Annotated in this window: 105 protein-coding genes, 2 tRNA genes and 2 pseudogenes (1 of these 109 running past the window's edge); 60 read left to right on the forward strand and 49 right to left on the reverse strand. The window is 70.2% G+C overall.

From position 1 onward, the window contains the following. Positions 1 to 62: 62 nt before the first annotated feature. Positions 63 to 839 (reverse strand): enoyl-CoA hydratase, encoded by a 777-nt coding sequence (locus tag ABEB12_RS14660; protein WP_185063997.1) that lies wholly within the window; start codon positions 837 to 839, stop codon positions 63 to 65. Positions 840 to 967: 128 nt separating this feature from the next. On the opposite strand from ABEB12_RS14660, the gene htpX reads away from it, so the two are divergent. Further along, the gene (gene htpX, locus ABEB12_RS14665) at positions 968 to 1,831 is read left to right on the forward strand and encodes a zinc metalloprotease HtpX (RefSeq protein ID WP_185063998.1); all 864 of its coding nucleotides are present in this window, start codon (positions 968 to 970) and stop codon (positions 1,829 to 1,831) included. Between the two features lie 413 nt (positions 1,832 to 2,244). Here htpX and ABEB12_RS14670 read toward each other — a convergent pair whose 3' ends face one another. Further along, positions 2,245 to 2,970, reverse strand: a complete 726-nt coding sequence (locus tag ABEB12_RS14670) for a GntR family transcriptional regulator (RefSeq protein WP_185063999.1) — start codon at positions 2,968 to 2,970, stop codon at positions 2,245 to 2,247. A gap of 61 nt (positions 2,971 to 3,031) precedes the next feature. Here ABEB12_RS14670 and ABEB12_RS14675 point away from each other — a divergent pair, with 61 nt between their 5' ends. Continuing rightward, positions 3,032 to 3,451, forward strand: coding sequence for a GNAT family N-acetyltransferase (locus ABEB12_RS14675; protein ID WP_185064000.1), 420 nt, complete (start codon positions 3,032 to 3,034; stop codon positions 3,449 to 3,451). A 112-nt stretch (positions 3,452 to 3,563) separates the two neighbouring features. Here the strand turns inward: ABEB12_RS14675 and rfbA are convergent, their stop codons facing one another. Further along, entirely contained in the window at positions 3,564 to 4,445 is an 882-nt protein-coding gene (gene rfbA / locus ABEB12_RS14680) for a glucose-1-phosphate thymidylyltransferase RfbA (protein WP_185064001.1), read from the reverse strand. Positions 4,446 to 4,514: 69 nt separating this feature from the next. On the opposite strand from rfbA, the gene ABEB12_RS14685 reads away from it, so the two are divergent. After that, positions 4,515 to 5,285, forward strand: a complete 771-nt coding sequence (locus tag ABEB12_RS14685) for a methyltransferase domain-containing protein (protein ID WP_185064002.1) — start codon at positions 4,515 to 4,517, stop codon at positions 5,283 to 5,285. An 82-nt stretch (positions 5,286 to 5,367) separates the two neighbouring features. Next, positions 5,368 to 5,862: a hypothetical protein gene (locus ABEB12_RS14690; protein WP_185064003.1), complete on the forward strand. Its 495-nt coding sequence runs from the start codon at positions 5,368 to 5,370 to the stop codon at positions 5,860 to 5,862. 1 nt (position 5,863) lies between these two features. Here ABEB12_RS14690 and ABEB12_RS14695 read toward each other — a convergent pair whose 3' ends face one another. Continuing rightward, positions 5,864 to 6,355 (reverse strand): YajQ family cyclic di-GMP-binding protein, encoded by a 492-nt coding sequence (locus ABEB12_RS14695; RefSeq protein WP_185064004.1) that lies wholly within the window; start codon positions 6,353 to 6,355, stop codon positions 5,864 to 5,866. Positions 6,356 to 6,447: 92 nt separating this feature from the next. Here ABEB12_RS14695 and ABEB12_RS14700 point away from each other — a divergent pair. Further along, positions 6,448 to 6,532: transfer RNA gene (locus ABEB12_RS14700), tRNA-Tyr, on the forward strand. Between the two features lie 52 nt (positions 6,533 to 6,584). Here ABEB12_RS14700 and ABEB12_RS14705 read toward each other — a convergent pair. Further along, positions 6,585 to 6,980: a VOC family protein gene (locus ABEB12_RS14705; RefSeq protein ID WP_185064667.1), complete on the reverse strand. Its 396-nt coding sequence runs from the start codon at positions 6,978 to 6,980 to the stop codon at positions 6,585 to 6,587. Between the two features lie 35 nt (positions 6,981 to 7,015). Next, positions 7,016 to 7,489 carry a hypothetical protein gene (locus ABEB12_RS14710; RefSeq protein ID WP_185064005.1) on the reverse strand — a complete coding sequence of 158 codons (474 nt, stop codon included), beginning with the start codon at positions 7,487 to 7,489 and terminating at the stop codon, positions 7,016 to 7,018. Positions 7,490 to 7,619: 130 nt separating this feature from the next. On the opposite strand from ABEB12_RS14710, the gene ABEB12_RS14715 reads away from it, so the two are divergent. Further along, positions 7,620 to 9,197 (forward strand): benzoate-CoA ligase family protein, encoded by a 1,578-nt coding sequence (locus ABEB12_RS14715; protein ID WP_185064006.1) that lies wholly within the window; start codon positions 7,620 to 7,622, stop codon positions 9,195 to 9,197. A 140-nt stretch (positions 9,198 to 9,337) separates the two neighbouring features. Here the strand turns inward: ABEB12_RS14715 and add are convergent, their stop codons facing one another. Further along, on the reverse strand, positions 9,338 to 10,354 hold the full coding sequence (gene add / locus ABEB12_RS14720; RefSeq protein ID WP_345702823.1) for an adenosine deaminase: 1,017 nt from the start codon (positions 10,352 to 10,354) through the stop codon (positions 9,338 to 9,340). 224 nt (positions 10,355 to 10,578) lie between these two features. On the opposite strand from add, the gene ABEB12_RS14725 reads away from it, so the two are divergent. Continuing rightward, on the forward strand, positions 10,579 to 10,779 hold the full coding sequence (locus tag ABEB12_RS14725; protein WP_185064008.1) for a hypothetical protein: 201 nt from the start codon (positions 10,579 to 10,581) through the stop codon (positions 10,777 to 10,779). 185 nt (positions 10,780 to 10,964) lie between these two features. Here the strand turns inward: ABEB12_RS14725 and ABEB12_RS14730 are convergent, their stop codons facing one another. Together ABEB12_RS14730 and ABEB12_RS14735 are read right to left on the reverse strand one after the other, a co-directional pair. Beyond that, complete coding sequence (locus tag ABEB12_RS14730; protein ID WP_221498484.1) at positions 10,965 to 11,741, reverse strand: efflux RND transporter periplasmic adaptor subunit; 777 nt, start codon at positions 11,739 to 11,741, stop codon at positions 10,965 to 10,967. A gap of 131 nt (positions 11,742 to 11,872) precedes the next feature. Next, on the reverse strand, positions 11,873 to 12,514 hold the full coding sequence (locus tag ABEB12_RS14735) for a TetR/AcrR family transcriptional regulator C-terminal ligand-binding domain-containing protein (protein ID WP_221498485.1): 642 nt from the start codon (positions 12,512 to 12,514) through the stop codon (positions 11,873 to 11,875). 106 nt (positions 12,515 to 12,620) lie between these two features. On the opposite strand from ABEB12_RS14735, the gene ABEB12_RS14740 reads away from it, so the two are divergent. Next, positions 12,621 to 14,240: a DHA2 family efflux MFS transporter permease subunit gene (locus tag ABEB12_RS14740; RefSeq protein WP_185064009.1), complete on the forward strand. Its 1,620-nt coding sequence runs from the start codon at positions 12,621 to 12,623 to the stop codon at positions 14,238 to 14,240. Between the two features lie 347 nt (positions 14,241 to 14,587). Here the strand turns inward: ABEB12_RS14740 and ABEB12_RS14745 are convergent, their stop codons facing one another. The 4 genes from ABEB12_RS14745 to ABEB12_RS14760 are packed head-to-tail and all read right to left on the reverse strand — an operon-like array spanning position 14,588 to position 19,771. Beyond that, on the reverse strand, positions 14,588 to 16,093 hold the full coding sequence (locus ABEB12_RS14745; protein WP_185064010.1) for an aldehyde dehydrogenase family protein: 1,506 nt from the start codon (positions 16,091 to 16,093) through the stop codon (positions 14,588 to 14,590). Beyond that, positions 16,071 to 17,297, reverse strand: coding sequence for a hypothetical protein (locus tag ABEB12_RS14750; RefSeq protein WP_185064011.1), 1,227 nt, complete (start codon positions 17,295 to 17,297; stop codon positions 16,071 to 16,073). The genes ABEB12_RS14745 and ABEB12_RS14750 overlap by 23 nt, the downstream gene beginning before the upstream one ends. 49 nt (positions 17,298 to 17,346) lie before the next feature. Continuing rightward, positions 17,347 to 18,258 (reverse strand): 5-dehydro-4-deoxyglucarate dehydratase, encoded by a 912-nt coding sequence (locus ABEB12_RS14755; protein ID WP_345702824.1) that lies wholly within the window; start codon positions 18,256 to 18,258, stop codon positions 17,347 to 17,349. Positions 18,259 to 18,274: 16 nt separating this feature from the next. Further along, positions 18,275 to 19,771, reverse strand: coding sequence for a sodium:solute symporter family transporter (locus tag ABEB12_RS14760; RefSeq protein ID WP_185064013.1), 1,497 nt, complete (start codon positions 19,769 to 19,771; stop codon positions 18,275 to 18,277). 106 nt (positions 19,772 to 19,877) lie between these two features. Between ABEB12_RS14760 and ABEB12_RS14765 the strand changes: the two genes are divergently transcribed. Together ABEB12_RS14765 and ABEB12_RS14770 are read left to right on the forward strand one after the other, a co-directional pair. Continuing rightward, the gene (locus ABEB12_RS14765) at positions 19,878 to 20,657 is read left to right on the forward strand and encodes an IclR family transcriptional regulator domain-containing protein (protein ID WP_185064014.1); all 780 of its coding nucleotides are present in this window, start codon (positions 19,878 to 19,880) and stop codon (positions 20,655 to 20,657) included. Continuing rightward, entirely contained in the window at positions 20,654 to 21,487 is an 834-nt protein-coding gene (locus ABEB12_RS14770) for an NAD-dependent epimerase/dehydratase family protein (RefSeq protein WP_185064015.1), read from the forward strand. Before ABEB12_RS14765 ends, ABEB12_RS14770 begins: the two co-directional genes overlap by 4 nt. 227 nt (positions 21,488 to 21,714) lie before the next feature. On the opposite strand, the gene ABEB12_RS14775 is transcribed toward ABEB12_RS14770, so the two are convergent. Beyond that, positions 21,715 to 22,875 carry an aminotransferase class I/II-fold pyridoxal phosphate-dependent enzyme gene (locus tag ABEB12_RS14775; RefSeq protein WP_185064016.1) on the reverse strand — a complete coding sequence of 387 codons (1,161 nt, stop codon included), beginning with the start codon at positions 22,873 to 22,875 and terminating at the stop codon, positions 21,715 to 21,717. A 47-nt stretch (positions 22,876 to 22,922) separates the two neighbouring features. Here ABEB12_RS14775 and ABEB12_RS14780 point away from each other — a divergent pair, with 47 nt between their 5' ends. The 4 genes from ABEB12_RS14780 (at position 22,923) to ABEB12_RS14795 (ending at position 26,794) form a co-directional block, all read left to right on the forward strand. Then, positions 22,923 to 23,465: a helix-turn-helix domain-containing protein gene (locus ABEB12_RS14780; RefSeq protein ID WP_185064017.1), complete on the forward strand. Its 543-nt coding sequence runs from the start codon at positions 22,923 to 22,925 to the stop codon at positions 23,463 to 23,465. 20 nt (positions 23,466 to 23,485) lie between these two features. Continuing rightward, positions 23,486 to 24,154, forward strand: a complete 669-nt coding sequence (locus tag ABEB12_RS14785; RefSeq protein ID WP_185064018.1) for a hypothetical protein — start codon at positions 23,486 to 23,488, stop codon at positions 24,152 to 24,154. Between the two features lie 189 nt (positions 24,155 to 24,343). Beyond that, on the forward strand, positions 24,344 to 25,831 hold the full coding sequence (pdxR, locus tag ABEB12_RS14790; protein WP_185064019.1) for a MocR-like pyridoxine biosynthesis transcription factor PdxR: 1,488 nt from the start codon (positions 24,344 to 24,346) through the stop codon (positions 25,829 to 25,831). 447 nt (positions 25,832 to 26,278) lie between these two features. Then, positions 26,279 to 26,794: a hypothetical protein gene (locus ABEB12_RS14795; RefSeq protein ID WP_185064020.1), complete on the forward strand. Its 516-nt coding sequence runs from the start codon at positions 26,279 to 26,281 to the stop codon at positions 26,792 to 26,794. 572 nt (positions 26,795 to 27,366) lie between these two features. Here ABEB12_RS14795 and ABEB12_RS14800 read toward each other — a convergent pair. The 3 genes from ABEB12_RS14800 to ABEB12_RS14810 form a co-directional block, all read right to left on the reverse strand. After that, entirely contained in the window at positions 27,367 to 28,581 is a 1,215-nt protein-coding gene (locus ABEB12_RS14800; protein ID WP_185064021.1) for an ABC transporter permease, read from the reverse strand. A 97-nt stretch (positions 28,582 to 28,678) separates the two neighbouring features. Then, positions 28,679 to 30,160: an ATP-binding protein gene (locus ABEB12_RS14805; protein ID WP_221498487.1), complete on the reverse strand. Its 1,482-nt coding sequence runs from the start codon at positions 30,158 to 30,160 to the stop codon at positions 28,679 to 28,681. Beyond that, on the reverse strand, positions 30,157 to 30,876 hold the full coding sequence (locus tag ABEB12_RS14810; RefSeq protein WP_185064022.1) for a response regulator: 720 nt from the start codon (positions 30,874 to 30,876) through the stop codon (positions 30,157 to 30,159). Before ABEB12_RS14810 ends, ABEB12_RS14805 begins: the two co-directional genes overlap by 4 nt. A gap of 238 nt (positions 30,877 to 31,114) precedes the next feature. Here ABEB12_RS14810 and ABEB12_RS14815 point away from each other — a divergent pair, with 238 nt between their 5' ends. Further along, a complete protein-coding gene (locus ABEB12_RS14815) occupies positions 31,115 to 31,369 on the forward strand; it encodes a hypothetical protein (protein ID WP_185064023.1) in 255 nt (84 codons plus the stop codon). Between the two features lie 288 nt (positions 31,370 to 31,657). Here ABEB12_RS14815 and ABEB12_RS14820 read toward each other — a convergent pair whose 3' ends face one another. Continuing rightward, complete coding sequence (locus tag ABEB12_RS14820; protein ID WP_185064024.1) at positions 31,658 to 32,122, reverse strand: DIP1984 family protein; 465 nt, start codon at positions 32,120 to 32,122, stop codon at positions 31,658 to 31,660. A 167-nt stretch (positions 32,123 to 32,289) separates the two neighbouring features. Between ABEB12_RS14820 and ABEB12_RS14825 the strand changes: the two genes are divergently transcribed. Next, complete coding sequence (locus tag ABEB12_RS14825; protein WP_185064025.1) at positions 32,290 to 32,781, forward strand: MarR family transcriptional regulator; 492 nt, start codon at positions 32,290 to 32,292, stop codon at positions 32,779 to 32,781. 4 nt (positions 32,782 to 32,785) lie between these two features. Here ABEB12_RS14825 and ABEB12_RS14830 read toward each other — a convergent pair whose 3' ends face one another. After that, complete coding sequence (locus ABEB12_RS14830) at positions 32,786 to 33,949, reverse strand: MFS transporter (protein WP_185064026.1); 1,164 nt, start codon at positions 33,947 to 33,949, stop codon at positions 32,786 to 32,788. A 1,013-nt stretch (positions 33,950 to 34,962) separates the two neighbouring features. Further along, positions 34,963 to 35,931 (reverse strand): zinc-binding dehydrogenase, encoded by a 969-nt coding sequence (locus tag ABEB12_RS14835; protein WP_221498488.1) that lies wholly within the window; start codon positions 35,929 to 35,931, stop codon positions 34,963 to 34,965. Positions 35,932 to 36,037: 106 nt separating this feature from the next. Between ABEB12_RS14835 and ABEB12_RS14840 the strand changes: the two genes are divergently transcribed. After that, positions 36,038 to 36,691 (forward strand): HAD-IA family hydrolase, encoded by a 654-nt coding sequence (locus ABEB12_RS14840; RefSeq protein ID WP_185064028.1) that lies wholly within the window; start codon positions 36,038 to 36,040, stop codon positions 36,689 to 36,691. Continuing rightward, positions 36,688 to 37,326 (forward strand): FCD domain-containing protein, encoded by a 639-nt coding sequence (locus tag ABEB12_RS14845; protein WP_185064029.1) that lies wholly within the window; start codon positions 36,688 to 36,690, stop codon positions 37,324 to 37,326. The genes ABEB12_RS14840 and ABEB12_RS14845 overlap by 4 nt, the downstream gene beginning before the upstream one ends. On the opposite strand, the gene ABEB12_RS14850 is transcribed toward ABEB12_RS14845, so the two are convergent. The 3 genes from ABEB12_RS14850 to ABEB12_RS14860 all read right to left on the reverse strand — a co-directional run bounded on the left by ABEB12_RS14850 (position 37,319) and on the right by ABEB12_RS14860 (position 39,707). Next, positions 37,319 to 37,750: a nitroreductase family deazaflavin-dependent oxidoreductase gene (locus ABEB12_RS14850; RefSeq protein ID WP_345702826.1), complete on the reverse strand. Its 432-nt coding sequence runs from the start codon at positions 37,748 to 37,750 to the stop codon at positions 37,319 to 37,321. The genes ABEB12_RS14845 and ABEB12_RS14850 overlap by 8 nt on opposite strands. A gap of 208 nt (positions 37,751 to 37,958) precedes the next feature. Further along, positions 37,959 to 38,690: a DUF899 family protein gene (locus ABEB12_RS14855; protein ID WP_185064031.1), complete on the reverse strand. Its 732-nt coding sequence runs from the start codon at positions 38,688 to 38,690 to the stop codon at positions 37,959 to 37,961. A gap of 57 nt (positions 38,691 to 38,747) precedes the next feature. Continuing rightward, positions 38,748 to 39,707, reverse strand: a complete 960-nt coding sequence (locus ABEB12_RS14860) for a helix-turn-helix domain-containing protein (RefSeq protein ID WP_185064032.1) — start codon at positions 39,705 to 39,707, stop codon at positions 38,748 to 38,750. A 63-nt stretch (positions 39,708 to 39,770) separates the two neighbouring features. Between ABEB12_RS14860 and ABEB12_RS14865 the strand changes: the two genes are divergently transcribed. The 6 genes and pseudogenes from ABEB12_RS14865 (at position 39,771) to ABEB12_RS14890 (ending at position 47,018) form a co-directional block, all read left to right on the forward strand. Then, on the forward strand, positions 39,771 to 40,316 hold the full coding sequence (locus ABEB12_RS14865; protein WP_185064033.1) for a hypothetical protein: 546 nt from the start codon (positions 39,771 to 39,773) through the stop codon (positions 40,314 to 40,316). A gap of 1 nt (position 40,317) precedes the next feature. Beyond that, positions 40,318 to 41,280: an AraC-like ligand-binding domain-containing protein gene (locus ABEB12_RS14870; RefSeq protein ID WP_185064034.1), complete on the forward strand. Its 963-nt coding sequence runs from the start codon at positions 40,318 to 40,320 to the stop codon at positions 41,278 to 41,280. A gap of 344 nt (positions 41,281 to 41,624) precedes the next feature. Beyond that, positions 41,625 to 43,519: pseudogene (locus ABEB12_RS14875) on the forward strand (primary-amine oxidase). Further along, positions 43,512 to 44,813, forward strand: coding sequence for a phenylacetate--CoA ligase PaaK (paaK, locus tag ABEB12_RS14880; protein ID WP_185064035.1), 1,302 nt, complete (start codon positions 43,512 to 43,514; stop codon positions 44,811 to 44,813). Before ABEB12_RS14875 ends, paaK begins: the two are co-directional and overlap by 8 nt. 113 nt (positions 44,814 to 44,926) lie before the next feature. Further along, a complete protein-coding gene (locus ABEB12_RS14885) occupies positions 44,927 to 46,168 on the forward strand; it encodes an alpha/beta fold hydrolase (protein WP_185064036.1) in 1,242 nt (413 codons plus the stop codon). A gap of 193 nt (positions 46,169 to 46,361) precedes the next feature. After that, positions 46,362 to 47,018 (forward strand): FCD domain-containing protein, encoded by a 657-nt coding sequence (locus ABEB12_RS14890; RefSeq protein WP_185064037.1) that lies wholly within the window; start codon positions 46,362 to 46,364, stop codon positions 47,016 to 47,018. Between the two features lie 9 nt (positions 47,019 to 47,027). Here the strand turns inward: ABEB12_RS14890 and ABEB12_RS14895 are convergent, their stop codons facing one another. From ABEB12_RS14895 to ABEB12_RS14905, 3 genes are all read right to left on the reverse strand, one after another. Beyond that, positions 47,028 to 48,062, reverse strand: coding sequence for a CorA family divalent cation transporter (locus ABEB12_RS14895; protein WP_185064038.1), 1,035 nt, complete (start codon positions 48,060 to 48,062; stop codon positions 47,028 to 47,030). Positions 48,063 to 48,138: 76 nt separating this feature from the next. Further along, positions 48,139 to 48,918, reverse strand: coding sequence for an amino acid kinase family protein (locus ABEB12_RS14900; protein WP_185064039.1), 780 nt, complete (start codon positions 48,916 to 48,918; stop codon positions 48,139 to 48,141). A gap of 9 nt (positions 48,919 to 48,927) precedes the next feature. Beyond that, positions 48,928 to 49,746, reverse strand: coding sequence for an amino acid kinase family protein (locus tag ABEB12_RS14905; protein ID WP_345702827.1), 819 nt, complete (start codon positions 49,744 to 49,746; stop codon positions 48,928 to 48,930). Between the two features lie 218 nt (positions 49,747 to 49,964). Between ABEB12_RS14905 and ABEB12_RS14910 the strand changes: the two genes are divergently transcribed. The 9 genes from ABEB12_RS14910 (at position 49,965) to ABEB12_RS14950 (ending at position 55,748) form a co-directional block, all read left to right on the forward strand. Beyond that, positions 49,965 to 50,621: an FCD domain-containing protein gene (locus tag ABEB12_RS14910; RefSeq protein ID WP_185064040.1), complete on the forward strand. Its 657-nt coding sequence runs from the start codon at positions 49,965 to 49,967 to the stop codon at positions 50,619 to 50,621. Continuing rightward, positions 50,621 to 50,818 carry a hypothetical protein gene (locus tag ABEB12_RS14915; protein ID WP_185064041.1) on the forward strand — a complete coding sequence of 66 codons (198 nt, stop codon included), beginning with the start codon at positions 50,621 to 50,623 and terminating at the stop codon, positions 50,816 to 50,818. Before ABEB12_RS14910 ends, ABEB12_RS14915 begins: the two co-directional genes overlap by 1 nt. A gap of 279 nt (positions 50,819 to 51,097) precedes the next feature. Next, positions 51,098 to 52,183 carry a polyprenyl synthetase family protein gene (locus ABEB12_RS14920; protein WP_185064042.1) on the forward strand — a complete coding sequence of 362 codons (1,086 nt, stop codon included), beginning with the start codon at positions 51,098 to 51,100 and terminating at the stop codon, positions 52,181 to 52,183. Positions 52,184 to 52,208: 25 nt separating this feature from the next. Further along, the gene (locus tag ABEB12_RS14925) at positions 52,209 to 53,147 is read left to right on the forward strand and encodes a helix-turn-helix domain-containing protein (protein ID WP_185064043.1); all 939 of its coding nucleotides are present in this window, start codon (positions 52,209 to 52,211) and stop codon (positions 53,145 to 53,147) included. Continuing rightward, entirely contained in the window at positions 53,077 to 53,970 is an 894-nt protein-coding gene (locus tag ABEB12_RS14930) for an alpha/beta fold hydrolase (RefSeq protein ID WP_185064044.1), read from the forward strand. The genes ABEB12_RS14925 and ABEB12_RS14930 overlap by 71 nt, the downstream gene beginning before the upstream one ends. After that, a complete protein-coding gene (locus ABEB12_RS14935; protein ID WP_185064045.1) occupies positions 53,967 to 54,419 on the forward strand; it encodes a nuclear transport factor 2 family protein in 453 nt (150 codons plus the stop codon). Before ABEB12_RS14930 ends, ABEB12_RS14935 begins: the two co-directional genes overlap by 4 nt. 40 nt (positions 54,420 to 54,459) lie before the next feature. Continuing rightward, the gene (locus ABEB12_RS14940) at positions 54,460 to 54,882 is read left to right on the forward strand and encodes a thioesterase family protein (protein ID WP_185064046.1); all 423 of its coding nucleotides are present in this window, start codon (positions 54,460 to 54,462) and stop codon (positions 54,880 to 54,882) included. A 37-nt stretch (positions 54,883 to 54,919) separates the two neighbouring features. Then, complete coding sequence (locus ABEB12_RS14945; protein ID WP_185064047.1) at positions 54,920 to 55,225, forward strand: hypothetical protein; 306 nt, start codon at positions 54,920 to 54,922, stop codon at positions 55,223 to 55,225. A gap of 112 nt (positions 55,226 to 55,337) precedes the next feature. Continuing rightward, complete coding sequence (locus tag ABEB12_RS14950; RefSeq protein WP_185064048.1) at positions 55,338 to 55,748, forward strand: hypothetical protein; 411 nt, start codon at positions 55,338 to 55,340, stop codon at positions 55,746 to 55,748. Positions 55,749 to 55,752: 4 nt separating this feature from the next. On the opposite strand, the gene ABEB12_RS14955 is transcribed toward ABEB12_RS14950, so the two are convergent. Continuing rightward, entirely contained in the window at positions 55,753 to 56,244 is a 492-nt protein-coding gene (locus ABEB12_RS14955; RefSeq protein WP_185064049.1) for a GNAT family N-acetyltransferase, read from the reverse strand. A gap of 77 nt (positions 56,245 to 56,321) precedes the next feature. Between ABEB12_RS14955 and ABEB12_RS14960 the strand changes: the two genes are divergently transcribed. The 3 genes from ABEB12_RS14960 to ABEB12_RS14970 all read left to right on the forward strand — a co-directional run bounded on the left by ABEB12_RS14960 (position 56,322) and on the right by ABEB12_RS14970 (position 57,956). After that, positions 56,322 to 56,702 carry a nuclear transport factor 2 family protein gene (locus tag ABEB12_RS14960; RefSeq protein ID WP_185064050.1) on the forward strand — a complete coding sequence of 127 codons (381 nt, stop codon included), beginning with the start codon at positions 56,322 to 56,324 and terminating at the stop codon, positions 56,700 to 56,702. 26 nt (positions 56,703 to 56,728) lie between these two features. Continuing rightward, positions 56,729 to 57,001, forward strand: coding sequence for a hypothetical protein (locus ABEB12_RS14965; protein ID WP_185064051.1), 273 nt, complete (start codon positions 56,729 to 56,731; stop codon positions 56,999 to 57,001). Between the two features lie 166 nt (positions 57,002 to 57,167). Then, on the forward strand, positions 57,168 to 57,956 hold the full coding sequence (locus ABEB12_RS14970) for a DUF2637 domain-containing protein (RefSeq protein WP_185064052.1): 789 nt from the start codon (positions 57,168 to 57,170) through the stop codon (positions 57,954 to 57,956). Between the two features lie 166 nt (positions 57,957 to 58,122). On the opposite strand, the gene ABEB12_RS14975 is transcribed toward ABEB12_RS14970, so the two are convergent. The 7 genes from ABEB12_RS14975 to ABEB12_RS15005 form a co-directional block, all read right to left on the reverse strand. Next, on the reverse strand, positions 58,123 to 58,497 hold the full coding sequence (locus ABEB12_RS14975; protein WP_221498489.1) for a restriction system modified-DNA reader domain-containing protein: 375 nt from the start codon (positions 58,495 to 58,497) through the stop codon (positions 58,123 to 58,125). A gap of 364 nt (positions 58,498 to 58,861) precedes the next feature. Next, the gene (locus ABEB12_RS14980) at positions 58,862 to 59,089 is read right to left on the reverse strand and encodes a hypothetical protein (RefSeq protein WP_221498490.1); all 228 of its coding nucleotides are present in this window, start codon (positions 59,087 to 59,089) and stop codon (positions 58,862 to 58,864) included. A gap of 6 nt (positions 59,090 to 59,095) precedes the next feature. Beyond that, complete coding sequence (locus tag ABEB12_RS14985) at positions 59,096 to 59,263, reverse strand: hypothetical protein (RefSeq protein ID WP_221498491.1); 168 nt, start codon at positions 59,261 to 59,263, stop codon at positions 59,096 to 59,098. After that, entirely contained in the window at positions 59,260 to 60,180 is a 921-nt protein-coding gene (locus ABEB12_RS14990; protein WP_221498492.1) for a GmrSD restriction endonuclease domain-containing protein, read from the reverse strand. Before ABEB12_RS14990 ends, ABEB12_RS14985 begins: the two co-directional genes overlap by 4 nt. A gap of 64 nt (positions 60,181 to 60,244) precedes the next feature. Next, a complete protein-coding gene (locus ABEB12_RS14995; RefSeq protein WP_185064053.1) occupies positions 60,245 to 64,357 on the reverse strand; it encodes an Eco57I restriction-modification methylase domain-containing protein in 4,113 nt (1,370 codons plus the stop codon). After that, a complete protein-coding gene (locus ABEB12_RS15000) occupies positions 64,354 to 67,221 on the reverse strand; it encodes a helicase-related protein (protein ID WP_185064054.1) in 2,868 nt (955 codons plus the stop codon). Before ABEB12_RS15000 ends, ABEB12_RS14995 begins: the two co-directional genes overlap by 4 nt. Next, the gene (locus ABEB12_RS15005) at positions 67,218 to 72,383 is read right to left on the reverse strand and encodes a DEAD/DEAH box helicase (protein WP_185064055.1); all 5,166 of its coding nucleotides are present in this window, start codon (positions 72,381 to 72,383) and stop codon (positions 67,218 to 67,220) included. Before ABEB12_RS15005 ends, ABEB12_RS15000 begins: the two co-directional genes overlap by 4 nt. A 441-nt stretch (positions 72,384 to 72,824) precedes the next feature. Between ABEB12_RS15005 and ABEB12_RS15010 the strand changes: the two genes are divergently transcribed. From ABEB12_RS15010 to ABEB12_RS15060, 11 genes and pseudogenes are all read left to right on the forward strand, one after another. After that, complete coding sequence (locus tag ABEB12_RS15010; RefSeq protein WP_185064056.1) at positions 72,825 to 73,058, forward strand: hypothetical protein; 234 nt, start codon at positions 72,825 to 72,827, stop codon at positions 73,056 to 73,058. A 35-nt stretch (positions 73,059 to 73,093) separates the two neighbouring features. Continuing rightward, positions 73,094 to 73,606 (forward strand): DUF6879 family protein, encoded by a 513-nt coding sequence (locus tag ABEB12_RS15015; protein WP_345702850.1) that lies wholly within the window; start codon positions 73,094 to 73,096, stop codon positions 73,604 to 73,606. Beyond that, complete coding sequence (locus ABEB12_RS15020; RefSeq protein WP_185064057.1) at positions 73,530 to 74,447, forward strand: helix-turn-helix domain-containing protein; 918 nt, start codon at positions 73,530 to 73,532, stop codon at positions 74,445 to 74,447. The genes ABEB12_RS15015 and ABEB12_RS15020 overlap by 77 nt, the downstream gene beginning before the upstream one ends. Before the next feature lie 72 nt (positions 74,448 to 74,519). Continuing rightward, positions 74,520 to 75,731, forward strand: coding sequence for a radical SAM family protein (locus tag ABEB12_RS15025; RefSeq protein WP_345702828.1), 1,212 nt, complete (start codon positions 74,520 to 74,522; stop codon positions 75,729 to 75,731). Then, the gene (locus ABEB12_RS15030; protein WP_185064058.1) at positions 75,724 to 76,317 is read left to right on the forward strand and encodes an exonuclease domain-containing protein; all 594 of its coding nucleotides are present in this window, start codon (positions 75,724 to 75,726) and stop codon (positions 76,315 to 76,317) included. The genes ABEB12_RS15025 and ABEB12_RS15030 overlap by 8 nt, the downstream gene beginning before the upstream one ends. Continuing rightward, entirely contained in the window at positions 76,292 to 76,942 is a 651-nt protein-coding gene (gene tmk / locus ABEB12_RS15035; RefSeq protein WP_185064059.1) for a dTMP kinase, read from the forward strand. Before ABEB12_RS15030 ends, tmk begins: the two co-directional genes overlap by 26 nt. Then, a complete protein-coding gene (locus ABEB12_RS15040) occupies positions 76,939 to 77,301 on the forward strand; it encodes a hypothetical protein (RefSeq protein WP_185064060.1) in 363 nt (120 codons plus the stop codon). The genes tmk and ABEB12_RS15040 overlap by 4 nt, the downstream gene beginning before the upstream one ends. Further along, positions 77,298 to 77,501 carry a hypothetical protein gene (locus ABEB12_RS15045; RefSeq protein WP_185064061.1) on the forward strand — a complete coding sequence of 68 codons (204 nt, stop codon included), beginning with the start codon at positions 77,298 to 77,300 and terminating at the stop codon, positions 77,499 to 77,501. Before ABEB12_RS15040 ends, ABEB12_RS15045 begins: the two co-directional genes overlap by 4 nt. 19 nt (positions 77,502 to 77,520) lie before the next feature. Next, positions 77,521 to 77,724, forward strand: a complete 204-nt coding sequence (locus ABEB12_RS15050; RefSeq protein WP_185064062.1) for a hypothetical protein — start codon at positions 77,521 to 77,523, stop codon at positions 77,722 to 77,724. A 1,476-nt stretch (positions 77,725 to 79,200) separates the two neighbouring features. Continuing rightward, the gene (locus tag ABEB12_RS15055) at positions 79,201 to 79,332 is read left to right on the forward strand and encodes a hypothetical protein (RefSeq protein WP_345702829.1); all 132 of its coding nucleotides are present in this window, start codon (positions 79,201 to 79,203) and stop codon (positions 79,330 to 79,332) included. A 1,199-nt stretch (positions 79,333 to 80,531) separates the two neighbouring features. Then, positions 80,532 to 81,518, forward strand: a pseudogene (locus ABEB12_RS15060) (recombinase family protein); the annotation flags it as partial. A gap of 24 nt (positions 81,519 to 81,542) precedes the next feature. Here the strand turns inward: ABEB12_RS15060 and ABEB12_RS15065 are convergent. Then, positions 81,543 to 81,776 (reverse strand): hypothetical protein, encoded by a 234-nt coding sequence (locus ABEB12_RS15065; RefSeq protein WP_345702830.1) that lies wholly within the window; start codon positions 81,774 to 81,776, stop codon positions 81,543 to 81,545. A gap of 374 nt (positions 81,777 to 82,150) precedes the next feature. Then, positions 82,151 to 82,222 (reverse strand) — tRNA-Arg (locus ABEB12_RS15070). 113 nt (positions 82,223 to 82,335) lie between these two features. Between ABEB12_RS15070 and ABEB12_RS15075 the strand changes: the two genes are divergently transcribed. The 8 genes from ABEB12_RS15075 (at position 82,336) to prfA (ending at position 92,149) form a co-directional block, all read left to right on the forward strand. Then, positions 82,336 to 83,208: a DALR anticodon-binding domain-containing protein gene (locus tag ABEB12_RS15075; RefSeq protein ID WP_185064063.1), complete on the forward strand. Its 873-nt coding sequence runs from the start codon at positions 82,336 to 82,338 to the stop codon at positions 83,206 to 83,208. After that, entirely contained in the window at positions 83,205 to 84,668 is a 1,464-nt protein-coding gene (gene lysA, locus ABEB12_RS15080) for a diaminopimelate decarboxylase (protein ID WP_185064064.1), read from the forward strand. The genes ABEB12_RS15075 and lysA overlap by 4 nt, the downstream gene beginning before the upstream one ends. Next, entirely contained in the window at positions 84,665 to 85,996 is a 1,332-nt protein-coding gene (locus ABEB12_RS15085; RefSeq protein ID WP_185064065.1) for a homoserine dehydrogenase, read from the forward strand. The genes lysA and ABEB12_RS15085 overlap by 4 nt, the downstream gene beginning before the upstream one ends. After that, positions 85,996 to 87,102 (forward strand): threonine synthase, encoded by a 1,107-nt coding sequence (thrC, locus tag ABEB12_RS15090; RefSeq protein WP_185064066.1) that lies wholly within the window; start codon positions 85,996 to 85,998, stop codon positions 87,100 to 87,102. Before ABEB12_RS15085 ends, thrC begins: the two co-directional genes overlap by 1 nt. A 3-nt stretch (positions 87,103 to 87,105) precedes the next feature. Continuing rightward, positions 87,106 to 88,002 (forward strand): homoserine kinase, encoded by an 897-nt coding sequence (gene thrB, locus ABEB12_RS15095; RefSeq protein ID WP_185064067.1) that lies wholly within the window; start codon positions 87,106 to 87,108, stop codon positions 88,000 to 88,002. A 533-nt stretch (positions 88,003 to 88,535) separates the two neighbouring features. Then, positions 88,536 to 90,629 (forward strand): transcription termination factor Rho, encoded by a 2,094-nt coding sequence (gene rho / locus ABEB12_RS15100; RefSeq protein ID WP_221498655.1) that lies wholly within the window; start codon positions 88,536 to 88,538, stop codon positions 90,627 to 90,629. 144 nt (positions 90,630 to 90,773) lie between these two features. Next, a complete protein-coding gene (gene rpmE / locus ABEB12_RS15105; protein WP_185064069.1) occupies positions 90,774 to 90,986 on the forward strand; it encodes a 50S ribosomal protein L31 in 213 nt (70 codons plus the stop codon). A 74-nt stretch (positions 90,987 to 91,060) separates the two neighbouring features. Next, positions 91,061 to 92,149 carry a peptide chain release factor 1 gene (gene prfA, locus ABEB12_RS15110; protein ID WP_185064070.1) on the forward strand — a complete coding sequence of 363 codons (1,089 nt, stop codon included), beginning with the start codon at positions 91,061 to 91,063 and terminating at the stop codon, positions 92,147 to 92,149. Between the two features lie 428 nt (positions 92,150 to 92,577). On the opposite strand, the gene ABEB12_RS15115 is transcribed toward prfA, so the two are convergent. After that, positions 92,578 to 93,183: a DJ-1/PfpI family protein gene (locus ABEB12_RS15115; RefSeq protein ID WP_185064071.1), complete on the reverse strand. Its 606-nt coding sequence runs from the start codon at positions 93,181 to 93,183 to the stop codon at positions 92,578 to 92,580. Positions 93,184 to 93,237: 54 nt separating this feature from the next. On the opposite strand from ABEB12_RS15115, the gene ABEB12_RS15120 reads away from it, so the two are divergent. The 4 genes from ABEB12_RS15120 to ABEB12_RS15135 all read left to right on the forward strand — a co-directional run bounded on the left by ABEB12_RS15120 (position 93,238) and on the right by ABEB12_RS15135 (position 98,525). After that, entirely contained in the window at positions 93,238 to 93,669 is a 432-nt protein-coding gene (locus ABEB12_RS15120; protein ID WP_185064072.1) for a MerR family transcriptional regulator, read from the forward strand. A 104-nt stretch (positions 93,670 to 93,773) separates the two neighbouring features. Further along, the gene (locus ABEB12_RS15125) at positions 93,774 to 94,883 is read left to right on the forward strand and encodes an NDMA-dependent alcohol dehydrogenase (RefSeq protein WP_185064073.1); all 1,110 of its coding nucleotides are present in this window, start codon (positions 93,774 to 93,776) and stop codon (positions 94,881 to 94,883) included. 144 nt (positions 94,884 to 95,027) lie between these two features. Then, positions 95,028 to 96,911, forward strand: coding sequence for an AAA family ATPase (locus tag ABEB12_RS15130; protein WP_221498493.1), 1,884 nt, complete (start codon positions 95,028 to 95,030; stop codon positions 96,909 to 96,911). A gap of 471 nt (positions 96,912 to 97,382) precedes the next feature. After that, the gene (locus tag ABEB12_RS15135) at positions 97,383 to 98,525 is read left to right on the forward strand and encodes a hypothetical protein (RefSeq protein WP_185064075.1); all 1,143 of its coding nucleotides are present in this window, start codon (positions 97,383 to 97,385) and stop codon (positions 98,523 to 98,525) included. Between the two features lie 425 nt (positions 98,526 to 98,950). Here the strand turns inward: ABEB12_RS15135 and ABEB12_RS15140 are convergent, their stop codons facing one another. Both ABEB12_RS15140 and ABEB12_RS15145 read right to left on the reverse strand, forming a co-directional pair. Beyond that, the gene (locus tag ABEB12_RS15140; RefSeq protein ID WP_185064076.1) at positions 98,951 to 100,210 is read right to left on the reverse strand and encodes a nucleotide sugar dehydrogenase; all 1,260 of its coding nucleotides are present in this window, start codon (positions 100,208 to 100,210) and stop codon (positions 98,951 to 98,953) included. A 14-nt stretch (positions 100,211 to 100,224) separates the two neighbouring features. Beyond that, complete coding sequence (locus tag ABEB12_RS15145; protein WP_185064077.1) at positions 100,225 to 101,238, reverse strand: GNAT family N-acetyltransferase; 1,014 nt, start codon at positions 101,236 to 101,238, stop codon at positions 100,225 to 100,227. 129 nt (positions 101,239 to 101,367) lie between these two features. Between ABEB12_RS15145 and ABEB12_RS15150 the strand changes: the two genes are divergently transcribed. After that, entirely contained in the window at positions 101,368 to 102,489 is a 1,122-nt protein-coding gene (locus ABEB12_RS15150) for a right-handed parallel beta-helix repeat-containing protein (RefSeq protein WP_185064078.1), read from the forward strand. A 561-nt stretch (positions 102,490 to 103,050) separates the two neighbouring features. Here the strand turns inward: ABEB12_RS15150 and ABEB12_RS15155 are convergent. From ABEB12_RS15155 to ABEB12_RS15200, 10 genes are all read right to left on the reverse strand, one after another. After that, positions 103,051 to 103,233, reverse strand: a complete 183-nt coding sequence (locus ABEB12_RS15155; RefSeq protein WP_185064079.1) for a hypothetical protein — start codon at positions 103,231 to 103,233, stop codon at positions 103,051 to 103,053. A 118-nt stretch (positions 103,234 to 103,351) separates the two neighbouring features. Further along, positions 103,352 to 104,365 carry a glycosyltransferase gene (locus tag ABEB12_RS15160; protein WP_185064080.1) on the reverse strand — a complete coding sequence of 338 codons (1,014 nt, stop codon included), beginning with the start codon at positions 104,363 to 104,365 and terminating at the stop codon, positions 103,352 to 103,354. A 4-nt stretch (positions 104,366 to 104,369) separates the two neighbouring features. Then, positions 104,370 to 105,032 carry a sugar transferase gene (locus ABEB12_RS15165; RefSeq protein ID WP_185064081.1) on the reverse strand — a complete coding sequence of 221 codons (663 nt, stop codon included), beginning with the start codon at positions 105,030 to 105,032 and terminating at the stop codon, positions 104,370 to 104,372. Then, positions 105,013 to 106,476: a hypothetical protein gene (locus ABEB12_RS15170; protein ID WP_185064082.1), complete on the reverse strand. Its 1,464-nt coding sequence runs from the start codon at positions 106,474 to 106,476 to the stop codon at positions 105,013 to 105,015. Before ABEB12_RS15170 ends, ABEB12_RS15165 begins: the two co-directional genes overlap by 20 nt. Further along, positions 106,473 to 108,068 (reverse strand): lipid II flippase MurJ, encoded by a 1,596-nt coding sequence (locus ABEB12_RS15175; protein ID WP_185064083.1) that lies wholly within the window; start codon positions 108,066 to 108,068, stop codon positions 106,473 to 106,475. The genes ABEB12_RS15170 and ABEB12_RS15175 overlap by 4 nt, the downstream gene beginning before the upstream one ends. A gap of 75 nt (positions 108,069 to 108,143) precedes the next feature. Further along, positions 108,144 to 109,001, reverse strand: a complete 858-nt coding sequence (locus ABEB12_RS15180) for a polysaccharide deacetylase family protein (RefSeq protein ID WP_185064084.1) — start codon at positions 108,999 to 109,001, stop codon at positions 108,144 to 108,146. An 18-nt stretch (positions 109,002 to 109,019) separates the two neighbouring features. After that, positions 109,020 to 110,297, reverse strand: a complete 1,278-nt coding sequence (locus ABEB12_RS15185; protein WP_185064085.1) for a YveK family protein — start codon at positions 110,295 to 110,297, stop codon at positions 109,020 to 109,022. An 8-nt stretch (positions 110,298 to 110,305) separates the two neighbouring features. Beyond that, the gene (locus tag ABEB12_RS15190; RefSeq protein WP_185064086.1) at positions 110,306 to 111,136 is read right to left on the reverse strand and encodes a YveK family protein; all 831 of its coding nucleotides are present in this window, start codon (positions 111,134 to 111,136) and stop codon (positions 110,306 to 110,308) included. Continuing rightward, a complete protein-coding gene (locus ABEB12_RS15195; RefSeq protein WP_185064087.1) occupies positions 111,133 to 112,248 on the reverse strand; it encodes an aminotransferase class I/II-fold pyridoxal phosphate-dependent enzyme in 1,116 nt (371 codons plus the stop codon). Before ABEB12_RS15195 ends, ABEB12_RS15190 begins: the two co-directional genes overlap by 4 nt. Continuing rightward, positions 112,245 to 113,210, reverse strand: the 3' portion of a protein-coding gene (locus ABEB12_RS15200) for a Gfo/Idh/MocA family oxidoreductase (protein WP_185064088.1). The gene runs 99 nt beyond the window's last position; the window shows 966 of its 1,065 coding nt (coding positions 100-1,065); the start codon falls outside the window, past its right edge; its stop codon occupies positions 112,245 to 112,247. The genes ABEB12_RS15195 and ABEB12_RS15200 overlap by 4 nt, the downstream gene beginning before the upstream one ends.

The raw sequence follows: 113,210 nt of genomic DNA on the forward strand, positions 1-113,210 counted from the left end.
ACTAGGTACACATCACATCGATGTTCCATGTTCCGGAACGCCGAGTGAACGGATGCCGGCCGTCACTTCTTCGAAACCTTGCCCTGCAGGGCGGCCAGCCGCTCGGCGAAGGCGGGTGACTCGAGCGAGGCGATCTGCGCCCGCAGCTCCACCTCCACCGCGTCGCGCTGCGCGCCGAGGCCGGCCGTCACCCGCATGTTCCGCTTGGTGGTGACCGCCAGGTCGCGGGGGGCGCCGGCGGCCCGCGCGGCCAGCTCGACCGCCACCTCCAGCGCGTCCTCCGGCTCGGCGACGGAGCGCCAGACCAGGCCGGCCCGCTGAGCCTCTTCGGCGTCCAGGTTGTCGCCGAACAGGGTCACGGCGGCGGCGCCCTGCGGGCCCAGGATCCGCTGGATCATCCAGGTGTAGCCGCCCCCGGGGTGCAGGCCGAGGTCCATGAAGCGGGAGATGAAGCGCGCCCTCGGCCCGGCGATGCGCACGTCACAGGCCAGCGCGAGGTTCATCCCGGCGCCGACCGCCGCGCCATTGACCGCCGCCACGGTGGGCAGCGTGCAGTCCGCGACGGCCAGGAAGCCCTGGTAGATGGCGCGCAGGCCGGCCTCCTTGGAGGCACCCAGCTGGCTCAGGTCGGCGCCGGCGCAGAACCCGGGGGCCTGCCCGGTGATGACCACCGCGCCGACCTCCTCGTTCGCCTCCGCCGCGTGTACCGCGCTCACCAGGCCCTCGGCCAGGTCCAGTGCCATGGCGTTGCGCCGGGCCGGATCGGAGACCGTGATCACCGCCACGCGGTCGCGCAGCTCGGTGAATACGCCCCGTTCGGGTGTCCCGTTCTCAGCCATGCCTGGCATCTTCTCTCAGGCCGATGATCTCTGCCGTTCGGGTCGGGAAAATCACTTGCGGCCGGCCCGGAGTGGCGGAACCGGGCCGGTTGGCCGATCGTTCACCGCGTGGAAGGAAGTGACGCACGATGCACAACCACCACGTGAACGGTCTCAAGACCGCCGTCCTGCTGGGCGGCATGAGCGCCCTGGTACTGCTGGTCGGCGGGCTGTTCGGCCGTACCGGACTGGTCATCGCGGTGGTCGCCGCGCTGGGCATGAACGCCTACGCCTACTTCAACTCGGACAAGCTGGCGCTGCGCGCGATGCACGCCCGGCCGGTCACCGAGGCCGAGCAACCGGCGATGTACCGCATCGTGCGCGAGCTGGCCAGCACCGCCCGCCAGCCCATGCCCCGGCTGTACGTGAGCCCCACCGAGGCGCCGAACGCGTTCGCCACCGGGCGCAACCCGCGCAACGCGGCGGTCTGCGCGACCACCGGCATCCTGCGCCTGCTGGACGAGCGGGAGCTGCGCGGCGTGCTCGGGCACGAGCTGTCCCACGTCTACAACCGGGACATTCTCATCTCCTGCGTGGCCGGCGCGCTGGCCTCCATGGTCAGCTTCATGGCCAACTTCGCCATGTTCGCGTCGATCTTCGGCGGGGGCGACGAGGACCGCCCGAACCCGATCGCCATGATGCTGGTCGCGCTGCTCGGGCCGATCGCCGCCGCGGTGGTGCAGATGGCGGTCAGCCGCTCCCGCGAGTACCAGGCCGACGCCAGCGGCGCCGAGCTGACCCGTGACCCGCTGGCCCTGGCCTCCGCGCTGCGCAAGCTCCAGTACGGCACCCAGGCCGCGCCTCTGCCGCCGGACCCGAAGCTGGTCTCCCAGTCCCACCTGATGATCGCCAGCCCGTTCCGCCCCGGCGAGGCGATGACCAAGATGTTCTCCACCCACCCGCCGCTGGAGGACCGCATCCGCCGGCTCGAGCAGATGGCCCGCGGCTACTGACCCGAACCGGCCCGGCTCGGTGCGCGGTGCCGGTTCGAAGACCGGCTTGGACGGCGCGGCCTGAGTGGTCTGTCGCGGCTTGGGTGGCGCCCGTTGCGTTTCGTCCGGCTTGGCTTGCCGGTCGGCTACGGTTTGTGACGGTTGGGTGGGGGTTCGGCCGGATTCGGTTCGTCGAGATCGACGTGAGTCTGCTTGATCTCGGAGCTGACCAGACTGCTGTCGATGTCGATGGGGGAGCCCTCGAGCTGGCCGGTCTCGGCGCCCGGAATCGTTACGGTGCGTAACGATCAAGCCCTGACCAGGCCCGCCCGACCGGACGGGCGGCACCCGCACCGCGGTAGATCGCCAGGCCGCGCCGTCCAAGACGATCTTTAGAACCGGCACCGCTCACGGCTGAAGCCGGCGCCGGGTGGCTACCGGCTCAGGCGGAGAATCCGGGCGCTCCGGGGGGCGTCGGCGTCCGTGGGGGCGGCGCGCAGGCTCAGCCGCGAGATGTCGTGGAACAGGCCGGACAGCTCGGCGGCCGTGGCGCGGGCCTCGGCGGGACCCCGGCGGTACGCGTGCACCAGGTTCTCCAGCGTCTGAAGCAGGTGCTCCACGGTGTCCGGGTGGCGGGCCAGCGCGTCCACCATGCCGATGAAGAAGTACCGCTCGACGGCGGTCAACAGAATTCGCGCCTCCGCCGGCTCGCCCCCGGCCGCCGGCCGCAGCAGCCGGAGCAGGAAGTCGATCGTCGACGGGTAGCGGGTGTGCAGCGGCTGCCGGTGGATCTGCCGGGGGCGCGCGGCGAGCGGCCGGACCAGCGCGAGGTCGTCGGCCCGCGAGCTGGCGTGCGCGTAGAGGCCGGGCAGCAACAGGTGCATCAGCCGGGTGATGTCCGCCGCCTCGGCCGGGTTGAGCGGGGCGACCCTGAGCACCGATGACCGGTCGGTGACCAGCAGGCCCTCGGCCAGCACCGGTTCCAGCAGCCGGCGCAGCCCGGTGGGGCGGACGCCCAGCCGGTCGGCCTCCAGGTCCAGTGAGATCCGGGTGCCCGGCCCTACCGTGCCGGCCCGGATTCCGCCGGCCAACCGGTCGACGTACCGCCGGGCCTCGGCGACCGCGCCGATGGCGTGCACGGTGGCGATCGAGTTCGGCATGGCCCGGTTATACAGGTAAATCCGGTCGACGGCTGCCCGGTAGCCCGCCAAAGTAGGCCCGATGGACGATCGTTACGAGGTGGACGACGACCCGGGCCGGATCGACGTGGACGCGGTGACCGCCTACCTGCGCGCCGAGGTCTACTGGGCCCGGTGGCGCACCGACGACGTGATCCGGGCCCAGATCCGGGACGCCTGGCGCGTGGTCGGCGCGTATGCCCCGGACGGTGCGCAGGTCGGATTCGCCCGGGCTTGGTCCGACGGCCACGCCTCGGCCTACCTGGCCGACGTCTACGTGCTGGACGAGCACCGGGGCCACGGACTGGGCAAGGCGCTGGTGCGCAAGATGATCGACGACGGACCGGGCGCGAAGTTCCGCTGGATGCTGCACACCGAGGACGCGCACGGGCTGTACCGGCAGTTCGGCTTCGCCCCCGGCGGCCACATGTACTTGGAACGCCCCAGCGCCCGCGGCGCCTAGCCCACCTGATTCAGTGAGTTCAGCAGCGTGATTCAGTCACTTTTGGCGCCGAGGCGACTGCTGAAGTGACTGAACCAGAGTGCTGAACGCACTGAATCAGGGGGAGGAGGGGTCAGGCGGTGGCGCCGGCGGCGCGGGCGATGGTCATCACGTACTCGCCGTAGCGGGAATTGCCCAGCTTGGCGCCGAGCGTGTAGCAGTCGTCGGCCGAGATGTAGCCCATGGACAGCGCGACCTCCTCCACACAGGCGATCCGGATGCCCTGCCGGTGCTCCAGCACCTGCACGTACTGCCCGGCCTCGATCAGCGAGTCGTGGGTGCCGGTGTCCAGCCAGGCGAAACCGCGGCCCAGGTCGATCAGCGTCGCGGTGCCGCGCTCCAGGTAGGCGCGGTTCACGTCGGTGATCTCCAGCTCGCCGCGCGCGGACGGGCGGATCCGCCGGGCGATGTTCAGCACCTCGTTGTCGTACAGGTACAGCCCGGTGATGGCGCGGTTGGACCGGGGCTGCGCCGGTTTCTCCTCGATGGAGATCAGTCGCCCCTTCTCGTCGGCCTCGCCGACGCCGTACCGGCTGGGGTCGCGCACCGGGTACCCGAACAGCACGCAGCCGTCCAGCTCGGCGATGCTGCGGCGCAGCTGGGCGGGGAAGCCGGGGCCGTGGAATATGTTGTCGCCGAGCACCAGCGCCACGTTGTCGGTGCCGACGTGGTCCGCGCCGATCAGGAACGCCTCGGCGATCCCGTTCGGCTGCGGCTGGGCGGCGTAGGAGAGGCGGATGCCCAGCTCGCTGCCGTCGCCGAGCAGCCGGCGGAACTGTGGCAGGTCGGACGGCGTGGAGATGATCAGGATGTCCCGGATGCCGCCGATCATCAGTATGGACAGCGGGTAGTAGATCATCGGCTTGTCGTAGACCGGCAGCAGTTGCTTGGAGACCGCCCGGGTGACCGGATGGAGTCGGCTGCCGGCGCCGCCGGCCAGGATGATGCCCTTCATTACCGACCAACGTAGCGGGCGGCCGAAACTCGGCTGACCGCGCCCGCGTGCCGATGCCACCATCGGCGCATGGCTGATCATTTCGACGAACTGGTCGCGGAGGCGGACGCGGCGTCGGTGGACGGCTGGGACTTCGGCTGGCTGGACGGGCGGGCCACCGAGCAGCGGCCGTCCTGGGGTTACGCCCGGTCGCTGGCCGGCCGGCTGGGTCGGGCGCGCGCCGTGCTGGAGGTGCAGACCGGCGGCGGCGAGGTGTTCGCCGAGGCGCTCGCCGCCGCGCCGGCGCGGCCCACCCTCGCCGTGGCGACCGAGTCCTGGCCGCCCAACCTGGCTCGCGCGACGCGGCTGTTGAAACCGCACGGGGTGGCCGTGGTGCACGACCCGGACGAGCCGCCGCTGCCGTTCGCCGACGGCACGTTCGACCTGGTCACCAGTCGCCACCCGGTCACGGCGTGGTGGGCGGACATCGCGCGGGTGCTGGCCCCCGGTGGCACCTACTTCTCCCAGCAGGTCGGCCCGGCCAGCGTTTACGAGTTGGTGGAGTACTTCCTCGGCGAGCAGCCATCGGAGAACCGGAACGCCCGGCACCCCGACCAGGCGCGCGACGGGCTGCGCGCCGCCGGCCTGGAGGTGGTGGACCTGCGATGTGAGCGGCGGCGCATCGAGTTCTTCGACATCGGTGCGGTGGTGTGGTTCCTGCGCAAGGTGATCTGGATGGTGCCGGGGTTCACCGTCGAGGAGTACCGGGGCCCGCTGCGCCGGCTGCACGACCAGATCCAGGCCGAGGGTCCGTTCGTTGCGCATTCCAGCCGGATGCTGGTCGAGGCGCGCAAACCGTAAATCCCAAACCGTAGTCGCGGAACGGGACCGCTCCCGGCGAGAATGTCCGACACTGGGGTGGGGTCCGGCGCGAGGTGGAGTGATGGGCGAGAAGGAAGACGATCCCGACAGAGTGCTCTGGAGGGCTCTGTTGCTCGGTTCGCTGTTCGTCGGCGCGTTGGCCGGGCAGCTGTCCCCGGGGCCGGACCAGCCGCCGTTCGGCCTGGTGTTCGGCGTCGAGGTCGGCGTGCTGCTGGCGCTGGTGCTGATCGGGGCGTGCGCCTGTTACCGGTCACTGCCGCGCCGCGGCGAGGCCGACCTGGACCGCGCGCTGCACGCCGACCCGCCGACCGACCCCGTGCTGGTCGGTGCGTTGTTCCGGCTGGCCGCGCGGCGCCGCGAGCAGTACAAGCTCGAGGGCCACTGGATCCTGGTGTTCGGCGCGCTGTTCCTGGTCGACGCCGTGTACCGGGCCTTCACCGGCGACTGGCTGCACGCCGCACTGGCCGCCGGCGCCGGCGCGCTCGCCCCGTTCGCCCTGGTCCGCATGCACCACCTGCGCCGCCAGCTGGACGAGCTCACCGCGCGCCTGCGCTGACCTACCGGTAGTTGGTGAACTGCAGCGCGATGCCGAAGTCCTTCTGCTTGAGCATGGCGATGACCTCCTGCAGGTGGTCCTTCTTCTTGCCGGAAACCCGCAGCTGGTCGCCCTGGATCTGCGCCTGTACGCCCTTGGGTGCCTCGTCCCGGATCGCCTTGGCGATGACCTTGGCCTTGTCCGAGGCGATGCCCTGCAGGATGGTGCCGCTGGCCTTGTGAATGCGCCCGGACGGCTTCGGGTCGTCGACCTCGAAGGCCTTCAGCGAGATGTTCCGCTTGATCAGCTTCTCCTTGAACACCTCGATCGCGGCCCGGCAGCGCTCCTCGGTCTCCGCCTCGATCGTGATCGCCTCCTCGCCGGCCCAGCTGACCCCGGCACCGGTGCCCCGGAAGTCGAAGCGTTGCGATAGCTCCTTCGCCGCCTGGTTCAGCGCGTTGTCCACCTCCTGCCGGTCGACCTTGCTGACCACGTCGAACGATGGATCCGCCACCGTCTCCTCCTCAATCTCGAACCCAGTGTGAATGGCCGTCGCCGCTCACGTATCCTCTCTGATGCGTGGTCACGCAAGTGATCCGCACCCCAGGCGGGTTGCCCGAGCGGCCAATGGGAGCGGACTGTAAATCCGTCGGCTTTGCCTTCGAAGGTTCGAATCCTTCACCCGCCACCAGGGCGATACGGCCCCCTCACCAGTGTCTGAGCTGGGGAGGGGGCCGTTCTCATCAGGTGTCGAGGAACAGGCAGAACGGGTGTCCGGCCGGGTCCAGGAAGACGCGGACGCCCTCTTGCGGCTGGTGGTCCGCGAGCGTGGCGCCGGCCCGTAGCGCCCAGGCGGTGGTGGTCTCCAGGTCGGACACCGCGATGTCCAGGTGCGCCTGGGTCTGCTGCTGGCCGGGGCGGCTCGGCCAGACCGGTGGGACGTGGTCCCGTTCGTACTCGAAGTTCAGCGTCGGGCCGGTCTCGCCCGGTGGCGGGCGCAGCTGCGCCCAGCCGTCCTCCGGCGGGTTCCCCGGGCGCGGAGGTTCCTCGGCGGTCAGCCGCCAGCCCAGCAGTCCCCGGTAGAACGCGGCGAGGGCGCGCGGGTCGGGCGCGCTGATCGTCACCGAGGTCACCCGCATCGAGGTCACGCTGGGACGCTACCGGCTACCTCGGGTCAGGTGGGTTCTTGGTCGGCCGGGGCTTTGACCACGTGGCCGTCGCCGGTGGTGTCGCCCACCGTGCCGACCCGGGGCGCGGGGGGTTTGGGCGGCTCGCCGTCCCGCTCGATGTGCGCCCCCACCGTGGCCTCGGCGATCTTGGTGCTCTGCTGCTGGTCGCGCAGCCGGGAGAGCACCGACATGGTGCCCGCGTGGCCCAGCGCGGTGAGCAGGAGCAGCACGCCGACCCGGGAGATCACCGAGCGCGCCGACGGGTTCTCGTCCAGGCCGATCGAGGCGACCAGCGCCACCAGGCCGAGCATCACCAGGTGGAACAGCACCGCGACCAGGCCGGACACCTGCCGCGAGCGTCCCGGATTCTGGTACACCTCGTCCAGGTACGCCGGGCTCTTCCGGAAGATGAGCTGCCCGTCCACGATCACGATCACCGCGCCGATCAGCAGTATCAGCAGATAACCAGAGTTACCCATGGGTTTCTGGTACCCGTTGTTGAGCCGCCCTAACGTCCGGTCACCCGCCGCTTCCGGATCGCAAATGTGCTACGGCCGCTTGACGGGGCGTGGCAGAATTGTGGAGTATTGCCGCGCGAGGTGGTCGACGATGACGCAGCTGTTCAACGCGAGTACGTACCTGCTGGACCGGCAACTGGAGAACGGGGGTGCGGATCGCGTCGCGCTCACCGGCGTCGCCGGTGAGCACACCTATGGAGACCTGCATCAACGGGTGCTTCGGCTGGCCGGTGGGCTGCGCGCCGCCGGGCTGGCCCCGGAACAGCGGCTGATCATGCTCATGGCCGACTCCCCGGACTTCGTCGCCGTCTACCTGGCCGCGATGCGGATCGGGGCGATCCCGGTGCCGGTGTCCACCATGGTGCGCCCGTACGAGCTGGCCGGGCTGTTGCACGACTCGCGCGCCCGGCTGTGCGTGGTGAGTCACGAGTTCGCCGAGCTGGCCGCCGGGGCGCTCGCCCCGGTGCCGCCGCCGGACCTGGCCGGCGTTCTGCTCGGTGACGGCGCCGAGCTGGACGTCCCGGTGCCGACGCACGCGCTGTCCGCCGTGGCGGGCGCCGCGCCCGACGAGGCCGTATACCCGACCGGTGAGGACTCGCCGGCGTTCTGGCTCTACACCTCCGGCACCACCGGCGACCCGAAGGGCGCCATGCACCGGCACGGTTCCATCCGGGTGGTCTGCGAGACGTACGGGACGCAGGTGCTCGGCATCCGCCGCGACGACCGGTGCCTCTCGGCGGCCAAGGCGTTCTTCGCCTACGGGCTGGGCAACTCGATCCTGTTCCCGATGTCCGTCGGCGCCTCGGCGATCCTGGAACCGGCCGCCTCCAAGCCGGAGACCGTGGCCGCGCGGGCGGCTTCGTACGGTGCCACCTTGTTCTTCGCCGGGCCGACGTTCTTCGCCAACATGCTGCGTGCCGGGCTGCCGGCCAACGCCCTGGCCGGGGTGCGGCTGGCCGCCTCGGCCGGCGAGGCGTTGCCTTCGGCGCTCTACGAGCGGTGGACCGCGCACTTCGGGGTGGACATCCTGGACGGCATCGGGATGACCGAGATGCTGCACATCTTCCTGTCCAACCGGCGCGGCCAGGTGCGGCCGGGTACCACCGGGTTCGCCGTGCCCGGCTACGACCTGCGCATCTTGGACGACTCGGGCGTCGAAGTGCCGGACGGGACCCCGGGGACGCTGTTCGTGCGCGGCGGGTCCACCGCGACCGGTTACTGGTCCCGCTACGCCGCCTCCCGGCAGGTGTTCCAGGGCGAATGGCTGCGCACCGGTGACACCTACGTGCGTGACCCGGACGGCTACTACGTCTGCCTCGGCCGCACCGGCGACATGCTCAAGGCCAGCGGGATCTGGGTGTCCCCGGCCGAGGTGGAGGACCGGTTGCTGGCGCACCCGGCGGTGGCGCAGGCGGTGGTGGTGTCCGCGCCGGACACCGACGGCCTGGAGAAGCCGGTCGCCTACGTGGTGCTCGCGCCGGACGTGTCGGCTGTGTCGGTCTCGGAGACCGAGCTGATCGAGTTCTGCCGCGCCGGCCTGCCCTCGTTCAAGCGCCCACGCAAGATCGTGTTCGTGACCAGCTACCCGACCACGGCCACCGGCAAGATCCGCCGCGTCGAACTCCGCGCCTCCGCCACCACCCTCCTGGCTGAACCCGCCCCCGCCTGACCCCCGCTCCTCCCGCGAGTCGGCGTTTTCAGCACCGCGAGTCGGGGTTTTCAGCACACCTGAAGTGACTGAATCAAGCTGCTGGAGTGACTGAATCAGGCTGCTGAAGTGACTGAATCAGGCTGCTGGGGGTGACTGAATCAGTGGGGGAGGAGGGCGTTGATCTCGGTGAGGATCTGGGTGCGGAGCTCGGGGGTGCAGTAGGCGGCCTCGGCGCCGGTGCGGGCGATGGTGGCCAGCTCGTCGACCCCGAAGCCGAACACCTCGTGGCAGAGCCGGTACTCCCCGGTGAGGTCGCAGTGGAACATGCCGGGGTCGTCGGTGGCCAGGGTGACCGGCACACCGGCCGCGACCAGCGTGGGCAGCGGGTGCTCGGCCAGCGACGGCACGGCGGCGGTGGCCACGTTCGAGCTCGGGCACACCTCCAGCGGGATGCGGTGCGTGGCCAGGTGCTCGAGCAGGCGCGGGTCGGTGGCCGCGCCGATGCCGTGCCCGATGCGTTCCGCGCCCAGCTCGGTGACCGCCGCCCATACCTCGTCCGGCCCGACCGTTTCGCCGGCGTGCGGCAGGCTGCGCAGCCCACCCTCGGTGGCGCGGCGGAACGCGGGGGCGAAGTCGGCGCGCCGGACGTTCAGCTCCGGGCCGCCCAAGCCGATGCCCACGGTGCCGGCCGGCCGCTGGCGCAACGCGAAGTCGACGGTCTCCTCGGCGCCGGCCGGGCCGAGCAGCGAGTCCGAGTCGAAGATCCAGCCCAGCTCCACCCCGTGCTCGGTCCGGGCCAGCTCGCGGCCGTCCACCAACGCCTGCGCCAGGTCGTCGTGGTCGATGCCGGCCATCCGGTTGCGAACCGGGGTGACCTGTACCTCGGCGTAGCGGACGTTGTGTCCGGCCAGGTCCTCCGCGAGTCCGGCGAGCAACGTGACCACGTCCGCGCCGGTGTTCACCAGCAGGTTGACGTCGTGGTAAACGCGCAGGAAGTGCGGGAAGTCGCGGAACGCGTAGAAGCGGCGCAGCTCCTCCCGATCGGTGGGCACGCCGCCATCGGGGTGCCGGCGGGCCAGGGTGAGCACGGTTTCCAGGGATGCGGAGCCGACCAGGTGCAGGTGTAGCTCGACCTTCGGCAGCGCGGCGGCGAACTTCGCAACGTCGACGATCACGGACACCCACCCTATCCGCGCGGCGCGATACGGCTTACTCATTTGTGACCGCATGATCACTTGGCGGTTAACGGGCCTCACCCGGCGGGGCGAAGCGTGTTTCGGGCCGGGAAACGCTCCCCGTCCGGCCTTGTTCATCCGTTCGGAGCAGCGGAGGCTCGGCGGACCTGAGGGGAACCTCAGGCGATTCGAAGCCACGCAGTCGATTTGAGGAGAGCATCCGTATGGCAGAGAAGAACCGCCGGCGCTGGGTCGTCCGGGGCGCGGTGCTGGGCGTAGTCGCGGCGCCCCTGTTGGCCGTCGGCGTCGCGCAGGCGCATGCGGCGGAGCTGGCGCCGGTGGCCGAGGTGGTCGACGGGACGGTCGCCGCGACCTCGGAGAGCGTGGTGGACACGATCGGCGCCGCACTGGGCGTCGAGGACTGATCCGGCCGGCTTCGGTGTGCTGGGAGCGTCGACGCACGGTGCTCAGGACGTCGACTCGGTGTGCTGAAAACGCCGACTCGGCGTGCTGAGATCGCCGACTCGCCGGGGTGGTGGGTCGGGGTGGACGTGCGTGTGGCCCGTCCCCGGGTGTCGGGGGCGGGCCACACGGGTCAGGGCGGGGTGGGTTACTGCTGCTTGTGGATGTGGACGGTGATGTTCATGCCGGGGGAGACCGCGGCGCCGTCGGTGTTCAGCAGTGCGATCTTGACCGGGATGACCTGGGTGACCTTCTGGAAGTTGCCGGTGCTGTTGGACTCGGGGAACAGCGAGAACTGGTCGGCCGCCGCGCCCTGGATTTCCTGCACCACGCCGAGGACCTTGGCGTCGGGAAAGGCGTCCACGTCGATGTCGACCAGCGCACCGACCCGCACGTCGCCCACGTCGGTCTCGTCGATCCGGGCGGTGGCGAAGATCTTGCTGAAGTCGTAGGCGGTGGCCAGCTGGGTGCCGCCGTTGACGAACGAGCCCTCGATGCCGTTGTTGATGGCGACGGTGCCGTTGCCCGGAGACTTGATCACCCGCTGCGGCTGCGCGCCGCTGCCGGAGGACTCGATGCGCCCGAGCACCTCGTCCTTCTTCACCTGGGTGCCCTGGGTGACCCGCCAGTTGACCAGCGTGCCGGTGGTCGGCGCGTTGACCTGGATCTTGTCGCCGTCGATCTGGGCGTTGTCCGTGGTGACGAAGTTGCGCGAGTACAGGAAGTAGGCGCCACCGAAGCCGAGGGCGGCCAGCAGGGCCAACACACCGATGATGCTCAGCGCGACCCGGGTGGAGCGCTTCATTTCCTTCTTGCCGCCGGCGGGCGCCGGGGCGGGGGCGGACTGGGTCGACGGCGAGGCCCCGTTCGTGTCGGCGGGCCTCTCCTGCGTGACGGAGTTCGCCGGGCTGTCTGGGCCTTCCATGCTGGGCTCCAAAGCTGGTGCGGGTTGGTCTTGGGGGTTTAGGTCGTGCCTCCGTAGAGTACGCCTCGTATTCTATTTATATTCCGCTGGCCTGTCGAGTGTGACGCTAGTCTAGTTCATCTGTAGTTGAATTACTGCGGCTCGGCGCGGATGAGTGGCATGACGACCGAGTCGACCAGCTCGGTGACCAGCGTCTGGTCCACCGCGCCGTGCAGCATGAAGTGCATGTGGAGCATCTGCGGTCCGACGCTGGCCACCATCGGGGTGAGCGCCCCCGGGCGCACCTCGCCGCGCACCACGCCCCGGCGCATCATCTCCAGCATGTGCTGGGTGGACGGCTCGACGAAGCGGTGCCGGACCACTCGCGACAGCTCCTCGTCGCGGATGGTGTCCGCCATCAGGCCCCGGATCGCCTCGCCGCGCGGTCCGGCCAGCTTGGTCGCCGAGCCACACAGGAACCCGTGGATGTCCTCGCGCACGAAGCCGGTGTCCGGCATCTCCGGCAGGTCCGGCTCGCCGTCCGCGATCGCGTCCACCACCAGCTCGGCCCGGCTCGGCCAGCGCCGGTAGAGCGAACCCTTGCTGGCCCTGGCCCGGCGGGCGACGCCCTTCATGGTCAGCTCGGCGTAGCCGACCTCGGTGAGCTCGGCCCTGGTGGCCTCGAAGATCGCCGAGTTGAGCGCCTCGCCCCGGCGCCTCGGTCCCTTCCGGTGGTCCTGGAAGATCGCGCAGGCGCCGAGCGCCCGCTCGTCCTGCTCGCGCTGGATGGTCACCGCGCCGCGTCCTCCGTTCTCTGTTCGGCGAGACCCGGGGTTCCCTGTTGAAAATCCCGGGATTCTCTACTAGAGAACCACAAGGCCTCTATGTAAGCATGGATTCATGACGCTCACCACGTCCGAGCGCCCGGTGGACGAACGGACGGACGGCTCGACCACGGCGGTCGCCAAGAAGAAGGACCCGCCGTGGGGACTGTCCCTCGCGGTGCTGGTGGCCGGCATGTTCATGGCCGTGCTGGACGTGACGATCGTCAACGTCGCCGTGCCCGCGGTCCAGAAGGACCTGGGCGCAAGCCTGGAGGACGTGCTCTGGATCGCCACCGCGTACACCCTCACCCTGGGCGTGGTGGTGCCGCTGAGCAGCTGGCTGGGCAACCGGTTCGGGCTGACCAACGTGTACCTGGCCTCGCTGTTCGGGTTCGCGATTGGTTCCGCGCTGTGTGGCATGGCGTGGAACCTGGAGAGCCTGATCGCGTTCCGGGTGGTCCAGGCGGTGTCCGGCGGGATCCTGCCGGTGATGACCATGACGCTGCTCTACAAGATCGTGCCGCCGGAGAAGATCGGCGCCGCGATGGGGATGTACGGCCTGGGCATCGTGTTCGCCCCGGCCACCGGCCCGGTGCTGGGCGGCTACCTGATCGAACACACCAACTGGCGGCTGATCTTCTACGTCAACGTGCCGATCGCGGTTCTCGGGCTGATCGCGGCCGTCCTGGTGCTGCCCCGGTTCCCCGGCGGGGCGCGGCGCCCGTTCGACGCCTACGGCTTCGTCACCGCCGCGTACGGGCTGTTCGCCATCCTGCTCGCGGTGTCCAAGGCGGAGGACTGGGACTGGGTCTCCTACCCGACGCTGATCCTGCTGGTTTCCGGTGCGCTCAGCCTGGCGCTGTTCGTGGTGATCGAGCTGGAGCGCGAGCATCCGCTGGTCGACGTGCGAGTATTCCTCACCTGGCAGTTCACCAACTCACTACTGATCTTGCCGGTGTTGAGCATCAGCCTGTTCGCGATGATGTTCTACGTCCCGACCTTCCTGCAGCAGGGGCAGGGACTGACCGCGCTGGAGGCCGGGCTGCGGCTGATGCCGCAGGCGTTCGTGGTCGGCTTCCTCATGCCCATCGCCGGGCAGCTGTACGACAAGATCGGGCCACGCTGGCTGGTCGTGATCGGCATGCTGCTCACCGGTTGGGGCAGCTATCTGCTGTCCGGGATCAACCCGGACATGACCGAGGCCGACGTGATCCTCTGGACCTGCGTGCGGGCCTGCGGCATGGGCCTGTCCATGATGCCGCTGATGACCGCCGGCATCTCCGCGTTGCCGGCCAGCCGGGTGGACCAGGGCAGCGCGATCAACAACCTCACCCAGCAGGCGTCGGCGGCGATCGGCCTGGGCATCTTCACCACGATGGCCGTCGGGCAGCAGGCGCAGATGGCCGCCGACCGAGCCGCACTGATGACCCAGAACCGGGCGGCCGAGCTGCCGGTCATCCCGATGCCTCCCGGGATGGGGCTCACCCCGGACATGATGGGCGCCGGCGGTGACCGCACGCTGGCGATGTACGGGCTCTACCAGCAGACCCGGTTGCACGTGCTCGGGGCCAGCTACAGCAACGTCTTCCTGGTCATCGCCGGCCTCTGCGTCGCCGCCGTCATCCTGAGCTTCCTCCTCCGCCGTCCCCCGGCGGCGTCGCCCGGCGACACCCCCGTAGCCGTCCACGCCGGCTGACACCGCGAGTCGGGGATCTGGGTACGGCGAGTCGGGGTTTGAGGTACGGCGCGAGTTTGGGTTCGGGGCCGGGCATTGGTGCGAGCGCGGGTTCGGAGGCACGTGGACGGCGCGATTGGCCGGCGGTCTGGCTCGTTGGTCGCCTTGTGCGTATCTCGCGGGCGCCCGTTACGTCTTGTGGCGGTCGGCATCGAGATTTAGGGCATGGCATCGCCGACGCCGTACCCAGATCCCCGACTCGCTGTACCTCAATCCCCGACTCGCCGTACCTGGATCCCCGACTCGCTGTACCTCAAACCCCGACTCGCTGTACCCAGATCCCCGACTCGCCGGGGGTGGGGTGGGGGTTAGGTGGGTTTGCCGTCGGTGCGGCGGGGGAGGTGCCAGGGGTTCGCTTCGCGTAGGGGGTCGGGCAGGAGGGTGTCGGGGAAGTTCTGGTAGGCGACGGGGCGGAGGAAGCGGGTTATGGCTTCGGTGCCGACCGACGTTGTGGTCGGTGCGGTGGTGGCGGGGTAGGGGCCGCCGTGTTGTTGCGCCCAGGTCACCGAGACGCCGGTCGGCCATTCGTTCCACAGGACGCGGCCGGCGATCCGGGTGAGGGCGGGCAGCACCGCGCGCACCTGGTCGGCCTCGGACTCCTCCGCGTGCAGGGTAGCGGTCAGGCCGGGCTCGAGGGCGTCCAGCAGCGCCCGCAACTCGGCGGCGTCGGCGTAGGTGACGACCAGCGAGGACGGGCCGAAGCACTCGTGCCGGGTGATGTCGCCGGCGCGCAGGAAGTCGGTCGCGGTGACCTGGAGCAGGGCGGCCGGTACCGGTTCGGCCCCGTCCGGCCCGTCCAGGGCGGCGGGCTGGCCGGTGGCCAGCTCGGTGACCCCTTCGGCGGCGCGCAACTCGGTCAGCCGGGCGGCGAAGCCCTCGGCGATCCGCTCGTTCAGCATGGGGTGCGCGGCGGTGGCCCGGACGGCCTCGCGCAGCGCGTCGTCCAGCCCGTGCGACGCGGGCAGCAGCAACAGGCCGGGCTTGGTGCAGAACTGGCCGGTGCCCAGGGTGAACGAGCCGGCGAAGCCGGCAGCGATCTCGGCACCGCGCGCGGCCACGGCGCCCGGCGTGACCACCACCGGGTTCACACTGCCCAGCTCGCCGTAGAACGGGATGGGGGACGGCCGCCCGCAGGCGATGTCGAACAGCGCCCGCCCGCCGGCCACCGAGCCGGTGAACGCGGCCGCCGCGATCCGCGCGTCGCGCAGTGCCACCACGCCGGTGTCCACCCCGTGGATGACCTCGAAGATCCCGGCCGGCGCGCCCGCGCCGAGCAGCGCCTCGCGCACCACCGACCCGGTGAGCGCGGACAGCCGGGGGTGTCCGGGGTGGGCCTTCAGAATGACCGGGCAGCCGGCGGCCAGTGCGGACGCGGTGTCCCCGCCGGCCACGCTGAACGCGAAGGGGAAGTTGCTGGCCGCGAACACCAGCACCGGCCCGAGCGGGACGTTCACCCGGCGCAGGTCGGGCCGGGCGCCCATCGGCCACTGCGGGTCGGCGTGGTCCACCCGGGCGCCGAGGTAGGCCCCGTCGGCCAGTACCTCGCCGAACAGGCGCAGCTGGAAGGTGGTGCGGGCCAGTTCGCCGCGCAGCCGGGGAGCGGCGGGCAGGTGGGTTTCGGCGGCGGCCAGCTCGACCAGCTCGTCGGCGGCGCCGTCCAGCGCGTCGGCGGCGGCGCTCAGCCAGCGGGCGCGCTCGGCGGGGGTGGCGGCGGCAGCGGGCCCGGCGGCCGAGGCGGCGGCGTCCAGCAGCGCGTCCAGGTCGGAGTAGGGGGTGTCTTCCGGAAGAGCGTCAGAGTGCGTGTCCTTTGTCATGGTGCCCCCCAGGGTGCATCGTTCGGGCGCCGGCCGCAGTGGCAAGCATGTCGCCCCAGCGCGCCGGCCCGGCCAGGCCGAGGTGGTACAGGTGCAGCCGGTCCGCGCCGGCCCGCGCTAACTCGGTCACGTAACCGGCCGGGTCGGGCAGTGAGCTGGCGCCCACCGCCGTCACGTACGCCCCCACGCCTACCCGCGAAGGCAGCAGCGCACGCGCCTCGCGCACCGAGGAAACCGTGGCCGGGCCCGGCTGCCAGCACGGGAGCACGACCGAGTCCAGGCCGTCCACGTTGCGCGCCGCCGCCGGGGTGAGCGCGGGCAGCGCGCCGGTGGCCCACGGGTCCACCGACCCGTGCAGCACGATGCGCACCCCGTCGCCCAGCTCGCGGCGGCAGGCGGCGACCACGTCCGCGCGCAGCTGGTCGGTGCCCGCCTGACGGCAGGCCAGCAGCAGCGAGGCGAGCTGTTCGGGCAGGTCGGCGGGGGGATCGGCGGGCGTTCCGGCGGCGCTCAGGTCGCCGTCGCGGATCAGCCGGTGCACGCCGTTGCGCAGCCGCGAGCGGACCTCGGCCGGGTTGGCGCCGGCCGCCGTCCAGCGCTGCGCGCAGGCCGCGCAGCAGCACACGGAGAGCAGCCGGGCGGTCGCCGGGCTCCACACCGCGTCGGTCTTCTCGTGGTGGCACTGGTGCAGCGCGCCCAGCTGACCGCAGGCCTCCAGCACCACCGAGGTGAGCTCCAGGTCGCGCACCGCCTCGGCGGCCAGGGTGGCGGCAAACTCGCGCACCTCGGCGGACGAGGGGCACAGCGCCCACTGGTACGGCTCGCCGAAACAGTTCTGCACGGCCAGCTCCGGGTAGGCGATGCCCAGCCGGGAGTTGTGCGTGAGCACCACCCACCCGGCCGCCGGCACCCCGGCCTTGGCCAGCATGCGGACCGCCTCGCCGCCGGCGTCCGTCCAGACCAGCCAGTCCGGGGCCGAGGGGCGAAGCCGCGCGCCCAGCCAGGCGTCCTCCCGGATCGGGCGGTACAGCGCGGCGTACCGGGCGTGCAGTGCGGTGCGGCCGAGCGACCACGGCGTTGCCGCCCGGGCGGAGTGGTAGCTGAGCGCCACCGCCACCTCGTCGACGCCCAGCTCGGCGGCCCGGTCGGTGAACCCGGGCGAGTCGACGACGTCCCAGGGATAGCTGTATCCGGTGAACCTCACGGAAATGTCCTCGGTTGTCCGGGCCGCACGGGGTTGCGCGACCCGCGGTTCAGGTCAGGTTGCGCAGGGTGCGCAACCCTTCGTCGATCACCCGCTCCAGTCGGTCGAGCTGCTCGGCGGTCGGGTCGGCCAGCGGCGGGCGTACCCCGCCGGCCTTGCGGCCGCGTAGCCGGGCGGCCGCCTTGACCAGGGCGACGGCGAAACCCGGCGTCTCGTCGCGCAGCGCCACCAGAGGCAGGTAGAACCCGGTGAGCAGCGCGTCCAGCACCGCGTCCTCGCGGTCGGCGAGCGCGCGGAAAAAACGGTGGGCGATCTCAGGGGCAAAGCAGTGTACCGCCGAGGAGTAGCGCGCCACACCGATCGCCGAGTACGCCCGCGCGGACACCTCGGCGGTGGGCAGCCCGTTGAAGAACAGGAACTCGGACGAGCGGGCCCGCACCGTGGCGACGATCTTGCTGAGCAGCTCGATGTCGCCGAGGCCGTCCTTGAAGCCGACCACGTTCGGGACGTCCAGCAGGGCGGCGGCGGTCTCCGGCCGGAACACCGCCGCGCCCCGCTGGTAGACGATGACCGGCAGGTCGCCGCCGCCCACCGAGTACCGGACGTGCTCGAGCAGCCCGTGCTGCGGGCCGTTCACCAGGTAGGGCGGCAGCAGCAGCGCGCCGTCGGCGCCCCCGGAGGCGGCGGCCGCGATGCCCGCCCGGGCGGAGGCCGCCCCGCCGCCGGCGCCGATCCACACCGGCACCCGGCCGCCGGCCACCTCGCGGGCGGTGCGCAGCAGCGAAGCCACCTCGGCCGGGGCCAGCGCACTGAACTCGCCGGTGCCGCAGGCCACGAACAGCGCCCCGGCCCCGGCGGCCAGGTGCTCCTCGACCTGGTCGGCGAACGCGTCCAGGTTCACCTCGAGGTCCTCGGTGAACGGGGTGAGCGGGAACGCCAGCAGGCCGTTCAGTTCTGCCACCAAGGAAAACTCGCTTTCAGGACAGGGCCGGGGTCTTGGCCGGTTCAGACTCTTCGCGGCCGATCTCTTCGATCATCTGGTCGGTGTCCTCGTTGGGCTCCGGGGCGAGCAGGCCGAGCCCGACGTAGAGCGCGAGGGACACCAGGATCGGGGTGGCCACCGTGGTCGCCTGGCTGGCGTGCAACCCGTAGTACACGATGGCGTAGGCGATCAGTCCACCGGCCCAGGAGACCAACGCGGCGCGCGGGCCGCACCGGCGGAACGCGGGCAGCATGCCCAGCAGCAGCGGCACCGAGATCGGACCCATCAGCGCGGCCACCCAGGACACCACGATGCCCAGCACGTTGCCCAGCTTGGGCACCTGGGTGGCGACCGCCATGGTGAGCACGATGAACAGGAAGGTGGAGATGCGCGCCGTCCGCAGCCCCTCGACGGTGGTGAACGAGCGGGCCTTCCGCCACAGCACCGGCAGCATGTCCCGGGTGATCACCGCCGAGATGGCGTTGGCGTCGGACGACACCATGGCCATGGTGTGGGAGAAGATCCCGGCCAGCACCAGGCCGATCAGCCCGGCCGGCAGGAAGGTCAGCGTCATCACTGCATAGGACTTGGTCTCGTCCTCGATGCCCGGGATGAGCAGCGGCGCGGCGAACATCGGGAACATCATCACCAGCGGCCAGAGCAGGTACAGCGCCGCGGACAGCCGGGCCCCGCGCACGGCGGCGTGGGTGTTCGGCGCGGCCATGTAGCGCTGCGCCAGGTTCCACATGCCGCCGTTGTACTCCAGTGTCTTCACCAACACGTAGACCAGCAGCAGCACGGTGGTGAACTTCGGCGTGGTCGGGCTCAGGTGGCTGGGCGGCAGCTGGCCCCACAGCGTCCACAGCCCGGAGATGCCGCCCAGCTTGTCCAGCACCACCCACAGCATGACGATCGCGGCCACCGCCTGGATGACGAACTGGCCGAAGTCGGTGAGGGCGTCGGCCCACAGGCCGCCGACGGTGCAGTAGATGAGGGTGACCGTGCCGGTGATCACGATGCCCCAGACGTAGGCCATGCCGGTGAACACGTTCAGCAGGGTGGCCACCGCGTACCACTTGGCCGCGATGTCGAAGACCTTCAGCAGGCTGCCGCTCCAGGCCAGCGCCTGCTGGGTGGGCACGTTGTAGCGCCGTGCCAGGTACTCCAGCGGGGAGGCCACGCCGAGGTGCGAGCGCAGCCGGTTCCACCGGGCGGCGAACAGCCAGGAGCCGATGCCCACGCCGATGCCGATGCTGGCGAAGCCCCAGAAGTAGACGGTGACGCCGTCGGTGTACGCCACGCCGGCGTAGGCCACGAACAGCACCGCGCTGTAGCCGGACATGTGGTGCGAGATGCCGGCCAGCCACCAGGGCATTCGGCCGCCGGCGGTGAAGAAGTCGGTGACGTTGCTGATCCGGTTGTGCGACCACCAGCCGATGACCAGCATCAGGGCGAAATAGGCGCAGACCATGCCCCAGTCGAGTGCGTGCATCGCGTTCCCCTACCGTTCACATATGTGACTGTGTTCCCCCACGCGAAAACGTTCACGTCACGGTAATATGGTGCCGGTCACAAGGCAAGGGAGCTTAGGGAGTCAGATGGTCGGGGTGTCGTCCGAGGTGGGCGGGGTCAAGAGCGCTCGGCGGGCCGTTGAGCTGGTCGAGGCCTTCGCCGAGACCGGCGCCTGGCTGTCGTTGGCCGAGCTGCACGAGCGCACCGGTTTTCCCCGGTCCAGCCTGCACGGCCTGGTGCGCACGCTGCTCGAGGCGGGCTGGCTGGAGATCGACGAGGCCGGCACCCGGTACCGGCTGGGGGTGCGCGCGCTGATCTGCGGTACCGCGTACCTGGACCGGGACCCGGTGATCCCGTTCGCCACCGAGGCGCTGGAACGGCTGCGTTCGGCGAGCGGGTTCACCACGCATTTCGCCCGCCGCAACGGCGCGCAGGTGGTCTACCTGGAGACCCGCGAGTCCCGGCACTCGGTGCACCTGGTGTCGCGGGTGGGCCGCACTCTGCCGGCGTACGCCACCGCGCTGGGCAAGGCGCTGCTGGCCGAGCTGACCGCCGACGAGGTGGCCCGGCTGGTCCCGGAGAAGCTGCCGCCGCTGACCGAGCACACCCTGCCGACCAGGTCGGTGCTGGTCGCGGAGTGTGCGCTGATCCGGGAGTCGGGGTTCGCCGCCGAGGTGGGCGAGGGCACACCGGGCATCCGCTGCGTGGCCGCGGTGGTCCCCTACCGTATTCCGGCGACCGACGCGATTAGTTGCTCGATGCCCGTGGACCGGGTGGACGAGGCCGGCGTCGCCCGGGTGTCGGAGCTGTTGCTGGAGACGACCGCCGAACTGGGCCGGCGGTTGCGAGGGGCGGGAGTGCGATGAGCGAGACGATCCTGATCACCGGGGCGGCCGGCGGCGTCGGCACGCTGATGCGGCCCCGACTGCGGCGCGAAGGGCGGGTACTGCGGCTGCTGGACGTGGTCACCCCGCCGGCCGTCGGTGCGGGGGAGGAGGTGCTGACCGGTTCGGTCACCGACCCGGAAGCCATGGCAAAGGCCTGCGCGGGGGCGGACGCGGTGATCCACCTCGGCGGGCACAGCCGCGAGCACACCTGGGCGGAGACGCTCGAGGTGAACATCAACGGCACGCGGACGGTGCTGGCGGCCGCACAGGCCGCCGGGGTGAGCCGGGTGCTGCTCGCGTCCAGCAACCACGCGGTGGGCTTCCGGCCGGTGTCCGAGGCGGCGCTCGGCGAACGGGACGGGCTCGATGGGCTGCCCGCCGACTCGTCGCCGCGTCCGGACACGTACTACGGGGTGAGCAAGGTGGCGATGGAGGCGCTGGGCAGCCTCTACCACTCCCGGTTCGGCATGGACGTCATCGCCATCCGGATCGGCTCCTGCTTCGAGACGCCGCACGTGCTGGGTCCGCGCGGCCTGGTCACCTGGCTCTCCCCCGACGACTGCGCCCGGCTGTTCGAGGCTTGCCTGAGTGCGCCGTCCCCCGGGTACCGGCTGATCTGGGGCGTCTCGGACAACACCCGCCGGGTGTACTCGCTCACCGAGGCCCGCGCGCTGGGTTATGCGCCGAAGGACGACGCGGAGCGGTTCGCCGCCGAGATCCTGGCCGCCGGTGAACCCGACCCCGCCGTGATGGCCCTGGTCGGCGGCGGTTTCTGCACCCTTCCCCTGGGCGAACCCGACTCGTTGTAAGGCCCAGCCCGGGGTGATCGTCATCTCTGGCGGTTGGCGATCACGCCCATTGGGCCGCCCGGAGAACGCGCCTCCCCGCGCCTCCTTGTGCCCCCGCCCCCGCATCGAGGTAGCGGTTAGAGACGTTTCTCCATGATCGAACGTCTCCCGTCGCGACCTCGGCGTGAGCCGCCTCTCCGCGGGCAGTCCGAAGGCTGTTGCGTATTTGTGCGCAGAGCCAAGGGGGGTTACCGCAGGGCGGCGGCGAAGCGGTCGCGCAGGGTGGCCAGTCGGTGCGCCGGCTCGTTGGCGAACACGAACCGCAGGTATTGCTCGCCCGCCGGACCCCAGCCGGACATCGGCGTGGCGGCCACCTTCGCCCGCCGAAACAGGCGCGAGCTCAGCTCGTCCGGGGTGAGGCCGAGCGGGCGGGTGTCCAGCAGCAGCGACCACCCGCCGTCCGGCCGGACCACCGGGTAGCCGGCCAGTTGGTCCAGCACGGTGTCCCGGCGGCGGCGCCACTCGGCGGTCGCGGCCGCCACGTCGGCGTCGGCGTCCGGGGCGGCCAGCGCGGCGGCCACGGCCCGCTGCGCGATGCCCACCGGACAGACCACGTTGGTCAGCCCGACCAGCCGGATGTCGTTCAGGATGCCCGCCGGGCCGACCACCCAGCCCACCCGCCAGCCGATCATCCGCAGCTCCTTGCTGGCCGAACCGACGGTGATCACTCGCTCGGCCAGCTCGGGGTGAGCGGCCGGGTGATGCGGCGGTGCGTCGTCGAACCGGATCCGCTCCATCGCCGCGTCGTAGATCAGCCAGGCGTTGTGCCGCCGGCAGGCGGGGGCCAGGGCCGACCAGTGGGAACCGTCGAGCACCAGCCCGGTGGGCATCAACGGGCTCATCGCCAGCACCGCCGCCGTGCGCGGCCCGACCGCGCCGGCCAGCCGCTCCGGGTCCACCGCCCATCCGCCGTCCACCACCTCGGCCGGCACGTAGCGGGGCACGCCGCCGGCCAGCAGTACCCGGTTCACCAGGCCGGCGTAGACCGGGTCGCAGAGCACCACCTCGTCGCCCGGCTCCACCGTGGCGAGCAGCGTGTTCAGCACGCCGTTCAGCCCGCCGGCCACGCTCACGCACTCGGTGTCCGGGTGGTACTCCCGGCCGGCCAGCCGGCCGACGTGCGCGGCGGCGGCCGCGCGCAGCTCGGGGTGGCCCTGGAACGGCAGGTAGCTGTTGGCCGCGTCGTCGTCCACGGCGGCGCGGGTGGCGGCCAGCGCGGCGGCCGGCGGGCGCAGGTCGGTGTCCAGGTTCTCCAGGCGCAGGAACTCCGGGTCGTCCGCCGCGTCCGCCGCGTCGCCCACCCGGTCCACGCCGATGCCCGGGATCTGCCGCAGCCGCGTCACCGTCATGCTCGCCTCCAGTTTTCTGATACGTGAATACCACTATGCTGATACGCATGGAACTCGCGCAAGTGGTCGGCCGGAACGTGCGGCGGTTGCGGGCGGCCGCCGGAATCTCGCTGGCCGACCTGGCCGAGGCCGGCGACATCAGCAAGACCACGCTGCACGGGATCGAGCTCGGCCAGGCCAACCCCACGCTGAGCACGCTGTGGGCGCTGGCCACCGCGCTGGCCGTGCCGCTGGGCGAGCTGCTGGATGCGGGGGAGCCGTCGGTCGAGGTGGTGCGCGGTGCCGATGAACGGCCGGTCGTGGCCGGGGACGCGGTCACCGCCCGGCTGCTGCACCGCATCCGGCTGCGCGGCACCGTCGAGGTGTACGACATCGAGGTGGCCGGTGGCCCGCAGCGTTCGACGGCGCACCTGCCCGGAGTGCAGGAGTGCCTGGTGCTCACCGGGGGCCGGGTCAGCGCCGGGCCGGAGGACGCGCCGGTCTCGCTGGCCGGAGGCGACTCGATCCGGTTCGACGCCTCCGTGCCGCACGTCTATTCGGCCGAGTCGGGTACCGGCCGGGCGGTGCTGCTGATGCTCCATCCGGACTAAACGGCATTAGAATCGGTCGCGTGGCTCACGTGAAGGCGCCCGACCTGCTGACCGACCCGGTGGGCGGTCGGTCGGTGCTGCCGCACCTGATCAGGTCCGGCATCTTCCTGCTGGTGCTGCTGTTCTTCGCCGCGCTGTGGGCGGCCGGGCTCAGCTTCACCGTGCTGAGCAGCTCGCCGGTGCTCAGCGCCAGCTCGCTCGGGGTGAACCCGCAGACCGGTCCGCTACTGTCCGTGGTCGGCCTCGCCGGCATGCTGGTGGTGGTGTTCGTCTGGCTGTTCACCCTGTTCCTGCCGGTGCGCGAGTACCTGGCCGAGGGCGGGGCGCTGCTCCCCGGGCAGGCCGGCCGGGCCGATGCGGCGCGGCAGCGGGTGCTGGCCGGCACGGTGGATCGCTGGCAGCGGTTCCCCGCCGAGGAGCACCGGCTGGCCGACGGTCACGCGGTGACCGTGTCCGCCGGCAGCGCACAGGCGACCCTGACCATCCGCGCGCTGGGCGACGACCTGTTCGTCGGCTGGGTGATGTGGCGCAGCCGGTCCACGCTGCGGCTGCTGTTGCAGATCTTCGGCGAGCTGCTGGACGGCGTGGGCGGGGACGCCGACGTCCGGGTCACCGGCGCGACCTCCAACCTGGCGCTGCGCGACCTGCTGCGCGCACTGGTCGACGCGGAGGCGGCGGTCACGCCCTGATCGCTTCGGCCTGGGAAACTCAAGGCATGTCTCGCGGATCATCCAGCCGGCTGCGCGGCGCCCAGACGGCGCCTCGCCGCGTTGTCCTCCTCATCGATAGTTCCACTATCGATTCGTCGTCCGCCTTGCGATGCATCCGTCTGGATCGCCGCTCGCTCGGCATAGATCCACGACACACGCCTTAGGCCGGTGAGCGTCGTGGGGAGCGAGGACGGCACGACCGGCGCCGACTTCCTCCAGCTGAACGCCGAGGACGCGCCGGTCGGCGGGCTGTCCGACTGGCTGGCCGAACGGCTGCGCGAGGCCATTTCCGACGGCCGGCTGCCGGTGGGCAGCCGGCTGCCCGCGACCCGGCTGCTGGCCAGTGACCTGCGGGTTTCCCGGGGCGTGGTGACCGAGGCGTACCGCAGGCTGGTGGAGGACGGGCACGTGGCCGGCCGGGGCCGGGCGGGCACCGTGGTGGTCGCGGCTCCGCTCGCGGTCTCTCCCGGGACTGATTCCGCCGCCGAGGGTGCGTCCGGCCCCGGTCTCGCCGGGGTGTTCGCCGGGGAGCCCGAAATGGGGGTCTTCGACGCGCTGCGCGGCATCCCCGCGCGCATCGACCTCTCGCCGGGGCTGCCGGATCTGGCGGCGTTCCCGCGCACCGCATGGTTGCGCGCGGAGCGGCAGGTGCTGACCCGGCTGGCGGCGGCGGACTTCGGCTACGGCGACCCGGCCGGCACCCCGGTGCTGCGCCGCGCGGTGGTCAACTGGCTGGCCCGCAACCGGGGCATCCGGGCCGACCCGGCCGAGGTGATCATCGTGGCCGGGGTGGCCCAGGCGATCGGGCTGGTGGCCAAGGTGCTGCGGGAGGAGGGCATCACCGAGGTCGCCATGGAGGACCCGTCCTCGCTGGGCATCCGCCAGCACCTGCACAACTCGGGCATGAGCACGCCGCCGGTGCCGGTGGACGAGCAGGGGTTGCGGGTGGACGCGCTGCGTGAGTGCGGTGCCCGGGTGGCCATGCTGACCCCGGCGCACCAGTTCCCCACCGGGGTCGTGCTGGAGGGGGAGCGGCGCCGCGAGCTGATCGGCTGGGCCGGCGAGGGCGGCCTGGTGATCGAGGACGACTACGACGCGGAACACCGCTACGACCGCCCACCGGTGCCCGCGCTGCGCTCCATGCTGGCCGAGCAGGTCTGCTACGCGGGCAGCTCCTCCAAGTGGCTGGCGCCCGCGCTGCGGGTGGGCTGGTTGATGGTGCCCCGCCGGATGCACGCCGACGTGGTGGCGGCCAAACGGCACGCCGACCTGGGCAACCCGGTGCTCACCCAGCTGGTGCTGGCCGAGCTGATGGAGTCGGGGGAGATGGAGCGCCAGCTGCGCATGGTTCGCCGCCGGCACCGCCGGCGGCGGGACGCGATGATCAGCGCGATCCGGGCCAACCTGCCCGGTGCGGTCGTGCACGGCGCCGCCGCCGGCCTGCACCTGATGATCAGCTTCTCCGACGAGTTCTCGGACGCCGACCTGGCGGGGGCGGCGCTGCGGCTCGGCGTGAAGACGCAGCCGCTGAGCTGGCACAGCCAGCTGCCCCACGCGCCGGGCCTGGTCCTCGGCTACGCCGCCCGCACCCCCACCGAGATCGCCGAAGGCGTAGCCACCATCGCCGAAGCCTTACGCGCCCTCTCACCCCGCTGACCCGACCCACCCGCGCCCCGTCTCGACCACCCCCGCGCTCCCCACCTCACCGCCCGCTTCGCGGTGCTCCGCTGACCCGCGCTGCCCGCTTCTGTTGCGCTGCCCGCTTCTCCCGGTCCGGTCCGCTTGGTCCCGTCCTACCCGGCTTTGGTCGCGCCCCCTTTTCCGTCTCGCGCCGCACCTTCCCGCGTTCGGCGCTCGCCTCCCGGCAGCCGCGCGCTGCCTCGAAGATCATCAGGTACTCAGGGCTCTTTCGGGCCGCCAAGAACAGCCCTGAGTGCCTGATGATCACCGATTTCGCCGTTCCCGCCCGCGTGGGCGGGGTGGGCGGCATCCTGCTAAGGGTGCTGACGGGGCCGTTTCGGGGGAGCGAGGTGCTGAGCGGCCGCCGGTCTGTTGCCGCGCCAGGACGAGTTGGCCGCCGATGAGGTGCGGTTGGTGCGCGGGATGGAAGTGACAACGGGCGAGCGCACCGCTTACGACCTGGCTCGCCGAGAGCCACTCACCGAGGCGGTGGTGGCGGTGGATGCGCTGTGCGCCCGGTTCGGGTTCCCGCCGGCCGAGTTGCTCGAGTTCGCCCGCCGCTACCCGGGGGCAAGGGGCGTCCGTCGGCTGCCGGAGGTGGTCGCGCTCGCCGATCCGAGGGCCGAGTCGCCGATGGAGACGCGGCCGCGCCTGTTGCTGGTGCTGGCGGGGTTGCCGCACCCGTGCGTGCAGTACCCGGTGCGCGACCGGTCCGGGCGGGTGGTGGCGACCGTTGACCAGGCCTATCCGGCCGAGCGCATCGCCGTCGAGTACGAGGGCGGCGAGCACTTCACCCCGGACCGCGGCTCGCGGGACGTCTACCGCTACCCGCGCCGGACCGACCTGGGCTGGCGGGTCTTCCGCTACGCCGCCGCCGATGTGTACCGCCGGCCGACCGAGGTGGTCGCCGAAGTGGCCCGGGCGCCGCGGCCGCCGTGACCATCAGTGCTTGTTGATCACGAATGGGGGGTGTGATTGTGGGGTCGGTGGGGTACGCGGGAACACAGAGGCGTTGTGCGTGCGGGAGCTAGCACAGCGCGGCCTGGTTTGTATAGCTGCGGTTGGGGCGCTTCCGTGAGCAAGCGCTGAGTAACCGGTAACGATTCGGCGACGAACGAACCTAACCGCCCGGCGCGGTGGGTGGTCCGTTGGCCCGAGTCGACCGGGCTACACGTGGCGATCAGGCGTCGGGGGCGGTGAAACTAAAGATCCGTCCGCTCCCCAGCTGGCGCGAACTTCCCGCCAGGGCGGGAGAAAAGAAAGCGGCCGGAGTCACCATCCCCCGAGACGGCGACTCCGGCCGGGCAACCATCCGTCCGCTCCCCAGTGGCGGATGGCTAGCTTCACTTTCCCACTGTGCTGTGTGGAACCGTGCGGGCCGAAACCTCTTGCCCCCATTGTTGAGTGTGTGGGCCCTCCCGTACGTGGATTAAGCGTAAAACCACACGAAAGGAGGCCTTAGTTCGCTCAGTGTGAGCGGATGACCACGGGTTGGCCCCTTCCGGGCAGGCCTACTGGAAGCGTAGTGCCTCGATCGGGCGCAGCGTCGAGGCCCGCAGGGCCGGGTATCCGCCGGCGACCACCCCGATCACCAGGCTGAACAGGAACGAGATGCCGACGGCCGTCCAGGAGACGGTCGGCGTGCCGAACCGCGGGGACAGCTGGGGAATGATCTGCGCGGCCACCAGTGTCATGCCGACCCCCACCGCCATGCCCACCATTCCGCCCAGCCCGGAAAGCACGGTCGACTCGATCAGGAACTGCTTCATGATCGCGCTGCGCCGGGCGCCGATGGCCTTGCGGATACCGATTTCCCGGGTTCGTTCGGTCACCGAGACCAGCATGATGTTGGCGACCCCGATGCCGCCGACGATCAGCGAGATGCACGCGATCGCCACGGTGAAGATGGTCAGGAAGCCCAGCGTCTCGGTCATCCGGTCCAGCTGGTTCTGCATGACGTTGACCTTGAAGTCGCGCTTCTCCGGATCGTGGATGCTGTGCCGGGCGTCCAGCACGCTGGTGATCTGGTCCTGGGCCGCGCGCACCGCCTGTGGGCTGGTCGCCTTCACGATGATCTGGTTCACCTCGTCCGTGCCGCCGGTCAGGTAGGCGCGCGCGGTACCCAGCGGCACCACGACCGCGTCGTCGTTCTGCCCGTTGGTGGCCAGCACCCCGATCACCGTGAAGGTGGAGTTGCCCAGCCGCACCTCCTTGCCCATGGCGTCCCCGGCGTTTCCGCCGAACAGGCTGACCACCGAGTTCGCCCCGAGCACCACCACCTTCGCGTTGCTGCGCGCCTGGGCGGCGGTGAACATGTTGCCCACCGCCAGGTCCCGGTCGGTGATCTCCAGGTAGTCCGGCGTGGAGCCGAGCACCGAGGCCTGGAACTTGAGCTGGTTGTAGGTGGCCACGGCGGAGCCGGTGACCGTGGGCGTGACGCTGGCTACCGCCGGGGCCTTCGAACGGTCCCGCAGCGCGGTGACGTCCCGGTCGGTGAGGTTCTGGATCTGGCCGCCGAGCGTACTGCCGGTGACCTTGGAGACGGTGAGCTGGTTGGCCAGCTTGCCGAACGAGTCGTTGAACCCGGCCTTGATGCCGTTGCCCAGTCCGACCAGCATGATCACCGCGGCAACGCCGATGATGATGCCGAGCGTGGTGAGCACCGCGCGCAGTTTGTTCGCCTCGAGTCCTCGGGAGGCGATAACGATTGCTTCACGGAAGTTCATTCGGGGCCGCCAAATCGTTTCACTCAGCCGTTCATGCCGTCGGTGACCACGTTCCCAGCCATTCCTGAAGGCCAGCTGAAAATGCGCTCTGAGGGGGCTATTCGGACGCCAGCGGCAGTAGTACCCGGAATGTCGCCCCGCCGCCCGGTGTCGGGTGGTGGCGAACCGTGCCCTGGTGCGCCCCGACCACCCCGGCGACGATGGAAAGGCCCAGCCCGACCCCCGTCTCGCCGCCCACCCGCGACCGCGCCGGGTCCACCCGGTAGAACCGCTCGAACACCCGCTCCGCGTCCGCCGCCGCCAGGCCCGGGCCGTGGTCGACCACCTCGAACAGCGCCCGTTCTTCGCCCGAGACCCCGACCCGGACCTCGACCGGGCTGTCCGCCGGCGTGTAGCGCAGCGCGTTGCCGATCAGGTTGGTGATCACCTGGCGGAGCGCCACCTCATCGCCGAGCACGATCGGCGCCGGGCCCTCGGGCTCCTCGCGCTCGGGCACGAACTCCAGCTTCACCGGCCGGTCCGGGGCGATCGCGCGAGCCGCCTCCACCGCGTCCGCCGCGAGCGGGATCAGGTCCACCGGCTCGGCCTCCAGCGGCCGCCGCTGGTCCAGCCGGGCCAGCAGGAGCAGGTCCTCCACCAGCAGGCCCATCCGGGTGGCCTCGGCCTCGATGCGGGCGAACAGCCGGGCGACCTCGTCCGGGTCCCTGGTCACCCCGTGCCGGTACAGCTCGGCGAACCCCCGGATGCTGGCGGTGGGGGTGCGCAGCTCGTGGCTGGCGTCCGCGACGAACTGGCGCAGCCGGTTCTCCGACTCGGTGCGCTGCGCAAACGCCGCCTCCAGCCGTTCCAGCATGCCGTTCAGGGTGACCGCCAGCCGGCCGATCTCGGTGCGCGCATCGGCCTGCTCGGGCACCCGCCGGGAGAGGTCACCGGAGGCCACGATGGCCTCGGCGGTGGACTCCACGTCGTTCAGCGGGCGCAGCCCGAGCCGCACCACCACCCGACCGAGCACCCCGATCAGCGTCAGCACCACCACGGTGACCACCAGCGCGATCAGCTGCAGCCGTCGCCGGGTCTCGGCCATGCCGGCCGTGTCCATCGCCACCGCCGTGCTGCCCGCGCCCGGCCGTTCCCAGACCAGTACCCGGAAGCGCCGTGAGCCGTCCGCGTCCGGCACCACCAGGTCGAACGGCCGCCCCACCTCACCCCGCGCGCGCAGGTCCTCCAGCGGCGGGATGGGCGGCAGCAGCGCCTGCTCATCCGGCGAGCGGACCAGCACGTGGCCGCCGCCGTCCCTGGTCTCGACCACCACGTCCCCGCCGACGCCGGCCAGCACCCCCGGCGGCGGTGGCCGGGGCGGCCCTTCCGGCGGCGGCCCGGGCGGCGGGCCCCGGCGGGCCTCGATGTACCGGATCCGGCTCTGGATCAGGGTCAGCTGGGCGTCCGTGCGGGTGTCCAGGTAGCGGGAGAGCAGCACCACGGTGGCCAGGTCGGTGGCCACCAGCCCCACCGCGGCCAGCAGGAGCACGCCGACGACCAGCCGGGTGCGCAGCGAGGCGCCCCGGATCCACCCGATCACGTGCGGGGCAGCCGCAGGCTGTAGCCGACCCCGCGCAGGGTGTGGATGAGCGGCGGGTCCACCCGGTCGACCTTCCGGCGCAGCATGCTGATGTACGACTCCACGATCCGGCCGTCGCCGGCGAAGTCGTAGCGCCACACGTGGTCCAGGATCTGCGCCTTGGAGAGCACCTTGTCCGCGTTGTGCATCAGGTAGCGCAGCAGCTTGAACTCGGTGGGGGAGAGCTGGATGAGCGCGCCGGCCCGGCGCACGTCGTGGGTGTCCTCGGCCAGCTCCAGGTCAGCGAAGCGCAGGACGCCGTCGGCCGGCTGGCCGCCGGGGTCGGACCGGGTGCGGCGCAGCACGGTGCGGATGCGGGCGATCAGCTCCTCCAGGCTGAACGGCTTGGTGATGTAGTCGTCGCCGCCGATGGTCAGGCCGGTCAGCTTGTCCGGCATCTGGTCCCGGGCGGTGAGGAAGATCACCGGCACGGCCGCGCCACCGCCGCGCAGCTGCTTGGTGACCTCGAAGCCGTCCAGGTCGGGCAGCATCACGTCCAACACCACCAGGTGCGGCGCCCACTGCCGGGCCGCGCGCAGGGCCTCGCTGCCGGAGCTCGCGGTGCGCACCTGGTAGCCGACGAACCGCAGCGCCGCACTCAGCAGCTCGACGATGTTGGCGTCGTCGTCCACCACCAGCAGCCGGACACCCTCCGCGTCCGCGGGTCTCTCACTCATTGCCGACACTATGACCTGCGCACCTATAGTCCAGCCACAAATTGGCTGAAAATAAGCTGAAAGTCCACCCGGTCGAGCAATCTGAAAATGAGCTGAAAGGTCGTTAGGAAGTCGATGAAGAGGGCGGATCTCGGCGATGATCTAAGCTACTGTCGCGGCTCGTTCGGACCATTCAATAGTCCGACGGAACCGGGAGTAAAACGTGACGCGATTTGTCAGAGGCGCAATTGTGGGCCTGGTGGTTGCGGGAATCGGCGCGTTCGGGTCGGTGGGTGTCGCGCAGGCCGCGACCCCGGCGATGTCCGGCGCCGTGCTCTCCCCCGCGAACCCCCCGCACCCCGGGCCGCCCCCGCCGCGCAAGTTCCGGGCCAAGTTCAAGTCGAGGGAGGACTGCGAGCGGCGCGGTGGCCATGACTTCCCCGGCCACCGGGACCGCTGGGAGTGCCGCCAGGGACCGGACCGCAACAACCCGTGGGAGATCTGGAACAACTGACTTCCTGATCGAGGAGGACGCGGCGCCGTGCATCCCCCACGCACGGCGCCGCGTCCTTTCCGGGGGCGCGGGGACCCCGTTCCCACCCTCACCGAACGGAACCGACGCGTGGTTGTGCTCCGTGCCCGGTACCCGGTCACGTGTGCGCTGTTCCGGGCCTGCGCTGTAGCTGGGGGAGTTGAACCCCCGGTGCTGCCCGCCGCACTCCAGCAAGTCGCCGGCCTTGCCCCGCCGGCGGTGGGGTTTGCGTCCGCTTCCCGTTCGGCTACCTGCTCCCGCGCCTCGGCCTCAGTCCAGCAGCTCCACCGTCCAGTTCGCCTGCTGGATCCGTCCGTCCAGCTCGCGGATCTCCCTGGCCACCTGGTCGGCCCGCTGGCGCAGCTCGGTCACCGGCAGCGCGGTCAGCTGGCGCAGCTCGGAGCGCAGCTGCCGGTACCCGCCACCCTGCACCGCCGCCGCGTCGGCGGAGTTGATCAGCACCGCGTGCCGCAGCCGCAGCGCGTCCCGGCGGGCCAGAGCGTCGGTCATGGTGCCGTCCCCGCCGAGGTCGGTCGCCGAGTTGGTGCGGTTGATCCGCCTGATCAGCACCTCCAGCTGGTCGATCAGGCCGTCCGCCTCGGTGAGCAGGGCTCCGGCGTCCTCGGCCGGCTCGGTGCCCTCCTGGTACTGCGCGTTCGCGGCGATCCGGGCGCGCAGCTGCTCCACCCGGCGCCGCGAGTCCGCGCGCAGCGCCAACGCCTTGGCAAGCTTCATCGGGCGATCATGGCGCACCGCCGGTCCGGGCGCAGCCGCTTTTCGGGACCGCTCCCACAGCTGACACATAGGCTGCTGGTTGACCCGTCGGGTAACGGATTTCTCGTTACTCGCCGGTTTCGTGCACCCTATTCCGTGGATGCTACGGATCGCACTGGAGAGCGCACATGACGGAGCCCACTACCCGGATCGCGTATCTGGTGCGCATGCTGTCCAACAGCCTCAGCCAGCAGGTCGAACGGGCGTTGCGCCCTCTGGCCCTGACCCAGGCCCAACTGGCCGCTCTGGCCCAGCTGGAGATCGGTCCGGAGGAGGGCCTCTCCGGCGCCGAGCTCGGACGGCGGGCCGGCGTCACCGCCCAGTCCATGTCCACCTCGCTGGCCGGGCTGGAGCGGCGGGGGCTGGTGCTGCGCGCCCCGCACCCGACCCACGGCCGGGTGATCCAGGTGCAGATCACCGAGGACGGCAGCCGGCTGCTCGAGCGGGCGCAGCAGCTGACCCGGCCGGTGGACGCGCGCGCGCTGGCGCTGCTCGACGACAAGGAGCGTGAGCAGCTGCGTGAGCTGCTGTTGCGCACCATGACCGCCGTCGGCCTGCCGGCGCCGGCCGACCCGCTGGAGTCGGACGGGCGCCCCCGGGTCGAGGTGCCCAGAATCTGAGGCACTAGGCCACGGGATCGCGGCTGGCCGCGGTGGCCAACCGGAAGACCGCCAGCGCGAGCAGCCCGAGCAGCGCGGACGCCGGGGCCAGCCCGCCGACCCCGGAGCCGGCCAGCACCACCCCGCCCAGCCCGCCGGCCAGGGCAACGCCCAGGTAGGTGGACGTGGTGTTGAGCACGAGCGCCTGGGTGCCCACCGGGCCGGCCAGCCGCAGCAGCCGCGCCTGGATGGCCGGGGCGTTGAAGAAGGCCGCCCCGCCCCAGACCAGCGAGACCGGCCCGAGCAGCCACAGCGGCACCGGCCGGGCCAGCCAGAACAGCCCCAGCACGGCGATCGACCCGACCAGCGTGGCCATCCCGACGGACAGCGCGCGGTCCGGCCCCCACCGGTCGGTGGCCCGGCCGCCGGCCCAGATGCACACCACGCCGGCGATGCCGGCCAGCGCGAACAGCAGCGCGCGGGCGCTCTGGCCCGCACCGGCCACCTCCCGGGTGAACGGGCCGAAGTAGGTCAGCATCATCATGCTGCCGGTGATGGTGACCGCGTTGGCCACCAGGCCGAGGCTGACCGGCCGGCGGCTCAGCGTGCGCAGCTGCTCGCGCAGGGGCGGCGGGGCCGGCGGGCGCTGCTCCGGCACGCTGGCCAGCACGGCGACCAACGCTGTGGCGCCGCCCACGGCGACCGCCGCGAACGTGGCCCGCCAGCCGAACACCCCGCCGATCCAGGTGCCCAGCGGCACCCCGGCGGCGATCGACCCGGTCACCCCGACCGAGACGAGGCCCAGGTAGCGGCCCAGCTTCTCCGGCGGGGCGAGCGTGGCGGCCAGCGCGAACATCGCCGGCGTGGCCATCGCCGCCGCCAGCGCGGCGAGCACCCGCAGCCCCATCAGTACCTCGAACCCCGGGGTCACCGCGGCCGCCGCGTTGGCCCCGACGAACAGCACCAGCGCGGTGGTGAGCAGCCGGCGTCGCCGCCACGGCGCGGTGCCGACCGCGGCGAGCGGCGCGGCCAGCGCCACGACCAGGGAGAACACGGTCACCAGCTGGCCGGCCGCCGCCTCGCTCACCGCCAGGTCCCGGGCAATCTCGGGCAGCACGCCGGCCACCACGTAGTCGTCGGTGTAGAACGTGAACACCGCGAACGTGAGGACGAGCAACCAGCCGGGCATGATCGGAAACCTAGGGCTCGCCGGGTTGGGTAGCGAGCGGGTTTCGCGGTGCCGGTTAGCGTGCTGGTGCTGGTGCTGGTGCTGGTGCTGGTGCTGGTGCCGGTGCCGGTGCCGGTTCGGGTGCGGTGCCGGTTCTAAAGATCGGCTTGGACGGCCGCGGCTGCGTTGGTCTGCCGCGGCTTCGGCGCGGCCGTTGCGCCGGGCTCGGTCTGTCGGCTACGGAACGTAGCCTTGCCCGGCCGGGTTCGGCGGGCATTCGTTCACGAGATCCACGTCAGCGGGGTTTGATCTTCGGTTTCACCCCGGTCAGGTGGATCTCGTGAACTGAGCTGGCCCGCGCGGCCGAATGAATGCCTCCAGGTCGTCACGATGCGTAGCCGGCAGCGGCGATGCGGCGGCCAATGGGTATGCGGCGGTGCGATGCTGGCGATGGTTGAAATGGCTCCGTCCGGCCCACGCTCACCTGGTCGCCGAAGAGGTGATCGCCGTTTCTGGCGGCTGAGCGTCGATTTTCGACGCTGAATCGCCACAGCTGGCGATCACCCCCGATCACCGCCCCCGAAGCGGGCTCGGACCGCCCAAGGAACGGCCGCCCCCGACCGCCCAGCCCCGCACCTAACGCAACGGCCCAGACCAAAGCCGCGGCAGACCTCCCCAGCCGCGGCCGTCCGGGCCGATCTTTAACCGGCACCGCACCTGAGCTGCGGCTGTCCGAGCCGGCCTCGAGAACCGGCATTCCGCCTGAGCTGTGGCTGTCCGAGCCGGTTTCGAGAGCCGGCACCGCACCTGAGCTGCGGCTGTCCGAGCCGGTCTCGGGAGCCGGCATTGCGTCTGAGCTGTGGCTGTCCGGGCCGGTTTCGAGAGCTGGCATTTTGCCTGAGCTGCGGTTGTCCGGGCCGGTTTCGAGAGCTGGCATTTTGCCTGAGCTGCGGTTGTCCGGGCCGGTTTCGAGAACCGGCACCGCGCCTGAGCCGCGGCTGTCCGAGCCGATCTCTAGACCGCCGCTGGCTCACCTACCGGACCCGGAGCACGGGCTTCCCCGGAGCCCGATCCGGCGAGTCCAGGTAAACGTGCGCCTCCGCCACGTCGTCGAACTCGAAGACCCGGTCGATGTGTGGCGCGAACGCCCCGCTGGCCAGGCCGGCCCGCACGAAGCACTCACCACGCCGCAGCGCCTCCCGGTTGCCGGTGATCTCGAAGACCGTGTAGCGGCGCATCCACACCGGGGCGTACCGGCCGGCCGGCAGCGGCGTCGGCTGGCCGGAGAGCCCGCCGTGCACGATCACCGCCCCGCCGGGCGCGGTGGCCCGGACCAGCGCTTCCACGTTCGGTCCGCCGATCGCGTCGAGTACCAGATCGGCGCCGCGGCCGCCGGTGGCGTCACGCACCGAGGAGACCAGGTCGTCGCCGGCGGTCTCGTCGGCCAGCGCGACCGCGGCGCCGGCGTCCAGCAGCGCCCGGCACTGCGCCGCGCCCGGCGCGGTGACCAGCGGGATCGCGCCGAGGTGGCGGACCACCTGGATCGCGGCCATGCCGATGCTGTTGCTGGCCCCGGTGAGCAGCACGTGGTCGCCGGGGCGGACCCGGGCGACCTCCTGAACCATGCCGTACACGGTGAGGTACGGCATCCAGGTGGCCGCGCCGGTGACCGCGTCCATCCCGGCCGGCCGGGCCAGCAGCGCGGCGGCCGGCACCACGGCTTCCTCGGCGTACACCGGGTAGTCGTTCTGGGAGAACACCGGGACCACGCTCACCTGGTCGCCCGGGCGCCAGGCGGTCACCCCGTCGCCGGTCTCCAGCACCTCCCCGGCGGCCTCGCTGCCCAGGCCGGCGGGCAGCCGGGGCGCTTCCAGGTAGGTGCCCCGGCGGAAGTTCACCTCCGCCCGGTTCAGCCCGATCGCGTCCACCCGCAGCCGCACCTCGCCGGCCCCCGGCGCGCGCACCGGCAGCTCCTCGATGCGCAGCACTTCCGGACCACCCAACTGGTGAAACCTGATCGCCCTGGCCACGCCGCCAACCTAACCAACCCACGCCGAGTCAGCCGGTTGGCGGTTCGCAACTGTATGTCTGTCTGACAGAGTTACTGATATGCGCTGGGTTACGTTTGATTGTTTCGGCACACTGGTGGACTGGCGACATGGCATCGCCAACGGGGCTGACCTGTTGTTTCCCGGGCGCGGGGCCGATCTGCTGGAGCGGTACAACCAGCATGAGGGCGCCGTGCAGGAGCAGTCGCCGACGCTGCGCTACCGGTACGTGATGGCCGAGGCGCTGCGCCGGGCGGCGGCCGATCTCGGGCTGACCGTGCGGGACGACGATGCCTCGGTGCTCGCGGCCGGCATCCCGTACTGGCCGACCTTCCCGGACACCCGCGCCGCGCTGGCCGAGCTGCGGGCGGCCGGTTGGCGGCTGGCGCTGCTGACCAACTGCGACCGGGACATCATCGGGCACACCCAGCGGCGCCTCGAGGTGCCGGTGGACGCGATCGTCACCGCCGAGGACGTCGGCGCCTACAAACCGGCGCTCGAACACTTCCACAGGTTCCGGGACAGCTTCGCCCCGGAGCACTGGGTGCACGTGGCCCAGAGCCACCGGCACGACATGGTGCCCGCGCGGGAGTTGGGCCTCACCCGGGTGTGGATCAACCGGACGGGCGAGCCGGACGACGGCATCGCGCACGCGGTCCGGCCGGACCTGCGGGACCTGCTCGCCACGGTGCGCCTGGTCAGCGGCCTGGAATGACCCGGCTGCAGACCACCTCCACCCGGGACGCGCTGGTCACCGAGCTGCGCCGGCGGATCCTGTCCGCCGAGCTGGCACCGGGCACCGCGCTCACCGAGGTCGGGCTGGCCGACGAGTACGGCGTGGCGCGGCCGACGGTCCGCTCGGCGTTGCAGGACCTGTCCGGGCTGCGGCTGGTCCGCTACGGCGAGGCGCGCTCACCGACCGTGCCCGCGCTGACCGAGGCGGACGCCCGCGACCTGCTGTTCGTGCGGGAACCACTGGAGCTGGCGGCGGTCACCGAGATTGTCACCCGGCGCCTGCCCACCCCGGAGGCCGCACGGCGGCTGGACGAGCTGGCCGCGTTGCCCGCCGGTGCGAGCTGGGCCGAGCGGGTGAGCGCGCACACCCGCTTCCACCAGGCGCTGGTCGACGCGGCGGGCAGTCCCCGGCTGACCCGGATGTACCCGCCGCTGCAGGACGAGATGCAGCTCTGCCTGGCGCAGCTGCAGCCGGCGTACCCGGACCCGGCGGCGCTGGCCGCCGAGCACCGGGTACTGCTGGACGCGGTCAACTCCGGCGACCCGGAACGCGCCCGCCGCACCATGCGCGCCCACCTGGTGGCCGCGGTCGAGGCGTTCGCGCAGGTTACTTAGGGTCGAGCACGAAGACCGGGATCTGCCGGTCGGTCTTGGTCTGGTACTCGGCGTAGGAGGGGAAGGCCGCGACGGCCCGCTCCCACCACTCGGCCCGCTCGGCGCCCTCGACCTCGCGCGCCACGTAGTCCTTCTTCACGTCCTTGTCCTGGAGCGGGAACTCCGGGTGCGCCTTGATGTTGTGGTACCAGGTGGGGTGCTCCGGGGCACCGCCCTTGGAGGCCACGACCGCGTAGCTGCCGTTGTGCTCCACCCGCATCACCGGGGTGTAGCGCAGCTTGCCGGACTTCGCGCCGCGCAGGGTGAGCAGCACGATCGGCGACCCGAGGATCTCGATCCCCTCGGTGGTCCCGGTTTCCATGATCTGCTTGGTCTGGTTCTGCACCCACTCGGTGGGGCTCAGCTCAACTGTGTCGTCTGCCACGTGGGGGACCAACGCGGGTCGCGCCGCCCTCATTCCCCACGGGCGGGTGACCTCCAGACCCGGCCGGTCAGTTCGCCGGTGGGGTACTGCGCGCCGTCCATCACCTGCACCCGCCAAGGGCTCCAGCCGGAGCGGGGTGAAGATCGGGTTGCGCCAGCGGTCGGGGCCGAAGCCGGCCATTCAAGCAGGCGGGCGACCGGGCAAGGGGTCAGGTGCGGGCCTGGGCGGCGGTTATGCCTCGGGTGACGGTTTCGGTCCAGCCGGCGGGGGGCGGGGTGTCGGTGTACTCGTCGTGCCAGTTCCACCAGGCGTAGGGCGGGGTCTGGGGGTAGCCCTCGGGGGAGTCCTCCCATTCCTCCTGGCGGCCCAGGGCGGTCATGTCCAGGTAGCCCCAGGTGCCGCCGAGGGCCTCGACGCCCCGCCCGTCGATGAAGTAGGTGAGGAAGATCTGCTCGCCCTCCCGGATGAACGAGAACGTGTGGTGCCACTCGTGCGCGTCGAAGTCGCGGTCGAAGTCGTCGGTGATGGTGAACCAGGGCATGGTCCAGCCCATCCGCTCCTTCAGCCGCGCGATCTCCGGTTGCGGTGCGCGCGAGGCGAAGGCCAGCGAGGTGTCGCGCGCGTGCAGGTGGGCCGGGTGGGCGACCTGGTCGGCCACCATGGAGCAGCCCCGGCAGGCGTGGTCCGGCCAGCCGAACACGCCGGGCTCGTAGAAGGCCCGGTAGAGGATCAGCTGCCGGCGGCCCTCGAACAGGTCCAGCAGGCTGACCCGCCCCTCCGGGCCTTCGAACTCGTACCGCTTCTCCACCGGCCGCCAGGGCATCCGGCGGCGCTCGGCGGAAAGCGCGTCCCGCGACTTGGTGAGCTCCTTCTCCTTGACCAGCAGGCGCTTGCGCGCGGCTTCCCACTCCTCGGCCGAGACGATCGTTGGGGTCTGCATCTCGTGCTCCTTTCGGCAACTTAATGGTTGCGACATTATGGCAACCATTGAGTTGCGTCAAGGGCGGCGGAAGCTGCGCCGGTAGCTGGTCGGGGACACCCGCAGGGCCAGCTGGAACTCCCGGCGCAGTGCCTGCGGCGAGCCGAAGCCGACGCTGTCCGCGACCTCCTCGATGCCCAGGTCGGTGGTCTCCAGCAGGTTGCGGGCCAGCTGTATCCGCTGGTCGATCAGCCAGGACCGGGGCGAGCAGCCGAGACGGTCGCGGAACAGCCGCTCCAGCGAGCGGCGGCTCATCGCGGACCGGGTGACCAGGTCGCCCACCGACCGGACCGCGCGCAGGTCGGCCAGTGCATCGCACAGCAGACCGCCCAGCCAGTCGTCGGCGGTCCCGAGAGGCGCGACGGCGGCGAACTGGGACTGCCCGCCGGACCGGTGCGGCGCGGTCACCAGTGAACGGGCCACCAGTGCGGCCGCCTCGGCGCCGTGGTCGGTGCGCACCAGGTGCAGGCAGCAGTCCAGCGCGGCGGCGCTGCCGGCCGAGGTGACCACCGAGCCGAGGTCCACGTACAGCGGGTCCCGGTCCCACAGCACCGAGGGGAAGCGCCGGGTGAAGTCCTCGGCGTAGCGCCAGTGGGTCACCGCGCGCCGCCCGTCCAGCAGGCCGGCGGCGGCCAGCACGAAGGCGCCCAGGCACAGCCCGACGATCCGTGCGCCCCGGTCGTGCGCCGCGCGCAGGTCGCCGACCAGTTCATCCGGCACCGGGGTGTGGTCCACCGGCCAGGTCGGCACGATGATCATGTCGGCGTCGCGGGCGTGCGCGGTGAGGTCCGCGAGGCCGGCCAGGGACAGCGGGGGGAGCGCGGTCCCGGCCGTCGAAGCGGTGTCGGCCGCGCACGCGACCAGCTCGGAGACCGGCCAGTCCGGCTCGCCCGGATCCCGGCCCCACACCCGCAGCGGGGTGGCGATCTCGAACAGGCTGCCCCCGTCCGGCACCGCGACGACCACCTTCTGACGCATAGCGGTCGATAGTAGGCGTTTACGTCACTGGTGGGCGCCGGGCGGGAGGAGAATCATGCAGCCATGCTGACCGCCCCCGTCACCCACGCCCACCAGGTGGCCGACGAGCTGCTCTCCCACCACGCCCAGGCCTTCGGCACCGACCTGCCCGTCTACTCCGGACACGTGCACCGGGTGATCGGCCTGGTCGGGCTGCAGGTGGACGTCCCCGAGGAGCTCGCCGGACCGCTCGGCCTCGCCGCCTTCTTCCACGACTCGGCCATCTGGCTGGACGGCACCTGGGACTACCTGGAGCCGTCCGCCCGCCGGGCGGTTGCCGCGTTGCCGGCCGACCAGGCCGAGCACGCCGACCTGGTCACCGCGCTGATCGACGAACACCACCGGCTGCGCCCCGCGCGGCACGCCCACCCGCTGGTGGAGGCGTTGCGCCGGGCGGACCTGACCGACGTGTCGGCCGGGCTGGTCGGCTCGCCGGGAGTGAGCCGGGCGCAGTACCGCGAGCTGGCCGAGCGGTACCCGGCCCAGGGGTTCCGGCCGATGCTGATGCGCGCGTTCCGCGCCGGGCTGCGCGAGTCGCCGCTGCGTCCGATGCCGATGATGAAGTTCTGAGATGTCTCTGCTGGTCAACGCCGCCGACCAGCCTCCCGCCGACCGCGTGGAATTCTGGCGCGGGGCGTTGTCCCAGACGTTCGTGCCCCTGGAACCCACCCCGGGTGAAGGGCCGCTGCGCGGCCGCCTGCGCGCCGCCGACCTGGGCGGGGTGCAGCTCGCCGAGGTGACCGGCAGCGCGCAGCGGGTGCAGCGGAACCGGGCGATGATCCGCCGGGCCGACCCGGAGTACTGCAAGATCGGCCTGCAGCTGCGCGGCCGGGGCCTGGTGGTGCAGGACGACCGGGAGGCGGTGCTGCACCCCGGCGACCTCACCGTTTACCACACCTCGCGGCCGTACCGGCTGGCGTTCGCCGAGGACTTCCAGATGCTGGTGCTGATGTGTCCGCGCGCCTCGCTGCCGGTGCCGGAGCGGGTGCTGACCCGGATGACGGCGGTGACGGTGAGCGGCCGGGACGGCGTCGGCGCACTGGTCGCCCCGTTCCTGGCCGGGCTGGCCGGGCACCTGGCCGCCGGGCCGGGCCTCGCCTCGCCGGCGCTCTCCCCGTCCGCCGCCAGCCATCTCGGCAACGCGGTGCTGGACATGCTCGCGGCCGCCGTCACCGCCGACGAGCCCGACCCGGCGACCGGCGCCGAGCTGCTCGCGGACCAGGTCCGGCGCTACATCGACAGCCATCTCCCGGACGTGGGCCTGAACCCGGAGTCGATCGCCCGCGCGCACCACATCTCCACGCGCTACCTGCACAAACTCTTCGAGAGGGACGGGGAGACGGTGGCCGGCTGGATCCGCGCCCGGCGCCTCGAGCACTGCCGCCGGGACCTGGCCGCGCAACCCCTGGACCGCCCGGTGAGCGCCATCGCGGCCAGTTGGGGCCTGCCCGACGCCGCCCACTTCAGCAAGGCTTTCCGCGCCGCCTACGGCCTCCCACCCCGCGACTACCGCCGCCACCTCCACCCCACCTGACCCACTCGCCCCACCAGCCCGATTCAGTGCCTTCAGCATGCTGGTTCAGTCGGTTCAGCACGCTGGTTCAGTGCCTTCAGCATGCTGGTTCAGTCATTTCTGCAGGCACAGCCCAGATGGCAAGCCGCGGTTGGCGCGTTGCGGGAGCCGTGAGACGGGCCGAGTGCCGGAAGCGACTGAACCATTCTGCTAAATGCACTGAACCAGCCTGCTAGACCGACTGAATCACGCTGCTGAAGGCACTGAACCAGCCTGCGGAAGTGGCTGGCGCAGGGGGCGCTGGGGGACAAGGGGCGAGCGGGGAGGGACAAGACCCGGGGTCGCGCGCGAAGGAGGGTGGGCGGATGACCGAGCTACCGCGTCAGCTGATGAACCACCCGTTGGATCCGGTGACCGCGCGGGAGATCGCCGAGGTGCGGCGGATCGTGGACCGCGCCGGGCTGGTCACCGAGCACACCCGGTTCGTCTACGTCGGGCTGGACGAACCGTCCAAGCAGGAGGTCCTCGGCGGAACGGACGCGCGCCGTTTCCGGGTGCTGCTGCTGGATCTGGCCACCCAGGTCTCCCGGGACGTGCTGGTCGACCTGGCCGGCGGCGAGGTGGCCCGCAACGACGTGCTGGACACCGTCACCGGCGGCCAGCTGCCGGTGCTGGACGAGGAGTTCGAGCTGGTCGAGCAGCTGCTGGCCAAGGATGAGCGCTGGTTGGCGGCACTGGCCGAGCGGGGCCTGGACGTGGCCGACGTGCGGGTGGCCCCGCTGTCCGCCGGGGTCTATGCCGACGAGTACCCGGACGAGGCCGGCCGGCGGCTGCTGCGCGGGCTGGCCTTCCGCCAGGACCACCCGGCCGACCCGGCCTGGGCGCACCCGATCGACGGGCTGGTCGCCTACGTGGACACCATCAACCGGGCGGTGGACCGGGTGATCGACACCGGCCCGGTGCCGATCCCGGCGGCGTCCGGCAACTACGAGGACCCCGAGGTGTCCGGCCCGCCCCGCAGGACCTTGAGGCCGATCGAGATCAGCCAGCCCGAGGGCGTCAGCTTCCAGCTGGACGGGAACCTGCTGACCTGGGAGAACTGGTCGGTGCGGGTGGGCTTCGACGCCCGCGAGGGGCTGCTGTTGCACCAGCTGGGGTTCGCCGGCCGGCCGATCATCTACCGGGCGTCCATCGCTGAGATGGTGGTGCCCTACGCCGACCCGTCGCCGGTGCGGTCCTGGCAGAACTACTTCGACACCGGCGAGTACCTGGTCGGCCGGTACGCCAACTCGCTCGAACGAGGATGCGACTGCCTGGGCGAGATCACCTATCTGGAGGCGGTGATCGCCGACGAGGCGGGCAACCCCGCACGCTGCGCAACGCGGTGTGCATCCACGAGGAGGACTTCGGCATCCTGTGGAAGCACACCGACCTGTGGACCGGTTCGTCGCAGACCCGCCGCCAGCGCCGGCTGGTGATCTCCTTCTTCACCACGGTGGGGAACTACGACTACGGCTTCTACTGGTACCTCTACCTGGACGGCACCATCGGTTTCGAGGCCAAGGCCACCGGCGTGGTGTTCACCTCCGGGCGCAGCACAGAGCAAGGCTCGGACTACCCGTACGCCGCGCCGGTGGCGCCCGGCCTGGGCGCGCCGCTGCACCAGCACCTGTTCTCCGCCCGGCTGGACATGACCGTGGACGGCGTGGGCAACCGCGTCGAGGAGGTGGACGTCGCACGGGTACCCATGGGGCCGGACAACCCCAGGGGCAACGCGTTCACCTTCACCCGCACCCCGCTGCGGCGCGAGTCCTCCCGGGACGCCGACCAGGCGCGCAACCGGACCTGGCACGTGGTCAACCCGGACCGGCGCAACCACGTCGGCCAGCCGGTCGGCTACGCGCTGCTGCCGCAGGGACTGCCCACGCTGCTCGCCGACCCGGCGTCGTCCATCGCCAAGCGGGCCGCGTTCGCCACCCGGCACCTGTGGGTCACCCGGTACGACCCGGCGGAGCGGTACTCGGCCGGTGACTTCGTGAACCAGCACCCGGGCGGGGCCGGCCTGCCGGCGTATGTGGCGGCGGACCGGGAGATCGACGGCGAGGACCTCGTCCTCTGGCACACCTTCGGGCTCACCCACGCGCCGCGCCCGGAGGACTGGCCGATCATGCCGGTGGACTACTGCGGGTTCACCCTGAAGCCGGTCGGCTTCTTCGACCGCAACCCCACGCTGGACGTGCCGGGACCGTGTGATGGCTGAGCTGACCGAACTGCTGGACGTGTCGGAGCGGATGTCGATCGACGAGCTGCGCGAGCTGCAGCTGACCCGGTTGCGCTGGTCGCTGGCCCACGCGTACCGGAACGTGCCGTTCTACCGCGCCTCCTTCGACGCCGCCGGGGTGCGCCCGGAGGACTGTCGCTCGCTGGCCGACCTGGCGCATTTCCCCACCACCGGCAAGGCGGACCTGCGGGCCAACTACCCGTTCGGCATGTTCGCCGTGCCCCGGGCGCGGGTGCGCCGGATCCACGCGTCCTCCGGCACCACCGGTGCGCCGACCGTGGTCGGCTACACGGAGAAGGACCTGGCCGACTGGGCTCGCCTGGTCGCCCGGTCGCTGCGCGCGGCCGGGGTGCGGCCCGGCGACCTGGTGCACAACGCGTACGGGTACGGGCTGTTCACCGGCGGGTTGGGCGCGCACGCCGGCGCCGAGGCGCTGGGCGCGACGGTGGTGCCGATCTCCGGCGGGATGACCCCGCGCCAGGTGCGGCTGATCCAGGACTTCCGCCCGGACGCGGTGCTGGCCACGCCGTCCTACCTGTTGACCATCATCGACGAGTTCGAGCGCTCCGGCCTCGACCCGCGCGGGTGTTCGCTGCGCGTGGGTGTGCTGGGCGCCGAGCCGTGGACCGAGCGGATGCGCGCGGAGATCGAGGAACGGCTGGGCATCGACGCGGTGGACATCTACGGGCTGTCCGAGGTGATGGGGCCGGGCGTGGCCTGCGAGTCCGTGGCCACCAAGGACGGCCCGCACATCTGGGAGGACCACTTCTACCCGGAGGTCATCGATCCTTCCTCCGGCGCCCCCCGGCCGGACGGGGAATCCGGTGAGCTGGTTTTCACCTCGCTCACCAAGGAGGCTTTCCCGATCATCCGGTATCGCACGCGGGACCTCACCACATTGCGCCCGGGAACCGCCCGGCCGGGTATGCGGCGGATGGAAAGAATTACCGGGCGTAGCGATGACATGATTATTCTGCGCGGCGTGAACGTGTTCCCGACGCAGCTCGAGGAAATTGTGCTGCGGACCGCCGGTCTGGCCCCGCACTTCGAACTCGTGCTCACCACTACGGGCCGGCTGGACGCTATGGCGGTGCGGGTGGAGGCGCGTGCGGGACTGTCCCCGGAGGCGCGCTCGGCGGCCGGCGCGGCGCTGGTGCATGCCGTGAAGGAGACCGTCGGCGTGTCGGTGACCTGCGAAATCCTCGATCCGGCCGCTCTGGAGCGGTCGGCGGGCAAGATCCAGCGCGTGATCGACCGGCGCGAGCGGCTATAACGGTCACATAACGTGACCGGCTATAGCAATAACGGCCCATCGTTACCCAGAAGCCACTGAAATAGGCGCACTCCATTCGTTGTACCGGTAAAGCGGAGGAATGGAGTTGAGTGGTGAAAATTGTAGGCGTGGTCGCCGCCGTGGCGGTCGCAATTGCGGTCGCGGTGGTCGTCCCCGGTTCGGCCACCGCGACCGGTAAGGGCTCGGACTGTGAGTCGCTGGATGTCCAGGTGCCCGGTTCGGTGGTGGAGAAGCAGATCGTGCCGGCGCCCGGTGCGGGTACCGCCGCGGCGCTGCTGAGCGGTTCGGCCAAGCCGGGCTTCACCATCCACGGCAAGCTCTGCCTGCCCGAGGGTGGCGCGCCGAAGACGGTCATGCTGGCGATGCACGGCATCCTCTACACCAACGGCTACTGGAACGTCGAGTACAAGCCCGACACGTACAACTTCTCCCAGTACATGAACGAGGCCGGCTACGCGGTTTTCGCCATCGACCGGCTGGGCTACGGCGGAAGCTCCAAGCCGCCGGCCGCACTGGTCACGCTGGACGCGCAGGCCGAGGTGGTGCACGAGATCATCGGCAAGCTGCGCCGGGGTGAGATCGGTGGGCAGAAGTTCCAGCGGGTGATGCTGGTCGGCTACTCGTACGGCACCGCCACGTCCTGGCGGGAGACCTCGAAGTACAACGACGCGGACGCCATCCTGACCACGGCGTGGGGCAGCACCTTCCAGAACATCCCGTTGCTGCGGGTGTTCACCTCGTTCCGGCCGGCGCAGCTCGACCCGAGGTTCCGCGACCGTCCGGCCGGCTACCTGTACAGCCCGGAGGGGCGCAACCAGAACTACTTCTACGACCTGAGCAACGTCGACCCGGAGATCATCAAGTACTCCAACGAGGTGCTGCAGGACACCATCACGGCCGGCGAGATCGCCAGCTTCTACCCGCGTTACGGCGGCATCCCGCTGGCCAACGCGCCGTCCGGCAAGGAGATCACCCTGCCGCTGTCGAACCAGACGAAGTCGATCAAGGTGCCCACGTTCCTGGTCAACGGCACCGGCGAGCTGTTCTTCTGCGGCATCGACCAGCAGCACTGCACGAGCAGCCAGGAGCTGCAGAAGCAGGAGTCCAAGTACTTCTCCGAAGCGGCCTGCTTCCGGGCGGCGGTCATCCCGAACGCCGGCCACAACCTGAACCTTCAGCGCAACGCCCCGTTCGCCTACGAAACCATGCGCACCTTCGCCGACCAGGTCCTAGGCCCCGACGGCGACAACCTGGAAAACTACAAACGCGACTGCGCGGCCTTCTCCGGCTCCAACGTACCCGGCGGCCAACCCCGCTTCGGCGCCCTCAAGTAGGGCCCCCTGAAGCCGATTCAGTGCCTTCAGCACAGTGATTCAGTCACTTCGGCGGCCAGAAGTGACTGAATCAGTCGCCAGAACTCACTGAATCAGGCGCCGGAAGTGACTGAATCAGGTGGGGTGGGGGGCGGGCAAGGGGTGTGCGGGGAGGGACAAGACCGCGGGTGGGTCGGGCGTCTTGGGTGGGGGGATGGGCAGGGGCGGCGACGAGTCGGTGGCGGACGTGGTCGCGGACCGGATCCGCGACGCGATCGTGTCCGGCCAGCTGGCACCGGGCTCCGGGTTCTCCACCCGCGCGGTCGGGGAGTGGCTGGGGGTGAGCTTCATCCCGGTCCGCGAGGCGCTGCGGGACCTGCGCGCGGAGGGACTGATCGTGCACCGGGTCGGCCGCCGGCCCGCCGTGGCGCCGCTGGACACCGACGAGCTGTTCGGCGTGCACCGGCTGCGCCGGCTGATCGAGCCGGAACTGGCCGCGCAGGCCGCCGAGCTGTGCCAACCCGCCGACCTGAGCCAAGCCGAGGAACTGCTGGCCGGGCTGGCCGACCCGGCGCGCTCCCCGGACGAACGGCACGCCGCGCACCACCGTTTCCACGCCGTCCTGCTCCGCCCGGCCAGCACCCCGGCCGACCGGCGGGTGCTGCGCACCGCGTGGCGGGTCACCGAGCGGTGCATGCGGGTGGGCCTTTCCGACGCCGACCGGGACCGGCTGGAGTGCGAGCTGGCCGAGCAGCACCGGGCGCTGCTCGAACCGTTCCGCGCGGAGGACGCGGCCGGGGTCCGCGCGGCGATGCGCGAGCACCTGAGGGACAGCCTGCGCCTGGCGCTGCGCGGCATCGCGCCCGGCTGAGCGCCGCGACTACATCCAGTCGTGGTACCTGAACACCAGGTAGAGCACCAGCGCGAGCGCCAGCATCAGGCCGATGGCGAACGGGTAGCCGAGCATCCAGTTCAGCTCCGGCATGTGGGTGAAGTTCATGCCGTAGATGCCGGCGATCAGGGTAGGCGCGAAGAGGATGGCGGCGACCGAGGAGACCCGCTTCATCTGCTGGTTCTGCTGGAAGCTGGCCTCGGTCAGCCGGGTCATCTCGTCGTTCTGCCGCTGGGCCACCAGCGCGGCGTTCACCTGGAGGATGTTGGCCAGCAGCTGGCGGAAGCCTTCGGTGCGCTCCACCACGTTGGCCTGGTGGTCGGCCACGTCGCGCAGCATCCGGCGCAGCTCCAGGTCGGCCTCGCCGGCCCGGTCCTTGAGCAGGTCGCGCAGCTGGTTCAGCAGCTCGGTGAGCGGGCCGACCGCGCGCTGGAACTCGATCACCTCGCGGGACAGCTGGTAGATCCGCCGGGAGGCCTGAGGGTCACCGTCGTAGACCTGCACCTCGATCTCGTCGATGTCGTTCTGCAGCCCGGCCAGCACCGGCAGGTAGTCGTCGACCACCTTGTCCAGGATGGCGTAGAACACCGCGAACGGGCCGAGTTTCAGCAGCTCGGGGGCCGCCTCCAGGCGTTCGCGCACCTCGACCAGCCGGGGCTCCTCGGCGTGCCGCAGCACCACCACGAAGTCCGGGCCGAGGAACAGGTGCACCTCGCCCAGCTCCACGACCTCGACCGGGTCCACGTACCGCGCCGGGCGGAGCACCGCGAAGAAGAGGTTCCCGTAGCGCTCCAGCTTGGGCCGCTGGTGGGCGTCGATCGCGTCCTCGACCGCCAACGGGTGCAGGTCGAACTCGGAGGCGACCGAGCGCAGCTCCTCCTCGGTCGGCCGCAGCAGGCCGATCCAGCAGAAGCTCTTCCCCGCGTCCGGGCAGCGGCGCAGCTCCTCGAAGGTGTGGTCCAGCGAGGCGGGTTTGACCGCTTTCTTGCCGTCGATGTAGATCGCGTTGTTGATCAGCGACATTGCGGCTCCCGGCGGGCGTGTTCGGTCCGTCGCCGCCGAGCTTGGCACAGCCGGCCGGCCGCTGCTGATACGCCGCTCAGGAAGCCTCGACGACGGTTCCCACCGGCTCGTCGTTCAGCGCCTTGGTCAGGTTGCCCGGTTTCCGGCCGTTGATCACCTGGACCCGCTTGACGTGCTTGGCCCGTGACATCAGCGGCAGCACCAGCGGGTCGATCGGGAGCTCCCGGCCGGCCAGTTCGGCGGTGCTCGCCCGATCCACCGGCCGGCCGTCCACCAGCACCCCGTCCACGTCCTTGACGAAGATCGTCCGGGCCGCGCCGAACGCGTCGGCCAGCAGGAAGGCGCCGACGTCGGCCTGGTGCGGCGGGATCTTCCCCAGCTGGGGCGGGAACTCGTAGAGCCCGTACGGCGGGTAGCCGTTGGAGACCACGGCGGGGCTGGCCGCCAGGTGCACGGCGAGCTGCCGGGCGACCATACTGTGCGGCAGGTAGGAAACCCCGTGCTCGGCCAGCAGCGCGGCCACCAGGTGACCGTTCTGCTCCGCCTCGGTGCTGGCCAGCGCGGCGAGCGCGCCGGTGGGCAGCCCGAGGTCCAGGCCGACACCGAGCACGTGCCGGGCGCGCACCCCGGGGCCGGTCAGGATCAGCATCTTGTGTTCGCCGGCGGTGACCAGCGTGCGCAGCTCCTCGACCAGTGGGCCGAGTGCCTCGGCGCCCCGGTCGATGATCGACCGGCCGCCCAGGGCCACCACGTTCAGCCAGGGCAGCATGCGGATGACCGGGCGGTCGATGGGGCGAACCAGCTCGCGGTCCAGCAGCGTCTGGCGCATCAGCGCGGACGGAACGTCTTTCAGCATCTCTCGACCTCAGTTCGCGGTGATGATGGTGCCGACGTGTTCGCCGTTCAGCGCCCTGGTGATCAGGCCGGGCTTCAGGCCGTTGATCACCTGCACCGAGCGGGCGTGCCGGGCGTGCCGCATCAGCTCGAACAGCGGCCGCTCCAGCACCACGTCCGGCAGGTCCAGCTCGATCAGCTCGTCCACGGTGATGCGCGGGATGAGCGTGGCGGACCGGTCGGTCTTCGGGTTGGCCGTGTACAGGCCGTCCTCGTCCTTGACGAAGATCATGTCCCGGCAGCCGTAGACCTCGGCGACCAGGTAGCAGCCCGCGTCCGTGCGGTAGGGCGGGATCACGCCCTCGGCCGGCACCCGCTGCCACAGGTCGTAGGGCGGCATGCCGGCGAAGATCACCGCGTGCGCCTCGGCCAGGTACAGCGGCAGCGCGCCGAACGCGTCGTGCCCGGCCACCGGCACCCCGTGCCGGGCCATCAGGTAGCCGAGCATGGTGGCGTTCTGGCCGGCCACGGCGGCGCCGACGTCGGTGAGCACACCGGTGGGCAGCCCCAGCTCGGCGGCCACCGAGTAGACGTGCCGGGCCCGGGTGCCACCGCCGGTGCCGATCAGCAGCTGGTGCTCGCGCTTGGCCTGCACCAGCTCGTCCACCACCGGAAGCACGGCCGCGCGGCCCCGGTCCATCAGGCTCTGCCCGCCGATCTTGAGCACCGCCGCGTCCGGCAGCACCCGGTAGTCCGGTACCCGCTCGGTGGCCTCGGCCAGCTCGGCGTCCGTGTAGGACCGGCTCATCAGCAGCGATTCCAGGGCCGCCCGATCTTCTGTCACGCTCACGGCGGCAGGCTATTGCGCCGCGCGCGGGCGCCGCCGCGTCGGCAAACCCGGTGCTTCGGGTTCCGGCGGCGTCCGCGGACGCGATCGCGGCCGGTCCCCGGCGCCGGTGCCGCGACAGCGGTCCCGCGGCGACCGGGGGAATTCACCCTAAAGGCCCCGGGCGCCCGCCTCGATCGGGTTACCATTTACCGGTAACCGGTAGGTTTGCGGGAGGGCCGATGCCACTGGACACGTTGTCCGACCGGCCGGGCCGGCTGACCGACGCGGTGCACCGCGAGCTGCGCGCCGCCGTGCTGAGCGGTGACCCGGCGCCGGGGCAGCAGCTGTCCGTGCCCGAGCTGGCCCGCCGGCTGGGGGTGTCCCGGGGGTCGGTGCGGGAAGCGGTGCTCGGGCTGGTCGCGGACGGGCTGGCCGAGGAACGCCCGCGCCGGGGCGTGGTCGTGGCCACCATCGGCCCGGCCGAGCTGCGGCAGATCCACCAGATCCGGGAGGCGCTGGAGGGGCAGGCGGCCCGGCTGGGCGCGGCGTCGGCCACCCCGGAGGCGCTGGCCGAGCTGGCCGAGCTGCTGGCGCACCAGCGCCGGGCCATCGCCGCCGGGGACGGCCCCGGCTACGCGCACGCCGATGAGCGGTTCCACGCCCGGCTGGCCGAGGCCGGCGGCAACCCCATGCTGGCCGCGCTGGTCGAGCGGCTGCGCCGCCAGATGGCACTGGCGCTGCACCGGCTGGCGCACGACAGCGAGGAGCACCGGGAGCGCGGGTGCGCGGAGCTGGCCGAGGTGCTCGCCGCCGTGCGCGCCGGCGACCCGGACGCCGCCGAGGCGGCGATGCGCGCGCACATCCGACGCACCATGACCCGGCCGGAGGGCAACTGATGATCACGCCCGCGCGCTGGGACGCGGTGCTGTTCGACCTGCGCTTCGACCTGCCCGGCGCGGCGGGCGTCGGCATGCCGGTCTGGTGGCACAACCGGGCGCGCGCCGACCGGGGTGAACTGCCCGCCCCACTGGCCGAACACGACCGGTTGACCCCGTTGCCCCGGGACGTGCTTATGGCGCCGACGGAAATTTGATTTTCCGTTATCGGGTATTGCGCAAAGGATACTCTCAGTTGTGTCGTCCGTTCGGGCGTACTTGGTTTCACTCGTTTGTACGGATGACGTGGATCTTAATAGCGACAACCATACCCGATGTTATGGATGATGCTGGAGTGACCGGGTGACGGTGGCCGTAGGCCGCTTGGCCAGCGAGTTCGTCCTCGAACATGGACAATGCTGTTCGATCGGATATCGAGCGAATGCGTTCTTGGCCGAGAAATGGACATCTCGCGAGGAGAGCTGTAGATGGTGCCGATGAATGGTGCGGAAAATGCGCTGGCCGAAGCGGTAGTCCCGACACCCCGTGCCGTACCCGGGGCCGGGGTGCCGGCGGAGCGCATCCTCGCCGAGACGCGGGAGCTGACCAGGCCGGCGTTGCGCCAGGCGGTGGCGGACTGCCCGGAGAGCTGCGCGCGGCCGGTCGGCCTGGCGGTGGGCCTGCTGGACGGCGACGGCAACCCGGTGGACGGCGGCGGCAAGATGTTCCGCGCCGCGCTGGCCCTGGCCGCCGCGCTGGGTTATCGCGACGACCCCCGGCCGGGGGTGGCCGGCGCGGTCGCGGTGGAGCTGCTGCACGCGTACACGCTGACCCACGACGACGTGATGGACGGCGACCGGTGGCGCCGGGGGCAGCCGTCGGTCTGGGCGGCGCACGGGCTCAACGTGGCGATCCTGACCGGTGATGTCCTCTACGCCCTGGCCCAGCACACCCTGGCCCAGCACACCCTGGCCCGGCGCGACGCGGCCGGCGGCGCGGCGGCGGCCCGCTACCTGAGCCGGGCGGCGGTGGACGTGACCTACGGCCAGGCCCAGGACCTGGCCATGGAGCCCCGCCCGTTCCTCGGCCCGGAGGCCGTCTCGGTGGATGAGTACCGGGAGATGACCGCGAACAAGACCGGCTCGGTGATCGGGGCGGCGCTGGCCATCGGCGGTGCGCTCGGCGGTGCGGGCGCCGAGCAGACCGACGCGCTGTGGCAGGCCGGGCGGCACCTGGGCGTCGCGTTCCAGGCGGTGGACGACCAGTTGGGCATCTGGGGCGAGCCGTCGGTGACCGGCAAGCCGGTGGACTCCGACCTGGCCCGGCGGAAGAAGACCATTCCGGTGCTGGCCGCCGTGGGGAGCCGGCCCGAGCTGGCCGAGGCCATCGAGCGGTTCCAGCCGGCCGGCCTGCCCGAGCTGGCCCGCGCCCTGGCCGACGCCGGCGGCCACGCGGCGGCCCGCGATGAGGCGGCCGCGCAGCTGGACCAGGCCCGCCGGATGCTGGACCGGGCCGCCCCGCGGCCGGCCGCGCGGGCCCGGCTGGACGCGCTGATCGACTTCACCGCCGCCCGCACCGCCTGAACGCGTCCGCGCATACCCTGGCGGCATGAGGCGTGGGGGCGGCTGGGACGGCCCGCCGGTGCGCTCGGCCATGGACTGGCCGGAGATGCGCACCCGGTACGCCTGGCTGCCCCCGCACCGGGGCACCACGGCGACCGGCGCGCACCAGATCGGGGTGTCCTTCTCCGCGCACGGGTCGGTGGTCCGGCAGGTCGGCCGCCGGACCACCCGAGGGGCCATCCGCGCCGGCACCACCTTCGTCACCGGGCCGGAGCCGATCTACTGGACGGACGTGGCCGAACCGACCGAGGCGCTGGAGATCTACCCCGGCCCGTCGTTGCTGGCCGGCCTGGCGGACCGCGAGCCCAGGGTGGACCCGGCCGCCGGCGGCCGGGACTGGGTGACCTTCGGCCTGGCCTCGATCATCAAGCGGGTGCACGTCGCGGACCGCCCGCTGACCGATATCGAGGCCAGCACGCTGGTCCACCGGCTGGTCGAGCACCTCGGTGACCGGTACTACGGGACCACCGAACCGGAGCGGGCCGGCCGGCTCGCGCCCCGGGCGGTCGACCGGGTCGGGCGGTACGTGGACGCGCACCTGGCCGGGCCGATCACCCTGTCCGGGCTGGCCGCGCAGGCCTCTCTGAGCCCGTACCACTTCGCCCGGGCGTTCAAGGCCACCACCGGCCTGCCGCCGCACCGGTTCGTCAACACCTGCCGGCTGGAGCGGGCCAAGAACGCGCTGCTGCACTCGCCGGCGACCGTGGCCGAGGTGGCCTACGCGGTCGGGTTCATCAACGTCAGCCACTTCCGCCGGCTGTTCCGCCGCGAGCTGGGCGTGCTGCCCGGGCAGCTGCGGCGGGACCGCAACAACGGACCCTCCCCGGGCCGCCCCGGGCTGTCAGGATCGCCGCATGACGCCGCGCCCGTTCCAGTTCTTCAGCGGGGACACCCCGCTGGCCGTCACCGTCCACCGGGCGGCTGAGCAACTGATGGAGCCGGGACCCACCGTGCTCGTCACCGGGTCCTGGCTGACGGTCAGGGAGCAGATGCCGGACCGGTACGCCGCCGCGCTGGCCGAGCGCGGGTACACCGCGATCACCTTCGACTTCGCCGGGTTCGGCGGCTCCGGCGGCTCGCCGCGCCAGGCGGAGGTGTGCGCGCGCAAGGTGGCGGACATCGCGGCGGCGGCCCGCGCGGTGCGCGGCCTCTCGTTCGTGCGGCCGGGGGCGGTCGGTCACCTGGCGGTCTGTGCCAGCGCCCAGTACGCCCTGCGCGCCATCGCCGAGGGCGCGCCGATCGACTCGTTCGCCGCCGTGGCCGGCTGGTTCCACGATGCGGCCACCGTCGCTCCGTTCTACGGCGGCGGGGCCGGGGTGGGGGAGCGGTTGCGGCGGGCCGGGGAGGCGCTCGAGACCTACCAGCGCACCGGCGAGGTGGTCACCGTGCCGGCGTACCAGGCCGGCAACGACCGGGCCGGGATGTTCCTCGAGATGGACTACTACGCCAACCCGTCCCGGGGCGCGGTTGCGACCTGGACCAACCAGATGGCCGAACTAAGCTGGCTGCACTGGTTGACCTTCGACGGGCTGACCCCGGCGGCCGGGGTCTCCGTGCCGACGCTGCTGGTGCACGCCGACGACTGCGTGCTGCCGGACAACGCGCGCGAGGTGGCCCGGCGGATGGGCGGGCAGTGCGAGCTGGTGTGGGCGGAAGGCGGCCAGACCGACTTCTACGACCAGGAGAAACAGGTGACCATGGCAATTGATGCGGTGGACCGGCACTTTCGCGCCACCCTGGCCCGATGAGCGGCGGCGAAGTCCTCACCCGGCTGCTGCACGCGATCGACGTGCTCGACTGGCCGGTGGTGCGCGACTGCCTGGCCGACCGGCTGCGGGTGGACTACACCGAACTGTTCGGCGGCGAGGCCGAGGAGCTCAGCGGTGACCAGCTGGTCACCAACTGGCGGGGGCTGCTGCCCGGGTTCGACGCCACCCAGCACGTGACCGGGCCGGTGCTGGTCACCGGGGACGGCGCGGGCCCCTGGCTGGACACGCACGTGCGCGGCTACCACCGGATCGCCGACGCCCCGGACGGACCGATCTGGGCGGTACACGGCCACTACCGGGCCCGGCTGGACGGCGCCGGGCGCATCGCCGACCTGACCCTGCAGGTGTTCTACCAGGAGGGCAACGCCGGGCTGGTCGAGCTGGCCGGCCGGCGCGCCACCGAGTCTCCCCGGGCCGCCCGCACCTAACTCGGTAGTCAATCGCATGCGATTGCGTTACGATTTCGGCATGGCAGAAGAGTTCACCGTTCGGATCGCCGCACGGGACTACGAGGTGGACACGAACGGACACGTGTCGTCGGCCGTGCTGCTGCGGTACGGGCACCACGCGCGCTGGTCCTGCCTGCGCGCCGCCGGGTTCGACCACGTCGCGCTGGCCGGACGCGGCCTCGGGCCGGTCAGCCTGGAGGAGCGCATCCGCTTCCACCGGGAGGTCTTCGCGGGCGACGAATTGGACGTGACCTGCGAGTTCCACTGGGGCGAAGGCAAGACGTTCACCGTGGAGCAGCGATTGTGCCGCGACGACGGCACGCTGCTCGCGGAGATCACCAACGTGGGAGGGCTGCTCGACCTCTCGCGGCGCCGGCTGGTCGAGCGACCCGGCGAGCACTGGCGGGAGCTGGCCGCCACGCCCGAGCTGCTGGGCCTGTAGAGCCGGTAAACGGTAGCGTTTGCAGTACGTTTCGACCGTGGAGAACCGGACCGAGGTGGCCGCCGCGCTGCGCCAGATCGCTCGCGGCTTCGAAGCGTTGGCCGACGCGGTCGCCGGCGAGACGCCGCCGGAGGGCGAGCGGGAGTACGCGGTGCTGCGCGAGTGGTCCGGCCGGGGGCTCACCCGCGCCGAGGCCAGCGCGCTGTTCCGCAAGCACGGCCTCGCGCCGCAGGCGGCCGGCGGCTGGGTGCGCGCCGACTGGATCGAGGTGCGCCCGGACGGGCTGCGCTACGTCACCGAGGAGTCCCGCCGGTGGATGGCCGAGCGCGCCGCCCCGGGATGACACCGAGGCAACTTAAGCAGCTCGCCGGGTCGTCCCGGTGCGACCAAAGCCGCGCACACGCCAACCCCGCGAAGGACGCGCCGGCCGCCGCCCGGCGGCGACGATCTTCCGCATGAGCGATCACAACCAGCCCACCGCGGCGGGCAAGTACATCGGCGCGACCACCCGGGAACTGGCCGGCAAGACCGGTGCCGACAAGGCGGCCGCCGGCGTGAGCCAGAAGGTGCTGTTCCAGCGGCGCGGCGAGGTGCTGCTGTTCCCGGATCGGTTGGTGCTCGGCGGCTGGGGCGAATCGGGCGACCTGGTGTTGCGCCGGGAGGACATCAGGTCGGTCGAGGCCCGGTTCACCGAGCTGTACGGCCGGTTCATCGGCGGGCTGCTCAATGCGGGCAAGCCGCTGGTCGTCGACACCGTGCCGGCGGGTGAGTTCTACCTGCTGGTCAACCGCAAGGAGGTCATGGAGACCACCGACGACCTGAAGTGGGAGAAGCTGCTCCGCGCCTGGCTGGCCGAGGACGACTGAAAGATCATGCCAGTTCCTTGCCGTACCAGGCCTCCGCGTACGGCCCGCCGCTGAACGCCGGAATCTCCCGGTACCCGTGTCGGGCGTACAGGGCGCGCGCCTCGACCAGGTCGAGGCGGGTGTCCAGCACGATCCGCCGGACGCCGAGCGAGCGCGCCTCGGACTCGGCCTCGGCCAGCAGCCGCGCGCCGCCGCCCGTGCCACGCCGGCCGGGCCACACGTACACCCGGGTGAGCTCCAGGGTCTCGGCGTCCCGTACCCGCAGACCGGCGCAGGACCGCGGCTCGCCGAGGTAGTGGCCGACCAGGAACAGGCCGTTGGGTTCGGCGAGGTCGTCGCTCGGCCACTCGGCCAGGATGGTTTCGACCTCCTCGCGGGTGACGTCCCGCTGGTGGTGGAGCCGGCAGTAACGGTTCGCCACCTCGGTGAAGTACTCGCGCAGCAGCGCCTTCGCTTCCTCACAGCGCACGTCCCCCCGCGCGACGGCCCAGGTCATGCGGGAATTCTCGGCCCCCGACGGCCGCACGGGCGAACGGGTTTTCCCGGGTGTAGGCCCGTGCTAGGTTCCCGACCGTGCCGAGCCGGCCCGAGGAGCTGCATCCCGCGCTCGCCGCCGCGTACAACGCCGGCGACCTCGACGGCATGCTGGCGCTCTACGACCCCAGGGCCGCCTTCGTGGTCAAACCGGGCCACGTCACCGACGGCCCCTCGGAACTGCGTGAGGCGTTGCGGCGCCTGGTCGGGATCCGCGGCCACCTTGCGGTGCACCCGGACTCGTTCGTCCGCTCGGACGACGTCATCCTCGCGCTCGGCGGCTACACGCTCTCCGGCCGCCGCCGCGACGGCACCCCGTTCGAGGTCGGGTCACGTTTCGCCGACATCCTGCGGCGGCAGCCCGACGGGCGATGGCTCCTCGCCGTCGACAACGGCTTCAACTCGCCCTGGCCGGCTTGAGACGCGTGCCGGCAGAGGAGGCCCCCGTGCGACGGCACATCGTCCTCGCGGTGAGTCTCCTCGCCGTTCTCACCGGCTGCGACAGCTCGATCACCGGGCACCCCGGGAGCACACCAAGGGGAACCTACGTGGCGCCGCCCGCGAGCGACATCCCGATCCCGCTGGACACCGGCTGCTACCGGGACACGGTCCCGGATCCCCGGCTCACCCCTCGCCAGGGTCCCCCGCGCGAGACCGTAGCCGCGAGACCGTCCCCCTGCGCAACGCCGCAACCCACACTCCCCGAAAACAACGGCTGAGGCGACGTTATTCGTCGGAGTTCAACGGCCGATTCGACGAGTAAGGATTTTGTGCCCCCGGGGCGATTCGTACAGCATCCACACAGTGTCACCAGCGTCCTGAGCTGCGGGTTTCCGCAACGCTGACGATCGAGCGGCGCCGCCGGCCGGACGCTGGCGGTGCACGATGAGCGCCAACGCCGGCCGGGCAAGCCGCGGCTGCGGATTGTGGGTGCAGTGTGCGTGCACCCTGCTCGTCGCGGCCGGGGCCGCGTACGCGTCCTATCGGCATGGCCAGGCGTTCGCGCTGCGGTTCGGCGCGGATGCGACGACGGCCGCCATCTGGCCACTGATCGTGGACGGTTTGCTGACGACGGCGACTGTTGAACTGTGGAAGCCGGGCCGGGCCGGGAAGTGGCGGGCGTGGCTGGCCTTCTTGTTCGGGGTGGCGCTGTCGATGTGCGCGAACATCGCCTCAGCGCCCGAGCTGAGCGCGTTCGCCATCGCGGTAGCGGCTTGTCCACCGCTGGCGCTGCTGCTTGCTGTCGAGTTGCTGAACCGCGCACTCAAGCGCCACGGCGCCGAGACCATCGCCACCGAGACCAAGACTGACCGGCACGAGACGGCCGAACCGGAGGCCAAGACCGAACCCGAGGCTGCCGGGACCGGAAACGAGACGGGACGAGTGGTGCCTCTCGTGGCTCTCTCGGCTGGTCTCGGCCGGCGGGCAATGACCGCCGAGCGGCGGATGTGGGACTACTACCAGGCTCAACTCGCTCAGGGCCGAACCCCGACCGGCGCTGAACTCGATCGGATGGCCAAGACCAATAACTACGGCCGCCGAGTCCTTCGGCGCTGGCGTACCGAAGGGCGCCTGCACAATGACCAACGCAGTCCACCTCGAGTTACGCACTTAGGAAGAGGCGCTCGGCCAGCCTGTGCGGACGATCATGGTGGTCCGGCCGCAGGTAGCTGAACGTAGCTGAAGCGCGGACAACCTCACGCACACGGCCGATGGGCTGTTCGGCCGCACACAACAGTCCGGCGCCAGCCTTGGCGAGCAGGCAGCGCCGGCCAGTTCCGGTTCCGACTCGGCGCCGTCCGCTTCTGGGCTCGGCCATCGTATCCATCGGCGTTGACGATTAGCCGGACGTCGCACTACGGGAGCTAAGGAACTGATCTCGGAGGCTGGACAGGCTGAAGTATCCATCCGCGAGATCGGCAACCCAGTAGGTCCACCCGTTGCGCGCACCACCGCTGGCGCTGAGGGCGGCCGCAGACGGACTGCCATAAGTCTCAGAACCAAACAAGATCCGCCCGTCGTTGAGCACGGTGGCCGTGCTCTCTGCGTCCACTGCGGCCAAGAGCGTGGAGCCTGCCGGGAGGAGATCGGCGTCAACGAGGTCCGCCACCGCAACATCGTGGGTTGTCCAGCTCGACAGGCCCGGGGCTGGCGATACGGCGGGGTAGGTCGGCTGATACGCCTCGTCCGCGAGCTTGGCGAATGCGTCCCGCACGACGGTTCCCAAAGGCGCCTGCGGGCGTCGAGGAACTCTTCGTAGCCGAGCCTCTCCCAGCCGTCCGGGAGGGCGTGCCAGTACCGCTGCCGGGCCAGGCGGCGGTTGCTAATGCCCTTTTGCGTGACCTGGGCAGGCCAGTACGCCATGGGTGCCTTGTCAGAGATATCGATGTTGTCGCTCCAGTCGACCAAGGCCATGTTGGCGATCTGGTTGATCCGCTTGGTCTCGCTGATGCCCCGACTCTTGAGGAATGCCCGAGGGAACAGGTGGTGGCGCTCGATCCCTTTGCGCGCGGTGACGGCGGGGTCGAGCCGGGCACGGACCCTGCCGGTGGAGAGCAGCGGCTCGGCGTCGAGAATGTTCAACGCGGCGAAGTCGCCATCAGCACCGGCGATTTGGCTGCGGAGGTGGCCAGCTCGTTGGGCAGCGTGGTGGTCCAGTAGTCGTCGCCGAGGGTGTCGGTGACGATGCGATCCAACGTCCGGCAAAAGCCGTCGGCGTCGCCAGCCTTGACTTCGGTGATCTTGGATGCGTCCTGCTCGAACTGGGATTCGAGCGAGCCGGTATAGCGGCTGGTGGTATGAGCCATGAAGAACTAGCGGGCGAGCACTTCCCGGAGCCGGTCGAGCGGCACGGCGTAGTCGGTGCGGCCGATCAGCCACAGTGCATAGGAGAAGATCACCGTGTTCTCACTCGTGATCATCTTGGCGCCGCGGAAGCCGGCGCGTTCTAGGCATTGCAGGTATTCATGCCAGTTGGTCAAGTCGAGTACGCGTTCCTGAGCTGCCTGTAGGCGCGCGAACTGTGCTTGGCGCCGGGCGGGGTCGATTCGGCCGGTCTCCAAGTCCTTGCCGCGCAGGAGTGAATACGCCAGGCGCAGCACTGCCCGTCGGAACGCGACAGCGACCGAAACCCGCAGCAGCTGGGCAGGGATGGCTGGATGTACCAGTTGAAGGGTGATGCTCCGGACAGCGACGGGATCTTGCAGGCCCGGGAGAACTCTTCGAGTTGCTCGCGGCCCTTCTCCCAGAAGACGCTCATCAGGGTCAAGATGAAGTCTGCCTGGTTGAGCGTGACGCCTTCGGAGTTGATCCGGACGAAGACCTCGGCGACCTGCTCCTCATCGACTCCCGGGGACAGTTCGACGATCTTGAATGGGTAGTTACGAAGGTCGTAGAGCCGGTCAATGGCCTCTTCGAGCCGGTCCTCCTCGTCCTGGCTCAGCTCACTGCGCTTCTCGGCGACGGCCTTGAGGTACCGCCTTTCCACGCGCTTGCGCCCGCCGCCGGGCGCCCACAGCTCGGAGATGTCCGGGATAAACTCGGAGTCCCGCTCGACGGCCGCGTCAGCGACAGCGAAGGTGGCATCGGTCGGACGGAAGGCGATCCTGATGCGGGTGAGTGAATAGTCCGACTTCATCACCTCGCGGCCGGTCATTACCGCGAAGAGGCTGGTCAGACGCTGCTGACCGTCAACGATGAGCAGGCGGGGAACCGCGTCTCTGTTCCCGCCGCCGATCTGGCGCGCTCCCGGTTCGGCCCCGGTCTCCCAGAACAACAGGTACCCGACCGGAAAGCCCTTGTACATCGAGTCCAATAGGTCACGCACCTTGCTGGCCTGGCAGACGAAGGGCCGCTGGATGTCGGGCAAGGCAACTTCGCCGCGCCCGATGGACTCCATGAGCAGCGAACCGAGTAGGTGGTGTCCTTGAACAGCGTGATAGCCATGGCGTCCTCGCTGTTGGTCAGGCTTGGGCTGGGTGGCGCGGGCCGTGGCCTGCGGGGAGGTCGGCTAGCGGTGACCAGCCGGTGCCGCCTCGGGCCGAAGCGGCGGCCATCCGGTCGTAGGCGTCGAGCACAAGCCGGCGGGTGCGGTAGTCGCCGTGGTCACGTTCTTCGTACTTGCGGAGCACTAAGAACGAGTCGAGCACATGCTCGGCCTCGGGCCGGGTCAGGCCAAATACATGTAGGAACGCGGCGTCGAGGTCGGCGCGCAGCAGCGCTCTGCGCTCCGGGTCCCACCGGAACGGTGGCCCGTCCAGGCTCATCTCGCGGGCATAGGGCCGGATCCGCCACGAGGTGTAAGACAGCTCCAGCACGTAGGGGGTTACCCACTCGGCCAGGGTACGGTCGGGCTCCCATGGCGCCGGCCCGGCGAAGATGGCTGGGGTGGGGCACGCGAGCTGCTTGGTCAGGAAGTACTTCATGCCGGTGCCGCTGATCTTTTGCCGGGCGATATAATCGAAAGCCAGCGTCGACCACATGGCATGCAGTAGTGGCCCGTGCGCGGGTGCACCGGGAAACGCGAGCAGGAACTTGTCTCCGATGGCGCTGGTCGGGAGTACCGACGGCACGAACGTTCGTAGGAGGGCGCCGCCCGTGATGTCTCGCCATCCGAGCATCCACCCGTGCTCCCACTTTCCAAGGAGGCGCTTCTTAACCTCGGATTCCTGTACCCAGTAGCGCGGGCCGGCTTCCGTGTGCGGGTCGTTGTGCATCTCGTCGGTCAGGCGCGGCAGCTCGGTATCGCGACTTCCCGGGGCACGTAGCGCGTACGAGCTTAGTCGGTGATCGAAATGCCATAACAACTTTGCTTCGTACAGTGGGAGGTACTCACGAGCGTCATCCCGATAGGACCAACCATTGAAGCGAGCGCCAGCAAGGTCTTCTGCCGTCCGGAAGAGTCCCGAGTCGTTGGCCATGTGGAACAGTGTTCCGAACGAGAGCCCCCACGGGTTGCCGTCTGCTGTACCGTCGCGGATGAGTACTGGGTGGCGGTGGTAGATGCCGAGTGTGATCTCGGCGTCTCTCCTCGTGAGGAATGTTGGACAGTTACTTGTATTCGGATTAACGATGGAGATCTCCTGCGGCGAGACCGTGAAGACTCGGTCGTGTGTAATCTCCGATGGATGCTTACTGAAAAAGGACATCCGGATCTTCTCGACTCGAGAGTCTCGACCTCGGATTGTGGTAACTGCGAAACGAAACTTTCGATTACCAACATCTGTCCATATTCGTGGGTTGGTCACGAAGTCATGTAGTGCAGACAGATTATTCCTGGCGACTAGGTCCGCAAAGAACTGGGAGGTGGTCTTGTCGGTCGCCAGCCCAGTTGGGGTGACAATTCCGGCCGTGCCGGTTGGCTCCAGGAGCGCGCGGAACGTCTCGGCGAACACGCTGTACGTGTTCACGTCGCCCTGGCCGGTGAACGGGTATCGGCCGCTGTCCCGTAGCAGGTGGGCGATGCCGGCTGACCTGCGCAGCGCGGAGCAGTAGGCATCATGTAGCGCAGGGTCCTCCTCGCGTAGCTGGTCGATCATTGCGCCACGGATAGCGGCGGTCTTGGCGTCGACGATGTCATTACGGCCGACAGCGGCGAAGAACTCCTTGTCTTGGATCTTGACTCGGTCCCAGGGCGGGTTGCCGATCACGCAGGAGAAGCCACCTTGCCACCAGGTTTCCGGGTTGACGTCGGCGGTGCCGGGCTCGGGCACGGTGAAGATGGTCGGGAACTCCAGGTGCCAGTGGAAGAAACGGTATTGGCGCGCAAGATCGCGCACAGTCGTGATCAGGTCGGAGGGCACATCGGTCGGGTTGTCGACGATCCTGCGCAGCGTGTCGTGGGTGATGCCGAAGCCACGGGCTGGGGTATTGGATTGGACAAACGCGGCACACCAAGCGTCGGCAGCCAGCTTGCGGGCTTCGAGGTCGGGATCGCGCTCGAACCGTTGCCATGCCTCCGCTTGCTCCCGTATATCAGCCGGGGTGCCGGTTGGCTGTCGTTCGAGCTCGCGGGCCTTCTTCGCGAGCGAGGTTGTCTCGACGTCGAGGACATCGCTGTCGGAGATCGGCAGGCGCCGGGCGACGCTGTCGAAGACGGTGTGCTGCCCGGCGGCGCGTTTGCGTTCGGCCTTATTACGGGCCTTGAGCTTACTGGTCCGGGTCGTGTCGTCCCCGTTGAGGGCGACAAAGGCGGCGTCCGGGATGTTTCCGGCAAGCAGTTTCGGCGTGGCGCCAAGCAGCGAGTTGCCGACCTTGAAGTGGGTGTCCAGGAATGGCAGTGGGCGGGAGCCGTCAAAGGATTCCAGCCACAATGCGACCTTGGTGATCTCGATAGCCAAGTCGTTCAAGTCGACGCCGTAGACGCAGCGGGCCACGACATCGGCCATCGCCGCCCGCATCGCCTGTGGTGTCGGCTCGGCATCGCTTGTACGGACCGCCGCGAGTGCGGCGGCGATGCGTCGGGCTGCGGCGACCACGAAGTGGCCGCTGCCGACAGCCGGGTCGACGATGGTGAGAGTGAGCAGCGCGGTTTCTGGGTCTGCGGCGCGCCGGGCGTCGGCGATGAGGGGGTCGAGCGCCTCGTCGAGCATGAGCGCGATGAGCTCGGATGGGGTGTAGTAGGAGCCGGACTTCTTGCGGGTGTTGCCGTTGGCTTGCTCCAGGGTGAAGGTCCGGGCGGCGGCGTCGTAGCGGGGGACATAGGCGAGCAGACCTTCGTACACGCCGCCGAGTTCCTCGCTGTCCAGGTTGCGGTAGTCGACCGGGCGGCGGGCTCCGGTGACGGGGTCGGTGATCTCGGCCAGCTCCTTGACTGCGGCGAGCAGGTTTCGGTTGGGCAGCTGTGCACCGTCGAGCACTCCGAGGCTGTCACGGGAGAACAGGGATGCGGCGAGCCCGGGTAGCGCGAGGGCGTCCAGTCCGTCGTCGGCGAGGGCGTCGGTGACGATGAGGTGGGCGTCCCACAGGTCGGTGTGTCGGGTACCGGTGCGGGTGGCGGCCAGGCGCCGCAGCCGAGCGGTGGAGAAGTAGGCGGCGTAGTGGGCCTGGCCGTCTGTGTTGGTGCTGGCGATGTGCAGCAGTTCGCGGTCCTCGGCGACGAAGAGCACGATGAGCCGGTAGGCGACCCGCAGCAGTGCTCGGTGCAGCAGCGCGCACGCATCCGGCACAACGGCAAGCTCCGCTCGGAGTTCGACGTTGGTCGGATGCGACACAAAGCCCGTGCCGAGGTGCTTGAGCGCTCGGGCCACTCCCTCGCGCAGTGTCATGAGTGCGCGGGTTCCGTCGGCGATCGCCACGTTGCGCCATCGCTCGAGCCAGCAATCCGCTGCGGAGAAGGCTGGGGTTTCGGTGTCGTCGGCTTCGGGTTCGGTCTCGGCAGCCAACGGTGCGAATCGGCTTGCATGCACGGCCAGGAAGAACAGCCGGAACTCGGCGTAGCGCTGGTTGCCGAAGACATCGTCGAGGTCGAACTCGACGTAGGACTGCCGGGTCAGGCTGGACGCGTCACGCAGCACCCGCAAGATGTGCCCGTTCGAGACAACCGCCCACAGGTAGTGCGGGCTGCGGTTGAGCGCGTCCTGCACCAGCGACTGCGGGGCGCGGGCTGTGACGCCGTGGGTGGGGGCATCGAGGCCCACTCCGCCGCCGACGAGGTGCAGGAGCACTCCCACCGCCGGATCGGTGGCCCCGGCCGGCCACGCAAGGCGATGTGAGATCGGGAAGTGGACGGGCTCGGTCTCGCCGAGGGTTGGCGGGAGGTCGATTCCGGCGGTGAGCCGCTCCGGCCGGCCGAAGCCCAGCTCGTAAAGCAGCGGGAGCAGCCACTTGTCGCGTGTCAGGCCGACTGCGGGGTCGCCCGGGGGAAGTCGCTCAAGCGCGGCGTGCCACGCGCGGTGTGCGCCGAGGCATGCCTCCCACGCCCGGGCGGCTGCCGCGTTGATCGTCATGCCTGGGGTGAGTTGGTAGTCCTCGGCGCGCTGGCCCGGCATCCGCAGGTCTACCGCCCTGGCCAGCGCGTCACTCGGTAGGACTGTGCCGACCGCGCGGACGGAGCGGAATGCGGTCAGCGTGGTCACGGCCCGCTCCGATCGGGCAGGTACACGTAGACGCCGAGGATGTCGGGCGGAGGCAGCAGCCGAGCCTGCAGTCCCCGTCGTGATACCCGGCTGCCACGGCGCACTGCCCGGTGTGCGTGCACCGCGTCGGCGGCCACCTGCTCCCCGAGTCGCGTCAGGTGCCCTTGCAGGTGGGGAAGGCGGTCCAGCGCGCGCTGAAGCTGGTAACGGGCGAGGTCGTCGTGGACGTTGCCGCTCGGGGTGGCGTCCAGCAAATGGCCGGTGCTGTCGGTGTCCAGCCAGCAGGTCTCGCCGCCGACCACCGTGAAGCCGAGGAACTGGGCGTCCTCGGCGACCTGGGTGACGGTGCGCCGTGAGCCGGGCACGACGAGCTCGACCCGAAACCGCGCTACCACCAGCGTCGTCACCGTGCCGACCGCTCTGGTGCGAATGACCGCCGCTCGTCGCGCCGGACGCGCGGCCTCGGGTAGCAACGGGTCGAGTGCGCCATCCAGGACATAGCGGGCGATCGCCTCGACGGTGTGATCGGTCCGGTTGAGCAATGGCTCCCCGGGTGGAGCCGGCAGCGACCGATGGAACCGCATCGACGGGGTCTTGGCGGGTGGAAGTTGATCCAGGAGCGCGTGTGGAAGCGTGTCGGTGCGTACGGTGAAACCGTCGGCGGTGTTGCTGATCTGGCCAGACAGCAGGGCGAGTGCGTCGCGGGTGAACCGTTCGGCATCGGCTGGGCCGCCGAGACCGCGACGGACTTCGGCGAGCGTCTCGGCGACGTCGTCTGGGCGCAGGGTGGCCTGCCGGAACCGTGACCGGGAGGCCTTCTCCCGTTCGGCCGCATCGACCCACCGTGTGAGCACCGCGTCGGCGGTCTCGCTGGAGGTCACCGAACCGAGGTCGAGCATGAGCTGCTCGGGTTGAGTACCGCGCAGCAGCAGGGACTCCCAGATAGCCTTCATTACGGTGGTCGAGTCGGCCGGCACGGCAACCGAGACTCCGGTGCTGCGTTTGATCGCCTCGTGGCGGCGGATGAGCACGTCGAGGACCACGCCGTCGATCTTGTTATCGGCGCCGTAGTAGGTGACCGTTCGCACGGTGGGGGCGAGTTGTCCGAATCGGTCTACCCGGCCTTCGCGCTGTTCGTGGCGGGTGGGGTTCCAGGCGAGGTCGTAATGCACCACCGCGGTGAAGCCGTCCTGCAGGTTGACCCCCTCGGACAGGCAGTCGGTCGCGACCAGCACTCGCACGCCATCGTGGGCGATTAGCTCGTTGACCCTGGACTCGCGTTCCTCCGGCGGCAACGTCCCGGTGACGGCTTCCACCCGGGCAGCGGAATGGGTCTTCGCCAAGGCAGCGTGCAGGTGTTCGGCCACGTACTCTGCGGTTGCGATGTAGCGGCAGAACACAATGGGGTGGAAGCCGTCGGTGATGAGCGAGTTGAGGATGGTCGCCAGGCGTGCGAGCTTGGCATCGCCTTTGGGCCCGCACAGTGCTTCGGCCTCGGCGGCGAATCCGCGCAGTCTGCGCCGGGTGGTTGCGTCAGGATGATCGTTGGCGGAGGTGTCCGCGCCGAGTCCGGTGTCGTCGCCCTCCGCGAGCTCGTCGATGTCCACGTCGAGAACTTGTGGGGAGGCGAGTGCGTCGGCGGTCTCGACGGTCTCGGCGCTGGTGAGCTCCGAGCGGTTGCGTAGCGTTTGCACCGCTGCGGCGGGGCTGGACGCGAGCGAACGCAGCAGCGCGATCGCCGACCACCACCGGACTCGCTGGTGCACATGGCTGAGCGAGGGGTCGGTGACCCGCTGCCGTGCGAATGCGAGGATTCGATCGAACAGCTTCTGGTATTCGGGTCGGAGTCGGTAGCTCTCCTCGGCGCACTCCCTGTTCGGAAAGGGGGTGTCCTCGGCAAGGTATTCGCGAATGTCCGCGCGCTGTCGCTGGATAAGGTAGCTAGCGAGTAGCTTCCGATCGTTCTCGCGTGCCGGTCCGGACAGATCCGCCGGCAGTTCGCCGAGGCGGTTATCCAGTAGCCCGACCAGGGCTTGCCACGCGCCATCGTCGCCGTTGTGCGGGGTGGCGGTGAGCAGCAGCAGATGCCGGGCAGGGTCGTCTGCGAGTCTGCGCAGCAGGGTGTAGCGCTGGTGAGCCTGTGATGAGGCGGTGGTGGACGGTGCGATGCAGGTGTGCGCTTCGTCGACGATGACCAGTTCTGGGCACAGCAGGGCGAACTCGTCGCGGCGGCTGCGTTGCTTGATGTAGTCGGTGGAGACGATGAGGTGCGGGTAGTGCTGGTAGACGTTCGACCCGAAGGGCACCAAGCGGGCCAACCGGTTCGCCGTCGATGGCAGCAGCAGCTCGGCGTTGATTCCGAACTTGGTGCGCAGCTCGGATTGCCACTGCGGGGCAAGCTGGGGTGAGCAGAGCACTGCCAGGCGTTGGGCGTCTCCGCTGGCTAGCAGTTCGGCGGCGATGAGACCGGCTTCGATGGTTTTGCCGACGCCTACGCCGTCCGCGATGAGCAGGCGGGTGGTGTCCTGGGCGGTGGCCATCATGAGCGGCACGAGCTGGTAGTTGCGCGGTGTGACCGCTAGCTGCGCGAACGATCGGAACGGTCCGGTGGTGTCCCGGAAGGAGAGGCGCAGCGCGTCGCGTAGCAGCCGGGCGCGGGCGGCGTCGCCGCGATCGTCCACGCTGGGAGCGTCAAACGTTGCCACTGCCGGGTGGTCGATACCCGGCAGCAGGAGCGTGGTCTCGTCGTCGCGGCCGCCGAGTGGCCGCACCAGCACCGTGCCAGCGGGGGAGGCGGGCAGCACCAGCCACTCGCGGCCGCGCGCGGTCACCAAGGTGCCAGGGCGGAAGTCGGTGGTCGTCACACGTGCTCCCTGCCGGGGCCAAAGACACTGGGATTGGCTGTCACGAGTTCACGCCAGCTCGGCTGCTCACCGCAGGCTGGGCTACGGTCGTCTTCGTGGTGGAACCTGAGCACCAACCAGCCGGCCTCGTCTTCAAGGCGAGACTGCGCCGCCCGATCCTTCTCGGTCTGGTGGTTGTAATCGTGCACCGGGCCGTCGACGAAGATCGCGACGTCACGCGCTGAGGTGCGGTAGGCGAAATCGGGCCGGACATAGAAGCCGTCGATGAGTTCTTGTGACTCGTCTGGCAGTCGGTAGCCACCTTCGTTGAGGTAGTGCAGGAAACGCTGCTCCAACCACGTGCAGCCCTTCTCCAACCGGGCCAGCAGCTCGGCGCGGTCCTCTCCTCGAACACCTCCCAGCTTCACACTGGCGGTGGACAGCTCCTGAAGCAGACCGATGACGCAGTGGCGGTCGAGCGCCTGGTGGTCCCACTGGTTGCTGTAGGACAACAGGCAGTCGTAGCAGGCTTGGGCGCACAGCTCAGTTGCGTGCTCGGCCTTTCCGAGGTCGTTGCCGGTGTCCGCGTCGTAGTGCAGCAGCCTGATGGCGCGCCGGGCCACGCGGCGCATCGGGCCGTCCTCGGTGGCGAGTCGACGCAGGACGCCCGCGCCGCCTTCGGCGGCCTCATACATCAACAGCACCGACCAGGCGTGCGGACGGATGCGCCCGGGCATTGGCTCGACCGCGAGCTCGTTGCTCTCCAGCTGGAACTCGGCTTCGACGGCGCGCTTGAGCGCGTACATCGCGGCCATTCGCTGCTCAACGGGAACGCGTGCGGCCAGCTTGATCAGCAGCGCGTTGCGGTGGTCCTGGACGTAGGGAACGACCCGCTGGATGCGTCCATCGCTATCGCTTGCGGTGTTCTGGTCGACGGCGCGAGCCCATTTGCCCTCGACCGTGTCGAGCAGGTAGCCGTGTTCGGCTTTGTCTTTGCGGCGGCGCAGGCCCACGTTCATGCGGCGGATGAGCGCGGTGTCGCCGTAGTTCAGCTCGGCGAGTGTGCGACCGTCGGCATCGACGAGTGTGCTGGTGAGCTTGCTGCTGCGTTCGCCGTGCGGTTCGAAGCGGATCGCGGTGGTGATCTCGTGTCCGGCGCGTTGGCGTTCTTCCTCGTCCGCGCTGATCCGGTCCCGGCGGCGGGTCTTGACGGCCAACAAGCGCATCATTGCGGTCATCTTCGCCAGTTCGGTCGATCCGCAGTGCTCACACTCGCCATACCCGGTCGGCCCGTTACCCTCGTTGAGATATCCGCAGGCCTCGCAGCGGTCTATCTCAGTCAGGTTGACTCCGGTGCCGTCTTCGCGGGCTGGCAAACTGACCCGATTTACTTCGTAACGTGCGCCCTCGTGGTAGATGAAGGCGCCTGGGCCGAATTCGCTGATCGCCAGGAAGCGCGGGCGCTGCACGTAGTCGCCCTGCCCGTGTGCTGTCCGGCGTTCGGCTGGGATGAATGCCGCGAGGGGCAGCCGGGGGAAGGAGTACCCGGGCAGAAATCCTTCGGAGGCGAAGTACCGGTAGGGATAGAAGTCGCCTTGGTTGACGTCATCGATCTCGCCGCGCAAGAGGTCCAGGGCGGCCCGGGCCTCGGATATCTGTCCCCGTGCACGCCGCTTGGCGGGCTCGGATGCCCCAATGGTCTTCAGTACTTCGTTGGCGGAGTCGAGCTCGTTGCGTGCCTCCTGGTACAGGCCGCGCCAACGATCAAGCGCCTGTTGGAACCGGCTTGGCGCCTGGCTGATCGTCTCCTCGATCCAGCGGTCGCGCCACCACGGCGCGGCTACCACCTCGGGCGTGGCACGCAGTACCGTTCGAACAGCCGAGGTGGCCCGCGTTGTGGCCGCCTGGTTGAAGATCTTCGAGGTCACCTCGTCATGTAACGGCTGACCGGGCAGCTCCACATCGATTAGCTCGACCATGCTCGATTTGAGGTCCAGTCCCGTCTGCACCAGCCAGATCGCGTGGGCATGAGCGCGCACGAGGTCCTGATTGCCCAGTTCGAGCCGAGGTGGTGCGACCGCGCCGGCGACCATGTCCTGGCTGCGTCCGAAGTAGTAATTGTCGTGGGCGCTGCCTGTAGCGCAGTACGTCAGTACCACAGCCGGCTGCCCCGAGCGGCCGGCTCGGCCGGAGCGCTGCGCATAGTTCGCTGGGGTTGGCGGGACGTTGCGCATTCCGACTACGTTGAGGCTTCTGATGTCGACGCCGAGCTCCATCGTCGGCGAGCAATACAGGACGGGCAGGTCAGCTGTGCTGAACCGTCGCTCACGCTCCTGGCGTACCTCAGGGGCGACCTGAGCGGTGTGTTCGTGTGCTTCGAGGCCAGCCAGCCCACCCGCGGTCTCGGCGTAGAACCGACGGAAGTAGGGGTTGACCCGGCCCTCGGTGTTGTTGCCACGCATCAGGTCAGGGGCACGGTGTTGCCCCTCGCCAGCCCACCATTCGATCATCCCGGCCTGGATGCGGTAGCCCACACGCCGATGCCGCTCCTCAACCCTGGCGAGCAGCCCGACCTTGGCCATCGTGGTGAGCAAGGAGCCGATGATGGTGTCCGCGTCCGCCACTGCCACAGGGTGCGGGTGCAAGGGGAAACGGTCAGGCCGGCGCAGCCAACGTCCGTATAGACCGAGGCCGGAGAGGTAGAGGTCGCGGCCTATCCCGGGAAGCCCTTTGGGCCGGGTGCCTGGGTAGCAGGTCGCCGCGTAGACGCCTTGCTCGTCGGTCAACGTCCATGGTGCGCGTAGCCACTCTTGACTTGCTCGCCTGATGGCCTCGTACCGCTCCTCGGTGAGGTACTCAGACTCGATGCAAATATGCCGGCGCATTTCGTCGAGTAGCGTCTGCATGATGAGCTGACGAGTCTCTGGGTCGGCTCCCGCCAATGGCTGCCCCGCGCTTGCCCATTTATCTTCGTCAACGGCGAGCCGGTTGAGGCTCGCGTAGGCAAGCTTCAGCTGGCCCGTCTGCTCCAGGTTGGGCATCGTGATCCGCCAGCCCCGCCGCAGGTCCGCCCACACCCGGTAGGCCACCGATTCCCGTAGCGCCTTTGCTACTCTTTGTTCAGCTGCGTACTCCACATCCGGGTTGCGGGCGTAATCAGCGAGCGAGACGTTGAGGCATTCGATCACCCGCCGGCCGAGTTCGTCGTCGGTTAGCGGTTCGTCCGGGAATCGCTCCTGCTGTCGGGCCACGGCCCGATAGACGGCCGAGCGAATCAGGCCGACCAATACGAAGTCGTTGAAATGGCCGGCCTGCAGGCTGGCGTCCTGGCGGTTGTCGGAGAAAGCCAGGAACTTGCGGGCGTCCTCATCGAGGTCAGTGGCGCCGCGTAATGTCCGCATCACGGCCTGGGACAACACTGAGACTGCGCTCGCCCTGCCCTCGGTACCCAGACTCGCCACGCGAGAGAATTCCGATTGCCCCGTGCTCTCATAGCTAGTCTTGCAGCACGGGCAGAAATGCAGAGTCTCAAAGAACGCGACCGGAATCCCCTCGGCGGTGCGTGCCCCGGAGTTGTTGACCCGCATCCCCTCCGGCAGCCGCGATCGACGAGGCTTATCGAGTTCCCGGCTGCCACCGAACTCAACCACCCAGTCGTCCGGCACGAGATCCAGAAGCTCAACCGAGGATGTGTCAGGCCAATCCGAGCTGAGGATCAGCAATAAGCCTGTGGCATGCGCCGGGTCGCCCGCGCCACCGCTCAGCAGCCGCGGAGTGAACAGCTCACCGCCCTGCTCCCGATTCACCACCAGGAAGTCCTGTCCACACTCGCGGCAGAACGCGAGCGGAAACAGGGGCTGTCCGGGCGGCTCGACCGGGGCGCTGCGCTGATAGCGGGTCGTCAGGTAGCGCCGGTCCGGTCGATCAAGGGTCACATAGGCGGTGTCCCCCTTACCGATGAACTGATGGAGCTTGAATGCGAACAGCGCACGACCATCGGCACCGCGTGCCCGCGACCCAGCCAGCAGTGTGTCTCGCAACGCCTTCTCACACACCGCGTGGTCTAAGCCGGTGTCTGTCGCGAGCGTGACTGCTGCGTCCCGTAGCCGTGTAGGTGATTGGCGAGCAAGGTGGCCTTCGCCATCCTCACGCAGCCCGAAAACCCGCTCGATCCAGATGGCGAGATCGTCGTGCCGCAAGGCTGCGTGAGCTGCCGGAGGCACGCTCGTTACCCGTCTGGCGAGTCGGGTGAGATCGGCCTCACCAACGGTGGCGCGCCGGAGCGACTCGCCGATGACGCTGGCGGCCGCAATCGGCGTCCCGAACAGTCGAGTGGCCAGAGCGGCTACCTCCGTGCGTTGCTCGGCCGGGCTTCCTGGCCCGGCAAGCGTGGCGCTGGTTCCGATGCACTGGAGCTGATCACCCCGCACGGCTGCGCGTAGCCGGCGCACCAGCATGGCGACATCGGCACCTTGACGGCCTCGATATGTGTGCAACTCATCGAGCACGAGGAACGAGAGGTTCTCCGCGCTCGTGATCAGTCGTTGGCGCTCCCTGGGACGGGTGAGCATGAGTTCCAACATCATGTAGTTAGTCAGCAAGATGTCCGGCGGGCTATCGAGGATCACGTCTCGCTCTGCGCGGCTCTCCTGACCGGTGTACCGCTTGAAACTGACCCTCGGCCTGTCCTTGCTGAGGAACTTTTCCAACTCGCCGCGCTGGCTGTTGGCCAGCGCATTCATCGGGTAGACGATGATCGCGCGTACTCCGCGTCCTGGGCCGTCATGGAGCACGCGATCCACGATCGGCACGATGTAGGACAGTGACTTGCCCGAGCCAGTGCCTGTGGTGAGCACGTACGACTCTCGGCGTGTGGCAACACGGATTGCGTCAGCCTGATGCTTATGGAATCTGAGCTCGCTACCGACCGGATCGGTGTCCGTCCGCTGTCGGAAGATCTCAGAACATGCCGGGTGGAGCAGACCAGCATCAACCAGGTCGCCGACCGAACCGCCGGACTCGAAGGCCGGATTGAGCGCTAGCCAAGGCTCGGGCCACAGCAGCCCGTTCTCGATTTCACGCTCGACCGTTTTGAAGACGTCTGGGTCGCGGATGTTCAGGAACCCACGCACGAACGACTCGTAGTCGTCGAGCACTTCCCCGAGCACACCGAACGCATCCACTGTGCCTCCAGGCCACCTGACCGACGCAGTATGTGTCGACCCCCTGATCGACCGCGATCTCCAGAGTGCTATGTTCCGAGGTTTGGCATGTACAAGTCTGCATCCTACGACGGCGTCACTCGATCGTGTGATTACTGCCCTGTGGGATTCTCGGGGGCTGTCGGAGCTGCGGGCTAGGTGACGATCTGTGCTCACTGCACGCCTGTGGCGGCAAGGGGAGGGCGCAGGCCGCTCGTCGCATGAATCTTTCGTAACTATGTGTTACGTCGGGCCAGGAGAAGTCCAGACTGGATCTAGTCGACGACGGAATGGGTCACCAACGGAGGCAGACGCTTGCCGGCTCAGCGGGTGCCGGGCTGTTCGAGGCGGTTGACGTGCTGGACGCGGTGGGCCCAGTATTGCTAGAACGGTTCTCAATGTTTCTCATTTCGGAGGCAGGGTATGCGCGCTCGGTTCCTCGGCAAGGACCCCGAATCGCAAGTGGACAACTCACCTACGCTGTTCGCCACCGACCGAACAGACCGGACGACCTACATCGCGCAGGGTTGGAAGGTGACGGACCCGCAGGTGTTGGCGGACGTCGGGCCGGTACCCGATCACGAGACATTGATCGAGATCCCGGAAGAGGTCCTGAAGTTTTATGTGCGCAGATACCGGGAGGAGGGGGAGCGCTGAGTCGGTTCATCGAGCCTGGTCCTGAGTTCAGGAAGCTGTTCCACACTTTCGAGCACACGGCGTTCCGGTTGGAGGCGCGCGATACCTACGACGCGTCATATGAGAACGAGTCGTTGCGGAAGTTCCTTGCCGGTGAGCCGGACGATCTGCCGTGGTTGCAGACCTGGCTGGACATGATCCGTGAGGCGGCGTCCGAGGGCCGTCGTTTCGCCCGTGTCCGGGTGGTGACGGTGCCGCTGACTGACTACAGCCGGTTCGGGGCGTGGTGCGCGCAGTTCACTAACGGCGCGGGGGAGGACATCCGCTACCTGGAACGGGAACGGGCGCGCGCCGCGCAGGTTCCGGAGCATGACTACTGGCTGTTCGATTCACGCAAGTTGGTGCGGATGCACTTCGATGACCAGGATGCCTTCCTGGGCGGGGAGATCATCGAGGATCCGACGGTGATCGTGCAGCACAACTATTGGCGTGATGCCGCCTGGCATCACGCAGTTCGACGGGACGATTTTGCCAACGAACAGGGCGTCGGACGTCTCGAACGTCCTTGAAGCACGCAACACGCTCGGCAAACGACTCCGCGAGCTGCGCCTCCGCGCTGGTCTGAGCGGTAGGGAGCTGGCGGAGTCGTTGTCGTGGGCGCGGTCCAAGGTGTCCAAGCTGGAGAACGGACAGCAGACCCCCACCGACAACGACATCAGAGCCTGGACCGGGGCGACGGGCAGCGGCAACGAGGCAGAGTCTCTGCTGGTCTCGTTGCACACCCTGGAAGTGCAGCACGCCGACTGGCAGCGGATCCTGCGCACGGGGATCCGGCCTCGGCAGAACAAGCTGGCCGAGTTGGACCAGCAGACGAAGCTGTTCCGCGCCTTCGAGGTGACCGTCATCCCCGGCCTGCTCCAGACGCCGGGGTACGCACGCGCCCGGTTCGCCGAAAGCATCCGCTGGCTCAAGGTCCCGAACGACATCGACGAGGCCGTGCAGGGCCGCATCGCTCGACAGGAGATCCTGCATCGGCCGGACAAACGATTCCATTTCGTGCTGACCGAGGCGGCGTTGCGTTACCGGCTGTGCCCGCCGGACGTGACGCTCAGTCAGCTCGGCCACCTGATCTCGCTCACCGCCTTGCCGAACGTCCGGCTCGGCGTCATCGGCTTCGACACCCAGTACGTCACGTCCCCGTGGCACGGTTTCTGGATCTACGACAACGACAGGGTGCTCGTCGAAACCATGTCCGCCGCGCTCGACCTGCGCCAGCCAGCCGAGATCGAGCTCTACAGCGGGGCCTTCGAGCAGCTCGCCGCCGTGGCCAGCTACGGCCGCTCCGCGCGCGCCATCATCAACCGCGCCATCGACGACCTTGAGCCTGAGGTGGCGGACGGTAGCGATTAATTTCGCGCCGGGCCGTGCGGACAGCTTGTTTCGAGAAACTTTGGGAACGTTTCTAGATTCGTGAGTTGGCACGTGTTTACGCTGCCCGGGCACGTCGCGATTGGCGGCATCGTCCGGGGAGATCTGGTGACACCATCCGTGCCATTGCTGGCGAAAGAGCAGGTCGAACGGCTACCCGAGCGCGCGCGTGAGGTGGTGGAGTATCGCAAGAGCGGGTTGAGCCTGAACCACATTCAGGGGTGTCCGCTGGATTGTGCGTACTGCATCCGGCATACCTACGGGTTGTGGGATCAGCGGCAGCCGCGCGCGCTGATGCCGGATGCCGAGGCGGTGCGCCAGCTGGTGCAGCACCGGTACTTCCAGCCGCACGTGACGCCGGTGCAGGTGTTCAACCGCGCCACGGACCCGTTTCTGCCGGCTGTCCGGGCGCACACCTTCGCGGTGTTGGAGGATCTCGATCGGCGCGGCCTCACCAATCACCTCTTGGTCATCACCCGCTATCAGATGATCCCGGCCGACGTCGAGCGGCTGAACCAGCTCCTGCATCTCAAGGTGACGCTGTTGTTCACGTACTCGGGTATCGAGAACACCCGGATCGAGCCGTACCCGTCGCGGGTCGCGGCCGGGTCGTTGAAGCTGATGAGCGCGCCGAGCCGGCGCCGGTATCGCACGGTGCTGTACTGGCGTCCCCTGGTGCCTGGGCTCAACGACTCCGACGAGCACCTTCACCGAGCCTGTGAACTGGCCCGGTACGCGGACGCGACCGTGTTCACCGGGCTGTTCTATCGGGACGAGATCGCCGCCTATTACCGGGCGAACCACCTGCCTGAGCCGTATGACGAGACCGCGCGCCGCAAGATCGTCCCGGAAACGTTGGAGCAGCGGGTGCTCGCGGTGTTCGGCATGTCGGTGCCGTTGTTCCGCAAGACCTCGTGCGCGGTGTCCTACGTACACGGGATGCCGGACTACAACGGCCACTACGGCATCCGGGAGATGTGTGACATCTGCCCACTGAGCCAACTCGCGCGCTGCGCCGGCGCGCACCGCGCCCCGACGCGTAAGTGCCTGGAGCAGGTGGCGGCGGTGCTACCAGAGGGCCATCAGATGGAGGTCGTAGAGATCGATGAGCGGGCGGCGGTGGTGTCCGGGTTGGACACGGAGCAGCCGCGCTACTACTTGCAGCACGCGCTCGGGTTCCAGGTCCACGATGTCGCACACCCACACCGGACGCGGCGGCATGGGCGCGCGGACATCGGCTGGAAGGACACCACCGACGATGACTGACTGGACGAGCCTGACCTACGTGGTCGTCGACGTGGAAGGCAACGGCCAGCAGCCACCCGACCTCGTGGAACTGGCCGCCGTGCCCATCGTGGGCGGGGTCATCGGTGAGCCGGCGTGCTGGTTGGTGAAGCCCGAGACGCCGATCTCGCCGATCGCCCGCCGCATCCACGGCATCACCAACGGCGCGGTCGCCACCGCGCCCACGTTCGCCGACATCGAGGCCGAGGTGCGAGAAACGCTCTCTGCGGACGCGGTTGTGGCTCATAACGCCCACGTGGATCTCGGAGTCCTGCGGCGCAAGCTCTGCGGGTGGGACTGCCCGGAAATCTTCGACACCCTGCAACTCGCTCGCCGCCTGCTGTCTGGTGCCGACAGCTACAAGCTCGGTGCGCTCGTTGACCGGCTGCGGTTAGCGGAGGGGCTTCCGGATGGGCTTGCGCCGCACCGTGCCACGTATGACGCCCTGGTCACCGCGCGGCTGTTCGTCCACCTCGCCACGCCGCCGGACGCGTGGGCGCGGTCGTTGGACCAGCTCCGCGACAGATCGGGGAGAGGAGGCGATGGTGGTACTGAGGCCCTTTTCTGACCAGCAACGCGGCCTGTTTTTGTCCGTCGATGGGCCGAGTGGCGCCGGGAAATCGACCATCGTCGGGCACCTCGCGCAAATGCTGGTGACCGCCGGCGAAACCGTCCACGTCACCGCCGAGCCCTCCACCGGCCCGATCGGCACGTTGGCCCGGGAACTGACTGAAACGGTCACCGGGCCCGCGCTGGCCTGCCTGTACGCGGCCGACCGCTACCACCACATCGACACCGAGATCTGGCCGTACCTCGAACGCGGTGACACGGTGATCGTCGACCGCTACGTCCCCTCTGGGCTGGTGATCCAGCGCTTCGATGGCGTCGACCCGGCGTTCCTGTGGAAGCTCAACTCCGACGCCCGGCGGACCGACCTCGCGGTGATCCTGGAAGCAGACCCGACCGTGATCGCGCAACGGCTCGACGAACGCGGACCCCACAACCGGTACCAGCTCCAACCTGGCAGTAGCCACGCCGAGATCTACTTTTACGAGCAGGCCACCGAGCGACTGATCCAGGCGGGGTTCGACGTGCTGCGCGTGGACTGCAACCGCCAGGCCGCGCACCAGGTCGCAGCGCACATCCTCGATCACCTCATGACCTTCTTCGCGCCCGCGAAGGAGCCCGCGTGAACACGATCCGCATCGATCGCATCCGCGCGGAGATCCGGTCCGGCCTGGACGGGTGTGAGGGGCCGCAGCTGGTGGTTCCGATGACCTGCATGCTGGATGGCCGGGAGCATGCGGTCACCGAGCTGGGGTTCGAGCGCCGGACACACGGCCGCTATCGGGCATTGTGCGGCGCGTGGGTGTGCCCGGGCTCGTTGTTCAGCCCGCCCGGCCAGCCTTGCATGGCCTGTGTCGCCGTTGTGGCGTCTAAGCCAGTTGGGCGGGCCGTGGCATCGCGCCAGTGGCCGGTGGGCACGCTGAGGACTCGTCTGGTCGTTGCGCACGTCCGTGGCGGTCGGCGAGGAAGGAACTGGAAACCGTGAACTTGATCAGCCACCCGGCCCTCGAACAGGCGCTTCTGGCGTTTCACGTCGCACTGGAACGGCACGCGCCCGACGACACCCATTCACGGTTCGGCGACTGGGTGGACGGCAGCGGCACCCGCATCGTCGAAGCGTTGTTGAAGGACGGCTGGCAACCGCCGGTGCCGTCCTGGATGGAGGACTCAGATGGGATGGGCTGATCTTCGAATGGTGCACAGCTTGGTGCGCGGCCAGGGGATCGAGCTCGTCATCGAGGACACCGACACTGGCGCACGAGCCGAGGTGACCGGCACCGTGACCCAGGTGATCGGAAACGGCACCGCGAACATGGTCGGCCGAGCCCATGTCCGGGGCCGTGCCCGGCGTCTGCCCTTACCCGGTGCTGCGGCGTTGCGCGCGGTAGATGGCAGCGAGACGCCGTGACCGGGCACGTTCCTGGTTTCGCCTCGGGATGCGCCTGTGGTTTCGGACAGGGCTTCGCGTTTAGGGCGAACCCCTACGCCAGTGCGGTCGTCCTGGTCAGCGGTCACCCGGAAGCTTCGCGTGGTGGCCCCGACAAATGGTTACTTCCGCGGGTCGCCATGTCCTGGGTGGGTAGGCCTGACACGTTGCCGTTGCTGCTGGGCCGCTGTGCTCAGTGGGCTCCACTAAGCTTAGTGACTAAGCTTAGTGTGTTTATGCTGGTCAAGGTCGAAGTGGAAGCGCTGGCTGATGTCGGCGTAGTGGTTGCTTAGCGGAGGCGACGCGGCTCGGCGCTACTGACGCGACGCTGACGTTGGCCCGGCGCGGCGCTCGCGCTGTTGCCACTTTGCGGCTCTTGACCAGCGCAAATGGTAGAATCGGTGCATGTTCAGGCCGTCCGGGAAGATTCATAGTCATGGCCGGCGAATTTCCAGGGTTCGTTTCCCTGCTCTGATCCGTGGTCGTTTCCCAGGTCGTTTCGGTGCTCGTTTCGCGACGTTGCCCACACGGGCGTCCTAAGGGTGTTTAGCCAGGTCAGCGTGGGTAGTGCCGCCCGTTTGGTCAGGCCCGACAAAGATGGTTGGGGGTGTGGGGGCGGTGCGCGTAGATGTTGACTTGTTCATCCGGTGCGGTGGATAGGGCAGGGGACGGTGCCAGCGACCCCGCCAGAGGTTCCGCCAGAGGTTCCGCCAGCGAGTGCGCCAGTCACCCAGCCACCTAGAGTGGCGGACCCTCGCGGCGTCAAAGTCGCTGCTCACAGCTACGTGATGTAGCTTCGGCGGGCCCCGACTGACCCTTCAAGGGTCACAAGACGCGTCGGCGACGCATGGCCCGCGTTGGCCCACCCCGGAGGGGTGGGCGGGCAGGTCGCGTTGTGCGGCCTGCTGTGTATCCGCTCCGGCCGAGCTGGCGGGGCTGCTCCGTCCGGGCTCCGACCGTCCGTGCTGTCCAGATTCCGCCAGCGCGGCGCGCCTTGTACCAGGTGTGGAGCACAGCAAGCACTCGATCGACTGCCAGGTACCCGCGTCGCTCGCGCGCCGGGGACGGCCGGCCCTTGGCCGGGTCGTTCGAAATTGGGTTGTCCGGTTTCGGCGGTGTCGACCCGTCTCTTACCCGTGAAGGGCATTGCACGGCCGGATCCGGGTGTGGGAGGGCGATGAGCGGCAGGACGGCGCAAACGGCTGGTCCGTTGGAGTGGACGTCTCGGGTGGGGTGTCCCCAAACCGGCGGAAAACCGGAGTTAGGGGCTGGACGGCCCGCGGGGCTGTCGATCGGGAATCGCTGCTGTTTCCTGCGATGGCCCGGCTCGTGGGCCGGGCCAGTCGGAGAACAAGCATGAACAAGCGGCGTCCACGGCGGCGCGTCGTGGAGTACTCCGGTCAGATCCAGCGAGTGGGCGGTTCGGAGGGGCGGCGGCTCCAAGCTGAGCTTGCAGCGGTGGTGCGTGAGCTGCTGGTCTGGGCCGCCGAGGACCGGGAGGACCGCCTGGCGGATGGGCGCGGTGAGGCTCAGCGGGATCGCGTGGTGGACCCGCGCGGCACCGGCGGCGATGAGCGGGCCGCGGCGTGAGACACCGGTCGGGAAGGGGTCTCAGGAGATGCGGTAGCTCAGGAAGGCGACGGGCCTTCCGCCCGGACCGGCGTTGTGCCCGGTGGTCGCTGCAGCCGGCTCAGCGGCCCCCACGTGGCCTCCACGGCGTCACCGCCGGCATATCCCACTCGGGCGTCGTGCCAGAGGCACGTTGTCCGTTCGGGTGCCCTTGTGCGCGGCGCCGTTGGCTCGTAGTGGTCGCGGCCACCAGCGCGTGGGCACCACCGCGGCCGCCCCGGCGGTGACCGAGGTGCAAGCCGGCGGCGCCGATCGTGGCGGGGAAGTGCGCGGAACCGATGCCGCTCTATGCCCCCGTGGTCGCGTGAGGAGTTCGCCGATGCCGCCGCCTGGCCCGCGACGTGCACCAGTTGCACGTACCGGCGGCGCTCACGCACGGGGCGGCTTGTGATGCGGGACCGCCACGAGACTTCCGAATTTCCAAACGTGACTAGTCGCGAGACCGATCTCGCGATCGATCACGGGGGAGATGAGTGGCGAGACCAAGTGTCTCGATTCTCCCGAGACGTTCGAGAAACTCAATCTCGCGAGATTGTCTCTCGCGAGCCTATCTCGTCTCCCTCGCAACTGGCCCGGGACAAATCTGAACGAAGGGTGCAGGACCTGCTAGAAACTCCGTGTCGACGGTGACTGGAGCCGTGGCGTAGTGCTGTTGACCAGTAGAAATAGTGTTAGAATTGATTGCTGGATGCGAGCCGCTGACCACGGTCAGAACTATTTAGATGGCGCGCGGTTCGGGATGCTGTGTTTTGTGGCTGCAAGATGCCTCGAAATGGTCAATCGAACGCTTGACGTGACCGTCGGGGCGCGCGCCAAGGACGAAAGGAATTCACGTGGCTAACCAGCCAGTCAACCCGCCGAGACCGAGAAATCGGGACCGGCCAGGGTTGCCGAGCGGGTCTCGCCGCCCGGCGGGTGTGGTGTCCGCGCGGGTGCCGGTGTCGGGGCCGTCCGGGTTGTCGGACTACGCGGTCTCGCCGATGGGTGCGCCGACCCGGTTGTTGGGTGGTGAGGTGCGGGTGGCGTTCGTGGGGCGCTGCTCGACCGAGGACCAGCAAGACCCGCGCCAGTCGATGATCCGGCAGCTGGAGAACAGTCGGCGGGCGTTGCCGGAGGCGTGGGTGATCGTGGCCCATTTCTTCGATGTCGAGTCGGGCCGGATGGAGCTGGAGCAGCGCGGACAGGGCGTCGACTACGAGCGGTTCGATATCCCGATCTCCCGCGACGGCGGGATCGCGGACCTGTTGGCCGAGGCCAAGCATCCGGGGCGGCGGTTCGACGTGGTGATTTGTGAGAGCGTGTCGCGCATCGCGCGGCGCACGTTCGAGAGCTTGGAGATCGAGCGTGAGTTGGAGCGGGCTGAGGTGCCGCTGTTCGCGTCGAACGAGCCGATCACCCTGGACGGCAGCTGGGCGCAGCGTCTGCTGCAGCGGCGGATCAACCAAAGCGTCGCCGAGTGGGAAGTCGCGAACACCCTCGAACAATCCTGGGGTGGGCTGTGCACCCATGTGCGGGATGGCTGGAACATCGGCAAACCCTGCTACGGGTACAAGGCGAAAACCTACCGCCACCCCAACCCGGTCAAGGCCGAGCGCGGCCACACCAAAACCCGCCTCGAACCCGACGCCGCACGCGCGGAGACCGTCACGCAGATCGCGTTGTGGCGCTACCACGAGCGGCTCGGCTACGACACCATCGCTGACCGGCTCAACGCCGACCTGGACAGATACCCGCCACCGGAGCCGACCAGCAAAGCCCGCGCACGCGGGGCGTGGGGGAAGACCAGCGTCATGGAGATTCTGCGGAACCCGAAATACACCGGCTACCAGGTGTTCAACCGGCGCGCGTCCCGGTCGCGGCACGGGAAGGTGAACGACCCGATGAAGTGGGTGTGGTCACCCGAACCCGTGCACGAGCCGCTCATCCCCAAGTGGATGTATGACGAGCTGGCCGCCCGCCGGGGCGCGAGACGCGGCTCCCGAGACGGCAACGAGCCCAACAACCACACCGGGACCAGGCGGACCTATGTGCTGCGCGGCATGATCTTCTGTCGGTGCGGGCGGCGGATGACCGGCAACCAACGTCACGGCCGCACCTACTACCTGTGCTGGCCGCGCAACAACAACCGCGGCCGCCCCGACACCTACGCCGGCCACCCCAAAACCGTGTACCTACGCGAAGACGCCCTGATGGACGCGATCTCCCGGTTCTACGCCGATCGCGTCTTCGGCCCACACCGCCAAGAACTCCTCGCCGCCGACCTCGCCGGCGTCGACGACCAACAGACCGAAGCGCGGGACAACGAGCGGAAACGCTGGCAAGCGCAGCTGGCGAAGATCGCGCAACGGCAGCACAACCTCATGCAGCAAGCCCAGGACGGCGACCCCAACGACCCGTTCACCCAAGCCCTACGCGGCACATACAACCAACTCGAAGCCGAGAAATCCACGATCCACACGATCCTCGCCGATCTGGACACGACCGACCAGGCCGAGCCGCACCGGCCAACAGCCAACGACGCGGCGCTACTGGATGCGCTGCCTCACCTGGTCATCAGCCTGCACCGCGCACCTGAGGAGCTGCTGCGCCGGTTGTTCGAGATCACCAAGCTCACGGTCCACGAACACGACAGCGACAACGTGACCATCACCATTACGCTGCCCGCCGACGACCTACCCGCCATCGCTGACACAGCCGAAAGGATCACCGAAATCATGCCCCCACACGACGACAACCCGGGCCAAACGGCCAACAACGGGTTCCGTGTGGATGCTGTACGTGCCCCCGGCAGGATTCGAACCTGCGCTCCCGCCTCCGGAGGGCGGTGCTCTATCCCCTGAGCTACGGGGGCAACTTGCGGTTGCCGCTCGCTAAGCCTAGCGCACGCGTGCGCACGGGTTCGGCGGGGCGCTCGGAGCAGTCGCGGCCGGTGATGAGGCGTGGGACACGCTCTAGACTTCCCGGGTGACTTCCGCCGAGCTCACCGCGCTGCTCCGGGCAGCGACCACGGGCGCCCTCGCCGATCGGGGGATCGACGCCGACGTCGTGCTGCCCGGGATCGACTGGGCGGCGGCCGCGGCGCCCCGGGTGATCACCCGTGAGCCGGCGGCGGAACGCGGTTGTTACGCCAGCGCGGTGGCCCTGAAAGTCGCCGGGGTTTGCCGCGTGCCGGCCGCTGAGCTGGCCGAACGGGTGGCGGCGCGGTTGGGGGAGCACCCGGACGTGGTCGGGGCGGAAGCGGCCGGGGCCGGGTTCGTGAACTTCCGGCTGGGTCCGGCGCCCAGGGCGGCAGTGATCGGAAAGCTGCTGGACGGCGCCGGAGACCCCCCGGAGCCGGTCGACCCGGATCCGGTCGGCCAGGAGCCGGTCGACCAGGGGCTGGCCGACGCGGTCGGTGTGGACGCCGCGCGGTACGCGCTGCACCGGTCACCGGTGATCACCGACACCCGGCTGCTGGCCCGGTACACCGAGGAGAACCCGGTTTACCGGGTCCGCTACACGCACGCCAGGCTGGCCGCGCTGGCCCGGCACGCGCAAGCGTTGAAGATCACACCCGGCGACCGGTTCGAGCTGCTCGGGCACCCGGCCGAGGACGCGCTGACCGCCGCCCTCGCCGAGTTCCCCGTCCTGGCGAGAACCGGGCCGAAGATCACCCGCTACCTGGAACGGCTGGCCGGCCTGGTGGCGGAGTTCGAACGGCACTGCCCCGCCCTGCCCAAGGGCGACGAACCGACATCCGAACAACACCGAGCGAGGGTGGCGCTGGGCGCGGCCGCCCGCCGGGTCATGGCCGACGGCCTGGGCCTGCTCGGCGTGAGCGCCCCGGAGCGAATGTGAGAGCGCACCCCGCCGGACCCCGGCACGCCGACCTGAACATCCCGGCCCACGCCGCCGGCATCCCGCCGGCAACCCCGGAAGAACTGGACACGCTGGCGCCGAACGTGTGGCCGCGCAACGCCGGCCGGCGTACGACAGACGGCGCGGTGGAGATCGCCGGCGTGGACGTCCGGGAGCTGGCCGCGCGCTACGGCACGCCGCTGTTCGTGCTGGACGAGGCCGACTTCCGTTCCCGCTGCCGGGAGTTCGCCCAGGCCTACGGCGAGCCGAGCGCGGTGCACTACGCGGCGAAGGCGTTCCTGTGCACCGAGGTGGCCCGGTGGATCGCCGCCGAGGGGCTCTCCCTGGACGTGTGCAGCGGCGGCGAGCTGGCCATCGCGCTGCGGGCCGGGTTCCCGCCCGAGCGCATCGCCATGCACGGCAACAACAAGTCCGTGGCGGAACTCGAACAGGGCGTGGCGGCCGGGGTCGGCACCGTCGTGCTGGACTCGTTCTTCGAGATCGCCCGGCTGGACCAGGTGGCCCGCGACCGGGGTGTCCGGCAGCCGGTGATGATCCGGGTGACGGTCGGCGTGGAGGCGCACACCCACGAGTTCATCGCCACCGCGCACGAGGACCAGAAGTTCGGGTTCTCGCTGGCCGCGCACGGGCCGGAGGGTGACTCGGACGCCGCCGAGGCGGTGCGCAGGGTGCTCAAGTGCGACGGGCTGGAGCTGATCGGGCTGCACAGCCACATCGGCTCGCAGATCTTCGACGCGAACGGCTTCGAGGTGGCCGCCCGTCGCGTGGTCGGTCTGCTTGCCGATCTGCTGACCGAGCACGGCCCCGCCCGGACCGAGTCGATCACCTCCCTGGACCTCGGCGGCGGCCTCGGCATCGCCTACCTGCCCGACGACGACCCGCCGCCGGTGGACGCGCTGGCCGGGCAGCTGCTGGACATCGTGGGCAAGGAGTGCGCGGACGCCGGCCTGGCCATGCCGAAGGTGATGGTGGAGCCGGGCCGGGCGATCGTCGGCCCCGGCACGGTCACGCTGTACGAGGTGGGCACGCTGAAGGATGTGCCGCTGGGGCACGGCAGCTCGCGGCGCTACGTCAGCGTGGACGGCGGAATGAGCGACAACATCCGGCCGGCGCTGTACGACGCGCGCTACGACTGCCGGCTGGTCTCCCGGACGACCGCCGCCTCCGGGGCCACCCTGTCCCGCGTGGTCGGCAAGCACTGCGAGTCGGGTGACGTGCTGGTCTGGGACTGCTGGCTGCCCTCCGACCTGGCCCCCGGCGACCTCATCGCGATCGGCGCCACCGGGGCGTACTGCTACGCCATGGCCAGCGCGTACAACCGGCTGCCCCGCCCGGCCGTGGTCGCGGTGGCCGACGGCGAGCACCGGGTGCTGCTGCGCCGGGAGACCGACGAGGACCTGTTCCGGCTGGAAGTCACCGACTCGGGGGAGGCACGGTGAGCGACCCGATACGGGTGGCGCTGTTGGGGTGCGGCACGGTCGGCGGCGAGGTGGTGCGGCTGCTCGGCGAGCAGTCCGTCGAGCTGGCCGCCCGGGTCGGCGCGCCGGTGGAGCTGGTCGGAGTGGCCGTGCGCCGCCCGCACAAGCACCCCGAGGTGCCGGCCGAGCTGCTCACCGCCGATGCGTCCGGCCTGGTCAACCGGCCGGACGTGGACGTCGTGGTCGAGGTGATCGGCGGCATCGACCCGGCGCGCGGCCTGCTGCTGGACGCGCTCAAGGCGGGCCGGGGGGTGGTCACCGCGAACAAGGCGCTGCTGGCCGAGGACGGCGTGACGCTGGCCGAGGCCGCCGACGCGTCCGGCGCCGACCTCTACTACGAGGCCTCGGTGGCCGGCGCGATCCCGCTGCTGCGCCCGCTGCGCGAGTCGCTGGCCGGCGACAAGATCAACCGGGTGGCCGGGATCGTCAACGGCACCACCAACTTCATCCTCTCCGCGATGGCCTCCTCCGGCACCGGCTACCACGAGGCGCTGGACGAGGCCACCGAGCTGGGCTACGCGGAGGCCGACCCGAGCGCCGACGTGGACGGGTTCGACGCACAGGCCAAGGCGGCCATCCTGGCCACCCTGGCCTTCCACACCCGGGTCTCCGCCGCCGACGTGTACTGCGAGGGGATCAGCGCGGTGACCTCGGCCGACATCGCGGCGGCCGAGGCGGTCGGGTGCACGGTGAAGCTGCTGGCCATCTGCGAGCGGGTACCGGGTGAGCCCGAGTCCGTGTCCGCCCGGGTCTACCCGGCGATGGTGCCGCTCGGGCACCCGCTGGCCTCGGTGGACGGCGCGTACAACGCGGTGTTCGTGGAGGCCGAGGCGGCCGGCCAGCTGATGTTCTACGGCCAGGGCGCGGGCGGTGCGCCGACCGCCAGCGCGATCATGGGCGACCTGGTGGCGGTGGCCCGCAACCGGGTCGCCGGCGGGCGGGGCCCGCGCGAGTCGGCGGCCGCCGGCCTGCCCATCCGGCCGATGGGCGCCACCCCGACCCGCTACCACATCAGCCTCGAGGTGGACGACCGCGCGGGCGTGCTGGCCACCATCGCCGGGCTGTTCGCCCAGCAGGGCGTCAGCATCGCCACCGTCCGCCAGGACGTCACGCCGAGGGACGCCGGTGCGCGCGGCGCGCGCCTGGTCATCGTCACCCACCTGGCGCCGGATGCCGCGCTCGCGGCTACCGTTGCCGCGCTCGGCGAGCTGGACGAGGTGTTCGGCGTGGACCGGGTGCTGCGGGTGGAGAACCTCGGCCGTCCGGTGACCGCATTGGGAGTGACGTGATGCAAGGGGCAGAAGCAGTGGTCGCCGAGGTGGCGCGGCAACGCAACCGGGTGCGCTGGCCCGGGGTGATCGAGGCGTACCGGGACCGGATGCCGGTCGAGCCGGACTGGCGGGTGGTGACCCTCGGCGAGGGCGGTACCCCGCTGCTGCCCGCGCCGCACCTGTCCGACCGGGTGGGCTGTGAGGTCTACCTCAAGGTGGACGGGGCCAACCCGACCGGCTCGTTCAAGGACCGCGGCATGACCGTCGCGGTCACCGCCGCCCTGGCCAAGGGCGCGCAGGGCGTGCTCTGCGCGTCCACCGGCAACACCTCGGCCTCGGCCGCCGCCTACGCCGCGCGCGCCGGGCTGACCTGCGCGGTCCTGGTGCCGCAGGGCAAGATCGCGCTGGGCAAGCTGGCCCAGGCGGTGGCCCACGGCGCGAAGATCCTGCAGATCGAGGGTAACTTCGACGCCTGCCTGGAACTGGCCCGCAAGACCGCCGCCGAGTACCCGGTGGCCACCCTGGTGAACTCGGTCAACCCGGCCCGGATCGCCGGCCAGGCCAGCGCGGCCTACGAGATCTGCGACGAGCTGGGCGGGCCGCCGGACGTGCACTGCCTCCCGGTGGGCAACGCGGGCAACATCACCGCCTACTGGGCCGGTTACCGCGCCTATCACAGCGAGGGCCTGATCACCTCGTTGCCTCGCATGTTCGGGTTCCAGGCGGCCGGCGCCGCGCCGCTGGTGCACGGCGAGCCGGTGCGCGAGCCGGAGACCATCGCCACCGCGATCCGGATCGGTGCGCCCGCCTCCTGGGGCGGCGCGGTGGCGGCGCGGGACGAGTCGGACGGGCTGTTCGCCGCGGTGACCGACGAGGAGATCCTGACCGCCTACCGGCTGCTCTCCTCCCGGGAGGCGGTGTTCGTGGAGCCGGCCTCGGCGGCCAGCGTGGCCGGGTTGTTGCAGGTCGGGCGGGCGGGCACGCTGCCGGCCGGGTCGCGGGTGGTGTGCACGGTGACCGGGCACGGCCTGAAGGACCCGGACACCGCGCTGCTCGCGGCCGCCGACCCGGTGGTGCTCGAGGCGGACCCGAACGCGGTGGCTTCCGCACTCGGCCTGGCCTGATCCATGGCCAGCCGGGAGATCAAGGTCACGGTGCCGGCCTCCTCGGCCAACCTGGGGCCCGGCTTCGACACGCTGGGCCTCGCGCTGGCGTTTCACGACGAGGTGTACGCCTCGCCGGCCGACGACGGCCTGGTGGTCGAGGTGTTCGGCGAGGGCGCCGAGGCGGTGCCCCGCGACGAGCGGCACCTGGTGGTGCGCGCCATGCGGGCCGCGTTCGAGGCGCTGGAGGACTACGGGAAGCCGCCGCCCGGGATCCGGCTGCGCTGCCACAACCGCATCCCGCACGGCCGGGGACTCGGCTCCTCGGCGGCCGCTTCGGTGGCCGGCGCGGTCGCCGCCGCCGGCCTGCTGGGGTTGGAGCCGGCCGAGGTGCCGGACGCGTTGTTGCAGGTCACGTCCCGGATGGAGGGGCACGCGGACAACGCGGCCGCGGCGCTGCTCGGCGGTTTCGTGGTGGCTTGGCAGGCCGGGGAGACATACGGCGCGGCGCGCCTGGAACCGCACGCCGAGCTGGCGCCGGTGGCGTTCATCGCCGGCGAGGAGTCCGCCACCTCGGTCACCCGGGGACTACTGCCGGAACGGGTGCCGCTGGCCGATGCGGCGTTCACCGCCAGTCGCACCGCGCTCGGCGTCTGCGCGTTCACCACGCGCCCGGAACTGCTCATGCTGGCCACCGAGGACCGGCTGCACCAGCCGTACCGCCGACCGGCCTATCCCGCGTCGCTGGCGCTGGTGGAGGCGCTGCGCGAGCGGGGCGTCCCGGCGGTGATCTCCGGTGCCGGCCCGACCGTGCTCGCCCTGCCGGTGGCCGGCGAGTCCTCCCCGGACCCGGCACCACCGGGGTTTATCCTCACCCCGATGGGGGTGGACCGACAGGGTGCGCAGCTGGCGACCGGGTGATCGGTGTGGGGTGGAAAGGCACGTTGAACTGCCCCGCGCGGGTGGCACACCGGGGATCGTTGTTGCCCGGTCGGCGCCCGTCCTCTACGCTCGGGCCCGTACAACGACCGCGCGTGATCCACGCCGGTACTCTCCCGAGCTGAAACCCGGGTATTGATCTCTATCTCGAGTCGTGCTGCGTTGAAGCGCGGAGGGCGTCGGTAATTGGTTATGGAGCTGGTTGTTGTCCGTTGTATTCGTCGACGCGCGCGGTGGGTCTGGTGAGCCGCCAAGGTGGATTTACCCGAGCCATTGCCTCCGCGTTTCGACCACGTCGCCGTGCAGACGGCGCCGGCGACAAATCCGCTGAGCAGCACGCCGGTGCTGGTCGGTTAGGAAGGAACTTTGTGAGCGACACCGACACCATCGGCACCGAGCAGACGGCGGCCGAAGCCGCCGATTCGGCCGGTGCCCCCGCCGATGCCCCGAAGGACGCGCCCGACGGGGCAGCGGCGAACGGAAACACCACGCGCCGTCGTGGCGGGTTGACCGGCATGGTCCTCGCCGAACTGCGCCAGCTGGCCGGTGAGCTGAACATCCCGGACACCTCCGGGATGCGCCGCAACGACCTGATCGCGGCGATCAAGGAGCGCCAGGCCGGCGGCAAGTCGGGCGTGTCCCAGGGCCAGCTCGCGCTGGCCGAGGACGCGAAGCAGGAATCCGCCGGGAAGCCGGCGGGTGGCGCCCCCGAGAGCAACGGCGCCGGTCACTCGTCCGCCGCCGAGACCGGGTCCGCGCCGAGCGAGACCGCGCGGTCGGACGCCGGCGCCGCGAAGGCCGAGGCCCCGAAGACCGAAGCCGCGCCGTCCGGAGATCCGGCGAAGACCGAGTCCGCGCCCTCGAGCGAGGCCGCGAAGGCCGAGTCCCCGAGCGAGCCCGTGAAGACGGAGTCCTCGACCGAGGCCGTGAAGACCGAGTCCGCGCCGTCCGCCGACGCCGTGACCAGCGCGGACGCCCCCGCCGACGGTGCCGAGGCGCCGGCCCGGCCCAGCCGCCGCCGCCGCGCGGCGACCAGGGCGGCCGGTGCGCCGAACGCCAACGCCGACGGGGAGACGGCCAAGCCGGACACCGGCCGGTCCGATGCGCCGAAGGCGGAGAACGGCAAGCCGGCCGAGGCCGACAAGCCGGACGCCGGCCGCGCCGATGGCGACCAGGACGGCGAGGGCCGGGGCGGGCGCGACGGCGGCCGGGGCAACCGCGACCGCGAAGGCGGCAACCGGGACCGCGACCGCGACAACAACCGCGACCGCGACAACCGGGACCGCGACAACAACCGCGACCGGGACCGGGGCGACAACCGGGACCGGGGCGACGACGACGAGGATGGCGGCGGCCGCCGGCGCGGTCGCCGGTTCCGCGACCGCAACCGCCGGGGCAGCCGGGACCGCCGTGAGGGCGGCGGTGGCGGCGGCGGTGGCAACACCGAGCCGGAGCTGCGCGACGACGACGTGCTCACCCCGGTCGCGGGCATCCTGGACGTGCTGGACAACTACGCGTTCGTGCGCACCACCGGGTACCTGTCCGGGCCGGACGACGTCTACGTGTCGCTGTCCATGGTGCGCCGGCACGGGCTGCGCCGGGGCGACCACGTGGCCGGCGTGGTGCGCCAGCCGCGCGAGGGCGAGCAGCAGCGGCAGAAGTTCAACCCGCTGGTCCGGGTCGACTCGATCAACTGGAAGGACCCGGAGGTCGCCAAGAAGCGCCCCGAGTTCACCAAGCTGACCCCGCTCTACCCGAACGAGCGGCTGCGCCTCGAGACCGAGTCGCACAAGCTCACCACCCGGGTGATCGACCTGGTGATGCCGATCGGCAAGGGCCAGCGTGCGCTCATCGTCTCGCCGCCCAAGGCCGGCAAGACGATGATCCTGCAGGCCATCGCCAACGCGATCACCACCAACAACCCGGAGTGCCACCTGATGGTGGTGCTGGTGGACGAGCGGCCGGAAGAGGTCACCGACATGCAGCGGTCGGTGAAGGGTGAGGTCATCGCCTCCACCTTCGACCGCCCGCCGTCGGACCACACCACGGTCGCCGAGCTGTCCATCGAGCGGGCCAAGCGCCTGGTCGAGGAGGGCCAGGACGTGGTGGTGCTGCTCGACTCGATCACCCGCCTGGGCCGGGCCTACAACCTGGCGGCACCGGCCTCCGGTCGGATCCTGTCCGGTGGTGTCGACTCCACGGCGCTGTACCCGCCGAAGCGGTTCCTCGGCGCGGCGCGGAACATCGAGAACGGCGGCTCCCTGACCATCTTCGCCACCGCGCTGGTGGAGACCGGGTCCACCATGGACACGGTCATCTTCGAGGAGTTCAAGGGCACCGGCAACGCGGAGCTCAAGCTGGACCGGCGAATCGCCGACAAGCGGGTGTTCCCGGCCATCGACATCGACGCCTCCGGCACCCGCAAGGAGGAACTGCTGCTCGCGCCGGACGAGATGGCGATCACCGTCAAGCTGCGCCGGGTGTTGTCCGCACTGGACGACCAGCAGGCCCTGGACCTGGTGCTCACCCAGCTGCGCAAGACCCGTACCAACGCGGAGTTCCTGATGCAGGTCTCCAAGAACACCCCGAACGTCGACGACCGGGACTAGGTCTGCGGAACACGAGCCGGGCACCGCTTGTTATAGGCGGTGTCCGGCCGAGTTTCGTCCAGTGAGATACTGGATGTCGGCTGATTCGGCTCCGGTTCACCCCCGTGCGCGGGGGACCCGGCGGCCATGATGAGAGGACCGCACGTGAAGACTGGTATCCACCCGGACTACGTCACCACCGAGGTGACCTGTAGCTGCGGCAACACGTTCACCACCCACAGCACCAAGAAGAGCGGCTCGATCCACGTCGAGGTCTGCTCCAACTGCCACCCGTTCTACACCGGGAAGCAGAAGATCCTGGACAGCGGTGGCCGGGTTGCCCGCTTCGAGAAGCGCTACGGAAAGCGCGCCAAGTAGCTTCGATCAACGCCCGTCCACGCCCGCTCGCCCGGGTGTTGGACGGGCGTTTTTCTTGACCAGGGAGGTAGTCGATGGCCGTGACGTCTTCGGAGCAGGGCGCTCCCGGGCTGAACGCGCTGCTCACCGAGTACACCGACCTGGAGACCCGGCTGGCCGACCCGGCGGTGCACGCCGACGCCGCAACCGCCCGCTCGCTGGGCCGGCGCTACGCGCAGATCGGCCCGATCGTGCGCACCGCGCGCGAGCTGAACACCGTCCGGGACGACCTGGCCACCGCCCGCGAGCTGTCCGCCGAGGACGCCGCGTTCGCCGCCGAGGCCGAGGAACTGAGCGGCCGGGCGGACGAACTGGAGCGCAAGCTGGCCGAATTGCTGGTGCCGCGCGACCCGCACGACGGCGACGACGTGGTGCTCGAGGTGAAGGCCGGCGCCGGTGGCGAGGAGTCCGCGCTGTTCGCCGGCGACCTGCTGCGCATGTACCAGCGCTACGCCGAGCGTCGCGGCTGGAAGACCGAGATGCTCGGCGGCACCGACTCCGACCTGGGCGGGTTCAAGGACGTCACGCTGTCCATCCGGGGCCGGCCCAGTGACGGCGTGGACGGCGTGTGGTCGCGGCTGAAGTACGAGGGCGGCGTGCACCGCGTGCAGCGGGTGCCGGTGACCGAGTCACAGGGCCGCATCCACACTTCGGCGGCCGGCGTGCTGGTCTACCCGGAGGTCGAAGAGGCCGGCGACATCGAGATCGACGAGAAGGACCTGCGGGTGGACGTCTACCGCTCGTCCGGCCACGGCGGGCAGAGCGTGAACACCACCGACTCCGCGGTGCGGCTCACCCACATCCCCACCGGCATCGTCGTAACCTGCCAGAACGAGCGCTCCCAGCTGCAGAACCGGGCGCGCGCCATGGAGGTGCTGCGCTCCCGGCTGCAGGCGCTGGCCGACGAGCAGCGCGCCGCCGCCGCGTCCGCCGACCGCCGCTCCCAGGTGCGCACCGTGGACCGCTCGGAACGCATCCGCACCTACAACTTCCCGGAGAACCGGATCTCCGATCACCGGGTCAACTACAAGGCGCACAACCTGGACGGCGTCCTGGACGGCGACCTGGACGACATGCTCGACGCCCTGGTCGCCGCCGACCGCGCCGACTCCATCTCCAGCTAGATCATCGGGGCACGGTGGCCGGCGCGCCCGGATGCCTTGATGATCATGGAAGCTGGCGGTTTGGCGCGGTGTGGGTTTAAGGGCGGCTTGGGCGGCGCGGCTTGGTTGGTCTGCCGCGGCTCAGGAGCGGCCGGTTGCGGCTATTCGGACGGGGTGATCGTCGTCCGTGGCGGTGCCGCCCGTTCCGCCGAGCATGATCGCTGTCGCTGGCGCTTCAGCCTCGATTTTCGAGGCTAAACCGCCACGGATGACGATCACCCCGGACTGACGGCCCACCCGGCGAACCGCAACCGGCCTTGCCCGAGCCGCGGCAGACCAACCGAGCCGCGCCGCCCAAGCCGCCCCAAACCGGCGGATTCCGTGATCACCATGACCTGAGGGTCGCCCCGCCGTCCCGAGAGTGACCGCCATTTCATGCTGATCATGGGTTAGACGTCGGCCTGGTAGGGCGGGGCGGGGTCGTACTGGATGTAGCGCTGGGTGGCGCGCGCGTGGGCGGGGCCGTACAGCTGGCCGACCAGCCACAGGGCCATGTCGATCCCGGCGGACACGCCCTGGCTGGACACGATCTGACCGTCCCGGACCCAGCGCGCGTCCCGCACCACGTTGGCGCCGAGCTTCTCCAGCTCGTCCTCGAAACCCCAGTGGGTGGCCACTCGCTTGCCCGCGGCAAGGCCGGCGCCGTGCAGCAGCAGCGATCCGGTGCACACGCTGGTGGTCCATTGGGCCGCCGAGGAAACCCCGGCCAGCCAGCGCAACAACTTCTCGTTCTTCACCTCCCGGCGGGTTCCCTGCCCGCCGGGGACCAGGATGACGTCCAGCGGCGGGTGGTCGTCGAACGTCGCGTCGGGCACCACGCGCAGACCCTTCGCGCAGCGCACCGGCTCCAGGCCGGGACCGATCAACACCACCCGGTCCGGGTCCGAGCCGGCCTGCCCTCGGAGCATCGCCGAAGCGGTGAACACCTCCCACGGGCCGACGAAGTCCAGCTCCTCGGCGTCCGGGAAGACCACCACGCCAATCGTGTTAGCCATGCTCCTCAGCCTTGCACCCGGCGGCCCCCAGGGCGAGCGGTTAGGGTTTGGAGTGTGCTCGAAGTCGAGACGCCAGGAGGCGTGAGCATCGCCGAGGCGGCCCGCCGCACCGGGGTCAGCGTGCACACCCTGCGCTACTACGAACGAGCCGGCCTGGTGGTCACCGAGGTGGACCGCACGGCCAGCGGCCGGCGGCGCTACCAGCAGCTGGACCTGGCGTGGATCACGGTCTGCACCAAGCTGCGGGCCACCGGAATGCCGATCAGGACCATCCGGCGCTACGCCGAACTGGTCGCCGAGGGGCCGGGCAACGAGCGGGAGCGGCTGGCCCTGTTGGAGGAACACCGCGAAGAGGTGGTCGCCAAGCTGGCCGAGGTGCGGGAGAGTTTGGAGACCATCAACCACAAGATCGACGTGTACCGGGGCCGACTGGCCGCCGGTGACGCGGACCGGCTCTGGGCGCCGGACCGATCGCGTCAAGGGTGACGCCGAGGGTGACCCCACCCCCAGCGGGGTACGCCGTTGGAGAACCTGTCCAACCCGAAGGCGCGGTGCTAGGAACGAACCAGCCAACGTTGACAGGAGGGTCAATGAAGACCAGGGCAGCGGTGCTGCGCGGAACGGGGCAGGAGTTCGAGGTCACCGAGCTGGATCTGGACCCGCCGAAGTCCGGCGAGGTGCTGATCAAGTACGTCGCGGCCGGGCTGTGCCACTCCGACGAGCACCTGCGGCATGGCGACATCGTCCCCCGGTTCCCGCTGGTCGGCGGGCACGAGGGCGCCGGGATCATCGAGGAGGTCGGCGAGGGGGTCACCCGGCTCAAGCCCGGTGACCACGTGATCTGCTCGTTCCTGCCGGTGTGCGGGCACTGCCGGTTCTGCGCCAGCGGAATGACCAACCTGTGTGACCTCGGGGCCGGCATCCTGGAGGGCTACCTGCCCGACGGCACCTTCCGGTTCCACGGGTCGGACGGCGAGGACATCGGCGGAATGTGCATGCTCGGCACGTTCTCCGAGCGCGCGGTGATCTCCGAGAACTCCGCCATCAAGGTCGCCGACGACGTGCCGCTGGACAAGGCGGTGCTGATCGGCTGTGGTGTGCCGACCGGGTTCGGTTCGGCGGTGAACGCGGCGGCCACGGAGCCGGGGGACACCATCGCCATCTACGGCATCGGCGGCATCGGCATCAACGCGGTTCAGGGCGCCGCGCTGGCCGGCGCGGCCAACGTGGTGGCCATCGACCCGCTGCCGAACAAGCGGGAGATGGCGGAGAAGATGGGCGCCACCCACAGCGTGGCCGACGCCGAGGCGGCGCACGAGCTGATCCAGCAGCTGACCCACGGGGTCGGCGCGGACAAGGCGATCATCACGGTCGACGTGGTGACCACCGAGGTGACCACGTCCGCCATCCACTGCATCCGCAAGGGCGGCACCGTGGTGATCACCGGCCTGGCCGACCCGACCAAGAACACCATCGAGTTCCCCGGCGCGCTGCTCACCCTGTTCGAGAAGCGCATCCAGGGCTCGCTGTTCGGCTCGGGCGACCCGTTCAAGGACATCCCGAGGCTGGTCAACATGTACCAGACCGGCCAGCTCAAGCTGGACGAGCTGATCACGACCACGTACACCCTCGACGAGATCAACCAGGGCTACAAGGACCTGGTCGAGGGGAAGAACGTGCGCGGCGTAATCGTGTATTAGGCGCGGAACGCGCCGGCCGAGCGCGCGCCCAGTCAGGCGTGCGGGGAGACAGGGCGCGGAACGCGCCGGTTCGGGTTACCGTTCCGCTGAACGCTCGATAGAAAACGTTCGGCGGAACGGCGACCCGCACACCCGGAGGTGCACTTGATCATCGGCTTGCGTCGGGAGCGCGAGGTCCTGACCGTCGCGCTGGACACCGGACGGCACGTCGTCATCGAGGGACCGCCGGGCACCGGCAAGTCCACCCTGCTGCGCGCGATCGCCGGCGAGGCCGGGCAGCAGGTGGTGTTCGTGGAGGGCAACGCGGAGCTCACCCCGGCCCGGTTGATCGGCAGCTACGACCCCTCGCAGGTGCTCTCCGAGGGTTACCGGGCGGACAGCTTCCTGGACGGCCCGCTGCTCACCGCGATGCGCGGCGGCGGGCTGCTCTACCTGGAAGAGCTGAACCGGGTGCCGGAGGAGACGCTGAACGTGCTGATCACCGTGCTCACCGAGGGGGAGATCGCGGTCCCCCGGCTGGGCACGGTGCACGCGGGCAAGAACTTCCGGATGATCGCCGCGATGAACCCGTTCGACGCGGTGGGCACCGCACGGGTCAGCCAGGCCATCGCCGACCGGATGTGCCGGATCGTCCTCGGCTACCAGGACGAACCGGCGGAGCGGGCCATCACCACCGGGATGACCGGGGTGAACGGCAAGGTCGTGGAGCTGTCCGTGGCGCTCACCCGGGCCACCCGGGAGCACCGGGACGTGCGGATGGGGTCATCGGTGCGCGGCGCGATCGACCTGGTGCACCTGCTCACCGGCCTGGGCCGGCTGCGCGGCGAGCCGGCGCTGGTCCGGGACACCGCCCGGGACGCGGCCTACGCGGCGCTGTCCGGGCGGATCCGGGTGGCCGAGGGCGTGGACCGCACCGCCGAGTCGGTGATCGACGAGCTGCTCGAGCAGCTCTGGCCCGAGGAAGAGGAACAACCGCCGGACCGGAACGGGTCACCGGAGGACCAGGGCCAACAGCTCGGCGAGCAACAATCGGGCGGCCAGGGAAAAGGTAACGGCCTGCCCGACGAGGCAGGCGCGCAGCGACCCAGCCGGCGCCGCCGGGACCCCTCGGCCCGGACCAATGGGCGCGCCGAGCTGGCCCACCGGCACGAGAACTTCGAGAAGGTTTCCCCGAAGGCCGGCGAGCTGGACGAGGAGGCCTTCTCCGACCTGCTGCGGGAGGACCCGGACGCGGCCGCCGCGATGCTGGCCGACCTGGCCATGGCCACCGACCGGGAGCTGCGCGCGGCCGCCCGGAAGCTGGCCGGCCGGGTGTTCATCCAGCTCGGCCGGACCGGTCCGGCCCGGTCCCGGGGGACCCGCAAGATCGGCCCTCGGCGCGGGCGCGCGGAACTGGACGGCGACCTGGACCTGGATCGCACCTTGGACGGCTGGTCCGGCCGCTGGCCACCGACCGCCGACGAGCTGGTCATCTCCACCTGGACCGCGCACCGGCGGGCGATCTGCCTGCTGGTGGACTCCAGCGGCTCGATGCACGGGCTGGCCGTGGCGCTGGCCGCCGTGGCCGCCGCCGGCGTGGTGCTGGCGGGGGCGAGCGGCAGCGCGTCCTCCGGCGGGTCGCGCCGGCTGGACACCAGCGTGGTCGCCTTCGGCGAGGAGGTCACCGTGCTCGGCGCGGCGGGCGTGCGCCGGCCGCCGGAGGAGCTGATCGGCGAGCTGGTCGGGTTGCGCGGGCACGGCCTCACCGACTTGGCCGGCGCGCTGCGCGAGGCCAGCCGGCAGCTATCCACGGTGGCCGCCGACGAGCGGATCGTGGTGCTGCTCTCCGACTGCCTGCACACCACCGGGGCGGACCCGGGCACCGCGCTGGGTGGCATCGACCGGCTGCACGTGCTCTGCCCGCTGCCCACCGAGGAGGCCACCACGGCGGCCACCGCGCTGGCCGGCCGGGGCGGTGGCCAGTACCAACCGGTCCGGCGCCTGGTCGACATCGCTCCCGCGCTGAGCCGCCTGTTGGCAATGAGCTAGGTGGGGAACATGTTTCGATCGGCCGGCGGGCGTCACCCGATCATCGGGCGATCTATATTTGATCTTGATAGTGAAGATCGTCGGCGTCGCCCGATTGGCTGTACGGCGTTTCGACTGGTGACTGTGAGCCCAGTGGGAAATGCATCGCCACGCTGCGTGAATGCGAAGCTCAACTAGATGTAGCTAATGTTCCGGAGCGGAAACTACGTTGCGTAGTAATACGCTGTCAACGGCCTGAACATCCTTAGTTTTGCGCCGGTTTTCGCAGGTCAAGCCGGTCAAAGCTTGCTGAGAGGGGGAGAGTACGGTGGGATGAGTCCGGTGGCAGCGTGGCGGGGGTCCCGCTCCGGTGACGCTGGTCGACCTGTTCTATTGGGAGGGGTTGCCAGGCTGATGCGGCCAGTCATTGTTTTGGGTGCGTACACGCCAGGGGTGGCGATGGTGCGCGCGCTCGGTCAGGCTGGCGTACCAGTGTCTGTGGTCACGTACAACAAACGTGACATGGGCATCGCCTCCCGCTGGGTGCGCGAGGCGTTGGTCTGTCCCAACCCCGAGCTGCGGGAGGGCGAGTTCATCTCGTTCCTGGTCGGCCTGGCCGACCGGTACCCGGACGCGGTGCTGATGCCCAGCTCGGACCGTGCGCTCCAGGCCGTCGTGCGGCACGCCGCCACCCTGGAGGCCGCCGGGTTCGCGGTGGCCGCGCCGAGCGAGTCGGTGGCCAAGGCCTGCCTGGACAAGTCGGCCACCTATGCCGTCGCCGACGCGGCCGGGGTACCGGCGCCGGTCTCGGTGAACCTGGGCGAGCCGGCGGACATCGACCGGTTCGCCGCGCGCGCGAAGTTCCCGGCCGTGCTGAAGCCGATGATCTCCCACCAGTACTACGCGGTGTTCGGCCGCAAGTGGAAGCCGGTCAACTCGGTGGCCGAGGCGATGGCCGGCTTCCAGGAGGCGCGGGCAGCCGGGCTGGAGGTCATGCTGCAGGAGCTGATCACCGGCGACGAGCTGTGCGGCGCGAACTACAACGCCTACTTCTGGGACGGCCAGCCGTTGCTGGAGATGACCGCCGAGAAGATCCGCAACTCGCCGATGGAGACCGGTTCGCCGTGCGTGGCGGTGAGCCGGGACCTGCCGGAGGTGCGCAAGGTCGGCCGCGAGCTGCTGGCCGCCATGGGCTACCAGGGCTTCGCCAACATCGAGTTCAAGCGGGACCCGGTCGACGGCCTGTACAAGGTCATCGAGGTGAACGCCCGGCACAACCTGTCCGGGATGCTCGCGCTGCGGTGCGGGGTCAACTTCCCGCTGGCCCAGTACCGGCACGTGGCCTACGGCGAGACGCCGGCCTGGCAGGACAGCTTCCGGCAGGGCCTGTACTGGATCGACGGCACCCGGGACGTCCGCGAGCTGCTGACCTACCTGCGTCGGGGCGACTACAGCCTGCGCCGCTTCGTGGCTCCGTATCTGGCCCCGCACACCGGTGCGGTATGGGACCGGAACGACACCGGCCCGGCCCGGATGCGGCTGTGGGACACCGTGCGGGAGCTGTTCCTGCTGCTGCGCGGCAAGGCCGCGTCCGGCGCGAAGTCCCCGGCGAACAACCTCACCAACTCACACTGAGGGCCGGCGATCTCCCGGAGCTTGGGCACGGCCCGTTGCGCTTCATTCAGGCCCCTGGCGCCTCGTTCGTTGCGCACCGTGATGGCCGGCACGGCTTTTGAACGGCTCCGGACGCTCGTCATTCATCGAGCGCGGGCTCAGTCCGGTTCGATCATGGAATCCGCCGGACTCAGCTTGCGCTCGATGAAGCCGTCCGCGCGGCTGCCCGCGGCCTGACCACGGTCCGTAACCAAGGCGTGGAACCAAGACGCGCGGGAGCGGGCGCAATGCAACGGGTGGCACCCGAACGGCGGGAGAACGCCCAGCCGCGCCGTCCGAGCGGCCCTGAGAGCGGCACCCGGCTCAAGTGAAGATCGACATCAACCTCGGGTGCCTGCCGGCCCTACCGGACAGGTGCAGCAGGCCCCCGTCGGTTCCGCTGAGCCCTACAGCCGGTCCACGGCGGGGGAGCGCAGGCGGTTGCGGGTGTCCAGCACCTTCTCCGCGTGGGCCTCCAGCAGCGGCCAGTCGATGTCGTCGTGGTCGGTCAGGACGACCACCAGGTCGGCCGCCGCCACGTCCGCCTCGGTGCCCGCCACCAGGGTGATGCCGGCCGGCACGTGGTCGGCCGGGATGAGCGGGTCGACCGCGCGCAGCCGCGCGCCCAGGTCGGCCAGCCGGTTGGCCACGGCGATCGCCGGCGACTCCCGGGCGTCGCCGGAGTTGGGCTTGTAGGCCAGCCCGATCAGCAGGATGTTGGAGCCGTTGACCGACTTGCGCTTGCCGTTCAGGTGCGCGGTGGTCCGGTCGGCCACGTAGTCCGGCATGTGGTCGTTCACGTCGTTGGCGATGTCCACGAACCGGAAGTTGCGGCCCAGGGTGCGGCGCACCTGCCAGGACAGGTACGAGGGGTCGATCGGCAGGCAGTGCCCGCCGACGCCGGGGCCGGGGGTGAACTTCATGAACCCGAACGGTTTGCTGGCCGCCGCGTCGATCACCGACCACACGTCGATGCCCAGGTCGTGGCAGTACACCGCCAGCTCGTTGACCAGCGCGATGTTCACGTGCCGGAAGGTGTTCTCCAGCAGCTTGGCCAGCTCGGCCTCGCGGGTGCCGGACACCGGGACGACCTTCTCCACCAGCGCGCCGAAGAATTCGGCCACCGCGTTCAAGGACGCCTCGTCGACGCCGGAGACGATCTTCGGGGTGTTCTCCAGGCGGTAGACCTTGTCGCCGGGGTTGATCCGCTCCGGGGAGAAGCCGACGTGGAAGTCCGGGCCGGCGCGCAGCCCGCTCACCGACTCCAGCTTCGGCACCACGATCTCCTCGGTGGTGCCCGGGTAGGTGGTGGACTCCAGGATCACGCAGCAGCCGGGCCGCACGTGCGGGGCGACGGTGGCCGTGGCCGACTCGATGTAGGACAGGTCGGGTGCGCCGTCCCGCAGCGGGGTGGGCACCGAGATGACCGCGATGTCGAAACCGGCCAGGTCGTCCGGGTCGGCGGTCGGCGTGAACCGGCCGGTGGCCAGCGCCTCGGCGACCTCCGCGTCGGTGATGTCGTCGATGTAGGTCTGCCCGCCGCGCAGCCGGTCGACCTTCTCCTTGGCCACGTCGAAGCCGACCACGTCGAAGCCGACCTGGACCGCCCGCATGGACACCGGCAGGCCCACGTAGCCCTGGCCGAGGATGACCACTCTCGCTGTCATGTCTGAAAACCCCTCTAGCAGAAGTGTCGGTAGAGCAGCGCGCCGGCGGCCGTGCTGATCTCGTCCGGGACGGAGTCCTCGGTGAACAACCTGGTCAGCTCGCCGAGCATGCCGCCGACCTGAGGATTGGGTACTGGATCGGGGCCACCGCGCAGGGTGACCACCCGGCGCTCGTCGCTGGCCCACTTGCGCTTGTAGGACACCAGCCCCGGCTGGTCCAGGTCGGAGATGCCCCAGTCGATGCCCCGCAGGCCCCGGGATATGGCCAGCTTGCAGGCCGCCCAGTAGAGCGCGTCGTTCGGGCGCTTGGGCAGGAACTCGGAGCGGGAGGCGCCGAACTTGTAGTACAGCGTGTCGCCCCAGACCAGGTACATCGCGCCGGCCGCGATCTCCCCGTCGATCTCCGCGAGCAGCGTGACGACCCCGTCGGCGGCGGTGAACTCGCGCCAGATGTTCTCGAAGAAGCTCAGCGGCTGCGCCAGCAGCCGGTACTTGCGCTTGCGCAGGCCCACGTGCAGCTTGTGGAACTCCCGCACCGCGTCGATGTCGGTGCCGCTGAGCACCTTCACGCCGTTGCGGTCGGCCGCCTTCAGGTTCCGCCGGGACACCGAGCTGATCTTCTTGTGCAGCTCGTCCTCGGTGAGGTCGGTCGGCGTGCCGTGCCAGGCCGCCTCGCCGACCTGGCGCAGCCGCTCGTCCGCGGCCGCCGGGTGGTCGGAGAAGCAGCGCAGGGTGAACGGGTGGCCCTCGGCCAGCGCGTCGTCCAGCAGGCCGGGCCAGCCGGCCGGGTCGCCGTCACGCAGCGGCGGGTCCGCCCGGTCGCAGAACGGCAGGGCGGAGATGCGGGCGCCCCGGATGTCCTCGACGGTCACCCAGGCCAGGCCCCCGACCGGCTGGTCGTTCTCGGCGACTGCCACCCGCGCGCTCGGGGTGAAGTCGTAGCTGTGGCAGACTGCGCTGATCCAGGGCGGAGAGGTGAACAGGCTGCCCGCCGGCCCGCTGGCCAGCTGTGCCCACCTTGGGTCCAAGCGTGGATCAACCCGGTGAATCGCGTTGACGGTGTGCTCCTCGGATGGTGCTGTACGTCGCCGGGCGGATGTTGTCCGGCCCGGGCCCGTCCGTCACGATACCTGCCGGTGCGGAGTGGGGGTTTGACGGTGCTGACCAGGCCTCAGGACTGGCGCGTGCTACTCCTGGTCGGGGTGCTCCTCGGGGTGGCCGCGTTGGCCGGGTGCGGTTCGCCGTCACCCGATGAACGTATGGAGAACGCCCCGCCGCCGCCGGCCCGCAACGCGTTGCCGCCCGGTGGCTGCCCCAACGCCGTCTCGGACCCCGACCAGGCGCAACGGGCGCTGAACGGCGCGCGCCCGGGTGACACGGTCTGCCTGACCGGCCCCGGACTGCTGTCGGTCTCGCTGAAGGTGATCCGGTCCGGGCTGCCCGGGGTGCCCGTGCGGATACTCTCCGACGGCGCCGAGGTGCGGGGCGTGGACGTGCGCGCGGACTACGTCGAGGTGGCCGGGTTCACCATGCGCGAGGGCGGCGGGCTGAACCTGCGCGGCACCGGGCTGGACGCGCACGACAACAACGTCTGGGGTGCCCGGCGCAACGGGATCAGCTGCACCTGCGTGGACTCGCGGGTGGAGGGCAACGAGGTCTACGGCACCGAGGGCACCGGCATCCGGGTGGAGGGCGAGCGGGTCTCGGTGCGGCGCAACACGGTGAGCGGCTCGCTGCGCGCCGAGGCGCCCGGTAGGGAGCAGGGTGCCGCGGACGGCAGCGACGACGCGGACGGCGTGCGCTTCTTCGGCAGCGGGCTGCGGATCAGCGAAAACGTGGTTCGGGACATCTCCATGGCCGGTTACCCGCCCGGCGAGGGGCCGCACCCGGACTGCTTCCAGACCTTCGACACGGACTCCCCGCCGACGTTCGACGTGGAGATATCCGGCAACCGCTGCGAGCGGGTCGCCGAGCAGTGCCTGATCGGCACGGGCAAGAAGGGCAACCCCGGAGTGCCGGCCGGCATGCGGTCGATCACCTTCGTGGCCAACTACTGCGATGTCGGCGGCGCCCAGGCGATCAGCCTCGCCGGCTATCCCCACGTCGAGCTGCGCGGCAACACCCTGGCCGGCCCGAAGCTCTACCGGGGCATCGCGCTGACCAAGGGCGCCTCGGACGCCGTGGTCGCGGACAACGTCCTGAAAGGCGACCGACCCGTGTTGGAGGCGGACCCGGACTCCGCGCCGGCGAGAAACGACAACAACCGCACCGAACGCTGAGGCTCGGCGCCGGTCCCTGGGAACCGAGCGGTGGGTTCCGGTGCCGGTTCCAACAACGGCCGGACGGCGCGGCTGTGGCTGGTCCGCCGCGGCTTTGGCTCGGCCTGTTGCGCCAGGAACGAGGTACGCCCGGCCGGCGCCGGGGAGGTGGTCAACTCATCTTCGCAGACGTTACTTGTTGGTAGGACGTCTCTGATGATGAGTTGATCTTGATCCATTCCGATTATTGCTGCCGAACGTCACGCCGTTCAGGTTCGATCTTGCGAAAACCTGAACCAGGTAACTCTCGCCGGAGCGAAGCTGCGGTCAATGGGATGTGAGGGGCGGAAGAGGCAGTTGAGACACGCGTGGCCGCGCGAAGCGGGAGAACGCAAGGTCTGCGGCCGTCCAAGCCGAGGCGAGACGGGAGATGCGACCGGACGCAACGGGCCGAGCCGGAGCCGCGGCGGACCAGCCCCAGCCGCGGAGGTCCAAGCCATCCTCAGAATCGGCACCGGTCGGAACCGCGGGTCCCGCCGTCGTCGGAGCCGCCTTTGGAGCCTGAGCCGCGCCGAGCGGGGCTCAGGCGTCGGGGCGCGATTCGGGGGCGGTGCGCTGTGCGGGGACGGTGGGACGCCGGGTGCCGGCGAACTCGCTCAGCACGTCCGCGAGGGAGCCGAGCAGGCGGCTGTCCTGACGCCGGGGAACCCACGTGTCGAGGCGCAGCTCGCTGAGGGCTGAAGGCCGGGAGGTCTGCTGTGACATGAGTGGAATCGCCTTCGATGTGAGGCAGGGTCACCCTTGTTATCGCAACCGGGCCAGCCTAGCGTTTCAACCCGATTGGGGGATACCCAAACGAGCCACGAAGTAGTCGAGCGTTCGACTAACTCGACAGCGCCTGGGCCGGGACGTTGTCCAGCCGGAACGGTGGCGGGTTGTCCGTCTTCACCACGGCGTGCTCGAGGGTGCCCAGCAGGTCGTCCACGTTCAGCGTGGCCAGGTCCTCGATGGGCCGGCCCAGTCCGCGCCGGGCCAGTTCCTTGGACAGGTCCAGCTGGTGGTCGTCGCCGGCCTCGCCGAACCCGGACAGCCGGTTGGCCAGCAGCGGGAGGTGGCCGCTGTCCAGCACGGCCAGCGCCGAACCGGCGCCGGAGTGCGAGACCACGATGTGGGCGTCCCGCAGCGCGTCGTTCAGCTCGGCGGCCGGCAGGAACGGACGGGCCTCGATGCCCAGCCCGTCGACGGGCGTGCAGCCGGTCTGCCAGAGCACCCGCACCGGGCGCTCCACCGCCTTGCTCAGCGGTCCGTCCTCGGCCAGCAGGGCGGCCAGCGGCTCGATGAGGCGGCGGAACGGGAACTCGCCCGCCGTGCCCACGGTGACCACCACGCGCACCTCGTCCGAGCCGGTCAGCGCGGCCAGGCCGGCACCGGCCTCCGGCCGGTACACGTCGAAGCTGCTGCCGCCGTAGTGCCAGCCCTGGTCGGTCCAGTGCGGGTACTGGGTGTGGCAGTGCACGCCGGGCACCCGGCGCAGCACCTTCCCGGTGGCCGAGGGGTGGGTCACCCGGGCCGCGCTCTCGATGTAGTGGCACTCGACGCCGCGCGCGGCCAGGTAAGGCAGGTAGCCGAGCGCGATCGCCGAGCCGGTGGACACCGCGCGCGTGATCTTCCGCTGCTGGAGCAGCTGGTGGGCCTGGGGCATCGCCTTGAGCACCCCGGGCACCGAGTGGAAGCCGATGTAGGGCACGTAGACCACGTCCCGGCCGGCCAGCAGGGAGGTGGACTGCTCGTTGGCGTGGGTCACCCACACCGAGTCGTCGTCCTGGGGGATCCGTCGGGAGAGGCCGTCCAGCTGGGCAAGGTGACCACCAGTGGTGGCGACGAACAGGGTGGTCATGAAACTACCGGGCTCCGCTTTCTCGCAGCATGCTCGGAATGGTACGGAACAAGATCGACATGTCGCCGACCAGGTTGCGGGTGCGCACGTAGGCCAGGTCCAGGTGCAGCATCTCCAGCGTGCCCATGGTGGACCGGCCGGACACCTGCCACAGGCCGGTCAGCCCGGGCCGCACGGAGAACCGGGGCTGGAACTCCGAAGGGAACATCCGGGCTTCCCACTCCAGGCACGGCCTCGGCCCCACCAGCGACATGTCGCCGAAGAGCACGTTGATCAGCTGCGGCAGCTCGTCCATGCTGGTCTTGCGCAGGAAGGCGCCGATCGAGGTGACCCGGGGGTCGGCGTTCAGCTTGTAGCTGCCCTCGACCGAGGTGTCCTCGCCGCGCAGCTCGGCGGCGATCAGCTCGCGCAGCATCTCGTCGCCGACGCCGGTGCGCATGGTGCGGAACTTGTACATCGTGAACGTGCGCCCGCCGAGGCCGACCCGATGCTGCTGGAACAGGGAAGGACCGACGCTGGTCCACCGGATGGTCAGCCCGATGATGATCATCGGGATGCCCAGGATCAGGAGGGCTAAACCGGCCGCCGTGACGTCGACCGCGCGCCGCGCCACTGACTCCCACGTCGCCGCCTCCGGCAATGCGGTGTCAAGTCCGACGTCGGGCATCGATCCCTCCAACGGTGATCGCTAGCAAGGTGAAGAGCAAGTCTCCGGTGCCGCGCAGCTGAAGATGTGGGTCAATAAGTGTAAGAACGAGCAAGAACAGCCAAACGATTTCCAAACTTGACGCGCAAGCGCCGAATGCGCCCGGATGGCGGATAGCCGGCCGCACAGTGCGTAACACTCGGTAGGACAGCCAGAGGAACGCCAGCAGCAGCGGGATGCCGCCGATCCAGACGAACCAGAGGATGCCCGACTCGAGGTAGGTCAGGTCGCGCCAGCGCTCCGGCGCGTGCAGCACCGGGTTCACCCGGACCCCGGTCCAGATGGTCACCCAGTTGAAGTGCGGGATGAACAGGTGGGCCAGGTTGTCGTAGCGGCCCAGCCAGCTCTCCGGCACCCATCCGCCGTACTCGCCGATGCCCTCCAGCCGGCCTACGAAGGCGGGGAAGCCGATGACCAGGGCGACCAGGCCGAGCGGGGCGAACCGGGTGGCCTGCCGGCGCATCTCCGGGAATCGCCAGGCGATCAGGGCGAACCCGACCAGCGCGGCGATCCAGGTGGAGAACTGCCCGGCGGCGAACACCCCGGTACCCAGCAGCAGGGCCAGCACCAGCCGTTCCCGCCGGCCGAGCAGGCCGCGCGCGCCGCAGCACAGCACGATGATCAGGCTGATGATGATGACGTCGCCGGCGGCGATGGGGGAGCCCAGGGTGGCGCTGCCCCGGTCCCCGAGGCCCTCCAGCTCGGAGGCGCCTTCGGCCGAGGCCCAGAAGGTGTTCAGCAGGGCCAGCATGGGCCCGAACTTGAGCGTCTGCAGCACCGCGACCAGCGCCACGGTGGCGCCCGGCCACACTATGAACCGGATCAGCCGCACGGTCTCCTGCTCGGTGTGCACCGTGTAGCGCACCAGGAAGTAGATGCCGACCAGCTTCACCATCGGCAGCGTGGACGCGTAGTCCTCGCCGGCCGGTGGCAGGTCGCGCAGCAGCATGGTGGCGACCGGCCACACCGTGGCCATCAGCAGGAAGATGCCCAGCGGGGCGTCCACCGGGCCGTAGAACCGGGGCCGGATCGAGTCTCCGCGCAGCATGCGCAGGTAGGCGCCGGTGATGGCGCCAGCCATGACCAGAGCCAGCAGCGCCTCGTTCGGGCGGACCAGCGGGATCAGCTCGTCCCGGTCGATGCCCGAGATGATCGGCATCGTGCCGATGTAGGCGTACGTGGCGAAGATCGGGGTCTTCGCGGCCGCGACGAAGATGATCAGGCCCAAGATGCCGCCGACCACACCGAACGCGGCTCCCGCGCCGACCGTGGCGCCGAGCACCGCGGCTACCGCGGTGGCCAGCATGGCCAGGCCGGCGAACTTGCCGAAGCCCTCGTTGGGGTCGGTTACGGCCGGCGCCGGCCCCGCGGCCGCGCGGGCCTGCGGATACGCGGGTCGGGTCATAACGCCTCCGCCGTGATTCGGTCCCCCACGTACCGCACCACCGCGAGGAACGCGGCCAGCGCGATCGCGCCGCAAGCCAGCAGCACGAGCAGGACCAGGTACCGCTCGGGTGCGAGGGTACCCAACAGCCACCGGCCGCCCACGATCACCGGTGCCATGGCCAGCGTGGCCAGCCCGATGGCGACCACGTGCGTGTGGTTGATGAACGACTCGGGCCGCAGCCGCAGCCGCATCCGGCTCAGCACGGTGATCGCCGAGGCGGCCTCGCCGGCCAGCACGCAGACCAGCAGGCCGACCAGCCGGGTGCCGTCCGCCGGCAGCAGCAGCGTGCCGGCGGCCACCGCGATGCCCACGAAGAAGCCCACGTAGCTGGCGATCCGGGGGCCGCGGTCGTCCAGGCGGGAGAACAGCGCCTGCCTACCGAAGTCGTGCATGCCGCCGGCCATCTGCGCGAACGCGGCCACCAGCAGGCACAGGCCCAGGTTGGTGATCAGGTTGGCCTCGCGCATCTCGCCGTTGGCCAGCAGGTCGGCGGTCTGCGGGTAGAAGGAGGCGAGCAGGCAGGTGGCCGGCAGACCGGCCAGCGTGGCGTAGTACAGCGCCTGTCGCCAGGCGATGCCGAACCGGCGCGGGTTCTCGGTGCCGGCCTCCTGGGCCAGCTTGGGCAGGGCGGCCATGGACACCGCGCGGGAGCCCAGGTAGGACAGCGCGTAGTAGACCTGGTAGGCCAGCTGCACCACCAGAACGCCGCCGGCCACCGGGGCGGCCAGCACGGTGAGCACGTAGTTGGTGATGGCCGGGCAGACCGCGATCGGGATGGACCGGACGACCCGGCGCACCGCGTCCTTCGCGTCGGCGTCGCCGGAGTAGCCGCGCACCGACCCGCCGAGCAGGCCGACCCGCCAGGTGCCGTACATCTGCAGGCCGGCGTGCAGGATCACCGACGCGGTGGTGCCGACGCCCAGGAAGATCATGTTCGCGTCGCTGGCCTCGTTGACCTGCAGGCCCTGGCCGTAGATCCAGGTGGCGGCCAGCACCGTGACGATGGTGCCGATGTTCTCGATCCCCGGCGCGGCGGCGGCCAGCGCGAACTTGCCGCGCGACTGCTGCGCCGCCACACCGAGCGCCGACAGCGCGTACAGCGGCACCTGGGGGGCCACGAACAGGATGAGCACCAGGGTCAGGTGGAAGGCCCGGTCGCGCTGGTCGGCCGGGATGCCGGCGGTGAACGACCAGGCCACCAGCGGGGAGGCCAGCATGAGCAGCGCGGCCGCCGCGGCGGTCATCGCCACGATCCGGCCGCCCACCCGGGCGAACAGCTCCCGCGACCGAGTTATCCCGTGGTTGTCCAGCGCGCGCACGATGCTGGGGATCAGCACCATGGCCAGGATCGGCCCCGAGATGGTGGAGTGGATCGTGTTCGGCAGTACGTAGCCGGCCTGGAAGATGTTGGCGAAGAAGGTGTCACCCATCAGGGCGCCGATCACCAGCACCCTGACCAGCCCGGTCGCCCGGCTGGTCAGGGTGAAGACCAGCACAATGGCGGAGTTCCGGGCCGTGTCCTCCCGCCCGGAGTTGTCCACCGTGCTCATCTGGGGAGCTCCCACCTTCACGCTGCGCTACCCCTCGTGTGGCTTACGGTTACACCCAATTCGTGGCGCCAGAGACTACCCGGTCCGCTGGGTCGCCTGTTCGGCCCCACCGCGGCCCTTCAGCAGCCCCAGCAGAGCGCGCACCTTGTGCCGCAGCCACGGGGTCCGGCCGCCCACCCGGGAGGCAAACCGGTAGGCCAGGGACAGTTTGAACCGGAACATGCCCAGCGAGTCCTCGCCCTTGACGAAGATCCGGTCCACCGCGAACCGGCCGTTCTCGCGGGCCACGGCGAAGCTCACCGCGTATCCGGCGTCGGCCATCTTGCGCCGAGCGGCCCCGTCGTGGGTGCCGAACGGGTAGGCGAAGGAGCGCGGCTCGTAGCCCATCATCTCGGCCACGTCGCCCTTCGCCCGGACGATGTTCAGCTCCAGCTCGGCGTCGTCCATGCCGAACATCCGGGTGTGGTCCCAGCTGTGGACGCCGATCTCCATGCCGGTGTTGGCCAGGGTGGCGATCTCCGCCTTGCTGGACAGCCGCTCGCCCGCGTACACCGGGTTCCAGGTGATCGGCCCGCCGAGCACGCCGGGCGGCACGAACAGCACCGAGGGGATGCCCGCCTCGGCCAGGATCGGCGCACCGGTGGACAGCACCGACTCGTGCCCGTCGTCGATGGTCACCAGGTAGGACTTGCGCGGCGGCCGCGCGCCGTCCAGCACCGCGAGGAACTCGCCGAGGGACAGCGCGCGCCAGCCGTTGGCGTCCAGCCAGGCCAGCTGCTCCTTGAACCTCTCCACCGGGATGAACAGGTGCTCGGGATCGCCGGCGGCCGGCGGGTCGCCGAAGTTGTGGTACATCAGCACCCGGGGCATCCGCCAGGACATCCGGGGCTTGTCGGGGTTGACCGTGTTCGTTCCGGGGTTGCTGCGCGCCATATCAGCCCTACTCGAGTGTCAGCTTCGGGTCCACCGCCGGGACAGCGTAGCGACCGTCATCAGACCGATAAGCAGGCCACAGATGCCACCCGTGATACCGGCCGCGCCCTTGCCCGGGGTCACCGGATCGGTGACCGAGTAGGCCGGCGCGAGCACGGTGGACTGGTTGGCGGTCAGGTTCAGCTCGTCCAGCTGGGACTGCAGCGTGGTGACCCGGGCGGCCAGTGCGGCCGCGTCCGCCGGGGTGGTGCCCGGCCTCGGCGCCGCCTGCAGCTGCTTCACCTGGTTCAGCTGGTTCTGCAGGTAGCCCTTGGGGCCGCTGTTGTTGGCCACCGTGAGGTACTGCTTGGCGACCGCGTTGGCCAGCGTGATGCCCATGTCCCGGCTCGGGTCCTTGACCTCCACCTGGATGATGTTGCTGCTCTGCAACACGGTGGCGACGACCTTCTTGGTCAGGTCGTCCACGCTGATGCCGTTGGCGTCGGCTACCGGCTGCAGCACGTTCCGGCTGGTGATCAGCACCGTCTGGGTGGTGAGGTTGCGGTCGGTCTTCAGGAAGTCACCGCTGTTCTCGGCGGCGATGTTGTACTGGATGGTGGTGCGGGCGGCGTACTGCGTCGGGATCACCGCGGCGGCCAGGAAACCCACCACCGCGCCGACCGCCATCAGCACGACGGCCAGCATGGTCAGCTTGCTGCGCTGCGCGGCGGTGAGCTCGCGGCGGGGGCGGGGCGGGGTGTACCGGGGCGGCGGGCCGGCCATCATCGGCGGCCCGGGCAACCGGGGAGCCCCACTGCCGGGCGGCGGGCCGGGCAACGGCGGGCGGCCGCGCGGCGGCGCGGTCGGGGCGTTCCCCCTGGCCACCGAGCCGCCCGGCGCACCGGAGGACGGGGCCGGGCTGGACGAGCCGCCGGAGGGCTCGGGCCGGGGCGAAGGCGACGGCTTGCTCGACTGGGGCTTGCTCGGCTCCGGCCGGGGCTTGCTCGGCTGGGGCTTGCTCGGATCGGGCCGCACAGCCGGCGGGCCGGATTCCGGACGGGCCTTGGTCGGGTCGGGCCGTACGGCCGGGCCGTGGTCGGGCCGTCCCGCCGACTTGCTGGGGTCGGGCCGGACGGCGGGGCCGGGGTCCGGCCGGGGTGCCGGCGGCGCCCCCGGGGACGGCGGCTTCTTGCCGTCCGGCCGGTTCGGCTCGCCGTTCGAGCCGCCTTGGTCCGGCCGCGCCGGGCCCGGCGGGCCGGGCCGGGGCGGGCGAGGGGTGTTGGCGATCGGCCAGCGATCCTCCGAGGCGCGCGTCATCTAGTTCATCAACTCCGCGTCCAACGTCGGGAAAGGAAGATCGCGGCCAGCCCGGCGACCAGGATTCCGAGCAGCGCGCCGGTGGCGATCGCGACCGGCCGGTTCGGCTCCGCCGGGGCGGCGACCGAGTAGGCGGGCACGACGACCTTTGCGCTGTTCCCGGTCATGTTCTCGATGTCCAGCTGACCTTGCAAGGTGTTGATCCTGGTCTGCGCGTTCGCCGCCGAGGCGCCGACCGACGAGCTCAGCTGCTTCTTGGCGTCGTCCAGCTGCTGCTGGATGTAGGCCTTGGGGCTGTTCGCCTCGACCACCTGCAGGTACTGCTTGGCGATCGCGTTGGCCAGGGTGACGCCGCTGTCCCGGCTGGAGCTGAGCACGTCGACCTGGATGATCTCGCTCTCCACCGCGTTCGAGCCCTTGATCAGGGTGGCGTTCACGTTGTCCGCCAGCACGTCGGCGGAGACACCGTTCTGCTCGGCGACCGGGCCCAGGACGCTGCGGCTGGTCAGCAGCACCGTCTGGGTGGTCATGTTGCGGTCGGTGCGGAGGAACTCGCTGGCGTTCTCCAGCGACACGTGATACTCGATCAACGTCCGAGCGGCGTACTTGGTCGGCAACGCCATTGTCGCCAGCAGGCCGACCAGCGCGCCGAGCACGACGATCACGCCGGCGATCATCGCCAGGCGGGAGCCCTGCGCCGGGGTGAGCCGGCGCGCGGGCGGCGGAGGAGGGGGCAGCCGGGGGCCGGGCTGGTTGTAAGGCCCACCCGGCCCTCCCGGCGGCGGCCCCGACCAACCCGGTCGGTCCGACACCGAAGCCGCGTCGGACGGACGGGTCATCCGCTGCTACCCCCGGTGACGTCTCGCAGCACCTCGCAGACCCGGCTGACCTGGGACTCGCTGATCGTGGGGGACATCGGCAGGGACAGGATGCGGTCCGCCGCGGCCTCCACCACGGGCAGCGACTCCCGGTACTCGGTGTACGCCTCGTCCACGTGGCACGGGGTCTTGTAGTGCAGACCCCAGCCGACGCCGGCCTCGGTGAGCGCCTGGCAGACCTTGTCCCGGTTCTCCACCTCGACCACGCACAGGTGGTACACGGCCTCGGCCCTGGGGTCCCGGGCCACCAGGCGGACGGTGTCCGGCAGCTCCACCTTGTACTGCTCCCACGCGCGCACCCGGCCGGCGTTGGCCGTGTCCAGCCCGCGCAGCTTGATCGACAGCGCGGCGGCCTGCACGGAGTCCATCCGGCTGTTGCGGCCGACCAGGTTGTGGTGGAACCGGCTGTCGGCCGAGCGGCCGTGGTCGCCGGTGCGGCGGATCCGGTCGGCCAGGTCGGCGTCCCCGGTGACCACGCCGCCGGCGTCGCCCAGCGCGCCCAGGTTCTTGCCCGGGTAGAAGCTGAACCCGCTGGCCACACCCACGCTGCCGGCCCGCTTGCCGGCGAACCGGGCGCCGTGGGCCTGCGCGGCGTCCTCGACCAGCGCGATGCCGTGTTTCGCGGCGATCGCGGCCAGCGCCTCGGTGTCGCACATCTGGCCGAACAGGTGCACGCCGACGACCGCGGCCGTCTTCTCGTTCACCGCCGCCTCGACGGCGGCCGGGTCGATCAGCAGGGTGTCCGGCAGCACGTCCACGAACCGGGGACGGGCGCCCACGTACAGCGCCGCTTCGGCGGTGGCGATGAACGTGTTGGCCGGGATGATCACCTCGTCACCGGGGCCGATGCCCAGGCCGAGCAGGATCAGCTCCAGCGCGTCGGTGCCGTTGCCCACACCCACGGCGTGGACGTTCTCGCAGTAGGCGGCGAACTCCGACTCGAACGCGGTGACCTCGGGGCCGTTGATGAACTTGCCGTGCCGCAGCACGGTGGCGTACGCGGCTTCGAACTCGGGGTACAGCGGCCCGTGCAGGGCCGGCAGGTCCAGGAAGGGAACCGGTGCCTCGCTCACGGACGCACCCGCCCGTTGCCGGCACCGCTCGCGGACACCAGGGAGGCACCGGTCTCGGCCGGCGCGCCGGTGGAGTTGGCCACGTCGGTCGCGGCCAGCACCTTCACGATGTCCAGGCCGCGCTGACCGGGGGTCTGCGGCTCCTTGCCGGTGCGCACGCACTCGATGAAGTGGCTGTCCTGCAGCATCAGCGGCTCGCGGAACTGCACGTACGGCGAGACGATGTCACCGAACCGGTAGCTCACCGGGTAGTCGTGGGAGGAGCCCTCGTCCACCTGCGCCGGGTCCACGCCGACGTCGTAGATGCGGATTCGCTCGTTGTCCGACACGTCGTTGTAGATGGCCATCTTCTTCTCGCCGACCACGGTGACCCGCCGGATCTTCTCCGGGTGCAGCCAGGACACCTGCACGAAGGCCGGGGCGCCGGAGTTCTGGAACTCCAGCCGCAGGTAGGCCATGTCCGCGTGCACGTTCCCGATGTTGTGCTGGGCCCACACCGAGGCTCGGTGCGGCACCTCGTCCAACAGGTAGGAGACGATCGAGATGTCGTGCGGGGCCAGGTCCCAGATCACGTTGCAGTCGTACTGGTAGCGGCCGAGCGCCAGCCGGGCGGCGTCGATGTAGAGGATTCGCCCGAGCTCCCCGGAGCTGATGATCTCCTTCAGCTTCCACACGGCGGGGTTGTACTCGAAGGTGTGGCCGACCATCAGCCGGACGTTGTTCGTCTCGGCGGCGGTGACCAGTGCCTCGGCGTCCTCCACCGAGGTGGCCAGCGGCTTCTCCACCAGCGTGTGCAGGCCGGCGTTCATCGCCTGCAGGGATACCGAGGCGTGCAGGGCCGGCGGGGTGGCGACGACCACCGCGTCAAGCGCCTCGAGCTCGTCGGCGATGTCGGTGGCGATCCGCACGTTGGGGAAGTTGGACATCGCCTCACGCAGCCGCTGCTCGTCGCGGTCGATCAC

It is taken from the genome of Actinospineispora eucalypti (assembly GCF_039543365.1).
In the GTDB taxonomy this organism is placed as follows: domain Bacteria; phylum Actinomycetota; class Actinomycetes; order Mycobacteriales; family Pseudonocardiaceae; genus Pseudonocardia; species Pseudonocardia eucalypti.

Bases quoted from the DNA above. Each gene is read 5' to 3' on its own strand.
- ABEB12_RS14660 (WP_185063997.1), bottom strand. From the start codon at position 839: ATGGCTGAGAACGGGACACCCGAACGGGGCGTATTCACCGAGCTGCGC.
- htpX (WP_185063998.1), top strand. From the start codon at position 968: ATGCACAACCACCACGTGAACGGTCTCAAGACCGCCGTCCTGCTGGGC.
- ABEB12_RS14670 (WP_185063999.1), bottom strand. From the start codon at position 2,970: ATGCCGAACTCGATCGCCACCGTGCACGCCATCGGCGCGGTCGCCGAG.
- ABEB12_RS14675 (WP_185064000.1), top strand. From the start codon at position 3,032: ATGGACGATCGTTACGAGGTGGACGACGACCCGGGCCGGATCGACGTG.
- rfbA (WP_185064001.1), bottom strand. From the start codon at position 4,445: ATGAAGGGCATCATCCTGGCCGGCGGCGCCGGCAGCCGACTCCATCCG.
- ABEB12_RS14685 (WP_185064002.1), top strand. From the start codon at position 4,515: ATGGCTGATCATTTCGACGAACTGGTCGCGGAGGCGGACGCGGCGTCG.
- ABEB12_RS14690 (WP_185064003.1), top strand. From the start codon at position 5,368: ATGGGCGAGAAGGAAGACGATCCCGACAGAGTGCTCTGGAGGGCTCTG.
- ABEB12_RS14705 (WP_185064667.1), bottom strand. From the start codon at position 6,980: ATGCGGGTGACCTCGGTGACGATCAGCGCGCCCGACCCGCGCGCCCTC.
- ABEB12_RS14710 (WP_185064005.1), bottom strand. From the start codon at position 7,489: ATGGGTAACTCTGGTTATCTGCTGATACTGCTGATCGGCGCGGTGATC.
- ABEB12_RS14715 (WP_185064006.1), top strand. From the start codon at position 7,620: ATGACGCAGCTGTTCAACGCGAGTACGTACCTGCTGGACCGGCAACTG.
- ABEB12_RS14725 (WP_185064008.1), top strand. From the start codon at position 10,579: ATGGCAGAGAAGAACCGCCGGCGCTGGGTCGTCCGGGGCGCGGTGCTG.
- ABEB12_RS14730 (WP_221498484.1), bottom strand. From the start codon at position 11,741: ATGGAAGGCCCAGACAGCCCGGCGAACTCCGTCACGCAGGAGAGGCCC.
- ABEB12_RS14740 (WP_185064009.1), top strand. From the start codon at position 12,621: ATGACGCTCACCACGTCCGAGCGCCCGGTGGACGAACGGACGGACGGC.
- ABEB12_RS14745 (WP_185064010.1), bottom strand. From the start codon at position 16,093: ATGACAAAGGACACGCACTCTGACGCTCTTCCGGAAGACACCCCCTAC.
- ABEB12_RS14760 (WP_185064013.1), bottom strand. From the start codon at position 19,771: ATGCACGCACTCGACTGGGGCATGGTCTGCGCCTATTTCGCCCTGATG.
- ABEB12_RS14765 (WP_185064014.1), top strand. From the start codon at position 19,878: ATGGTCGGGGTGTCGTCCGAGGTGGGCGGGGTCAAGAGCGCTCGGCGG.
- ABEB12_RS14770 (WP_185064015.1), top strand. From the start codon at position 20,654: ATGAGCGAGACGATCCTGATCACCGGGGCGGCCGGCGGCGTCGGCACG.
- ABEB12_RS14775 (WP_185064016.1), bottom strand. From the start codon at position 22,875: ATGACGGTGACGCGGCTGCGGCAGATCCCGGGCATCGGCGTGGACCGG.
- ABEB12_RS14780 (WP_185064017.1), top strand. From the start codon at position 22,923: ATGGAACTCGCGCAAGTGGTCGGCCGGAACGTGCGGCGGTTGCGGGCG.
- ABEB12_RS14795 (WP_185064020.1), top strand. From the start codon at position 26,279: ATGGAAGTGACAACGGGCGAGCGCACCGCTTACGACCTGGCTCGCCGA.
- ABEB12_RS14800 (WP_185064021.1), bottom strand. From the start codon at position 28,581: ATGAACTTCCGTGAAGCAATCGTTATCGCCTCCCGAGGACTCGAGGCG.
- ABEB12_RS14810 (WP_185064022.1), bottom strand. From the start codon at position 30,876: ATGAGTGAGAGACCCGCGGACGCGGAGGGTGTCCGGCTGCTGGTGGTG.
- ABEB12_RS14820 (WP_185064024.1), bottom strand. From the start codon at position 32,122: ATGAAGCTTGCCAAGGCGTTGGCGCTGCGCGCGGACTCGCGGCGCCGG.
- ABEB12_RS14825 (WP_185064025.1), top strand. From the start codon at position 32,290: ATGACGGAGCCCACTACCCGGATCGCGTATCTGGTGCGCATGCTGTCC.
- ABEB12_RS14830 (WP_185064026.1), bottom strand. From the start codon at position 33,949: ATGCCCGGCTGGTTGCTCGTCCTCACGTTCGCGGTGTTCACGTTCTAC.
- ABEB12_RS14840 (WP_185064028.1), top strand. From the start codon at position 36,038: ATGCGCTGGGTTACGTTTGATTGTTTCGGCACACTGGTGGACTGGCGA.
- ABEB12_RS14845 (WP_185064029.1), top strand. From the start codon at position 36,688: ATGACCCGGCTGCAGACCACCTCCACCCGGGACGCGCTGGTCACCGAG.
- ABEB12_RS14855 (WP_185064031.1), bottom strand. From the start codon at position 38,690: ATGCAGACCCCAACGATCGTCTCGGCCGAGGAGTGGGAAGCCGCGCGC.
- ABEB12_RS14860 (WP_185064032.1), bottom strand. From the start codon at position 39,707: ATGCGTCAGAAGGTGGTCGTCGCGGTGCCGGACGGGGGCAGCCTGTTC.
- ABEB12_RS14865 (WP_185064033.1), top strand. From the start codon at position 39,771: ATGCTGACCGCCCCCGTCACCCACGCCCACCAGGTGGCCGACGAGCTG.
- ABEB12_RS14870 (WP_185064034.1), top strand. From the start codon at position 40,318: ATGTCTCTGCTGGTCAACGCCGCCGACCAGCCTCCCGCCGACCGCGTG.
- paaK (WP_185064035.1), top strand. From the start codon at position 43,512: ATGGCTGAGCTGACCGAACTGCTGGACGTGTCGGAGCGGATGTCGATC.
- ABEB12_RS14890 (WP_185064037.1), top strand. From the start codon at position 46,362: ATGGGCAGGGGCGGCGACGAGTCGGTGGCGGACGTGGTCGCGGACCGG.
- ABEB12_RS14895 (WP_185064038.1), bottom strand. From the start codon at position 48,062: ATGTCGCTGATCAACAACGCGATCTACATCGACGGCAAGAAAGCGGTC.
- ABEB12_RS14900 (WP_185064039.1), bottom strand. From the start codon at position 48,918: ATGCTGAAAGACGTTCCGTCCGCGCTGATGCGCCAGACGCTGCTGGAC.
- ABEB12_RS14910 (WP_185064040.1), top strand. From the start codon at position 49,965: ATGCCACTGGACACGTTGTCCGACCGGCCGGGCCGGCTGACCGACGCG.
- ABEB12_RS14915 (WP_185064041.1), top strand. From the start codon at position 50,621: ATGATCACGCCCGCGCGCTGGGACGCGGTGCTGTTCGACCTGCGCTTC.
- ABEB12_RS14920 (WP_185064042.1), top strand. From the start codon at position 51,098: ATGAATGGTGCGGAAAATGCGCTGGCCGAAGCGGTAGTCCCGACACCC.
- ABEB12_RS14925 (WP_185064043.1), top strand. From the start codon at position 52,209: ATGAGGCGTGGGGGCGGCTGGGACGGCCCGCCGGTGCGCTCGGCCATG.
- ABEB12_RS14930 (WP_185064044.1), top strand. From the start codon at position 53,077: ATGACGCCGCGCCCGTTCCAGTTCTTCAGCGGGGACACCCCGCTGGCC.
- ABEB12_RS14935 (WP_185064045.1), top strand. From the start codon at position 53,967: ATGAGCGGCGGCGAAGTCCTCACCCGGCTGCTGCACGCGATCGACGTG.
- ABEB12_RS14940 (WP_185064046.1), top strand. From the start codon at position 54,460: ATGGCAGAAGAGTTCACCGTTCGGATCGCCGCACGGGACTACGAGGTG.
- ABEB12_RS14950 (WP_185064048.1), top strand. From the start codon at position 55,338: ATGAGCGATCACAACCAGCCCACCGCGGCGGGCAAGTACATCGGCGCG.
- ABEB12_RS14955 (WP_185064049.1), bottom strand. From the start codon at position 56,244: ATGACCTGGGCCGTCGCGCGGGGGGACGTGCGCTGTGAGGAAGCGAAG.
- ABEB12_RS14970 (WP_185064052.1), top strand. From the start codon at position 57,168: ATGAGCGCCAACGCCGGCCGGGCAAGCCGCGGCTGCGGATTGTGGGTG.
- ABEB12_RS14980 (WP_221498490.1), bottom strand. From the start codon at position 59,089: ATGGCTCATACCACCAGCCGCTATACCGGCTCGCTCGAATCCCAGTTC.
- ABEB12_RS14990 (WP_221498492.1), bottom strand. From the start codon at position 60,180: ATGGAGTCCATCGGGCGCGGCGAAGTTGCCTTGCCCGACATCCAGCGG.
- ABEB12_RS15010 (WP_185064056.1), top strand. From the start codon at position 72,825: ATGCGCGCTCGGTTCCTCGGCAAGGACCCCGAATCGCAAGTGGACAAC.
- ABEB12_RS15020 (WP_185064057.1), top strand. From the start codon at position 73,530: ATGCCGCCTGGCATCACGCAGTTCGACGGGACGATTTTGCCAACGAAC.
- ABEB12_RS15030 (WP_185064058.1), top strand. From the start codon at position 75,724: ATGACTGACTGGACGAGCCTGACCTACGTGGTCGTCGACGTGGAAGGC.
- tmk (WP_185064059.1), top strand. From the start codon at position 76,292: ATGGTGGTACTGAGGCCCTTTTCTGACCAGCAACGCGGCCTGTTTTTG.
- thrC (WP_185064066.1), top strand. From the start codon at position 85,996: ATGCAAGGGGCAGAAGCAGTGGTCGCCGAGGTGGCGCGGCAACGCAAC.
- thrB (WP_185064067.1), top strand. From the start codon at position 87,106: ATGGCCAGCCGGGAGATCAAGGTCACGGTGCCGGCCTCCTCGGCCAAC.
- rho (WP_221498655.1), top strand. From the start codon at position 88,536: ATGGTCCTCGCCGAACTGCGCCAGCTGGCCGGTGAGCTGAACATCCCG.
- prfA (WP_185064070.1), top strand. From the start codon at position 91,061: ATGGCCGTGACGTCTTCGGAGCAGGGCGCTCCCGGGCTGAACGCGCTG.
- ABEB12_RS15115 (WP_185064071.1), bottom strand. From the start codon at position 93,183: ATGGCTAACACGATTGGCGTGGTGGTCTTCCCGGACGCCGAGGAGCTG.
- ABEB12_RS15125 (WP_185064073.1), top strand. From the start codon at position 93,774: ATGAAGACCAGGGCAGCGGTGCTGCGCGGAACGGGGCAGGAGTTCGAG.
- ABEB12_RS15140 (WP_185064076.1), bottom strand. From the start codon at position 100,210: ATGACAGCGAGAGTGGTCATCCTCGGCCAGGGCTACGTGGGCCTGCCG.
- ABEB12_RS15155 (WP_185064079.1), bottom strand. From the start codon at position 103,233: ATGTCACAGCAGACCTCCCGGCCTTCAGCCCTCAGCGAGCTGCGCCTC.
- ABEB12_RS15160 (WP_185064080.1), bottom strand. From the start codon at position 104,365: ATGACCACCCTGTTCGTCGCCACCACTGGTGGTCACCTTGCCCAGCTG.
- ABEB12_RS15165 (WP_185064081.1), bottom strand. From the start codon at position 105,032: ATGCCCGACGTCGGACTTGACACCGCATTGCCGGAGGCGGCGACGTGG.
- ABEB12_RS15170 (WP_185064082.1), bottom strand. From the start codon at position 106,476: ATGACCCGACCCGCGTATCCGCAGGCCCGCGCGGCCGCGGGGCCGGCG.
- ABEB12_RS15175 (WP_185064083.1), bottom strand. From the start codon at position 108,068: ATGAGCACGGTGGACAACTCCGGGCGGGAGGACACGGCCCGGAACTCC.
- ABEB12_RS15180 (WP_185064084.1), bottom strand. From the start codon at position 109,001: ATGGCGCGCAGCAACCCCGGAACGAACACGGTCAACCCCGACAAGCCC.
- ABEB12_RS15185 (WP_185064085.1), bottom strand. From the start codon at position 110,297: ATGACGCGCGCCTCGGAGGATCGCTGGCCGATCGCCAACACCCCTCGC.
- ABEB12_RS15190 (WP_185064086.1), bottom strand. From the start codon at position 111,136: ATGACCCGTCCGTCCGACGCGGCTTCGGTGTCGGACCGACCGGGTTGG.